This window comes from Curtobacterium sp. VKM Ac-1393 (assembly GCF_015350995.1).
Taxonomy (GTDB): domain Bacteria; phylum Actinomycetota; class Actinomycetes; order Actinomycetales; family Microbacteriaceae; genus Curtobacterium.
In genome coordinates this window covers 1-114971 of sequence record NZ_JADKRW010000002.1, presented here as the reverse complement: position 1 = coordinate 114971, position 114971 = coordinate 1, and the positions used below count along the sequence as shown (strand labels likewise).

General features: G+C 70.8%; 108 protein-coding genes, 3 tRNA genes and 1 pseudogene (1 of these 112 running past the window's edge). 40 read left to right on the top strand and 72 right to left on the bottom strand.

Annotated elements, in window-relative coordinates:
* Both ITJ59_RS04385 and ITJ59_RS04380 read left to right on the top strand, forming a co-directional pair.
* Window positions 1-774: the 3' portion of a Gfo/Idh/MocA family protein gene (locus ITJ59_RS04385; protein WP_194649919.1), read on the top strand. It extends 234 nt beyond the left edge of the window; the window shows 774 of its 1008 coding nt (coding positions 235-1008); its start codon lies off the left edge, out of view; it ends in the stop codon at window positions 772-774.
* 44 nt (window positions 775-818) lie between these two features.
* The gene (locus ITJ59_RS04380) at window positions 819-1841 is read left to right on the top strand and encodes a Gfo/Idh/MocA family protein (RefSeq protein WP_194649918.1); all 1023 of its coding nucleotides are present in this window, start codon (window positions 819-821) and stop codon (window positions 1839-1841) included.
* 87 nt (window positions 1842-1928) lie between these two features.
* Here ITJ59_RS04380 and ITJ59_RS04375 read toward each other — a convergent pair whose 3' ends face one another.
* Window positions 1929-2891, bottom strand: a complete 963-nt coding sequence (locus tag ITJ59_RS04375) for an SDR family NAD(P)-dependent oxidoreductase (protein WP_194649917.1) — start codon at window positions 2889-2891, stop codon at window positions 1929-1931.
* 205 nt (window positions 2892-3096) lie between these two features.
* Between ITJ59_RS04375 and ITJ59_RS04370 the strand changes: the two genes are divergently transcribed.
* Window positions 3097-3360 (top strand): hypothetical protein, encoded by a 264-nt coding sequence (locus ITJ59_RS04370; RefSeq protein WP_194649916.1) that lies wholly within the window; start codon window positions 3097-3099, stop codon window positions 3358-3360.
* A gap of 13 nt (window positions 3361-3373) precedes the next feature.
* Here the strand turns inward: ITJ59_RS04370 and ITJ59_RS04365 are convergent, their stop codons facing one another.
* Window positions 3374-3577, bottom strand: coding sequence for a hypothetical protein (locus ITJ59_RS04365; RefSeq protein WP_194649915.1), 204 nt, complete (start codon window positions 3575-3577; stop codon window positions 3374-3376).
* Window positions 3578-3767: 190 nt separating this feature from the next.
* Here ITJ59_RS04365 and ITJ59_RS04360 point away from each other — a divergent pair, with 190 nt between their 5' ends.
* Entirely contained in the window at window positions 3768-4781 is a 1014-nt protein-coding gene (locus ITJ59_RS04360) for an alpha/beta fold hydrolase (RefSeq protein ID WP_194649914.1), read from the top strand.
* Between the two features lie 28 nt (window positions 4782-4809).
* Here ITJ59_RS04360 and ITJ59_RS04355 read toward each other — a convergent pair whose 3' ends face one another.
* The gene (locus tag ITJ59_RS04355; RefSeq protein ID WP_194649913.1) at window positions 4810-5148 is read right to left on the bottom strand and encodes a DUF3140 domain-containing protein; all 339 of its coding nucleotides are present in this window, start codon (window positions 5146-5148) and stop codon (window positions 4810-4812) included.
* Window positions 5149-5255: 107 nt separating this feature from the next.
* On the opposite strand from ITJ59_RS04355, the gene ITJ59_RS04350 reads away from it, so the two are divergent.
* On the top strand, window positions 5256-6155 hold the full coding sequence (locus ITJ59_RS04350) for an SDR family oxidoreductase (RefSeq protein WP_194649912.1): 900 nt from the start codon (window positions 5256-5258) through the stop codon (window positions 6153-6155).
* A gap of 54 nt (window positions 6156-6209) precedes the next feature.
* The gene (locus tag ITJ59_RS04345) at window positions 6210-7175 is read left to right on the top strand and encodes a methyltransferase family protein (protein WP_194649911.1); all 966 of its coding nucleotides are present in this window, start codon (window positions 6210-6212) and stop codon (window positions 7173-7175) included.
* Here ITJ59_RS04345 and ITJ59_RS04340 read toward each other — a convergent pair.
* The 3 genes from ITJ59_RS04340 to ITJ59_RS19560 form a co-directional block, all read right to left on the bottom strand.
* On the bottom strand, window positions 7156-7572 hold the full coding sequence (locus tag ITJ59_RS04340; protein WP_194649910.1) for a VOC family protein: 417 nt from the start codon (window positions 7570-7572) through the stop codon (window positions 7156-7158). The genes ITJ59_RS04345 and ITJ59_RS04340 overlap by 20 nt on opposite strands.
* A gap of 286 nt (window positions 7573-7858) precedes the next feature.
* Complete coding sequence (locus ITJ59_RS04335; protein WP_194649909.1) at window positions 7859-8440, bottom strand: DapH/DapD/GlmU-related protein; 582 nt, start codon at window positions 8438-8440, stop codon at window positions 7859-7861.
* 165 nt (window positions 8441-8605) lie between these two features.
* The gene (locus tag ITJ59_RS19560; protein ID WP_194649908.1) at window positions 8606-9475 is read right to left on the bottom strand and encodes an AraC family transcriptional regulator; all 870 of its coding nucleotides are present in this window, start codon (window positions 9473-9475) and stop codon (window positions 8606-8608) included.
* A 182-nt stretch (window positions 9476-9657) separates the two neighbouring features.
* Between ITJ59_RS19560 and ITJ59_RS04325 the strand changes: the two genes are divergently transcribed.
* On the top strand, window positions 9658-9990 hold the full coding sequence (locus ITJ59_RS04325; RefSeq protein ID WP_194649907.1) for a hypothetical protein: 333 nt from the start codon (window positions 9658-9660) through the stop codon (window positions 9988-9990).
* A gap of 119 nt (window positions 9991-10109) precedes the next feature.
* On the top strand, window positions 10110-11126 hold the full coding sequence (locus ITJ59_RS04320) for a helix-turn-helix transcriptional regulator (RefSeq protein ID WP_194649906.1): 1017 nt from the start codon (window positions 10110-10112) through the stop codon (window positions 11124-11126).
* Window positions 11127-11237: 111 nt separating this feature from the next.
* On the opposite strand, the gene ITJ59_RS18985 is transcribed toward ITJ59_RS04320, so the two are convergent.
* Window positions 11238-12563: an ASCH domain-containing protein gene (locus tag ITJ59_RS18985; RefSeq protein WP_228511054.1), complete on the bottom strand. Its 1326-nt coding sequence runs from the start codon at window positions 12561-12563 to the stop codon at window positions 11238-11240.
* A 5-nt stretch (window positions 12564-12568) separates the two neighbouring features.
* Here ITJ59_RS18985 and ITJ59_RS19555 point away from each other — a divergent pair, with 5 nt between their 5' ends.
* Genes ITJ59_RS19555 through ITJ59_RS04295 form a run of 4 tightly spaced genes read left to right on the top strand, consistent with a single transcriptional unit; the run spans window position 12569 to window position 16220 of the window.
* Window positions 12569-13138 carry an HAD family hydrolase gene (locus ITJ59_RS19555; RefSeq protein WP_194649905.1) on the top strand — a complete coding sequence of 190 codons (570 nt, stop codon included), beginning with the start codon at window positions 12569-12571 and terminating at the stop codon, window positions 13136-13138.
* Window positions 13139-13189: 51 nt separating this feature from the next.
* On the top strand, window positions 13190-13834 hold the full coding sequence (locus ITJ59_RS04305; RefSeq protein ID WP_194649904.1) for a helix-turn-helix domain-containing protein: 645 nt from the start codon (window positions 13190-13192) through the stop codon (window positions 13832-13834).
* Complete coding sequence (locus ITJ59_RS04300; RefSeq protein ID WP_194649903.1) at window positions 13831-15045, top strand: HipA domain-containing protein; 1215 nt, start codon at window positions 13831-13833, stop codon at window positions 15043-15045. The genes ITJ59_RS04305 and ITJ59_RS04300 overlap by 4 nt, the downstream gene beginning before the upstream one ends.
* Before the next feature lie 8 nt (window positions 15046-15053).
* Window positions 15054-16220: a N(5)-(carboxyethyl)ornithine synthase gene (locus tag ITJ59_RS04295; RefSeq protein ID WP_194649902.1), complete on the top strand. Its 1167-nt coding sequence runs from the start codon at window positions 15054-15056 to the stop codon at window positions 16218-16220.
* Window positions 16221-16364: 144 nt separating this feature from the next.
* On the opposite strand, the gene ITJ59_RS04290 is transcribed toward ITJ59_RS04295, so the two are convergent.
* From ITJ59_RS04290 to ITJ59_RS04280, 3 genes are all read right to left on the bottom strand, one after another.
* Window positions 16365-16916, bottom strand: a complete 552-nt coding sequence (locus ITJ59_RS04290; protein ID WP_194649901.1) for a hypothetical protein — start codon at window positions 16914-16916, stop codon at window positions 16365-16367.
* A gap of 4 nt (window positions 16917-16920) precedes the next feature.
* Window positions 16921-17118 (bottom strand): hypothetical protein, encoded by a 198-nt coding sequence (locus ITJ59_RS04285; protein WP_194649900.1) that lies wholly within the window; start codon window positions 17116-17118, stop codon window positions 16921-16923.
* A gap of 25 nt (window positions 17119-17143) precedes the next feature.
* A tRNA-Val gene (locus ITJ59_RS04280) sits at window positions 17144-17216 on the bottom strand.
* 111 nt (window positions 17217-17327) lie between these two features.
* On the opposite strand from ITJ59_RS04280, the gene ITJ59_RS04275 reads away from it, so the two are divergent.
* The 8 genes from ITJ59_RS04275 (at window position 17328) to ITJ59_RS04240 (ending at window position 23598) form a co-directional block, all read left to right on the top strand.
* Entirely contained in the window at window positions 17328-17972 is a 645-nt protein-coding gene (locus tag ITJ59_RS04275; RefSeq protein WP_194649899.1) for a SatD family protein, read from the top strand.
* Complete coding sequence (locus ITJ59_RS04270) at window positions 17972-18829, top strand: hypothetical protein (RefSeq protein WP_194649898.1); 858 nt, start codon at window positions 17972-17974, stop codon at window positions 18827-18829. Before ITJ59_RS04275 ends, ITJ59_RS04270 begins: the two co-directional genes overlap by 1 nt.
* A 202-nt stretch (window positions 18830-19031) precedes the next feature.
* Window positions 19032-19853, top strand: a complete 822-nt coding sequence (locus tag ITJ59_RS04265) for a MerR family transcriptional regulator (protein ID WP_194649897.1) — start codon at window positions 19032-19034, stop codon at window positions 19851-19853.
* Window positions 19854-19901: 48 nt separating this feature from the next.
* Window positions 19902-20702, top strand: a complete 801-nt coding sequence (locus ITJ59_RS04260) for an oxidoreductase (protein ID WP_194649896.1) — start codon at window positions 19902-19904, stop codon at window positions 20700-20702.
* Window positions 20702-21064, top strand: coding sequence for a nuclear transport factor 2 family protein (locus ITJ59_RS04255; protein WP_228511052.1), 363 nt, complete (start codon window positions 20702-20704; stop codon window positions 21062-21064). Before ITJ59_RS04260 ends, ITJ59_RS04255 begins: the two co-directional genes overlap by 1 nt.
* Window positions 21065-21476: 412 nt before the next feature.
* Window positions 21477-22010, top strand: coding sequence for a hypothetical protein (locus ITJ59_RS04250; protein ID WP_194649895.1), 534 nt, complete (start codon window positions 21477-21479; stop codon window positions 22008-22010).
* A 59-nt stretch (window positions 22011-22069) separates the two neighbouring features.
* Window positions 22070-23050, top strand: coding sequence for an aldo/keto reductase (locus tag ITJ59_RS04245; protein ID WP_194649894.1), 981 nt, complete (start codon window positions 22070-22072; stop codon window positions 23048-23050).
* Window positions 23051-23073: 23 nt separating this feature from the next.
* Complete coding sequence (locus ITJ59_RS04240; RefSeq protein WP_194649893.1) at window positions 23074-23598, top strand: hypothetical protein; 525 nt, start codon at window positions 23074-23076, stop codon at window positions 23596-23598.
* A gap of 18 nt (window positions 23599-23616) precedes the next feature.
* Here the strand turns inward: ITJ59_RS04240 and ITJ59_RS04235 are convergent, their stop codons facing one another.
* Both ITJ59_RS04235 and ITJ59_RS04230 read right to left on the bottom strand, forming a co-directional pair.
* Window positions 23617-25200, bottom strand: a complete 1584-nt coding sequence (locus tag ITJ59_RS04235) for a CoF synthetase (protein WP_323749397.1) — start codon at window positions 25198-25200, stop codon at window positions 23617-23619.
* Complete coding sequence (locus tag ITJ59_RS04230; protein ID WP_194649892.1) at window positions 25197-26234, bottom strand: hypothetical protein; 1038 nt, start codon at window positions 26232-26234, stop codon at window positions 25197-25199. The genes ITJ59_RS04235 and ITJ59_RS04230 overlap by 4 nt, the downstream gene beginning before the upstream one ends.
* Window positions 26235-26337: 103 nt before the next feature.
* Between ITJ59_RS04230 and ITJ59_RS04225 the strand changes: the two genes are divergently transcribed.
* The 5 genes from ITJ59_RS04225 to ITJ59_RS04205 all read left to right on the top strand — a co-directional run bounded on the left by ITJ59_RS04225 (window position 26338) and on the right by ITJ59_RS04205 (window position 30912).
* On the top strand, window positions 26338-26715 hold the full coding sequence (locus ITJ59_RS04225) for a holo-ACP synthase (protein WP_194649891.1): 378 nt from the start codon (window positions 26338-26340) through the stop codon (window positions 26713-26715).
* Window positions 26716-26892: 177 nt separating this feature from the next.
* Window positions 26893-27192 (top strand): acyl carrier protein, encoded by a 300-nt coding sequence (locus tag ITJ59_RS04220; protein ID WP_194649890.1) that lies wholly within the window; start codon window positions 26893-26895, stop codon window positions 27190-27192.
* Window positions 27189-28364 (top strand): acyl-CoA dehydrogenase family protein, encoded by a 1176-nt coding sequence (locus tag ITJ59_RS04215; RefSeq protein ID WP_323749396.1) that lies wholly within the window; start codon window positions 27189-27191, stop codon window positions 28362-28364. The genes ITJ59_RS04220 and ITJ59_RS04215 overlap by 4 nt, the downstream gene beginning before the upstream one ends.
* A complete protein-coding gene (locus ITJ59_RS04210; protein WP_323749395.1) occupies window positions 28361-29329 on the top strand; it encodes an amino acid--[acyl-carrier-protein] ligase in 969 nt (322 codons plus the stop codon). Before ITJ59_RS04215 ends, ITJ59_RS04210 begins: the two co-directional genes overlap by 4 nt.
* A complete protein-coding gene (locus tag ITJ59_RS04205; protein WP_194649889.1) occupies window positions 29326-30912 on the top strand; it encodes an alpha/beta hydrolase in 1587 nt (528 codons plus the stop codon). Before ITJ59_RS04210 ends, ITJ59_RS04205 begins: the two co-directional genes overlap by 4 nt.
* 175 nt (window positions 30913-31087) lie before the next feature.
* Here the strand turns inward: ITJ59_RS04205 and ITJ59_RS04200 are convergent, their stop codons facing one another.
* Window positions 31088-32014, bottom strand: coding sequence for an alpha/beta fold hydrolase (locus ITJ59_RS04200; protein WP_194649888.1), 927 nt, complete (start codon window positions 32012-32014; stop codon window positions 31088-31090).
* Between the two features lie 53 nt (window positions 32015-32067).
* On the bottom strand, window positions 32068-32556 hold the full coding sequence (locus ITJ59_RS04195) for a peroxiredoxin (protein ID WP_111085695.1): 489 nt from the start codon (window positions 32554-32556) through the stop codon (window positions 32068-32070).
* 241 nt (window positions 32557-32797) lie between these two features.
* On the opposite strand from ITJ59_RS04195, the gene aceE reads away from it, so the two are divergent.
* From aceE to ITJ59_RS04165, 6 genes are all read left to right on the top strand, one after another.
* Window positions 32798-35542 (top strand): pyruvate dehydrogenase (acetyl-transferring), homodimeric type, encoded by a 2745-nt coding sequence (gene aceE, locus ITJ59_RS04190; protein ID WP_194649887.1) that lies wholly within the window; start codon window positions 32798-32800, stop codon window positions 35540-35542.
* 7 nt (window positions 35543-35549) lie between these two features.
* Complete coding sequence (locus tag ITJ59_RS04185; RefSeq protein ID WP_194649886.1) at window positions 35550-36794, top strand: PucR family transcriptional regulator; 1245 nt, start codon at window positions 35550-35552, stop codon at window positions 36792-36794.
* A gap of 78 nt (window positions 36795-36872) precedes the next feature.
* Window positions 36873-37814 (top strand): ACP S-malonyltransferase, encoded by a 942-nt coding sequence (locus ITJ59_RS04180; RefSeq protein ID WP_194649885.1) that lies wholly within the window; start codon window positions 36873-36875, stop codon window positions 37812-37814.
* A complete protein-coding gene (locus ITJ59_RS04175) occupies window positions 37811-38815 on the top strand; it encodes a beta-ketoacyl-ACP synthase III (protein WP_111085698.1) in 1005 nt (334 codons plus the stop codon). The genes ITJ59_RS04180 and ITJ59_RS04175 overlap by 4 nt, the downstream gene beginning before the upstream one ends.
* Before the next feature lie 164 nt (window positions 38816-38979).
* Window positions 38980-39228 carry an acyl carrier protein gene (locus tag ITJ59_RS04170; RefSeq protein WP_017886710.1) on the top strand — a complete coding sequence of 83 codons (249 nt, stop codon included), beginning with the start codon at window positions 38980-38982 and terminating at the stop codon, window positions 39226-39228.
* 83 nt (window positions 39229-39311) lie between these two features.
* Window positions 39312-40556, top strand: coding sequence for a beta-ketoacyl-[acyl-carrier-protein] synthase family protein (locus tag ITJ59_RS04165; protein ID WP_123292578.1), 1245 nt, complete (start codon window positions 39312-39314; stop codon window positions 40554-40556).
* A 349-nt stretch (window positions 40557-40905) separates the two neighbouring features.
* Here the strand turns inward: ITJ59_RS04165 and ITJ59_RS04160 are convergent, their stop codons facing one another.
* From ITJ59_RS04160 to ITJ59_RS04135, 6 genes are all read right to left on the bottom strand, one after another.
* A complete protein-coding gene (locus tag ITJ59_RS04160) occupies window positions 40906-41406 on the bottom strand; it encodes a DUF3145 domain-containing protein (RefSeq protein WP_323749394.1) in 501 nt (166 codons plus the stop codon).
* A gap of 170 nt (window positions 41407-41576) precedes the next feature.
* On the bottom strand, window positions 41577-42446 hold the full coding sequence (locus tag ITJ59_RS04155) for a DUF1684 domain-containing protein (RefSeq protein ID WP_194649884.1): 870 nt from the start codon (window positions 42444-42446) through the stop codon (window positions 41577-41579).
* Window positions 42443-43573: an AI-2E family transporter gene (locus ITJ59_RS04150; protein ID WP_323749393.1), complete on the bottom strand. Its 1131-nt coding sequence runs from the start codon at window positions 43571-43573 to the stop codon at window positions 42443-42445. The genes ITJ59_RS04155 and ITJ59_RS04150 overlap by 4 nt, the downstream gene beginning before the upstream one ends.
* A gap of 1 nt (window position 43574) precedes the next feature.
* Window positions 43575-43649: transfer RNA gene (locus tag ITJ59_RS04145), tRNA-Ile, on the bottom strand.
* Between the two features lie 10 nt (window positions 43650-43659).
* A complete protein-coding gene (locus ITJ59_RS04140) occupies window positions 43660-44871 on the bottom strand; it encodes a glycosyltransferase (protein ID WP_194649883.1) in 1212 nt (403 codons plus the stop codon).
* Between the two features lie 161 nt (window positions 44872-45032).
* Window positions 45033-45944 carry a DMT family transporter gene (locus ITJ59_RS04135; protein ID WP_194649882.1) on the bottom strand — a complete coding sequence of 304 codons (912 nt, stop codon included), beginning with the start codon at window positions 45942-45944 and terminating at the stop codon, window positions 45033-45035.
* A 39-nt stretch (window positions 45945-45983) separates the two neighbouring features.
* Between ITJ59_RS04135 and def the strand changes: the two genes are divergently transcribed.
* Window positions 45984-46559: a peptide deformylase gene (gene def, locus ITJ59_RS04130; RefSeq protein ID WP_194649881.1), complete on the top strand. Its 576-nt coding sequence runs from the start codon at window positions 45984-45986 to the stop codon at window positions 46557-46559.
* Between the two features lie 105 nt (window positions 46560-46664).
* Here def and ITJ59_RS04125 read toward each other — a convergent pair whose 3' ends face one another.
* The 13 genes from ITJ59_RS04125 to dusB all read right to left on the bottom strand — a co-directional run bounded on the left by ITJ59_RS04125 (window position 46665) and on the right by dusB (window position 62515).
* Entirely contained in the window at window positions 46665-47153 is a 489-nt protein-coding gene (locus ITJ59_RS04125; protein WP_194649880.1) for a hypothetical protein, read from the bottom strand.
* 50 nt (window positions 47154-47203) lie between these two features.
* Window positions 47204-47752, bottom strand: a complete 549-nt coding sequence (locus ITJ59_RS04120) for a pentapeptide repeat-containing protein (protein ID WP_194649879.1) — start codon at window positions 47750-47752, stop codon at window positions 47204-47206.
* Window positions 47753-47910: 158 nt separating this feature from the next.
* Window positions 47911-49443 (bottom strand): hypothetical protein, encoded by a 1533-nt coding sequence (locus ITJ59_RS04115; RefSeq protein ID WP_194649878.1) that lies wholly within the window; start codon window positions 49441-49443, stop codon window positions 47911-47913.
* A gap of 138 nt (window positions 49444-49581) precedes the next feature.
* Window positions 49582-49654: transfer RNA gene (locus ITJ59_RS04110), tRNA-Asn, on the bottom strand.
* 125 nt (window positions 49655-49779) lie between these two features.
* On the bottom strand, window positions 49780-50781 hold the full coding sequence (locus ITJ59_RS04105; protein ID WP_194649877.1) for a D-isomer specific 2-hydroxyacid dehydrogenase family protein: 1002 nt from the start codon (window positions 50779-50781) through the stop codon (window positions 49780-49782).
* Window positions 50778-51707: an ATP-binding cassette domain-containing protein gene (locus tag ITJ59_RS04100; protein ID WP_194649876.1), complete on the bottom strand. Its 930-nt coding sequence runs from the start codon at window positions 51705-51707 to the stop codon at window positions 50778-50780. The genes ITJ59_RS04105 and ITJ59_RS04100 overlap by 4 nt, the downstream gene beginning before the upstream one ends.
* Window positions 51708-51856: 149 nt before the next feature.
* On the bottom strand, window positions 51857-53563 hold the full coding sequence (locus ITJ59_RS04095; protein ID WP_194649875.1) for an ABC transporter ATP-binding protein: 1707 nt from the start codon (window positions 53561-53563) through the stop codon (window positions 51857-51859).
* Complete coding sequence (locus tag ITJ59_RS04090) at window positions 53560-54567, bottom strand: ABC transporter permease (RefSeq protein ID WP_194649874.1); 1008 nt, start codon at window positions 54565-54567, stop codon at window positions 53560-53562. The genes ITJ59_RS04095 and ITJ59_RS04090 overlap by 4 nt, the downstream gene beginning before the upstream one ends.
* Window positions 54568-54569: 2 nt before the next feature.
* Window positions 54570-55646 carry an ABC transporter permease gene (locus tag ITJ59_RS04085; RefSeq protein ID WP_194650369.1) on the bottom strand — a complete coding sequence of 359 codons (1077 nt, stop codon included), beginning with the start codon at window positions 55644-55646 and terminating at the stop codon, window positions 54570-54572.
* A 116-nt stretch (window positions 55647-55762) separates the two neighbouring features.
* The gene (locus ITJ59_RS04080) at window positions 55763-57394 is read right to left on the bottom strand and encodes an ABC transporter substrate-binding protein (protein WP_194649873.1); all 1632 of its coding nucleotides are present in this window, start codon (window positions 57392-57394) and stop codon (window positions 55763-55765) included.
* A gap of 639 nt (window positions 57395-58033) precedes the next feature.
* On the bottom strand, window positions 58034-59947 hold the full coding sequence (gene dnaG, locus ITJ59_RS04075) for a DNA primase (protein ID WP_194649872.1): 1914 nt from the start codon (window positions 59945-59947) through the stop codon (window positions 58034-58036).
* Window positions 59948-60032: 85 nt separating this feature from the next.
* Window positions 60033-61364, bottom strand: a complete 1332-nt coding sequence (locus tag ITJ59_RS04070; protein ID WP_194649871.1) for a deoxyguanosinetriphosphate triphosphohydrolase — start codon at window positions 61362-61364, stop codon at window positions 60033-60035.
* Window positions 61361-62515 (bottom strand): tRNA dihydrouridine synthase DusB, encoded by a 1155-nt coding sequence (dusB, locus tag ITJ59_RS04065; protein WP_194649870.1) that lies wholly within the window; start codon window positions 62513-62515, stop codon window positions 61361-61363. The genes ITJ59_RS04070 and dusB overlap by 4 nt, the downstream gene beginning before the upstream one ends.
* A gap of 47 nt (window positions 62516-62562) precedes the next feature.
* Here dusB and ITJ59_RS04060 point away from each other — a divergent pair, with 47 nt between their 5' ends.
* A complete protein-coding gene (locus tag ITJ59_RS04060) occupies window positions 62563-63048 on the top strand; it encodes an aminoacyl-tRNA deacylase (protein WP_194649869.1) in 486 nt (161 codons plus the stop codon).
* A gap of 119 nt (window positions 63049-63167) precedes the next feature.
* Here the strand turns inward: ITJ59_RS04060 and ITJ59_RS04055 are convergent, their stop codons facing one another.
* From ITJ59_RS04055 to ITJ59_RS04040, 4 genes are all read right to left on the bottom strand, one after another.
* Window positions 63168-63377 carry a hypothetical protein gene (locus ITJ59_RS04055; protein ID WP_194649868.1) on the bottom strand — a complete coding sequence of 70 codons (210 nt, stop codon included), beginning with the start codon at window positions 63375-63377 and terminating at the stop codon, window positions 63168-63170.
* On the bottom strand, window positions 63374-64108 hold the full coding sequence (locus ITJ59_RS04050; protein ID WP_194649867.1) for a DsbA family oxidoreductase: 735 nt from the start codon (window positions 64106-64108) through the stop codon (window positions 63374-63376). Before ITJ59_RS04050 ends, ITJ59_RS04055 begins: the two co-directional genes overlap by 4 nt.
* Window positions 64109-64230: 122 nt before the next feature.
* Window positions 64231-65616, bottom strand: a complete 1386-nt coding sequence (locus ITJ59_RS04045) for a glycine--tRNA ligase (RefSeq protein ID WP_111085729.1) — start codon at window positions 65614-65616, stop codon at window positions 64231-64233.
* A gap of 107 nt (window positions 65617-65723) precedes the next feature.
* Entirely contained in the window at window positions 65724-66779 is a 1056-nt protein-coding gene (locus ITJ59_RS04040) for an aminotransferase class V-fold PLP-dependent enzyme (RefSeq protein ID WP_194649866.1), read from the bottom strand.
* Between the two features lie 70 nt (window positions 66780-66849).
* On the opposite strand from ITJ59_RS04040, the gene ITJ59_RS04035 reads away from it, so the two are divergent.
* A complete protein-coding gene (locus ITJ59_RS04035; RefSeq protein WP_194649865.1) occupies window positions 66850-67866 on the top strand; it encodes a LysR family transcriptional regulator in 1017 nt (338 codons plus the stop codon).
* A gap of 32 nt (window positions 67867-67898) precedes the next feature.
* On the opposite strand, the gene ITJ59_RS04030 is transcribed toward ITJ59_RS04035, so the two are convergent.
* The 15 genes from ITJ59_RS04030 to hrcA all read right to left on the bottom strand — a co-directional run bounded on the left by ITJ59_RS04030 (window position 67899) and on the right by hrcA (window position 83494).
* Window positions 67899-68696, bottom strand: coding sequence for an isoprenyl transferase (locus ITJ59_RS04030; RefSeq protein WP_194649864.1), 798 nt, complete (start codon window positions 68694-68696; stop codon window positions 67899-67901).
* Window positions 68693-69541: a DNA repair protein RecO gene (recO, locus tag ITJ59_RS04025; RefSeq protein WP_194649863.1), complete on the bottom strand. Its 849-nt coding sequence runs from the start codon at window positions 69539-69541 to the stop codon at window positions 68693-68695. The genes ITJ59_RS04030 and recO overlap by 4 nt, the downstream gene beginning before the upstream one ends.
* Before the next feature lie 286 nt (window positions 69542-69827).
* On the bottom strand, window positions 69828-71603 hold the full coding sequence (leuA, locus tag ITJ59_RS04020) for a 2-isopropylmalate synthase (protein WP_194649862.1): 1776 nt from the start codon (window positions 71601-71603) through the stop codon (window positions 69828-69830).
* Between the two features lie 430 nt (window positions 71604-72033).
* A complete protein-coding gene (locus ITJ59_RS19550) occupies window positions 72034-73434 on the bottom strand; it encodes an ABC transporter permease (protein WP_194649861.1) in 1401 nt (466 codons plus the stop codon).
* Entirely contained in the window at window positions 73431-74183 is a 753-nt protein-coding gene (locus ITJ59_RS04010) for an ABC transporter ATP-binding protein (protein WP_194649860.1), read from the bottom strand. Before ITJ59_RS04010 ends, ITJ59_RS19550 begins: the two co-directional genes overlap by 4 nt.
* A 137-nt stretch (window positions 74184-74320) precedes the next feature.
* On the bottom strand, window positions 74321-75010 hold the full coding sequence (locus tag ITJ59_RS04005) for a response regulator (RefSeq protein WP_194649859.1): 690 nt from the start codon (window positions 75008-75010) through the stop codon (window positions 74321-74323).
* Complete coding sequence (locus tag ITJ59_RS04000; protein WP_323749392.1) at window positions 75007-76269, bottom strand: sensor histidine kinase; 1263 nt, start codon at window positions 76267-76269, stop codon at window positions 75007-75009. Before ITJ59_RS04000 ends, ITJ59_RS04005 begins: the two co-directional genes overlap by 4 nt.
* A 67-nt stretch (window positions 76270-76336) precedes the next feature.
* The gene (era, locus tag ITJ59_RS03995; RefSeq protein ID WP_194649858.1) at window positions 76337-77269 is read right to left on the bottom strand and encodes a GTPase Era; all 933 of its coding nucleotides are present in this window, start codon (window positions 77267-77269) and stop codon (window positions 76337-76339) included.
* Window positions 77266-78585 (bottom strand): hemolysin family protein, encoded by a 1320-nt coding sequence (locus tag ITJ59_RS03990; protein ID WP_194649857.1) that lies wholly within the window; start codon window positions 78583-78585, stop codon window positions 77266-77268. Before ITJ59_RS03990 ends, era begins: the two co-directional genes overlap by 4 nt.
* A gap of 3 nt (window positions 78586-78588) precedes the next feature.
* Window positions 78589-79050, bottom strand: a complete 462-nt coding sequence (gene ybeY, locus ITJ59_RS03985) for an rRNA maturation RNase YbeY (protein ID WP_194649856.1) — start codon at window positions 79048-79050, stop codon at window positions 78589-78591.
* The gene (locus ITJ59_RS03980) at window positions 79047-80108 is read right to left on the bottom strand and encodes a PhoH family protein (RefSeq protein WP_228511129.1); all 1062 of its coding nucleotides are present in this window, start codon (window positions 80106-80108) and stop codon (window positions 79047-79049) included. Before ITJ59_RS03980 ends, ybeY begins: the two co-directional genes overlap by 4 nt.
* Before the next feature lie 70 nt (window positions 80109-80178).
* Entirely contained in the window at window positions 80179-80532 is a 354-nt protein-coding gene (locus ITJ59_RS03975) for a histidine triad nucleotide-binding protein (RefSeq protein ID WP_194649854.1), read from the bottom strand.
* 40 nt (window positions 80533-80572) lie between these two features.
* The gene (locus tag ITJ59_RS03970) at window positions 80573-81310 is read right to left on the bottom strand and encodes a 16S rRNA (uracil(1498)-N(3))-methyltransferase (RefSeq protein WP_194649853.1); all 738 of its coding nucleotides are present in this window, start codon (window positions 81308-81310) and stop codon (window positions 80573-80575) included.
* Complete coding sequence (dnaJ, locus tag ITJ59_RS03965; protein WP_194649852.1) at window positions 81310-82422, bottom strand: molecular chaperone DnaJ; 1113 nt, start codon at window positions 82420-82422, stop codon at window positions 81310-81312. Before dnaJ ends, ITJ59_RS03970 begins: the two co-directional genes overlap by 1 nt.
* A gap of 49 nt (window positions 82423-82471) precedes the next feature.
* Complete coding sequence (gene hrcA / locus ITJ59_RS03960; protein ID WP_194649851.1) at window positions 82472-83494, bottom strand: heat-inducible transcriptional repressor HrcA; 1023 nt, start codon at window positions 83492-83494, stop codon at window positions 82472-82474.
* Between the two features lie 88 nt (window positions 83495-83582).
* On the opposite strand from hrcA, the gene ITJ59_RS03955 reads away from it, so the two are divergent.
* The gene (locus ITJ59_RS03955) at window positions 83583-83990 is read left to right on the top strand and encodes a DUF4870 domain-containing protein (protein WP_228511050.1); all 408 of its coding nucleotides are present in this window, start codon (window positions 83583-83585) and stop codon (window positions 83988-83990) included.
* A gap of 10 nt (window positions 83991-84000) precedes the next feature.
* Here ITJ59_RS03955 and hemW read toward each other — a convergent pair whose 3' ends face one another.
* Complete coding sequence (gene hemW, locus ITJ59_RS03950; RefSeq protein ID WP_194649850.1) at window positions 84001-85284, bottom strand: radical SAM family heme chaperone HemW; 1284 nt, start codon at window positions 85282-85284, stop codon at window positions 84001-84003.
* A 28-nt stretch (window positions 85285-85312) separates the two neighbouring features.
* Here hemW and ITJ59_RS03945 point away from each other — a divergent pair, with 28 nt between their 5' ends.
* Window positions 85313-86005, top strand: a complete 693-nt coding sequence (locus tag ITJ59_RS03945) for an HAD family hydrolase (RefSeq protein ID WP_194649849.1) — start codon at window positions 85313-85315, stop codon at window positions 86003-86005.
* 24 nt (window positions 86006-86029) lie between these two features.
* Here ITJ59_RS03945 and ITJ59_RS03940 read toward each other — a convergent pair whose 3' ends face one another.
* A complete protein-coding gene (locus ITJ59_RS03940) occupies window positions 86030-86677 on the bottom strand; it encodes a DUF1990 family protein (RefSeq protein ID WP_194649848.1) in 648 nt (215 codons plus the stop codon).
* A gap of 44 nt (window positions 86678-86721) precedes the next feature.
* Between ITJ59_RS03940 and ITJ59_RS03935 the strand changes: the two genes are divergently transcribed.
* Entirely contained in the window at window positions 86722-87282 is a 561-nt protein-coding gene (locus tag ITJ59_RS03935; protein WP_323749431.1) for a DUF6264 family protein, read from the top strand.
* Window positions 87283-87410: 128 nt separating this feature from the next.
* Here the strand turns inward: ITJ59_RS03935 and lepA are convergent, their stop codons facing one another.
* Both lepA and ITJ59_RS03925 read right to left on the bottom strand, forming a co-directional pair.
* Window positions 87411-89258, bottom strand: coding sequence for a translation elongation factor 4 (lepA, locus tag ITJ59_RS03930; protein ID WP_123292544.1), 1848 nt, complete (start codon window positions 89256-89258; stop codon window positions 87411-87413).
* 266 nt (window positions 89259-89524) lie between these two features.
* Window positions 89525-90691: a pyridoxal phosphate-dependent aminotransferase gene (locus ITJ59_RS03925; RefSeq protein ID WP_194649846.1), complete on the bottom strand. Its 1167-nt coding sequence runs from the start codon at window positions 90689-90691 to the stop codon at window positions 89525-89527.
* A gap of 200 nt (window positions 90692-90891) precedes the next feature.
* On the opposite strand from ITJ59_RS03925, the gene rpsT reads away from it, so the two are divergent.
* Entirely contained in the window at window positions 90892-91152 is a 261-nt protein-coding gene (rpsT, locus tag ITJ59_RS03920) for a 30S ribosomal protein S20 (RefSeq protein WP_111085752.1), read from the top strand.
* A gap of 219 nt (window positions 91153-91371) precedes the next feature.
* Here rpsT and holA read toward each other — a convergent pair whose 3' ends face one another.
* The 13 genes and pseudogenes from holA to ITJ59_RS18975 all read right to left on the bottom strand — a co-directional run bounded on the left by holA (window position 91372) and on the right by ITJ59_RS18975 (window position 108689).
* Entirely contained in the window at window positions 91372-92391 is a 1020-nt protein-coding gene (gene holA, locus ITJ59_RS03915; protein WP_194649845.1) for a DNA polymerase III subunit delta, read from the bottom strand.
* Between the two features lie 646 nt (window positions 92392-93037).
* Window positions 93038-94135 (bottom strand): annotated as a pseudogene (locus ITJ59_RS19765) (ComEC/Rec2 family competence protein); the annotation flags it as partial.
* Between the two features lie 663 nt (window positions 94136-94798).
* Entirely contained in the window at window positions 94799-95554 is a 756-nt protein-coding gene (locus ITJ59_RS03905) for a helix-hairpin-helix domain-containing protein (RefSeq protein WP_194649844.1), read from the bottom strand.
* 153 nt (window positions 95555-95707) lie between these two features.
* Window positions 95708-98257 (bottom strand): leucine--tRNA ligase, encoded by a 2550-nt coding sequence (gene leuS, locus ITJ59_RS03900; RefSeq protein WP_194649843.1) that lies wholly within the window; start codon window positions 98255-98257, stop codon window positions 95708-95710.
* Between the two features lie 50 nt (window positions 98258-98307).
* A complete protein-coding gene (gene cydC / locus ITJ59_RS03895) occupies window positions 98308-99996 on the bottom strand; it encodes a thiol reductant ABC exporter subunit CydC (RefSeq protein ID WP_194649842.1) in 1689 nt (562 codons plus the stop codon).
* Window positions 99993-101645 carry a thiol reductant ABC exporter subunit CydD gene (cydD, locus tag ITJ59_RS03890; RefSeq protein WP_194649841.1) on the bottom strand — a complete coding sequence of 551 codons (1653 nt, stop codon included), beginning with the start codon at window positions 101643-101645 and terminating at the stop codon, window positions 99993-99995. The genes cydC and cydD overlap by 4 nt, the downstream gene beginning before the upstream one ends.
* 11 nt (window positions 101646-101656) lie before the next feature.
* A complete protein-coding gene (cydB, locus tag ITJ59_RS03885; RefSeq protein WP_194649840.1) occupies window positions 101657-102661 on the bottom strand; it encodes a cytochrome d ubiquinol oxidase subunit II in 1005 nt (334 codons plus the stop codon).
* Window position 102662: 1 nt separating this feature from the next.
* Window positions 102663-104075, bottom strand: a complete 1413-nt coding sequence (locus tag ITJ59_RS03880; protein WP_194649839.1) for a cytochrome ubiquinol oxidase subunit I — start codon at window positions 104073-104075, stop codon at window positions 102663-102665.
* Window positions 104076-104349: 274 nt separating this feature from the next.
* Window positions 104350-105273, bottom strand: a complete 924-nt coding sequence (locus tag ITJ59_RS03875; RefSeq protein ID WP_194649838.1) for an ABC transporter substrate-binding protein — start codon at window positions 105271-105273, stop codon at window positions 104350-104352.
* A complete protein-coding gene (locus tag ITJ59_RS03870; RefSeq protein ID WP_194649837.1) occupies window positions 105270-105998 on the bottom strand; it encodes an ABC transporter permease in 729 nt (242 codons plus the stop codon). Before ITJ59_RS03870 ends, ITJ59_RS03875 begins: the two co-directional genes overlap by 4 nt.
* Entirely contained in the window at window positions 105995-106711 is a 717-nt protein-coding gene (locus ITJ59_RS03865) for an ABC transporter permease (protein ID WP_194649836.1), read from the bottom strand. The genes ITJ59_RS03870 and ITJ59_RS03865 overlap by 4 nt, the downstream gene beginning before the upstream one ends.
* Entirely contained in the window at window positions 106708-107631 is a 924-nt protein-coding gene (locus ITJ59_RS03860; RefSeq protein ID WP_194649835.1) for an ABC transporter ATP-binding protein, read from the bottom strand. The genes ITJ59_RS03865 and ITJ59_RS03860 overlap by 4 nt, the downstream gene beginning before the upstream one ends.
* A gap of 206 nt (window positions 107632-107837) precedes the next feature.
* Window positions 107838-108689, bottom strand: a complete 852-nt coding sequence (locus ITJ59_RS18975; protein WP_194649834.1) for a TetR/AcrR family transcriptional regulator — start codon at window positions 108687-108689, stop codon at window positions 107838-107840.
* Here ITJ59_RS18975 and ITJ59_RS03850 point away from each other — a divergent pair.
* Window positions 108625-109689 (top strand): App1 family protein, encoded by a 1065-nt coding sequence (locus tag ITJ59_RS03850; RefSeq protein ID WP_194649833.1) that lies wholly within the window; start codon window positions 108625-108627, stop codon window positions 109687-109689. The genes ITJ59_RS18975 and ITJ59_RS03850 overlap by 65 nt on opposite strands.
* Window positions 109690-109818: 129 nt before the next feature.
* Entirely contained in the window at window positions 109819-111717 is a 1899-nt protein-coding gene (locus ITJ59_RS03845) for a glycoside hydrolase family 15 protein (protein ID WP_194649832.1), read from the top strand.
* 298 nt (window positions 111718-112015) lie between these two features.
* Here ITJ59_RS03845 and ITJ59_RS03840 read toward each other — a convergent pair whose 3' ends face one another.
* The 3 genes from ITJ59_RS03840 to ITJ59_RS03830 all read right to left on the bottom strand — a co-directional run.
* Complete coding sequence (locus ITJ59_RS03840) at window positions 112016-113389, bottom strand: glucose-6-phosphate dehydrogenase (protein ID WP_194649831.1); 1374 nt, start codon at window positions 113387-113389, stop codon at window positions 112016-112018.
* Between the two features lie 194 nt (window positions 113390-113583).
* Window positions 113584-114000 carry a cytochrome c oxidase subunit 4 gene (locus tag ITJ59_RS03835; protein WP_194649830.1) on the bottom strand — a complete coding sequence of 139 codons (417 nt, stop codon included), beginning with the start codon at window positions 113998-114000 and terminating at the stop codon, window positions 113584-113586.
* Between the two features lie 3 nt (window positions 114001-114003).
* Window positions 114004-114971: cytochrome c oxidase subunit I (locus ITJ59_RS03830; protein ID WP_194649829.1), on the bottom strand; the 968-nt coding region annotated here is incomplete at its 5' end.

Here is a 114971-nt window from a genome sequence, read left to right as displayed (position 1 = left end):
GTCCACCGCGACGTCATCGTCCGTGCCGCGACGGCGGGCAAGCACGTCTTCACCGAAAAGCTGCTCGCCCCCACGGTCGAGGAGTGCGACGAGGTCATCGCCGCCTGCGACACCGCCGGCGTCGCGCTCGTGGTCTCGCTGCCGCGGCTGTACCACGGGTACACCGCCGCGATCCGGCGCGAGCTCGACACGGGCCGCCTCGGCGACGTCACGTACTCGCGCGTCCGGCTCTCGCACGACGGCGCCGTGGCCCCCTGGCTGCCGGAGCGCTTCTTCGACCCGGCGACCGCGATCGGTGGCGCACTCACCGACCTCGGCTGCCACCCCGTCTACTTGACGCAGCTGTTCCTCGGATCCCACCCGGACACCGTCGAGGCCGTCTACCGCTCGTTCACCGGCCGCCCGGTCGAGGACCACGCCGTGGTCACCGTCGGCTACGCCTCGCAGGCGATCGGCGTCATCGAGGCCGGCTTCGTCGCGGGCACCCCGTTCACGATCGACGTGGCCGGCACCAGGGGCTGGCTCGCCTACTCCGACCGGGAGGCCCGGCTCACCGCCGGCGGACCGGCCTACGGCGACGAGACGGTCACCCTCGACGTCCCCGCCGACACCCAGGACGCCTTCGGCCAGTGGGTGGACCACGTCACCGCCGGCACACGTGCCGACGACAACCTCGCCCGCGCCGTCGACCTCACCCGGCTGGTGGTCGCCGCCAACGACGCCGCGAGCCGCGACGTCGTTGGCCGCGACGCCCTCGTCGGCGCACCCGCCTGACCGCCCCAGCAGTCCAGCACCACGAACCGAACCCAGGAGTCACCATGTCCAGCGACATCATCCGCGTCGGCCTCATCGGCGGGGGCGGCATCGCCTCTGCGCACATCGCCGGGTACGCCCAGCACCCCGACACGATCCGCATCGCCGCGGTCGCCGATGCCTTCGCCGCCACGGCCGAGGAGCGCGGGGCCGAACTCGGCGTCCCGTTCTTCACCGACTACCTCGCCATGCTCGACCAGGCCGACATCGACGCGGTCGACATCTGCCTGCCGCACCACCTGCACCGCGACGCGATCGTCGCCGCGGCGAAGGCGGGCAAGCACGTCCTGTGCGAGAAGCCGCTGTGCCTGAGCCCGGACGAGGCCGCCGACGTGCAGCGTGCCGTGTCCGCGTCGGGGATCACCCTGATGTGCGCGCACAACCAGCTCTTCATGCCCGCGGTCGCCAAGGCGAAGGAGTTCATCGACGGCGGGGCGCTCGGCACCGTGTACGAGGTCCGCACCACCGACTCGTTCCGCAACGAGTTCGACCCGTCGAACATGGGGTGGCGGGCCCACGCGTCGACGAGTGGCGGCGGTGAGCTCATCGACACCGGCTACCACCCGAGCTACCTGCTCATGCACCTGGCCGGCGGGGTCCCCGTGCAGGCCACCGCGATGCTGTCCACGCACCGGCTGGCCTTCATGGAGGGCGAGGACTCGGCGCAGGCACTGTTCCGCTTCGACAACGGCGCCGTGGGGCAGCTCGTGACGAGCTGGGCGTACGACCCGGCCGCCGGCACCGAACGCTTCAGCGTCGTCGGTGAGCACGGCTCCCTGACGAGCGACGGCACCACGCTCCGATGGGACCTGCGCGACGGCACCAGCGAGTCGGTCACCTTCGACGAGGTCGACACCTTCGCGGCCGAGATCGGCGCCTTCGGGGACTGCCTGCGCGACGGCACGCGGCCGATCCACACCGAGCGCGAGGGCATCGCGGTGCTCGGCATGATCCTGGCGGCGTACGAGGGTGCCCGGACGGGGACGATCGCTCCGGTGCTGACGGCCGACGAGTCGGTCTCTGCCTGACCCGCACGGTCGCGTCGCTCTGCACACCCGTTCTGCGACGGTCCACGCGTCGACCGACTCGTGGATCGTCGCAGAACGCGTGTGGGTCTACCGCCGCGCGCGGCCGAGCACCACGGCACCGACCGCGGCGGCCGCGCCGAGCCACACGAGCGGGCGGGTGACACGTCGACGCTTCGCGACCCAGCCGCCGTCCGTGGCGTTGTCGGCGTCCGCGGGAGCGTAGAGGTTGCCGTCGGTCGGCTCGCCCTTCCCACGCAGGGCGAAGGTCTCGACCATCGGCTTCGTGATCTTGTGGAACAGCCCCGGGAACACGTACTGCAGCGGTACGAGCGACGCCTGGATCCGGCCGACGAACCGGTACCGCTTCGGGTGTGTGGCGGCGCGGACAACCGCCCGCCCGGCGCGTTGGACGGACACCGTCGGTGGCAGCGGGTGCGAGTTCTTGCCGGTGTAGTTCGCGCCGTTCTGGTAGATCGGGGTGTCGATCGTCGACGGCAGCAGCGTCGTGAACCGGATGCCGGTGCCGGCGAACTCGTCCCCGAGCACGTCGACCAGACCGAGCGCCGCGTGCTTGCTCGTCACGTACGCCGACTGGTACGGCGCGGACAGCAGCGACTGGATCGACCCGACGAGCACGTAGGTGCCCTGCCCGCGCTGCTTCCAGTGCGGCAGCAGCTGCCGGATCGCGTGGAGGTGCCCGTACAGGTTCGTGTCGACGACACGTTTGAAGGCCTCGGCCGGGGTCTGCTCGAACAGGCCGTAGACGAACAGGGCGGCGTTGCCGACGAAGACGTCGATGCGGCCGAAGCGTGTCGTGACGGTGCCGATGAGGTCTTTCACCTGGTGCTCGTCGGCGACGTCCGTGGGGATCGCGATCGCGTCGGCGCCGAGTGCTCGGCACTCGGCGGCGGCGGCCTCCAGACTGTCGTGCCCGCGCGCCGCGAGCACGAGTGTCGCGCCCTGCCGAGCGAACTCGTGCGCCGCGGCCCTCCCGATGCCGCTCGATGCTCCCGTGACGACGACGATCTTCCCGCGGTAGCGATGTCCCATGGGTCCATCAGTACCCGGTCGGTGGTCCGGTCCCGCCCAGGGGCCGTGCGCGGTGCGTCAGCCGGTGCGCGGTTGCACGCACCGTGCACGCCTGCAACCACGCACCACGCGGCCAACCCGGCACCCACCCACGGAACCCGCACCGTGCCGGGGCGCCCGACCGCGCGAAACAGGCACCGTGGGCGGTCCGGTGCGAAGATGGAGCATGCGCAAGGACGACCTCACCGTCGACGAGGCCACCGTCATCGCCGAGCACGCCCGGGCCGGTGCCCTGGAGCTCGACGATCCCGAGGTCCGGAAGGTCGTCGAGCAGGCGAACCGGGTGCTCGTCCGTGCCCAGATGTGGGGCGAGGAGCGCAGCCCCACGTTGCGCCGTCGTCGTCGGCTCTTGACGGGCGGGGCGCTGCTCTTCCTGCTCGTGTGGGTCGCCGGCCTGCTCCTGCCGCTGCTCTTCCGGCTCGGGGTCTAGCGGCTCCGGAGCCTCAGCGTCCGGCGCGGTTGGCCCGGGCCAGGAGCCAGAGGTACGTGCTGTGCCCGACGAGTGCGAGCCCGAAGAAGACCGCGGCGACGGCGTAGACCCGGTCGAGTTTGCCCTGCCCGATCACGAGCATCACGACGCAGAACCCGACGGCGATCGCGAGCACCCCGACCTGCACGGTCGACCAGATCCGTCGGAAGCGCGGCATGCCCGTCTCGTTCACCCCGCCATTCTCCCCCATCCCGGAGCCGTCCCGGAGCCGTTCCGGGGTCGTCCCCGAGCCGTCCCGGGATCGTCGCGGAGTCGTCCCGAGGTCGGACTCCGGTACGACGAGGCGGACGCCGCATCGGTACCGCGCTCCGATGTGCGGTGGTGCCCGCCCGACCTAGCGTGCAGGCATGGACACGCAGCACCCCACGCCCATCTCCGCCCCCGCCCCCGCCGTCACCCCGACGCGCGCTCCGCGCCGACGCCGCCGGCCGCTCCGGATCATCGGGTTCTCGCTCGTCGGGCTGATCGGACTCGGTGCCCTGACACTCGGCGGCACCGCCACCTACGACGCGATCGCGACCGCCTCCGAGCGGGACGACATCCGGCCGTACGGGCAGCTCGTCGCGGTGCCGGGCGGCCGGGTCAACGTCGCCGTCACCGGCTCGGGCCCCTCGACGGTTGTGCTGCTGCCCGGCTTCGGGACGGCGTCACCGGTCATCGACTTCGCCCCGCTGGTCGACCGGCTGCAGGACACCCACCGGGTGGTTGTGGTCGAGCCGCTCGGGTACGGCCTGAGCGACGGCACCGAACGGCCGCGCACGAGCGCGAACATCGTCGCCGAGGTGCACCAGGCGCTGTCGGAGCTCGGCATCGACCGCTACGTGCTCGCCGGGCACTCGGTCGCCGGCATCTACGCGCTCGAGTACGTGCACGCCCATCCGGACGAGGTGCAGGCCTTCGTCGGCATCGACAGCAGCGTCCCCACGCAGCCCGGCATCGACGAGGCCGTCGGATCGGGGCTGTTCCGCTTCGTGAAGGCGACCGGACTCCTGCGGGTGCTCACGGCGCTCGCTGGCGACGCCTACGCAGACCTGCCGTACACCGCGGCGCAGAAGGAGCAGATGGTCCTGCTGTCGCACCGGAACAGCATGACCTCGACCTACCTGGACGAGTACGAGCACCTCGGAGCGAACTTCCGCCATGCCCGTGGCCTGTCGTTCCCGGCGGACCTGCCGGTCCGTCTGTTCGTCGTGGCCGACGACCCGGACGTGCCGGGGTGGGAGCGTCTCCACCGCGAGCAGGCTGCCACCGTCACCGACGGGCAGGTCGTGATGCTCGACGGCGAGCACTACCTGCACCACACGCACGCGGCGGAGATCGCCGCCGGGATCGACGCCGTGGCCGACGCCGACGCCGGATAACGGGGAGGCTGGCGGGGGGCAGGCGGGGTCAGCGCTGCTCGGGGTCGTGTCCCCAGTTCATCAAGGACCATCGCCACGGGGTGTCGTGCACGTCACCGTCCGGCCGCTGCGCCGCGTGCCGGGCGACGTAGCCGACCACCTTCCGCATGTGTGCGTGGTCGTCGTCGGTCCGGTCCGCCTTGTGCTTCTCGAGGATCCGGATTATGTGCCGTCCGCTCTCGTGCCCGGTCGACTCACCGCCGCCCGGTGGCGTCTGCCCGACGTGCTTCGACTCGTCCGTGTCGAGCCACCCCCGCAGCTCCGAGGCGGTCATGTTCACCGCGTCGGCGAAGTCGCGCTCGGTCTGTTCGACGTCGTCATCACTCATGCGTCGAGGCAACCCCGCCGCCCTGGACGGATGCGCAGGACGGATGGCGTTCCGCCCTCGCCCAGCCGCAACGGGTTCCGTGGGGACGAACGCAGGAAGGAACCCGCATGCCCACCGACCAGTACGAACACGGCGACCCGCGCACCCGCTACCCCGACGTCCAGCCGAAGCCGCAGACGCAGGCCGAGCCGGGCCTCCAGTCCGAGATGGACCCGGTCCCCGACCTGGGCGAGTCGACCTACCGGGGCACCGGCCGGCTCGCCGGCCGCAGGGCCCTGATCACCGGTGGCGACTCCGGGATCGGCGGCGCCGTCGCGATCGCGTTCGCCCGTGAGGGCGCCGACGTCGCGATCGCGTACCTGCCGGAGGAGCAGTCCGACGCCGACCACGTGCTCGAGCAGATCCGTGCCGCCGGACGCACTGCCGTTGCGATCCCCGGCGACCTGCGCGACCGCGGCTCCGCCCAGGAACTCGTCGACCAGGCGGTCGCGGGGCTCGGCGGCCTCGATGCCCTCGTGAGCGTCGCGGGCAAGCAACGGTGGCAGCCGGACCTGCTCGACATCACCGACGAGCAGTTCGAGGCGACGTTCGACGTCAACGTGTTCGGCCTGTTCCGACTCGTGAAGGCGGCGCTCCCGCACCTGCACCCGGGGGCGACGATCACGACGACGGCGTCGATGGAGGCGTACAAGCCGGCACCGGACCGTCTCGACTACGCGGCGTCGAAGGGCGCGATCAACAACTTCTCGAAGGGCCTGTCGCAGCTGCTCGTCGAGCGCGGGATCCGGGTGAACGTCGTCGCTCCCGGGCCGACGTGGACGGTCCTGCAGCCGAGCGGCGGCGTCGACCCGTCGACGCTGCCCGAATTCGGCAGCAGCGAGTCGCCGATGGGCCGCGCCGGACAGCCGGCCGAACTCGCACCGGCCTACGTGTTCCTGGCGTCGGACGAGTCGAGCTACGTCGTCGGCGAGACCCTCAACGTGAACGGCGGCATGGTCACGCCGTGACCCAGGCCGCGGTCGCACCGTGACCCGGGCCGCGGAACGCGCTACGGTGCAGACGTGTCCCGGGGCCGGCTGTACTTCGCACTGCAGGCACTCGGCGGCGCCGTCTGGTGGATCGCCGTCGCGACCGTGCCCGGCATCCGGACCCTGACGCTCGGCTCGCTGGACCCGGTGGTCGTCGCGACCCTCGACGTCCCGCTCTTCGTCGTTGCCTCGGCGCTCGCCGCGATCGCCGCCGGCACGGTCGGGCGGATCGCGGCGATCGTCGCCTCCGTGTGGACCACGGTCGTCCTCGCCGGCCTCGCGGCGTGGGCGACGATCAGCGGTGAGGCCGGGTGGGGTGTCCTCGTCATGACCGCCGCGTCCGTCGGGTCCGTCCTGGCGCTCGCCCTGGTCCTGCTCGGTCGGGTGCCGACCGAGTGGCTGGACGCCGGGCCGCTGCGGTTCCGCACCGCCGACCCGCACGCTGCACGGTCACGGCACGTAGTCGCGACGACGCTGCAGATCGTCGTCTTCTGGGGGCTCTTCCTCGGTGTGTTCCCCGTGCTCATCGCCTTCGCCGAGCACCGCTGGCAGGTGCACCCGGCGCTGCCCGGCCCGGTCGTCACCACCCTGTTCGTGACCGGGCTCGTCGTGCTCATGTTCGCCAGCGCGCTCGGCATCGCGTCGGCCGCCGCGATGTCGACGAAGGGCGCGGGGACGCCGTTGCCCTCTGCCAGCGCCAACCGCCTCGTGGTCGCCGGTCCCTACCGCTCCGTCCGCAACCCGATGGCGCTCGCCGGCATCACGCAGGGTGTCGCCGTCGGGCTCGTGCTCGGGTCGTGGATGGTGGTCGTCTACGCGCTCGCGGGGTCGATCGTGTGGAACTGCATCGTCCGACCGCTCGAGGAAGCCGACCTCGAGGAGCGCTTCGGCGACGACTTCCGCCGGTACACCGCGCGGGTCCGGTGCTGGGTGCCGCGGTGGCCGATCGCCGCGTCGGTCGGACCGGTCCCGGCCGCCGTCAGCTCGCCGAGCCGGTGATGTTGACCAGCCACGACACCTGGAACCGGTCGGTGAGCATCCCGAACGTGTCGCCCCACGGCGCCTGGGTGAGCGGTTCGACGATCGTCGCGCCGTTGGCGAGGCCGTTCCAGTAGCGGGTCAGTGCCTCGGTGTCGTCGCCGCTCAGCGAGAGCGAGATCGAGCTCTCCGACGGCGTCGGCATGCCCGCCGGCGCGTCCGACGCCATCAGCAGCAGTCCGTTCTCGCCGTCGAGCTGCCCGTGCATGACATGGTCGGCGTCGGCCGGGTCCTGGCTCATGCCGGCTTCGCCGAAGGTGCCGATCGTGAGCTCGCCGTGGAACACCGAGTGGTAGAACTCGAGGGCTTCGCGGGCCCCCGAACGGAACCCGAGGTAGGGATTGAGACGCACGGACATGGTGGACTCCTCACGACGGCCGGGCATCGTCGCCCGCGTCGCGCCCATCGTGGCAGACAGCGGGCGCGCGCGGAAGCACGCTGTGTCCGGACGCCGGACGCCGGACGCCGGACGCCGGCGTGTCCGCACGACGCCGCCAGCTGCCCGAGACGCCGCCGGATACGGGGGCGTGTCGCTGACGTCGGGGCGTCTGACCGACACACCGGCGTGTCCGGGGCAGAAGTGTGCAGGGCGCGCACCGACGGACGGGAGGCCCGTGGCGGGGCCGCCCCGCGCCTCCAGGCCGTCAGCTGGTCGCGTCGGGAACCTCGGGCCGGTCCGCCCCGGCCAGGTCGCGGATGCGCTTCGCCGGCACGCCGGCGTACACGCCGTGCGCGAGCAGGCGTCCGGTGACGACCGCGCCGGCGGCGACGACCACGTCGTGCTCGATGTGCGCACCGGGCAGGACCGTCGCCCGGCCCCCGATCCACACACGGTCCTCGATGACGACCGGGCGGCCGGTCGCGGTGTCGCTCCAGCGGCCGTCGGCGTCGATCGCGTGGTGGCTCGTCATGATGAGGACCTGCATGCCGATGGCGGCGTTCGCACCGATGCGCACGGGTGCGACGGCCTCGATCGTCGTGCCGCGGTTGAAGTAGACGCCGCGCGCGACGGACAGGTTGCGCGGGTCGCCGGTGAGCGAGAAACCGACACCGGGGGCGGACTCGGCACGCGCCCCCGCCAGGTTCAGGAGCACCCGGCGGACCACGCGCGGCAGGAACGGCGAGCCGAGCAGTGCCGTCAGGACGACGTGCTCGCGGGCGTGCGCGGCATCTTCACGCAGCCGTCGGGCGAACGTCGACGGCACGGGAACGGCTGGCGCGGTCATGCGGCCTCCGGGGTTCGAGGGACTGTGCGGTGTCGCACAGCCGAAACCTAGGCGCTGCAGGGTGACGCGACAACGGACGCCGGGGCGGTTGCGTGATCCTTGCGGTAACGCCCCGGCCCGCCACTCCTGCCGCTGCCGCTGCCGCCGCCGCTACTCCCGCTGCCGCTACTCCCGCGCAGCCAGGGCCGTCTGCCGCGGCAACTCGCCGAACTCCTGCCGGTAGCTGCCGGCGAACCGCCCCAGGTGCGCGAACCCGGTGGCCCGGGCGATCTCGGCCACACTGCGGTCGTCGCCGGCCTCGAGCGCCTCGCGGGCGAGCAGGAGCCGGATCCGCCGCAGGTACATCGTCGGCGTGATCCCGTGGTGCCGCTGGAACGCCGCCTGCACCCCGCGCACGCTCAACCCGGCGGCCTCGGCGATGTCGCTGACGGTGATCTGCTCCGTCGCGTTGTCGAGCAGGAACGTCTCGGCGCGCGCGAACCGTGCGGTCGAGGCAACCTCTGGCTCGTGCTGCCCCACCGGCCAGTGCGGGATCGCCGTCAGCAGGCCACCGGCGGCGAACCGCGCCAGGTCGCGTTCGCGCTCGACCGGCACGTCGGTCGGCCCCTGCATCACCTCTTGCGCGACGGACCGGACCATCAGCCACCAGGCGGCGAGCGGTGCCCCTTCGGGTACGTGCCGCGGGCGGAACTCGAGGGGACCCGGAGTCCAGTCGCCGCGCTCCGCCGCGACCTGCTCGACAACGGTCCGGTCGATGCGCAGGACGTCGTGCTGGAAGTCGACCCACCGGAAACGCTGCGGGTCCTGCCGGTACAGCACCGGACGCCCGATCTGCGCAGGGTCGTCGTCGATGCGCCCCGACCCCGACTTCAGCCAGGCGATCATCATCGCCCGGCCCGGTTCCAGCGAACCGCTGACGGTACCGGTGCAGTGCGTCGACTCCAGCGACAGGAGGGCTGTCCCGCGCACTCGTTCCTCGAACACGAAGCCCGCACCGGACGCCTCGACGGTGAGCCCGTGGGTGATGTGGGTCACCGAAAGTGCCTCAGCCGCGACCGACGGCTCGTCTGTCCTGATCTCCCGCTGCGTGCGGTGCAACATCTCGGGCACGTGATGATCCTCGCGACTTGTCGCCTCCCGCGCAATGCGCGGCGCGCCGGAACCCTGGACGGCAGCCAGCCGCAGATCGCTTGACTGGGTGGCTGGAGGCCCGACACATGAAGTACATCCAGTACGACCGCTCGACGATCCTCACCAGCGACGACGTCGCCGAGGCCGTGATCGAGTACGCCGCCGCGCTCGCCGGCGGCAGCAGGGCCGACGCCATCGCGGTCCCGACGGTCGCCGCCGACGGCACCATGACGACGGTCAAGATCCTCGTCGGACCGTCGAGCGAACTCGCGGTCTCGGATGCCGACGACGACGAACTCGAGGTCGAGAACGGCGAGTTCGTGGCGCGCCTGCGGGCTGCGGCGCAGACGTTCGAGCACCCCGACACCATCCACGCCGACACCCGCTCGGACCTGACGGGCGACGAACCCGCCCGCTGATCGTCGCGAGCGTCCGTCGAGCACGCACCCTTGCGGACGGTCCCGGACGGACGTACGTTGGCGGCAGCTGCCCCGGACCCCGGTCGCCGGAACTCCTGTGTTCCTCGAGTCGATCAGGGATGTCCATCGTGCCGCTGCAATCCGTCGAAGAGACGTCATCCGCGAACACCACCGAGCCCGTCGCGCCGGCTTCGACCGCGCCGGTCCGCCTGGAGGCCTCGGCGACCACGCCCGAGCAGGCGCTCGAGCGGATCCCGGGCCTGGTGTCGGGTACCGACTGGCAGACCCGGTCGACCACCGGTGCCTACTCGTTCCGCTACCTGGCCGTCGGCGACGGCAACGTCACGCTCCGCCGGTCCCAGATGCGCGGCTACGTCCGGGGCACGACGGCACCCGACGACTCGTACGTCGTCGTGCTCGTGCTCGGCGGCGTCGTCTCGCTCGACCTGCTGCGCGGGGCCGGCCCGGTGGCGCCCGGCACGCCGGCGCTGGTGCCGACCGAGCGGCGCTCCGTGGTCGAGGCCCGCAACCACGACGCCGTCATGGTGCACCTCGACCGCGGGTTCGTGCGCACCGTCGCCGAGGAACGGCACGGCCTGCCAGCCGGGGGCCTGCACCTCGACGAGCGCACCGTGCCGACCGTGGAGGCCGTGACCCGGTGGCGCCAGGTCCTCGAGTCCGCTCGTCGGGTCCTCGCCGAGCACGGTGTCGCGACGCCCGCGTGGTCGGACGCCACACGCGCCGTGGCCGTCGCCTTCCTCGCCCTGTACCCGCCGCGGGCAGCGGAACCGTCGAGCGCGCTGTGGGCACCGCGGAACGCCCGCATCCGCCGCGCGGTCGACCACGTGCACGACCACGCGGCGGAACCCATCGCGGTCTCGGACCTCGCCAGCGTATCCGGTCTGAGCGTCCGCGCCGTGCAGGAGTCGTTCCAGCGTCTGTTCGGCATGCCGCCGTCGGCCTACGTCCGCTCCGTGCGACTGCAGCGGGTCCGTGGCGACCTGCTCCGCCTCGACACCGCGAGCAGCTCGGTCAGCGAGGTCGCCCGGCGGTGGGGGTTCGCGCACCTCGGCCGGTTCTCGGCCGAGTACACGACCCGCTACGGCGAGTACCCGAAGACGACGCTGCACCGCTGACGGGCGGCTCGCCGCGCCCTGGGCGCGACCCCGTGCGGACGGGAGGCACGGTGCGGGGCCGCAGCGGGCCTCCCGTCCGTCAGGTCGTGACGGCCACCGCCATGGCTGACGTCAGCCGCGCTGCGTCGCGTCGAGCGCGATGACCGCGACCTGGACGACGGCGTCGTCCGGCATGTCCGGGTAGTAGTTGGCGCGCAGTTGCGTGGCGAACTCGACCATGTCGGTGCCCGCCGGCTGGTGCGCGGCCGCGGGGGTCAGGTCCGCGAGGGGGTGGTTGGTCACCTCGGTGACCGCACCGTCCAGCGGCCGTGCCGTTGGGTGCTCGTCGAAGACGAACACCGCCGGGCCGGGGCGGACGTCCTCCTGCCAACGGACCGTCGTGACCTTCTCGCCGCGCTGGACGGCGTCGTGGTGCTTCCGGTGGAAGTGGATGGTCTGGGGCACGGGTCGAGTCTGGTCGACGTCGAGCTGGTCCGCGTGCTGCGCCGCGTACGCCGTCGCGCTGCGGATCCGGCGGAGGGTGAGTGGGACGACCCAGCCGAGCACCGCGACCATGACGACCAGGACGACCAGCGGGAAGACCCCGAGGTCGCCGCGAAGCGCCGTCGAGACCATCTGGAACGCGATCGCGGTGTACAGCAGGCCGAGGTAGACGAGCTGGAAGCGCAGCGCGAGCGGGACCACCGTGGCGTACCGGACGGCTCCGAGTCGCTCGGCGGGGTCGAGGGGCAGGTCCGCACCACGGAGCACGACCTTCGCGAACCGGCGGAGCCGACCGAGGTCGTGGCCGGCGGACGCCCGCAGGAGCCCGTTCAACGGCAGCGACTGGAGCAGGGCTGCGAACGCAGTCGCCGTGAAGACCAGCTGGCCGGCGAGCACGGCCGCCTGGGTGAGTCCAGCCGGGTCGTCCCCGGTGAAGGCGGCCAGGACCACCACGCCGATCGTCACGACGACGATCGACACGCCGAAGGTCACCGCGATCACCACGATCGTGTGGCGGAGTTCGGCCGCTCCGAACCGGTAGCCGACCGGGTACTCCGTCGGGGCCGGCTCCGTCCGCCGGAACAGCGCACCGAGCGGACGTGCAACCGCCAGCAGCACCGCCGCTCCCCCGATCAGCACCACCGGCACCCAGACCGGCGCACCGGCTGAGACCGACGCGAGCACGATGACCACCGCGCCGGCGAGGTCCACGACGACCGCGCCCAGCAGCCACCACCGCAGGTACCGCGAGCTGTCCGGAGACGACCGGTGGTCCCAGTACCCGGCCAGCGACCCGACCAGGGCCGGTCCGACCACGAACATCGGGATGCTGATGCTCGCCGCGATGATCAAGCCGTCCGAGGCGTCGCTGAGTTCGAACACCGCCAGCAGGGTTCCGCCGAGGGTGAGCGCCGTGATCAGCACGATGAGCAGGACGGTGCTCAGGACTCGCATGGGGGGTGACTCCGCTTCCGGCAGGACAGGGCCTCCCAGTGCATCTTGGCGGAGGTGCCGCGGGGTGGTCCACTCCGTGCGGGTCGCTTCTTCGTACGCTGGGGGCATGGCGGAGCTGCTGGCGGTCGTGTTCGACCTCGACGGGACGCTGTTCGACCATCGTGGTGCCGCGTCCACCGGCGCAGGACAGTTCCTCGAGTCGCTCGGGGTCGAGCTCTCGGAGACGGCCCTCGGTCGCTGGTTCACCGCCGAGGCCGAACAGTTCGAGCGCTGGCGCGCCGGGCAGATCACGCTGCATCGGCCTGCTCGACGCGATCGACGTTGTGTGCACCTCGGAACGGATCGGAGTGCAGAAGCCGGACGGTCGAGCGTTCCGGATCGTGGCGGCGGAGCTCGGGGTCGCGCCGGACGAGTGCCTGTTCGTCGGTGACAGCGTTGCGCACGACGTCGAGGCGGCCCGGGCCGTCGGGATGCGCGGGCTGTTGGTCGATCACGAGGCGACGGACGGCCCCGACTTCGACTTCGCCCGCCTGGTGTCCGCGACGCTCGCCGCGGACACACCGTTCTCAGGGTGAGCGCCTCGGCGTCCGTTGCACTTCTTGTTCCGCAGCGCCTACCATCGGTCCATGCCGACCACCGCCGAGTACGCCGCGCGAACCGGGATCTCGGAGCGTCGGGTCCGCGCACTCGCGCAGCACGGGAAGCTACCGGCTCGTCACACCGGGCGTCGGTGGGTGATCGAGGACGACGCGATCGCAGTCGTGTCAGCGGGGACGAGACCGATGAGCCCCCGCACCAGAGGCCTCTTCCTGCACGCGCTGTCCGACACCACGGTCGAGGGTCTCGTCGGGTCGGACCGTGTCCGGATTGCTCACTACCTGGCGCAGGTCCGCAACGCAGACGAGCCGGCAGCACTGCTGCGAGCCTGGTTCCGCGGGGCAGCGGCACCCGTGTCGCACACCCTCGGCGAGGTGCTCGTGCGTGCTGCGATGCGGGGCGAAGACGATCAGGTCGCGGCGCGAGTGCGGCGCGCACGGCGTCGCTTCCTCAACTCGCCTGCGCGCCTGGCGCGGGTCGTCTCCGATGAACGCGCCATCCACGGTCTCACCCGAGCTGAGCTGGCCGAACGGGCCGACACGAGCGAAGGAGACGTGCGGTCCATCGAGTCCGGGCGCCCGGTCTCGTCGTTGCCGACGGTCCTGCGGATCGTCCGCGCGCTCGATGTACAGCCGCTGGCGCTCCCGACCGCTTCCGTCGAGGACTCCGTGTGACCGATCGTCTGCACGCCTGGCTGGAGGGTGGGTACGTCGGCGAGTTCGTGGAGGACGCGGGCGGGCGAGTCCAGCTGCGGTACGACGATGCCGCGTCTGATGCACCGGTGTCGCTGTCGTTACCACGAGACGGTTCCGCATCGGCGCGCGCTGCTGAGCGGTTCCTGGACAACCTCTTGCCGGATCGCCGAGAGGCGCGCGACTGGATGCGGCGGGTCACCGGCGCGGCATCGACCCGCACGTTCGACCTCCTCGCCGCGATGGGTGGTGACGTTGCGGGCGGACTCGTGCTCTTGCCAACGTCGGAGCGTCCGAAGAGTCCTGCCGAGGCGCTCCTGTTCGCCGAGGACGATGCGATCGCCTACCGGATCAGCAGCCTGCACCAGGACCCCGATCAGTGGTGGGAGCGGAGCGAGCCGGCACGCTTCTCTCTCGCTGGCTCGCAGCCGAAGTTCGCGCTCGCGTCGATCGACGGCAGCTGGTTCTGGTCGAACGAATCGGTGGCATCGACGCACATCGTCAAACCGGCCCACAGAGAGAACCGCGGAGCTGAGGCGGCCGAGGTCGCAGCGGAGACCCTCGCCCGTCAGGTCGGTCTCGATGCACCAGCGGCCAGCGTGCTCGAGGTCGCTGGCGAACGGGCGTACATCGTCGAGCGGTTCGATCGCGCACCCCGGCCGAACGGTTTCGTCGCACGCCTGCACATGGAGGACCTCGCTCAGGCGCTCGGCCTCGAGGGGAAGAACAAGTACTCGATCGGTGCGAAGCCGATCATCACGACACTCCGGCAGCACGATCCCTCGGACGGCGCTGCGCACGACTTCGTCCGGCAACTGGCGTTCAACGCCGCCATCGGGAACGCCGATGCACATGCGAAGAACTACTCGGTCCTGCTCCGACCGACGGGGATCACCTTGTCCCCCCTCTACGACGCGCTCCCGACACGACTCTGGCCCCAGTACGACCAGCAACTCGCCATGCGCATCGGGGGCGCCCAGTACCCGCAAGAGCTGACCCACGACCACTGGTCGAAGCTCGCGCGAGCATCCGGCCTCGATGAAGAGCGCGTACGAGGCGACGTGCAAGCGGTCTACGACGGCGTCGCCGAGCGTGCCGAGACAGCTTGGTCGGCGCTCGATCCGGACCAAGCGTCACGGATGCGGGACCTGGCGCTCGAGCAGACGGCGAAGATCGCGCGGCGGTCACCGTAGAGTGCACCATGACCCAAACACCGGCAGCATCGCCGCTGCTGTCCCTCGGGGTGCTGGCCGAGTCGCGGAAGCCCGACGAACGCCGCCTCCCGATCCACCCCGCCCACTTCGAGCGCATCGACCCCGACCTCCGGGCGAACATCATCCTGGAGCGTGGGTACGGCCTGCGGTTCGGCGTGCCCGACAACCAGCTCGCGCCGTTCGTCGGTCGCATCGCGGACCGCGCCGAACTCATCGCCGCCTCCGACGTCGTCCTGCTGCCGAAGCCCCAGGCGTCCGACCTCGAGGACCTGCGTGACGGGCAGGTGCTCTGGGGCTGGCCGCACTGCGTGCAGGACCCCGGCCTGACCCAGGTCGCGATCGACAAGCGCCTGACCCTGATCGCGTGGGAGTCGATGAACCACTGGCGGTCGGACGGCGGGTTCAGCCTGCACGTGTTCCACAAGAACAACGAGCTCGCCGGCTACTGCTCGGTCCTCCACGCGCTGCAGCTCTGCGGGTCGACAGGAGACTACGGTCGCCGCCTCACCGCCGTCGTGATCGGCTTCGGGGCCACCGCCCGCGGTGCCGTGACCGCACTGAACGCCCACGGCATCCACGACGTCCGCGTCCTGACGAACCGGGACATCGCAGCCGTCGGCTCCCCGATCCCCTCCGTCGACATGCTGCAGATCGGCATCGACGACCACCAGCCGGCCGGCAGCACGGTCAAGACCGAGGACGGCGCGGTGCCATTGGCACCGTACCTGGCCGAGAACGACATCGTCGTGAACTGCACCCTGCAGGACCCGAACGCCCCGCTCACGTACCTGCGCACCGAGGACCTCGGCGTGTTCCGTCCGGGCAGCCTCATCGTCGACGTCTCGATCGACGTGGGGATGGGGTTCGAGTGGGCGCAGGCGACGACGTTCGCGGATCCGATGATCACCGTCGGCGAGAGCACGAACTACTACGCCGTCGACCACAGCCCGTCGCTGCTCTGGAACTCGACGACGTGGGAGATCAGCGAGGCGCTCATGCCGTTCCTCCGGCCGGCCATGGAGGGCCCGGCGTCGTGGGCAGCCTCGGACACGATCCGTCGCGCCGTCGAGATCGAGGACGGTCACGTGCGCAACCCGGCGATCCTCGCGTTCCAAGGCCGATCGGAGGAGTACCCGCACGAGGTGACCGGCTGATCCGGGCGCTGGTCCGGTGCTGGTCTGGTGCTTGGCTGTGCTGGTGCTTCTCCGACGCGGAACGATGAGGTCGACGTCGTGCGACATCGGCTTCGTCGTACCGCGTCGCGTCACGAGCGTGGTGCCGGCAGCCGTGCGGCGCGGTCAGTCGCCGGGTGCCGACACCCAGACGTTGGGGGCGAGCTCGTGCAGCGGGTCTGGCTCGCCGCTGGTGTAACCGTCGGACACCAGGAGGGTCTGGTGCTCCTGCTCATCGATCATGCTCGTGATGACCGATGCCGGCTCGAGATCCTGCCCGCCGCCGCACACCGAGTAGTTCTCCGGGCTGTCGCGATCGCGGTTCCATGCGATCAGGCATGCTCCGCCGTCGGCGACGGTGGCGATCCAGTACTTCGTGCCGTCGTGCTCGACGGCGAACCGTGCGCTGTTCGGGACCATGTCGTCCGGAGCCGGCGCCAGTTCCGTTTCCGGCAGGGCGTCCGCAGCGGTGACGGGACGCCGCAGGATCGAGAAGTACTCGGCAGCATCGGTCGTCGGGCTCGCGTGCGGCGTCGGCGGCGCTCCGGTTCGGTGCGCACTCGGCGACGCATGCGGTCCGGCGTCGCCGTCCGAGCATCCCGCCAGCGCGACGGTCGAGGCGATCGCCACCCCGATCAGCCCGGCGAGCAGTCGTACCGACGCGGGTCGATCGATCACGACGTCAGCTCCCCCACACGAAGAACCCGATGACCCCGCCGACCAGAACCGCTCCAATCGGGACGAGGTACACCCAGTCGTGGCGAATCGGACCCTGTCCGGGCTGGTAGTCGCGCTGGAACGGTGCGAGCGGATTCCCGCTCGTTCCCGGCAGGAAGTCGACGGCGTGCTGTCGGACCGGCTGGTGTCGTCGGCTGTTCATCGGACCCCCTTGATCGCGTCTGCGGTGGGCTCTGGCGGGCTCGAACCGCCGACCACTTCGGTGTAAACGAAGTGCTCTACCAACTGAGCTAAGAGCCCGCGACACGATCTTAGAGGCCGTTCTCTCGTATCGTTGCGCTCGACAGCCCGGCCACTGACCAGTTCAGTGCTCGGCTTCATTTCGCCGATAGTAAGCCGTACACTTAACGCATGTCCGATGAGCCCGTCTACGCCGTGATCCTCGACCTCGTCGACTCACGCACGCTCGATGACCGCCCCGCCGCACAGCGTGCGGTCGAGCGGGCGTTCGAGGAGACGACCGACGTCACCCCGGTGGACCCCGTGCACGCTACTGTCGGCGACGAATTCCAGGTGATCTACGCCACGCTCACCGACGCACTCGTCGCCAGCACCGCCGCGATGCTCGCGCTGCCACCGACGGTGCAGGTCCGTCTCGGGATGGGTCGCGGGACGGTCCGGACGGTGGGCTCCGGCAGGAGCGGTCCGCTCCAGGACGGCCCAGCGTGGTGGTCCGCCCGCGACGCCATCAACGAGACGCACCGTCGCGAAGACGGCAGGACGTCCTTCCTCCGGTCGTGGTTCCACGCCTCCGACGATCGCCACGGCACCGAGGAGCGACTGGTGAACGCGTACTTCCTGAGCCGCGACCACGTCCTGGCCCGCCTGACGCCTCGGGCCCGACGCATCGCGCTCGGTCTGGCCCAGGGACAGACCCAAGCGCAGATCGCCGCGACCGAGGGGATCACCCCGTCGGCCGTGTCCCAATCCGTCCAGAAGTCGGGCGTGGCCGCGATCGTCGAGGGCCTCCGGGTCCTCGCAGGACAGGAACGCTGATGCTCGCCGGGATCCTCCTCGCACTCATCGGTCTGGGCGACATCGTCCGGGCCCGCACCGGCGCCGACGCACACCGGCAGCGCACCCTGACCACCATCGCGGTCGTCGTGCTGTGGGCCGGCGTCTCCGCCGTGGCCTGGCTCGGTCTCGGCGTCCCGGTGTGGGGTGTCCTCGTCACGGTGGTGCTCGCGGCGGCGTGGATCGCCACGACCGCGCCGGTCCGAGCCGGAGCCGGGACCGCCGACGAGGATCGTGACGCGCCGACTGCCCACGGGCTGCTGCGACGGTCCGGGTCGTGGCCCGCGGTCCTGCTCGCCGTCGCCGTCGCCGTGCTGCTGCTCTGGGGTCCGCTGCCCGACGGTGCGGGTTTCGTGGTCGACTGGCACGACGGCTCCGGCCTGGCGTTCATCGACGCCGTCCCGCTCGCCGCCGTCGTGGGCGGTGTCGGCTCGGCACTGTTCCTCATCGACTCCGCGAACGTCGTCGTCGCCCAGGCGTTGCCGCCGGGACTGCAGCGCGGCGCCGCCACGGGGGCCGAGGCCGAGGACCTCCGCCGCCGGTTCGGGCGACGCCGACGCTCGGATTCCGACGCCGAACCGTCCGGGGACAGCACGGTTCGCCTCAAGGGCGGACGCCTGATCGGCCCGATCGAGCGGCTGTTGCTGGCCGGGTTCGCGGTGGCTGGGGCCTTCCCCGTGGTCGCCGCACTGATCGCGGCCAAGGGCATCGTCCGGTTCCCCGAGATCCGGCGCGAGACGACCGGGTACCAGGCGGAGTACTTCCTGATCGGCAGCCTGGTGAGCTGGGCGATGGCCTTCGCCGCCGCCGGCATGTGCTGGCTCCTGGCGCACAGCTGACGCGCAGCCCGTCCGCTCGCATCCACCCCGGTCGGTCGCATCCCCCGAGGTTCCGAAATATCGACATCTCGGGGCCCTGGGAGCGCCGCTGTGGAACCTCGGCGATGACGCGCGGTGACCAACGGCGAGCGTGCGTGCATGGCCGTTTTGCACTTCGTGAGTTCGTTGACGTTGCCGTAGGGGGAAGGGTCAGGATGAGGTTGTGAAGTTCAGCATGACTATCGGTGATTTTTCTCGAGCGACGCGGCTGAGTGCCAAGACGCTGCGTTTCTACCACCAGTCGGGCATTCTCGAGCCAGCGACCATCGATCCCGCAAACGGCTACCGGCTTTACGACGCCGGGCAGATCGTGGACGCCCAGGTGGTGCGCCAGTTGCGCTCCCTCGAGGTTCCGGTCGAGACGGTCCGCGAGATCCTCGACACGACAGATGTCGCGACTCGGAACGATCTCATCGCGGGACACCTGACCCGTCTGGAGGTGAAGCTCGAAGCGACTCAGGCCGCTGTTCTTGCCCTCCGAGGTCTCCTCACCGGCCCGACGATGCCCCTTCAGGTCGAGCATCGCAGCGTCGCTCCTACGCCGGCACTGGTCGCACGGCAGCTGATCGACCTCGCGAATCTCGGCGAGTGGTACACCGCCGCTCACCAAGCCCTGAGCGAGAGCATCGCAACATCCGGCGCCTCACAGTCCGGCCCTCGGGGTGGCATCTGGGCGACGAGCTTGTTTCTTGAAGAGAAAGGTGAGGCGGCGTTGTTCGTGCCGGTGCACACCATCGACGGGATCGGCGCTTTCCCCGAGACAATCCGGGCAGAGATCCTGCCGGCTGTCGATCTCGCGATCACCGTCCATCGAGGCCCCGATGCGACGATGGCCCAGACCTACGGCGCCCTCGGCGCCTACGTCACCGGGCATGAATTGGGTGTCGACGGGCCGATCCGGGAGACCTACCTGCAGGAAGCGGTCGACGTTCTGCCCGAGGCAGTCACGGAAATCGGTTGGCCGATCTTTCGCACCATCCGGTGATCATGTCGGGCTTGACCTTCCAGTACGGGGAAGGGCGACGCTCGACACATGAACGAATCCACTGCAGTCCTCTACCCACCCAGCCTGTCGCTCGCGGGGCGCCGCGCTGTTGTCATCGGCGGGACAAAGGGCCTCGGGGCGGCGGTCGTCAGCCGCCTCACCGATGCGGGCGCTCACGTCCTGGCCATCGGTCGTTCCACCCCTGAGCACTCGGCAGCGGACCGACTCATCCGGGTCGACGTCACCGACGCCGACGCGGCCGAGGTGATCGCGGAGGCGGTCCAGGCGGACGGCGGCCTCGACATCCTGGTCCAGGTCACCGGCGGATCCACCTCGCCCGGTGGTGGGCACGCTGCCATGAGGGACGCCGACTGGGACGCCGAGCTGGCCCTCAACCTCCTCGCCGCCGTCCGAATCGACCGCGCCCTCTCCCCGCAGCTCCTGGAAAAGGGCAAGGGTGTCATCGTGCATGTGGGCTCGATCCAGGGGCGCATGCCCTTGTTCGATGGCACACTCGGCTACGCCGCCGCGAAGGCTGCCCTCCGCGCGTACAGCAAGGGCCTCGCCAACGAACTCGCGCCGAAGGGGATCCGAGTGAACACCGTCTCCCCCGGCGGGATCCAGAGTGCGAGTTCGAACGGTCTTGCCGAGCGGATCGGGGAAGCGCATGGTGTCGGCGAAGAAGAGGGCATGAAGATGCTCATGGACTCGCTCGGGGGGATCCCCGACGGCCGGTTCGCCCCGGCGGCCGAGATCGCCGACGTCATCGGGTTCGTCGTGTCGGATGCGGCGGCCTCCATCGTGGGCGACGAGATCACCGTCGACGGCGGAACTGTGAAGACCACCTGATGGACGCCGAGCAGGGCGACGAGCCCCTCACCCGTGGCGATCTCACCGGTGCCGTGCAGTCGTACTTCGACCTGATGGATGGCCCCGCCGTCAGCCTGGTGGTGGAGACGTTCACGCCCGACGCTGTCGTTGTCGATGACGGCAACACGTACACCGGTCATGCCGCGATCCGCGCCTGGCTGTCGGGACCAGCGAACCAGTTCACCACGACGTCGACCTGGCTGTTCGTGCGGCCGGCCGACCGCGGGACGGAGGTCGGCATCCTCATCGAGGGAGACTTCCCCGGCGGGCGAGTCGAACTCCGATACGACTTCACGCACGATCGCGATGGCCTGATCGAAGCGTTGACGATCTCCATCTGAACCGGGAAGCCAAAGCGGAATTCGTGTGAGATGGCAGGTTTCAGATGGCGGCCGGGCACGCGGCGACTCGCCCAGACGACCCTCGCGCCGGGCCTTCTTCGATCTCTCACGAATTGAGGGTCCGGCGAGACGTCGGTGAGGCGTCGAGAGCATCGCGCACGAGGCACCGGGCCCGACCACGGTCGGACGGATCTGTGGAGAACGACGCGGGACGGGCCTCCAGTTCGAACGCGAAGGACTTGGCGAGGCTCCAGGACATGCCGCGCGACGATCACCGAGGTGCCGATCCCGAGCGGGCAGGGCCGCGAGATGCGGAGATTTCGGAACCTCGCCGCACCACAGAATCTCGGGCGCACGGGGGAACCTCGGAGCGCACCACGGAACCTCGGCAACCGCGCGTACCCTCTCCCTCGTGAACGGTGTCGGTGTCGGTGTCCTCGACGAGTCCGGGCGGCTGCGGCTCCTCGGCTCCGGTGTGACGGGCGCCGCGTTCGCGGTCGTGCTCGTCATGCTCGTGCTGTCGTCGTGGACCGAGGCGACCACCACCGTCCTCGTCTCCGTCGGCATCCCCGCCGCCGCGGCAGGTGCCGCGATCGCCGTGTACCTGCAGCTCCGAGCCTGGCGTGCCGAGGGCGGGTACGAGAACTCGGTCCTCGTCCGTGACTGGGTCGCCGAGGGTCAGATCCCGATCGGGGTGCCCGCCGAGCTCTGGATCCCGTTGGTGCAGGCACAGGCCGACCGCGAGGGTGCGGGGTGGGGCAAGGTCGTCCTCGGCACGCTCTGGATCGCGATGACGTGGTCGATGCGCGACCAGCACGACGCCCTCATCACGACGATGCTCATACTGCTCTGGGCCGGCATGGTCCTGTGGGCGGCCGTGTGGGTCATCCCCCGGGCCCGAGCGGCCCGTGCGCTGCTGCGCCGCGGCGTCTCCACCATCGGCTGAACAACAGCCCGCGCCGTCGGCTGAACAACAGCCCGCGCCGCCTGACTACGCTCGGCCACATGCAGAGTCGCACCCTCGGTCGCACCGGCCGCGAAGTCTCCCCCATCGGTCTCGGCACGTGGCAGTTCGGCGGTGACTGGGGTCCGGTGAGCGAAGCGGACGCGAACGCCGTGATGGACGCCTCGGTCGAGTCCGGCGTCACGTTGTTCGACACCGCCGACGTGTACGGCGACGGTCGCAGCGAGCAGCTCATCGGGTCCTGGCGGGTGTCGAACCCCGACGTCCCGCTCACGGTCACGACGAAGATGGGCCGCCGAGCCGACCAGGTCCCGTCGAACTACGTCGCGGCGAACTTCCGCGAGTGGGTCGACCGGTCCCGCACGAACCTGCGGCAGGACACGCTCGACCTGGTGCAGCTGCACTGCCCACCATCCGAGGTGATCGGCGACAGCGCCGTGTACGACGCCCTCGACGCGCTGGTCGCCGACGGGTCCGTCGCCGCCTACGGCGTCAGCGTCGAGACCGCCGACCAGGCACTCGCCGCGATCGCCCGGCCCGGCGTCGCGAGCGTCCAGATCATCCTCAACGCGTTCCGCCTCAAGCCGCTCGACCGCGTGCTGCCGGCCGCCCTGGAGGCAGGGGTCGGCATCCTCGCGCGCGTCCCGTTGGCATCGGGATTGCTGTCCGGCAAGTACACGACGGAGACGTCGTTCGCCGAGGGCGACCACCGCAACTACAACCGCCACGGCGAGGCGTTCGACCAGGGTGAGACGTTCAGCGGTGTGGACTACGACGACGGTGTGCGCGCGGCGCAGACCTTCGCGGCGTCGCTGCCCGACGCGGTCTCGGTGCCGCAGGCCGCGCTCGCCTGGGTCATCGCGCAGGACGGCGTGACCGCGGCGATCCCCGGTGCCCGCAACCCGGAGCAGGCCCGGTCGAACGCCGCGGCCGGTGAGCTCCCCGCGATCGACGGCCTGGACGCCACGGTGCACGACCTCTACGACACGTGGTTCCGTGCCACGGTCCACGACCGCTGGTGAGGACCCGGGTTGTCGCGGTCGCAGTGGCCGCACTCCTGCTGCTGTCGGGCTGTGCCGCGCCGGGGGCGGGGACGTCGCGCGACGCCCCGCCTTGGCCACGGCCGACCGACCTGTCCGCCCGTGCCGATGCGGCGGGCCTCCGGAACGTGTGGGGCGAGCGGCTCGCCGAGCACGTCCACACCCATCTGACGATCCTCGACGGCGACACCCCGGTGACCGTCCCGGCGAACATCGGGCACTCGGACCGGGGCGAGTTCGCCGCCGAGATCCACACGCACGACACCTCGGGCATCGTGCACGTCGAGTCCCCCACGGAGCAGACGTTCACGCTCGGCCAGTTCTTCGACGAGTGGGGCGTCTCGCTCGGTCCGGAACACGTCGGCGGTCTGCGCGGCGAGCTCACGGTGTGGGTGGACGGGCGCCGGACGATCGGCAACCCCCGGTCCATCGAGCTGACGAACCGGCGCGAGGTCGTCCTCATCGTCACGACGATCGGCGAGGTCCCGCACCTGCCGGCCGCCTTCGACTGGCCTCCGCAGTACGGCTAGCTCGATCGGTGCAAACGCTCACGCCTCCTTCGGCGCGACCCACGCCAGGTCGAGCTCCCACTGCTCGGCGGCGCCCGCCGGCAACTGCCAGACGTACTCGTTCTTGAGCTTCTTGCCGTCCTCGCGGAACGGACCCGTCCGGTACGGGTAGAACGCCACCGTCGGCAGGGTGCCGGGCGGAGCGGTCCGGATCGCGTTCGAGAAGTCCTTGTTCAACCGCCGCAGCTCGGCGATGACGGCCGGGCGAGCGGCGTCCGAGTCGAAGTCGCCGGCTCCGGTGGCGAGCTGGAACGCGATGTGCAGCTGGCGGTCGCCCCGGTCGTCCTCGTAGCTGATGAGCCGGTGGTTCTCGACGGCCTCGAGCAGCTCGGGGTCGCCGTACACGACGTCGCGCACGACGTCCGGTGCGACGACGGCACCGTTGTAGTCGACGGACAGGTCGGACCGGCCGTAGTGGAACAGCAGCGGCAGGTCGAGCTCGGCGGAGTCTGCGAGCTCGTCGAAGCCGTGCGCGCGCAGCGTCCGCCGCAGGTCCTTCATCCGCACCACGTGCCCACGGTCGTGGATGTTGTACCGGATCCGTGGGCTGATGTTCTCGGACCGGGTGATGGTGACGACGAGTTCGCCGAGCTCGTTCGTCTCGATCAGGTACCCGAACGGGTTGAACTGGAACACCATCGGCAGCACGCCGTACTCGGCCTGCTTCGTCAGCGCGGCAGACAGCTCGGGCGAGGCCGCGATCGCCCGGCGCAACTGCACGCTGAACGGCGTCTCGATGCCGAGGTTGATCTCGAGGTCACTCGCCCCGTACGACCCGAGCACGGCCTGCGCGTACTGCTCGATGTGCGCGCGCATGTTCTCGCTGATGCCCTCGCCGCCGAACGCCGCGACGATCGTGTACTCGCTCCAGTCGAGCCGGTCGTCCTCGAACAGCGCCTTCAGGAACGGCGGGTAGCTGCAGATGATGTAGGTGAAGTCCGTGCCGAACTCGCGCATCGTCTGCACGATCTTGTCGCGGTCCGGTCCGATCGACTTGATCATCGACGACTCGGTGAGCGACGCCGTCACGTTCATGCCCGTGGCCCACGCGCCGAGCGAGAACGCGTTGAGCACGAACGGCTGCTTCGGCAGGTCCTTCGCGGTGCGCGAGAACCCGAGCTGCAACAGCTGCCGCGTGGCCTGGCGTTCGTCGGGACCGCGCACCCAGCTGGTCGGTGTGCCGCTGGACCCGCTCGACTCGTCGACGACGACACCGCGACGCGGCAGCCGTCCGTCGACGCAGCGCTCGGGGATGCTCCACCGCTTGACGTACGACTCCTTGTCCATCTCGGGCAGCGCCGAGATCGCCGCGGCGATCCCGCCACGCGTGTCGAGACGGAACGGTCGGGAGGCCCGCCCCGCCTCCGCCAGGAACGCCCCGTACGCGGGCACCCGCTTCGCAGCCCGCTCCACGGTCCGCCAGGCACGCCAGCGTCCGAGGGTCCAGCGGAGCGGCTCGATGCCCGGCGTGAGCAGGAGCTTGTGGGTGCCGACCCGTGGCATGAACAGCGCCACGAAGGTCTCCACCACCCACACGACCGAGAACACCGCCGCGCGCTTCACCGTGCACCCCCGACCGTCATCGCGGCCGCCGGTCTGCGGTGGGCCAACGGCGGTGGCGCACTGTGCCCGAAGCGGAACAGCATCCACGCCATCCGTCCGTCGGACTCGTCGACACCGGCCCGTTCGACGAACGCCGCGTGCGACCGCGGGTTCGTGATCACGGTGCCGAACGGGTGCATGGCGATCCCCCGTGCCGTGAACTCGAGCCAGATCCGCATGAAGACGCGGCCGGCCTCGACGTACTCGGCCGGGGTCCGGAACGGGCCCTCGAGCCAGCCGAGCTGCCGGACCCCGCGCATCGTCGACAGGTACACGCGCTTGAAGACCCCGCCGACGCCGGGTGCTTCCCAGAGCCCGCGGTGCTCCATCGCGAACCGGAGCACCGGTCCGGGCATGAGCATCGTCTCGGCCGACAGTCCGTCGCCGGTCGTCGCCGCCTGCCGCTTCGAGAACCGCAGCCAGTGCAGGATCTCGTCGTGCACGGCGTCGTGCTGCAGGTCGTCGAACAGCGTCTCCTGGTTGACGCGCACGATCTCGTCGACCGTCGCCCGGTCAGCGGTCGTGCGGAAGCGCTGCCCGGCGGCCGACGCGATGGCGGACGCGGCCTGGATCGCGGAGTCGTCCACCAGGGTGGCGTCGTAAGGCCTGCGCGAGGTGCGCCGGGCGAGGAAGCGAGCCAGGGCCTCCCGGTCGTCCGCGGTGACCGTGTGCGGACGCAACGTCACGTCACCCAGGCGGTGCAGGTGGTCGTCGGCCGCGCCGTCCAGCCAGCCGAAGTCCATCTCGGCGTGGTCGAGCCGCTCCTGAACGGTGAAGCCGTGCGCCCGGGCGACGACGTCGAGCCCGGCCAGGAACACCCCGGCGCAGACGTGTCCGAACGGGATGCCGAACGACTCGGCCGGCAACCCCCGCCGCAGGTCGTAGTACACGGTCGCGGTGCGGTCGTCCTCGACCCGCACGACGATCGGTTGCGAGTTGTGCGGCGACGGGTAGTGTCGCGCGTCCTCGATGATGCCGATCCACGGTGATGCCATCGGTTCCCCCTCGGTGGTCTCTGGCACCGATCATACGAACCCCCTCCGACGCCCATGCCGCCGCGGGCATGCAGGGACGACGCGAGCTGCGTACCCTGCTGCCATGGCCACGATCCGGACCGGCACCGACCTCGCCGCGGTCGAGGACGTCGTGGCGGGCATCTCCGCGCACGGCGAGCGGTACCTGGAGCGGCTGTTCACGGTCCGTGAACGCACGGACTGCGGCGACGACCCGGAGCGCCTGGCGGCCCGGTTCGCCGGCAAGGAGGCCGTCGTCAAGCTCCTCCGGCCCGCACCGGACCAGGCGATCCCGCTGCGCGACGTGGCCATCGTGCTCGACGACCACGGGGCGCCGACGGTCGAGCTGACCGGAACCGCTGCCGCACTGGCCGAGACGATCGGGTGTGGTCCGATCGCGGTGTCCCTCGCGCACGAGCGGGGGCTCGCGGTCGCGACGGCGGTCGCGCTGACCGAGCGCTGACCTGGCGCAGCACCGACTCGGAACGACGAACTCGACGTCGTGCGACGTCGAGTTCGTCGTTCCGAGTCGGACGCCCCGCGCCACCCTGTACCACCGCACAGGGGCATCGGATGCCGTGCGGTTTCACGCACCCGCACGGCGGTTTCCCGAGCCCCGGTCTTCCTTATGGTTGCCGACATGGACCAGGACCACCAGCACGCCAGCACGACCTCGACGCTCGCCGACCCGGCGACCGAGCGGGCCGTCCGCCGCGCCCTTGCCGACCACGGCCGCCTGACCGTCGACGCGCAGGCGGTCGCGTCGATCGCCGACCTGTACGCGCTCGGGCTGTCGTCGCACGCCACGGTGAACGTCATGCTCGCCGTCGAGTCCGAACTCGACGTCGAGTTCCCCGACTCGGTCCTGAACCGGTCCACCTTCGCCACCGTCGAGTCGATCGTCGCCGCTGCAGAGCTCGCCGCGGAGCTCGCGTCGTGACGCTGACCCTGCCCGCGACGTCGGTCGTCGACCGGTTCGCCGAACGTGCCGCCGCCGTCGCCGCGGTCGCCGCCCAGTTCGCCGACGAGGTCGACCGCGACGCCCGTCCGCCGCGCGAGGCCATCGCCGCGATGCGCGAGTACGGACTGCTCGCCGCCGCCGTCCCCGCGGAGCACGGCGGCGAGGGCGCCACGGTGTCCGAGCTGTCCGTGATCGCCACCGAACTCGGTCGGGCCTGCGCCGCGACCGGCATGGTGTTCGCGATGCACCAGGGCCAGGTCATGGCGCTGTGGCGACACGGCGGCAACGGTGCCGGCGTGCTCGAGACCATCGCCGCGGTCCGCGACGGCGCGCTCGTCGCCTCGGCGACCACGGAACGCGGTGTCGGCGGCGACGCCCGACGCTCGACCTGCTCCATCGAGGCCACCGACGACGGCCGGATCCGCCTGCGCAAGGACGCGCCGGTGATCTCGTACGCCACCGAGGCGGACGCCGTGTTCGTCACCGCACGACGCGACCCGGACGCCCCGGCCTCCGACCAGCGCCTGCTCATCTGCCGGACCGACTCGATGGTCCTGTCGCAGACGTCCACCTGGGACACGATGGGCCTGCGCGGCACCTGCAGCAACGGCTGGATCCTCGACACCGAGACCACCGTCGACCGGGTGTTCCGTGACGACTACGCAGCCATCTCGGCGCAGACGGTCCTGCCGGTCTCGCACGTGCTGTGGGCCTCGGTGTGGCTCGGCATCGCCGCGTCGTCGAGCGAACGTGCCCGGACCGCGGTCCGCAAGCAGGCGCGCGCGGCGATCGGCACGACCCCGCCCGGTGCGCTCCGGCTCGCCGAGCTGCTCGTCGACCTGCAGGCCCTCGCCGACTCCGTCCGGCACGCCGCCGAGCGGTTCGACGCCGCGGCCGACGACCCCGAGGTACTCGCCTCGAGCGCGTACGCCCTCGCAGCCAACGCCCTGAAGATCGGCGCGTCCGAGCGCGTGACCGACATCGTCACGAAGGCGATGCGCATCGTCGGGATCGCGGGCTACGCGGCCTCCGGTCCGATGAGCATCGCCCGGCACCTCCGAGACGCCCACGGTGCCGCCGTCATGGTGAGCAACGACCGTCTCCTCAAGAACGACGCCGACCTGGCCCTCATGACGGGAGTGATCCTGTGACCATCACGGACCCCACCACCAGCACGACCACCACCAGCACCGCCACCGCGCCGGACCTCGACGCCGCCCGCGCCGCACTCCGTGCCCGCCTGCTCGCCGACCGCGTGCTCATCGACCTCGGCTCCCCCGGGCTGTACGGCCGCACCGGCGTGTTCGAGCGCGTGTACACGGCCGTCGACGCCGCGGCCGTCCGGAGCCAGCAGGACCTCGACGCCGAGGTGCTGCGCTTCCCGCCGGTCGAGCCGCTCGCCGCCTTCGAACGCACCGACTACATCGCGTCGTTCCCCGACCTCGCCGCGTCGATCTCCGGGTTCACCGGCGACGACCGCGCCCACCGCGCCCTGCTCGCCGCCCGCGAGCGTGGTGAGCGGTGGGAGGGCTTCCTCGAGCCGGCGGACCTCATGCTCACCCCCGCGGTCTGCCACCCGGTCTACGGACTCGTCGGCGACACGATCCCGCAGGAGGGCCGGTTCTTCGACATCGTCGGCGACTCGTTCCGCCGTGAGCCGTCCCTCGACCCGATGCGCCTGCAGGCCTTCCACATGCACGAGTTCGTGCACATCGGCACGCCGGCATCGGCGCAGCAGCACCGCGACGGCCGGATCCCGGTGATGCGCTCACTGCTCGAGTCGTTCGGACTCGAGATCGACGTCGTCCCCGCCAACGACCCGTTCTTCGGTCGGGTCGGGCAGATGCTCGCCCGCAACCAGGTCGAGCAGGCGCTCAAGTTCGAGTTCGTCACGCCGGTCTACGGCGACGACCACCCGACGACCGCGATCAGCTCGGCGAACCTGCACGAGGACCACTTCGGCACGTCGTTCGGCCTCCGCACCGCCGACGGCGAGGTCGCGCACAGCGCCTGCATCGCCTTCGGTCTCGAGCGCATCACCATCGCCCTGTTCGCCGCCCACGGCACGGACGTCGACGCCTGGCCGGCGTCGGTCCGCGCAGCCCTCGGCCTGTGACGACGCTGCACGGATGGTCGGGTTCGCCGGCGATCCGCGCTGCCGTGCAGCTGCCGCCCGCGGCGCGGGCCGGTGTCGTCATCTGCCCGCCGCTGGGGCAGGAGGGCGTGATCGCGTACCGCACGCTCCGGCTGCTGGCCGACCGCCTGGAGGCCCGTGGCATCGCCTCGGTGCGCTACGACCCGTCCGGACGTGGTGACGGCGCACCCGACACCGACCCCGACGCGCAGGTCCGGTCCGCGCGCCACGCGGCCGCCGTGCTCCGCACGACGGGGATCCGGCACGTCGCGTTCGTCGGGCTCGCCTCGGCGTCGCTCGTCGCCGCCGCGGCTGCCGAGGACACCGACGCGCTGCTCGTCTGGGACGCCCCGGCCTCCGGACGCGGGTGGCTCCGCCGGCAGCGAGCCCTCGCGACGATCACCATCGGCGGCGAACGGGTGGTGGACGGACTCGAGAGCCTGATCGGCATCGAGGTCGAGCCGGACGAAGCGACCGCCCTCGCCGCCCTCGCGTTCGCGCCGCGCACGGGTCCCACCGTGACGCTCGTCCGACCCGACACCCGTGCGCCGAAGGCCCTCGGCGACGTCGAGTCCACCGAGGTGACCGGCAGCGCCGAGCTCCTCGACGGCACCAGCATCCACGCCCGGATCCCCGGTGCCGCCGTGGACACCGCCGTCGCCTGGCTCGACGCCTGGGCGCCGTCCGCCGCAGCGCTCGTCGTGCCGCCTGAGCTCGACGAGGTCCTGGACGTCGACGGCCGGGTGTCCGAGCGCATCGTCCGGCTCGGGCCGGAGGAACTGTTCGCCGTCGAGACCGTGTCGTCCGCGCAGCACCACGATGCGCCCCTGGTGGTCCTGCACAACGGCGCAGCCGAACACCGCGTCGGCGCCACCGACTACCAGGTCGACCTCGCCCGGGCGCTCGCCCGCGACGGAGCCCGGGTGGTCCGCGTCGACCGCCGTGCCACCGGCGAGAGCACGGTCGTGCGCGAGGACGAACGGAGCTTCCTGTTCGCCCAGGAGTGGGTCGAGGACCAGTCCGCCGTCGTGACCGCCCTCGGCACCCCGTCGGACCGCCTGGTCCTCGTCGGCATGTGTGCGGGCGCCTGGCTCGCCGGCCGCTCGGCCGACGAGGCACCGCGGCTCGTCGTCGAGATCAGCCCGAACGACTACCGCCGGCAGCCAGCCGCGCCGGGGAGCTACGAGGATGCCGTCCGCGCGGTCGACGCCCCCTCGGCGGCCCGGCTCTGGGTCCGCCAGCGGTACAACGCCGTCGTGCCGAAGGTCGTCCGTGAGTGGGTCGCCCGTCGCGACCGCGTCGGCGGTGTCGTCGAGCACGTCCGGCCGCTCGTGGAGCACGGCACCGACGTCGTCGTCATCGCGGCCCCCGACGACGCCGCGCTGTTCGACCGGCTCGGCGGGCAGAAGGCCCTGCGCCGCTACGGCGGGGTCGGTCGACGCGGCTCGGTGTCGATCGTGCGGGTCGAGGACGGCGACCATTCGTTGTTCTCCCCCGTGATGCGCCGCGCCGTCCGTGCCGAGGTCCGCTCGCGGGTCGCCGCGACGTTCCCCGTGCCCGCCTGACCCGCGCGTCCCGACTCCGAACGACACCGTCGACGTCGTACGACATCGGGCAAGTCGCTGCCGCGCGGCTGCAACTGTTGCGGCCGCGCGGGGACGACAGGGTCGACGTCGTACGACAACCGCTGTGTCGCACCGTGCCCGCGCAAGGACCGCGCGCAACGACAGCGCGCGGCGGTCAGGCGAGCCCGAGCTCGCGCGCGACGGCGTCCGGGTGCTCGACGTGGGCGAAGTGCCCGCAGTCGTCGAGCAGCACCGTGCGGACCTGCGGCACGAGCTCCCGCAACGCCTCGAGGTCCGACACGCGCGCGAACACGTCGTCGCGCCCGGCGATCGCCGTCACCGGGCAGGTGATCCCCCGCCAACGGTCGAGGTCGTAACCCGCGGCGGTCCGTGCCGCGTCGGTGAACCGGGTCGGCCGGAGCTCCTGGACGAAGGCGTCGAGGACACTGCGGTCGAGTCGTCGCACGTGCGTGAACACCGGCGCGGCGAGCAGCGGCAGCAGCCCGACGCGCGACAGTGCGCTGAGCATCGGCCGCGCGGCCTCGCGCGTGAGCGTCAGGCCCGCACGCAGCAGCGTGAACGACGGCAGCGTCCGGAGCCCCCGGAGCGGGTGCCGTGCGGCGTCCGCGGTCGCGACGGTGGTGCCGGACACCAGGGCGACGGACCGCACGCGCTCGGCGGCGACCACCGCCAGGTGCATCCCGACGAAGGCGCCCATCGAGTGCCCGACGACGTCCACCCAGGCGATCCCGAGCGCGTCCAGCACCGTGGTCAGCGACACGGCGACGTCGTCGAGGTCGAACGCGCCGCGCGGTGCCGGCGACGATCCCCACCCCGGCAGGTCGACGAGCACGAGCCCACGACCGTCGATGCCCGCCGCCGTGGTCAGCAACGGGGACCAGGTCGACCACGAGCCAGCGACGCCGTGCAGCAGCAGGAGCGCATCCGGACCCGGCCGGTGGTGCACCACGACGGGTCCGGCGGGCGTCACGATCTCGGTTCGCCGGAGGTGCCACGTGGCGGGCGTGGGCGACACCGGGTACGGAGCGTAGGCCTCGGCGGTGACCACGGGGTCACGTGCGTCCGTGTCGATGGCGTGCACCGGGCCTCCCGTCCGCTGTCGACGCGGATGCGTCGCAGGAGGGATTCGGAACGCTAGCCGACGGGGACGGGTGCGGTGCAGGCGGCGAGTCGGTCGAGCGCGGCCTTGTACTCCGCGACGTCACGCTGCAGGCCGGGCTCGGTGATGATCGAGGCCTTGATGCGGCCCTGCACGTCGATGACGAAGGTCGCGCGGGTGGCGAACCCCTTGTGCTCGAGGAAGACGCCGTACTCCTTCGAGACCGCGCCGTGCGGCCAGAAGTCGGCGAGGAGCTCGAAGTCGTAGCCGTTGAGCTCGGCGAACGAGCGGAGCGTCGCCTTGGAGTCGACGGAGATGCCGATCAACTCGACGCGCTGGTCCTGGAACATCGCGACGTTGTCCTGCAGGGCGCAGAGCTCGTTCGTGCAGTTCGACGAGAACGCCAGGGGGAAGAAGACGAGTGCGACCGGGCGGTTGCCGCGGAAGTCGCTGAGTCGGACGTGCTCACCGAACTGGTTCGGGAGCTCGAAGTCCGGCGCGAGTGAGCCGATCTCGAGAGCCATCGGGACGTGTGCTTCTTCCTCGGGCGTGGGGTGTGCCCGTCGGGTCCGTGCGCCGCGGGTCGCGTGTGCACGATCGGCCATGCTACGCCGACGACACCCGAATGCAAGCACCCGTCCACGTGCACGTCACCATCAGCATCAGCGTCGGTGCTGGGGCCTAGAGTGGACGGGGCCCCATCCGGTCGCGACCCGACCACCGGAGCCACCATGTCCACCACCACGAGAACGAACGAGGTCAAGGGTGACGGTGAACGACCAGGACCCGTACAGCACCGGGGCGAACGACCAGGACCCGCAGGAGACCGCCGAATGGCGTGAGTCCCTCGACGGATTGGTCCAGACCCACGGACACCAGCGCGGTCGCGAGATCATGCTGAGCCTGCTCAAGCGGTCCAAGGAACTGCACCTCGGTGTGCCGATGGTCCCGACGACGGACTACGTGAACACCATCGCGCCGGAGAACGAACCGGAGTTCCCCGGCGACGAGGAACTGGAGCGCCGGTACCGCCGGTGGATCCGCTGGAACGCGGCCATCACGGTGCACCGCGCGCAGCGTCCCGGCATCAGCGTCGGCGGCCACATCTCGACGTACGCGTCGAGTGCCGCGCTGTACGAGGTCGGCTACAACCACTTCTTCCGCGCGCAGGACCACGCGTCCGGCGGCGACCAGGTGTTCTTCCAGGGCCACGCCTCCCCCGGCATGTACGCCCGCGCCTACATGGAAGGGCGTCTCGGCGAGGACCAGCTCGACGGGTTCCGTCAGGAGAAGTCCCACGCCGGTGGCGGCCTGTCGTCGTACCCGCACCCGCGCCTCATGCCGCACTTCTGGCAGTTCCCGACCGTGTCGATGGGCATCGGCCCGATCAACGCGATCTACCAGGCGCAGCAGGCCAAGTACCTGACCAACCGCGGCATCAAGGACGCCTCCGACCAGCAGGTCTGGGCGTTCCTCGGCGACGGCGAGATGGACGAGGTCGAATCGCGCGGACAGCTCCAGGTCGCGGCGAACGACGGCCTCGACAACCTGAACTTCGTCATCAACTGCAACCTGCAGCGGCTCGACGGTCCGGTGCGCGGCAACGGCAAGATCATCCAGGAGCTCGAGGCGTTCTTCCGCGGTGCGGGCTGGAACGTCATCAAGGTCGTCTGGGGGCGTGAGTGGGACGACCTGCTCGCCCGCGACACCGAGGGCGCGCTGCTCAACCTGATGAACCAGACGCCGGACGGCGACTACCAGACGTACAAGGCCGAGAACGGTGCCTACGTCCGCGAGAACTTCTTCGGGCGCGACCCGAAGGCGCTCGAGCTCATCGAGGGCTACAGCGACGACCAGGTCTGGAACCTCAAGCGCGGTGGCCACGACTACCGCAAGGTCTACGCCGCCTTCAAGGCCGCGACCGAGCACAAGGGGCAGCCGACCGTCATCCTGGCGAAGACGGTCAAGGGCTACGGCCTGGGCCCGAGCTTCGAGGGCCGCAACGCGACCCACCAGATGAAGAAGCTCACGCTCGACAACCTCAAGCAGTTCCGCGACGAGATGCGCATCCCGATCTCCGACGCGCAGCTGGAGGAGAACCCCTACACGCCGCCGTACTACCACCCGGGCAACGACGACGAGGCGATCCAGTACATGCACGAGCGTCGTCAGGCGCTCGGCGGTTACGTGCCGGAGCGCCGGACCAAGTACACCTCGATCACCCTGCCCGAGGACGCGAAGTACCAGGTCGTCAAGAAGGGCTCCGGCAAGCAGGAGATCGCCACCACCATGGCCTTCGCCCGGCTGCTGAAGGACCTGCTCCGCTCCCCCGACTTCGGCAACCGCGTGGTGCCGATCATCCCGGACGAAGCCCGCACGTTCGGCATGGACGCGTACTTCCCGACGGCGAAGATCTACAACCCGAACGGCCAGCACTACACGTCGGTCGACCGCGAGCTGCTCCTGGCCTACAAGGAGAGCCCGCAGGGTCAGATCATCCACGTCGGCATCAACGAGGCCGGGGCCATGGCGGCGTTCACCGCGGTCGGCACCTCGTACTCGACGCAGGGCGAACCGCTCATCCCGGTCTACGTCTTCTACTCGATGTTCGGGTTCCAGCGCACCGGTGACGCGATCTGGGCCGCTGGCGACCAGATGACCCGTGGCTTCATGATCGGTGCCACCGCCGGGCGCACGACGCTGACGGGCGAGGGCTTGCAGCACGCCGACGGCCACTCGCTGCTCCTCGCGACGACGAACCCGGCCGTGGTGTCCTACGACCCCGCGTACGGGTACGAGATCGGGCACATCGTGCAGGCCGGCCTCGACCGGATGTACGGCACGAACGAGGACGGCTCGCCGAAGCACAGCGACCCGAACGTCATGTACTACCTGACGGTCTACAACGAGCCGATCGTCCAGCCGGCCGAGCCCGAGGGCATCGACGTCGACGGGATCGTCAAGGGCATGTACCTGCTCAAGCCGAGCGAGCACGACGGCCCGAAGGCCCAGCTGCTCGCATCCGGTGTGGCCGTGCCGTGGATCCTCGAGGCGCAGCAGCTGCTGGCCCAGGACTGGGGCGTCTCCGCCGACGTCTGGAGCGTCACGAGCTGGGGTGAGCTGTACCGCGACGGTCTCGACGCGGAGCAGCACGCGTTCCTCAACCCGAACGAGTCGCCGCGCACGCCGTACGTCACCGAGCGCCTGCTGGCGACTGAGGGCCCGGTCGTCGCCGTGAGCGACTTCATGCACCAGGTGCAGGAGCAGATCCGTCCGTTCGTGCCGACCGACTACGCCACGCTCGGCGCCGACGGCTTCGGTTTCTCGGACACCCGTCCGGCTGCTCGCCGCTTCTTCCACATCGACGGCCCCTCGGTCGTCGTGCGGACGCTGCAGCAGCTCGCCCGCCAGGGCAAGGTCGACGGTGCACTCGTCCAGCAGGCGATCGACAAGTACCGCCTGCACGACGTGACCGCCGGCACCACCGGCAGCGCGGGCGGCGAGAGCTGATCACCCAGTGACGCCGGTCCGACCGGACACCGAGGGCCCGTCGAAGGCCCAGAGCCAGGAGAGCGCGCGCGAGCGGGCGCTCTCCTGGCTCCGTCAGGTGTCCGGGGAACTCTCCACCGCCACCATCAAGCGGCTCGAGGACACCCTCCCCTGGTACAGCGAGATGCCGCCGGGGCGCCGCTCCGCCGTGGGCCTGGTCGCCCAGGCGGGCATCACCTCATTCATCAGCTGGCTCGAGGGCACCGCGTCGACGCCGTGGATCGCCGCGGCCGACGTCTTCGGTTCGGCCCCTCGTGAGCTCCTGCGCTCGGTGAGCCTGCAGCAGACGCTGCAGCTCATCCGCGTGGTCGTCACCGTGGTCGAAGAGCGCGCCGCCGACGACGAGATGCTGCAAGAGGCGATCCTCAAGTACTCGCGCGACATCGCCTTCGCCGCAGCCGACGTCTACGCCCGCGCGGCCGAGGCCCGCGGCCTGTGGGACGCCCGCCTCGAAGCGCTCGTGGTCGACTCGATCCTGTCGGGCGAGTACGACGACGAGCTTCCGTCCCGCATCGCTGCCCTCGGGTGGCACGGACACGGTGAGGTCGCGGTGCTCGTCGGCACCGCACCGAAGCAGCTCGAGGTCGACCAGGTCCGTCGCACCGCACGGCACATGGACGCCGACGTGCTCGTCGGGGTCCAGGGGTCGCGGCTCGTCGTGGTGATCGGCCGCTCGACCCCACGGGACGACGTCCCCGAAGGCGAAGACCCGGTGTCGTTCACCGCCATCGCGCAGGCCCTCGAACCGTTGTTCGGGGAGGGCCACCTGGTGCTCGGCAACGAGGTCCCCGGGGTCGTCGACGCGTCCACCAGCGCGAAGGCGGCCCTCGCCGGGTTCGCCGTCGCACGGGCCTGGCGCGGGGTCCCGCGGCCGGCGCTTGCCGACGACCTGCTGCCCGAACGTGCCCTGGCCGGCGATCCGCTCGCCCGGTCCGCGCTCGTGCAGCGCATCTACGTGCCCCTCAAGGACCAGTCCACCGAGCTCCTGCAGACGCTGTGGTGCTACCTGGACACCGGGCGGTCGCTCGAGGCCACGGCACGCGAGCTCTTCGTGCACCCCAACACCGTGCGGTACCGCCTGCGTCGGGTCGCCGACATCATTGGGTGGGACGCCACCCACGCCCGGGACGCCCTGATCGTGCAGTCCGCCCTGATCCTCGGCGCGATGTCCGAATCGGCCACCGGTCGTCGCCGCATCGTTCCGCGCCGGTAGGGATCCGACAATGTCACACGGGGTTTCGTGTGGGAAGCCCACACGGGCCCCACGGTGCATGAGCGACAGGATTGTCCGGTGATCGTCGTCGTCGCGCCCGGACAGGGCTCCCAGACCCCCGGCTTCCTCGCCCCCTGGCTCGAGGACGCCGCAGTTCGTGAACGCGTCGGACAGTGGTCCGAGTCGATCGGGGTGGACCTCGCGGCGCACGGCACCACGTCGGACGCCGACACCATCAAGGACACCGCGCTCGCACAGCCGCTCATCGTCGCCGCCGGACTCGTGACCGCCGACGCGCTGCTGGCCGACGGCCGCCGTGCGCTCGTCGGTGGGGTCGCCGGCCACTCGGTCGGCGAGTTCACCGCCGCCGCGGTCGCCGGGATCCTGGAGCCGACCGACGCCGTGTCGCTGGTCGCCGAGCGTGGCCGGGCGATGGCGGACGCCGCCGCCCTCGAGGCGACCTCGATGGCCGCCGTGCTCGGTGGTGACGCCGACGCGGTCGCCGCGGCACTGCAGGAGCACGGGCTCGTTCCCGCGAACCACAACGGTGGCGGCCAGACCGTCGTCGCCGGCACCACGGCAGCGATCACGGCACTCGCCGCCGATCCTCCTGCCAAGGCCCGGGTCATCCCGCTGGCCGTCGCCGGTGCGTTCCACACCCGGTACATGGCACCCGCCGTCGAGCGCGTCGCCCCCGTCGCCGCAGCCGCCACCGTGCACGACCCGTCCCTGCCGATCTGGACGAACGCCGACGGCTCCCGCATCGAGGACGGCCGACGGTTCGTCGACCTCATGGTCCAGCAGATCGCGAGCCCCGTGCACTGGGACGCGGTGATGGAGTCCTTCGCCGCCGCCGGGGTCACCGGCATCATCGAGCTCGCACCGGCCGGCGCCCTCGTCGGGCTCGCCAAGCGCGGGCTGCGCGGGACGCCGTCCGTCGCCATCAAGACCCCCGAGGACCTGCCCGCAGCGATCGACCTGCTGCAGCGCGCGGGCCAGGAAGCAGACGCATCCGCATGACCGAACGCCCCGCACTCTCCCAGCGCCGCGGCCACGAGTTCACCCGCATCCTGGCCTTCGGCGCCGCCCGCGGCGAGAACGTCGTGCCGAACGACGACCTCGTCGGTCCGATCGACTCGTCCGACGAGTGGATCCGCCAGCGCACCGGGATCATCACCCGGAAGCGTGCCGGCAAGGACGTCGAGGCGGTCGACCTCGCCGAGACCGCCGCGCGCGAGGCGATCGAGAAGGCCGGCCTGTCCCCCGACCAGATCGGTGTCGTCCTGGTGAGCACCGTCACGCACACCGTCGCCACGCCCTCGATGGCCTCGCTGCTCGCCGAGCGGATCGGTGCGACGCCCGCAGCGGCGTACGACATCAGCGCCGCCTGTGCCGGGTACGCCTACGGCATCGCCCAGGCCGACTCGTTCATCAAGTCCGGGCTGGCCGACCACGTGCTGGTCGTCGGCGCCGAGAAGCTCAGCGACGTCGTCGACCCGACCGACCGCTCGATCTCGTTCCTGCTCGGTGACGGTGCCGGCGCGGCCGTCGTCGGCCCGAGCGACTTCCCCGGCATCGCCCCCACCATCTGGGGTTCGGACGGCTCAAAGTGGGACGCCATCGGCATGACGGCGACCTACAACGAGTGGGAGGCCGGCGCGCCCCGCCCGACCATGCGCCAGGCGGGTCAGACGGTGTTCCGCTGGGCCGTGTGGGAGATGGTCAAGGTCGCCCGTGAAGCCCTCGAGACCGCCGGTGTCCGACCGGAGGACCTCGCGGCGTTCGTCCCGCACCAGGCGAACATCCGGATCATCGACGAGTTCGCGAAGCAGCTCGGCCTGCCGGAGTCCGTGACGATCGCCCGCGACATCACCACCACCGGCAACACCTCCGCCGCGAGCATCCCGCTCGCCACCCACCGCCTGCTCGAGGAACACCCCGAGCTGTCCGGCGGGCTCGCCCTGCAGATCGGCTTCGGTGCCGGACTCGTGTTCGGCGCCCAGGTCGTCGTGCTCCCCTGAACCCGCCCAACCGGCGATCCTGATCCCGCCCAACCGGCGAACCTGAACCCACCCGGCCGCGCACCCGCGCGACCAGCGACCACCCCGACCAGCCTCCGGGCGCGAGCACGCTGCGTGCCCTAGGCTGGTCCACGGTCAAACGACACCCCCTCAAGGAGAAACTCATGGCCCTGTCCAACGAAGAAGTCCTCGCCGGCCTGGCCGAGCTGATCAACGACGAGACCGGTATCGCCACCGACACCGTCGCCGCCGACAAGTCCTTCACGGACGACCTCGACATCGACTCCATCTCGATGATGACCATCGTGGTCAACGCCGAGGAGAAGTTCGACGTGAAGATCCCGGACGAAGAGGTCAAGAACCTCAAGACCGTGGGCAACGCGGTCGACTACATCGTCAAGGCCCAGGCCTGACACGAGCTTCCTGAGCGCCGCGGCCAGCGGTCCCCGTCGGCCGCGGCGCTCATCTTGTTCCCCAACGAAAGAACCGTCGTTCCATGACCAAGAAGACCGTCGTCGTCACCGGGATCGGTGCGATCTCACCCCTCGCCGCGACTGCCCCGGAAACGTGGGACGCGCTGCTCGCCGGCAAGTCCGGCATCACCCGCATCGAGGACCCGCGGTACGCCGAGCTCGAGCTCCCCGTGGAGTTCGCCGGCCAGGCGCGCCGGTTCCTCACCGACCAGCTCACCCGTCCCGAGTCGAAGCGCCTGGACCCCTCGTCGCAGCTGTCGCTCGTCGCAGCGCGTGAGGCCTGGGCCGACGCCGGCATCGACGCCGAGTCCGTCGTCCCAGAGCGGCTCATCGTCGACTGGGCGACGGGCATCGGCGGCGTCAACACGCTGCTCGACGCCTGGGACACCCTGCGTGAGAAGGGTCCGCGTCGCGTCCTGCCGATGACGGTCCCGATGCTCATGGCGAACGGCCCGGCCGCCGCCATCGAGATGGAGTTCGGCGCCCGTGGCGGCGCCCGCACCTACCTGTCGGCCTGCGCCTCGTCGACCGAGTCCCTGGCCGAGGCGTACCGCCACGTCGCGGACGGCGATGCCGACATCGTCATCACCGGTGGCGCCGAGGCTGCCCTGCACCCGCTGCCCCTGGCCGCCTTCGCGGCGATGCAGGCCCTGTCCCGCCGCAACGACTCCCCCGAGACCGCGTCCCGCCCGTACGACGTCACGCGTGACGGCTTCGTGCTCGGCGACGGTGCCGCGGCGCTCATCCTCGAGTCGAAGGAGCACGCCGAGGCCCGCGGCGCGACCATCTACGCCGAGGTCGCCGGTGCCGGCATCACCTCGGACGCCTTCCACATCACGGCGCCGGACCCCGAGGGCAGCGCTGCGGCTCGTGCGGTCCTGCAGGCCCTGGATCACGCTGGTGCCAGCCGTGAGGACGTCGTGCACGTCAACGCGCACGCCACCTCGACCCCGGTGGGCGACGTCGCCGAGTACCACGCCATGCGTCGCGTCTTCGGTGACCACCTCGACGACATCGTCGTGTCGGCGACCAAGGCGTCGACGGGGCACCTGCTCGGTGGTGCCGGTGCGATCGAGGCCGCGTTCACGGTCCTCGCGCTGCACAACCGTGTCGCCCCGCCGACGATCAACCTCAACGACCAGGACCCGGAGATCGTCATGGATGTCGCGCGCGAGCCGCGAGCGCTGCCCGACGGCGACCTGCTTGCGGTGAGCAACTCGTTCGGCTTCGGTGGGCACAACGCCGTGGTCGCGTTCCGCAGCGTCTGATCGCGTCCGTCCTGTTCGGCCTGGAGGCCCGTCCCGCGTCGTCGGGGCGGGCTTCCGTCGTTCCCGCCCCGGCTCCAAGTCCCCGGCACACGCCGTCGTGTCGTTGAGACGCCGTCGTGTCGTTGAGACGCCGTCGTGTCGTTGAGACGCCGTCGTGTCGCTGAGACGCCGTCGTGTCGCTGAGACGCCTCGGGAACGACGAGACGCCGCCGTATTCGGCGGCGTCTCGAGTCTTCGGCGGCGTCAGGGCAACACGCCGGCGTCTGACACACCCAACACGCCGGCGTCTGACACACCCAACACACCGGCGTCTGGCGCACTCAACACGCCGGCATCTGGCACACCCGGGTCAGCCGACGCGGTGCAGCCAGACGACGGGATTGCCCTCGGCCGCGTGCCGGAAGGGCTCGAGCTCGTCGTCCCACGCCTGCCCGAGCGCCAGCCGGAGTTCACGGTGGAGTTCGAGCGCGTTGCTGCCGGCGACCTCCATGGCGTAGCGGACCCGGTCCTCGGGGATGACCATGTTGCCCGTGACGTCGGTCTGCGCGTAGAACACCCCGAGGTCGGGTGTGTGCATCCAACGGCCACCGTCGGACGCCGTCGTCGGCTCCTCGGTGACCTCGTAGCGCAGGTGTTCCCAGCCGCGCAGCGCGGAGGCGATCGCGGCACCGGCACCCACCGCACCGGTCCACGTGAACTCGGTCCGGCGCGCACCGTCCTGCGCCGGCTGGTCGAGCCACGAGAAGTTCACGGCGCGATCCATCGCGCGACCTGCTGCCCATTCGACGTGCGGGCAGAGCGCGCGGGGTGAGGAGTGCACGTAGAGCACTCCTGTCGTCGTTCCGTTCACGGTTCCTCCGATACGTCAGGTGCGACTTCCCCATCGACCTGGTGCGGAGGATCCGAGCGGCTGCGAGCCACGGAACCATTCGGTATGCGATTGTGATGTCCTGAGCGGACACGCCCATTATGCAGCGTTCCGGCTGGGAACGGCAAGGACCCCGCCGAGCCGGATCCGACTCAGTGCAGGACGGAGTCCTCGGCGTCGACCGGGTGCCGCTCCCCCGCCGTGATCGGCACGGGGACGCGGTTGTCCTCCGGCGGGATCGGGCAGGCGAACTGGTACGAGAACGCGCAGGGCGGCAGCACGAGCAGGTTCCAGTCGAGTTCGACCCTGCCCGCGGCACCGGGATCGTCCAGGTACAGGAACCGACCCATCGAGTAGGTGCTGCCGGGGTCGTCCTCGGCGAGGGTGCTCGTGGCGTCCTGCACGATGAGCTGCAGGCGCGGTGCACCGCGGAACGCGGCGGACCGGACCGCGACGAAGCGCACCGTCGTGCTGCCGAAGGCCGTCTCGATGTGCCCGGCGACCGGCAGGGCGTCGCCGGCGGCGTCGAGGACGCTGCCACGGGCCTCCCGGTCGTCGCCCGCACCGTCGTCCGACGGCACGTACGTTCCGGAACGCACCCAGTCGTCGGACCGGTCGAACCGGGCGATGTGGTCGAAGCGCTGGACGGGTTCGGCGGCGGGGTCCCAGACCCGAAGGGTCGACCCGGACACCGTGCCGGCGAAGCCGTCCGCGAACGCGACGGCGGACGGCACCACGGCGGTGTCGCCCGCGACCAGCACCGTGCCGTCGACGGGGACACCGTCGACCACGACGCCGTCGTCGGCCGCGGCCGTGACGGTGAGGCCGCCGGTCGTCGGCGCCCAGCTGCCGGGCACCGGCCACACGGGCTGCGCGTGGTCGACGCGCTGGGCGTCGTTCACGAGGGCCAACGGACCACGAGGACCGCGCGCCCAGCGATCGCGTTCCGCAATGTGGTCAGCAAAGGCGCCGTGGTCGGCAAAGGCACCGTGGTCGGCGAACGCCGCCGCCGCGTCCGTCACGCCAGCTCCTGCCGGGGGTAGATGACCTTCTGCACGATGATGATGACCGACGCGGCCACCGGCAGGGCGACCAGGGCGCCGAGCACGCCCCCGATCGTGCCACCGGCCACCGCGGCGATGACCACGAGGGCACCGGGGACCTGGACCGCGCGCGACATGATGCGCGGCGAGATGATGTACGCCTCGACCTGCATGTACACGAGGTAGTAGATCGCGGCGGCCAGTGCGGTCGCCGGTGACGCGAACAGGCAGAGCAACGAGATGACGACGGCGGCGCTGAGCGTCCCGACGAGCGGGATGAGCGAGCCGAGGAACGCGAACGACGCCAGCAGCACCGGCAGCGGCGCACCGATGATGAGCAGGAACACCAGGCTCAGGATGCCGTTGATGAGCGCCTGGGAGACCTGACCGACCACGTACCGACCGACGGCCTGGGTGATCTGCTCGCTGACGTCGATGAAGTTCTCGCGACGCGACGCCGGTACGAACCGGTAGGCCGCGCGCTTCATCCCGCGCATCGAGGCGAGGAAGTACAGCATCAGGATGAGGACGATGAGCACGCCCGTCACCCCGGAGAGGATGCCGCTGCCGACGGCCAGGATCCCGCCACCGACGCTGAGCAGGTTGCCCGGGTTCTCGACGAAGGACTGCACCGACTCGAGCGCGTGGTCGATGTCGAACGACCCGGCGAACTGCTTCGACAGGTCCTGCACCCACTGCTGCTTCGAGATGTCGTCGACGACCTCGGGGAAGTTCTGGATGAGGTTCGTCGCCTGCTCGACCAGGATCGGCACGACCGCGAACACCACCCCCGCGAAGACACCGAGGACGCCCACCACGACGATGGTGATCGCTGCCCACCGCGGGATGATCCGTTCGAGGAACGAGACCAGCGGGTCGATGCCGAGCGCGAGGAACAGCGCGACCCCGATGTAGACGAGGACGGTGCTCAGCTCACCGATGATCGTGCCGGCGAGCAGGGCCACGAGCACGCCGATGGCACCCATGAACCCGATGCGGAAGGCGTTGACGCGCACGCCGGTGCCGCCGCGGGTCACCTGGAAGGTCACGTTCGGCGTCGGACCAGCGCTGTCGTGGTCGTCCTCGGGCTTGCGTCTCAACTGCACGTAGGGCGGGCGGGACTTGAACCCGCGAATCGTTCGGTTATGAGCCGACTGCCTTGACCAGCTTGGCTACCGCCCCTCGGGGACCGTCAGGCCACCGGTTCCCCACGATACAGCGCCTCGAACGTCGTGAGTGTGCGGTTGATGTCGTGTGCCTCGATCATGGCCAGACTGCGTGCGCGCATCGCCGTGTACTCCGCTTCCGGTGCGGTGAGCACGGCCTCGAGCTTGGCCGCGAGGTCCCGTTCGTCGCCCGGGGTGAACAGGTACCCGTTGCCGTCGATGAGGTGCGGCAGGGCCATCGAGTCGGCCGCGACGACCGGCAGGCCGGACGCCATTCCCTCGAGCGACGAGATGCTCTGCAGCTCGGCGGTGGACGGCATCGCGAACACGGTCCCGTTCGTCAGGGCCGTGCGCTTCGCCTCGTCCGAGACGAAGCCGAGGAACCGGACGCGGTCCTCGAGTCCGAGCTCCTTCGCCAGGGCGGTGAGCTTCGGGATCATCTCGCCGTCGCCGACGATCGTCAGCGTGGCGGCGAGCGAACCGGGCAGCAGTGCCACGGCGCGGACCAGGACGTCGAGGTTCTTCTCCGGTGCGACGCGGCCGACGAACACGATGTCGTTGTTCACCGGGCGCCCCTCGCGCGCGACGTAGCGGGATGCGTCGATGCCGCACGAGATCGCGAGCACCCGCTGCCCGGCGATGGCCTTCCGCAGGTAGTCGGCCGCCAGGTTGGTCGGCGTCGTGATGGTGTCGGCCAGCCGGTAGGTCTTCGCGGCGTCGCTCCACGCGATCTTCAGCGCGATGGGCAGCGTCCACTTGCCGAACGGGGTGTACTCGAGCAGGTTCTCGGGCATGAAGTGGTTGGTCGCCACGACCCGGATGCCGCGCGCGTTCGCCTCGGGCACGATGCCACGGCCGATGACGACGTGCGACTGGATGTGCAGCACGTCGGGCTTGACGGCGTCGAGGATCGGCCCGGTCCACTTCTTCACGCTCCACGGCCACACGAAGCGGAGCCAGGCGTGCAGCGGCCACTTGTACGACTTCAGGCGGTGCACGACGAGGGTCACACCCTGGTGCTCCTCGTCGAAGGTGCCGTGGTGGCTGCTCGATGCGGGCGCGACGACGTGGACCTCGTGCCCGCGCTCGGCCAGACCGACGGCGAGCTGCTCGGCGAAGGTGGCGGCGCCGTTGACGTCCGGCGGGAAGGTGTCCGCGGCGATCAAGACCCGCAACGGTCGGTGTCCGCCCGTCGCACCCGTCGGCTCGGCGGTGGCGGTGGTGACGTCTCCTGACACGGCTGGCGTCGTCCTCTCGTGGGCGATTGCTGGTCGGACTGCGACGGTACCGCACCTGCTCGGGCGGCCGCGTCAGCCGCGCGGGGGACCCTCGTGCCACCAGGGAGTGACGCCGCCTCACCGGCAGGACGTCGCGGCCCGCGCCGGACCGGCCGTCGCGGTCAGGCCCGGGTCTGCGGGTGGTGCTTCGCCAGCAGGAACACGCCGGTGATCGCGATGCCGGCCGCGACCACGAAACCGGCGACCGCACCCCACGGCGCCCCGGACGCCTCGTCGAGCACGACCACGCCGATCCCGACCGCGACGATCGGGTCGATCACCGTCAGCCCCGCGATGACGAGGTCCGCCGATCCGGCCGAGTACGCGTTCTGCACGAAGTACCCGCCGAGCGACGCCGCGACGACCACCCCGATGATCGCGAGCACGGTGAGCCAGTCGAACGTGCCGTTCACGAACCGGTTCAGCACGACCTTCGCCAACGTCGCGACGAACCCGTAGAGGATGCCTGCGCCGACGATGTAGTACAGCGCGTTCTTGTGCTTGGCGACGAGCCGGAACGACACCAGCACCAGGACGAGCACGACCGCCAGGATGACGAGGACCGTGACGAGCTGCTGGCGGGTGATGGCGCTCTCGTGCCCGACGAACGCCGCGATGCCGACGAAGATCGCGACACCGATGATGCACGTCCACACTGCACGCTTCGCCCGCTGGCCCAACGGGACACCCGACGACCGCGACGAGAACCACGTCGTGATGACGAGCGCGACCGCACCGAGCGGCTGCACCACGATGAGCGGGGCGTACGTGATGCTGATGAGCTGCAGCACGACCGCGATGCCGAGCATCAGGGTGCCGAGCACCCAGTAGCCGCTCGAGACCAGGCCGACGACGTGCCGGACGCTCAGTCCCTTGGACTGCCGTCCCAGCCGCGCCTCGACCCGCTGCACCCCACGGCTCTGGAACTGCGCCCCGAGCGACAGGAACACCGCACCGATGAGCGCGACCGGGATCATGAGCGCCTGGAACGGCGTCAGGTTCACTGCGTCCGGCAGCTGGAGGTCCGTCGTCACGCGTCGAGGCTACCGTCCACCGCCGGATAACCTGGGTGAATGGCCGTTCTCCCGATCCGCATCACCGGCGAACCCGTCCTGCACGAGCGTGCAGCCGAGGTCACCGAGTTCGATGACGACCTCCGTTCCCTCGTCGCCGACATGTTCGAGACCATGGACCTCGCCCCCGGTGTCGGGCTGGCCGGCCCGCAGGTCGGCGTCGGCAAGCGCCTGTTCGTGTACTCGTACACCGACGACGATGACGTCCTGCACCGCGGCGCCGCCGTGAACCCCGTCCTGTGGATCAGTCCGCCCGTCCCCGAGTCGGTCGAGGAGCTCGACGAGGACGACGAGTCAGAGGGCTGCCTGTCCGTGCCGGGCGAGCGGTTCCCGCTGCGCCGCTCCGAGCGCGCCCTGCTCCGCGCCGTCGACGAGCACGGTGATCCGTTCGAGGTCAGCGCCGACGGCTGGCTCGCCCGCATCTTCCAGCACGAGTACGACCACCTGGACGGATGGCTCTACGCCGACCGCCTCGTGCACCCGTACGGCAAGCAGGTCGCCAAGGCGATCCGCAAGAACAGCTGGGGTGGCCCCGGTCAGTCGTGGCTGCCGGGTCGCGACCACCCCGAGGGCTGACGCGGGACACGTCTCGCGCATCGGACGCGTCGGTCGTGTCGACTGCGTCGGTCGCGTCGGTCGCGTCGTCTGCGTCGTCCGCGTCGTCCGACCGGGAGGCCCGGCTCAGCTCCGGTACGACGACAGCGCGTCGCGCAGGTGGTCGGTCTCCGGATGCCCCGGGCAGTACTGCAGGAGCCCGTCGGCCAGGTGGGCCGAGCCGTCGTCGGCCACGGCCGACGTCCACGGTGCCGTCCCGGTCACCGCGCAGGTGCTCGCGAGTTCGACCAGCGTCGCGTCACCACGCGCCGCGTCGACCGCCGCCTGCTGCTGCTCCGACGGCACCGAACCGGTCAGCCGTTCCGCGGCGCACGAGGTCCGCTCGGCCTCCCACACCGCCGAGTACGTCGTGTAGGTCTCCCGCTCGCCGTCGTCGCACACGAACGCGAACACGACCGGCGACGCGCCCGACCCGAGTCCGGTCTCCGAGCTCGTCGGGTCCTCGGACGAGTCGGTGTCCGGTCCTGCGCCGCTGCACCCGACCAGCAGCGGTGCGAGCACCCCTGCGAGCAGCGCGCCGACGAGCACGACGCGGGGCGGACGGGATCGGAGCACCTGTGAACGCTAACAGTTTCCCCCGGCCAGGAAAGCCGCACGACCGCCGCTCAGCGCGTCGGGCCAGTGACGGTGATGGTCGCGCGCTGGTCGAGCCGGCCGCCGCTGCGTGCCTCGGTGCTCATGCGACAGCGCACCTCGGTCGCGCCCACCGGCGCCTGGACCTCTTGCCGGACGCAACTGGTCGACGTCACGCCGCGCGGCAGGTCGAGACGGATCGGCACGGTGAGCGGCCGTCCGTCGGTGCTGCGGAGTTCTTGGTCCGCGAGTTCGAGTGGTGTGCCGCGAACCGTCAGCCCGGCGATCCGCGCGTCGGTGAGGTCGACGCCGTCGATGCGCGCCTGACTGATGTCGGCACCCGACATGTCCGCACCCGTGAGGTCTGCGTCGCGCAGGTCCGCTCCGGTCAGGTCGGCGGCGTACAGGTCGACGCCGTGCAGGTCCGCGAGACGGAGGTCGGCACCGCGCAGGTCCGCACCGAACAGGACGCTCGCCCCGAGGTCCGCTCCACGGAGGTCGGCACCGTGCAGGTCCGCGAGACGGAGGTCCTCGGTGGCGAAGTCCGCACCGGCGAGGTCCTGGTCCGCGCACGTCGTCACCGAACCTGGTTGCGGCGCGATACGGACCGTGCACGATCCCACTCGCCGTTCACCCGCGCTCGTTCCACCTGTGCGTGCGAACGCGCCGACGCCGATGACCACGAAGAAGAGGACCGTCAGGGCGAGGACGACGACGGTTCGGAGGCGCGACGACCCGGTCACGTGTCGAGTCCGGTCAGCCAGTGGGGCAACACCGCACGAGCCCAGCTCGAGTACCAGGCAGCCGAGTCGGCGTACGGGAAGAAGGCGCTGATCGGGTTGTAGAACGCGAACAGCACGACGCCGACCGTGATCGTGGCCACCCAAGCGATCGTCGCAGCCCGCCCGCGCAGTCCGCGGAGCCACGACGACATCGCGAGCAGGATCACCGCGACGATCATCGGCATCACCGGGAGCAGGTACCTGCCGGAGAACGCGAAGTCCTGCCGGAGGTTCACGGCGGTCGCCGCGTTGAAGCACAGGACCGCCACCGTGTAGGCGATGGGCACGGTGGCCAACCACCACATCGAGGCCGAGCGGAGGACCCGTCGCAGCTGGGTGCCGGCGATCGCGACGGCAGCGACCGAGACCGTCGCGCCGAACACGACCACGCCGAGGTTCGGGCGCCAGGCCAACGACGGACCCCAGAAGAAGAACAGCGACCGGAAGTACGTCGTGATCCACATCCACAGGAACGCCAGGGGGTGGAACGGCTCGAGCGTCCCGGTGACCACGGCCAGGTCGTGGGCCCGGACGGCGTTGTAGTTCCGGCGGAAGATCCCGAAGTTCATGCACGCAGCACGGCTGTGGATCTCCGCGCAGTCCGGGTTCAACGCCCGGTAGACGAGCAGGTTCACACCGAAGCGCTCGAGGACGAGGGCGAGGAGCGCAGCACCGACGACGACGAGCACGATCGACCGCGCCGGCCGGCCCCGGAAGCCCGCGGCCGCTCGCCGCACCGGGTTCCGCAGCCACGCGAAGCCGTCGACCCGGTACCGGAAGAGGATCGCGAAGAACGCCCCGGCGAGGATCAGAGGCGCCTGGGAGTACTTGAGCATCAGCGCGAGCATCGCGGTGACGACCAGCCAGGCGAGCGTGCGGAGGCCCCCGTCGCGCGCGACCTTCACGGCGACAGCAGCGAAGAGGAAGAACGCTGCCATGGACGGCGCGTCGTAGCTGATCGTCGCGGCCTGCCAGGCGTACCGGCCGGTGAAGGCCGTCGCGATGATGGCGAGGAGCCCGATCGCGGTCGGGACCCCGGCGTTCCGGAACATCGCTCGCAGGGCGACCAGACCGGCCCCGGCAGCGAGGACGTCGATGCTCCGGAGCACCATGACGGTGTGCTCGTAGTCGAGCCCGAGCGCCTGCGCCCCCCTCGCCGGGAAGGACATCAGGTAGTAGTAGAGGTACGCCGGGAAGCGCGTGACCTCGCCGAGCCACAGCGTCGACGCCTTGACGTCGTGCAGGAACGGCCCGTCCGTCCAGGGGCGCGCTGCGTAGAGCAGGATGTTGCCGATGTGCCGCCGCTCGTCCGGTGCGGCCGACGCAGGCACGTGGATGGTGACGGCGAACAAGAAACCGACCAGTAGGAACGCCACGAGCACGACCAGGAACGCGGTCGGGGAGGACAACACCCGGTTCGCGCGCCAGAGGACGGGCTCGGTCCGCGAGTCGACCATGCGCCCGGTGACGGGCTCGCGGGTCAACGACATCGAACAGTGGCCTTCCGGGATCTGGGGACTGGTTCAGGCTAGCAGCGCGTCAGAGCGGAGCAGGTGAGCCGACTGCGCGTCCCGTTGCGGCGCGAACACACGCAAAAGGCCCGGATCCTTGCGGATCCGGGCCAGAAGCTCCCCGAGTTGGACTCGAACCAACAACCTGCCGGTTAACAGCCGGCTGCTCTGCCAATTGAGCTATCGAGGATCACTGTCCGCTGGCGAATGTCGTGCGAACAACGGGTAACAGCATAGCAGGACCTCGGGGCCCCTCACCGCATCGGACACGCCGCCCGGGCGCGCCGCGTTCCGGCCCCGCGAGACGACCCGGCGTCAGTACCCGGCGACGGGGTCGACGACGCCGACGAACCCCTCGCCCGTGCCGCCCAGGAACGCCGCGGTGTTGAGCCGCACCCGCTCGGCCAGCAGCGGCGCGACCATCTCCGGAGTGTCCGCCTGGTGCGGGGTGACGATCGCTCCGGGCTCGGACCACAGGGGGTGGCCGTCGGGCAGCGGCTCGGGTTCGGTGACGTCGAGTCCCGCGGCGGCGATCGCACCGGAGCGCAGCGCCTCGACCAGGGAGTCGGTGTCGACCAGTCCCCCGCGGGCGATGTTGACGAGCCGGGCGGAGGGCTTCATGATCGCGAACTGCCGCTTGCCGAAGAGCTTGGCCGTACCCGAGGTCATGGCCGCCGCGATCATCACGACGTCGGCGCCCGGCAGGACCTCGTCGAGCTGGTCGGTGGTCACGGTGCGCGAGGCGCCGTCGACCGGGTCGGCCGAGCGGCGCACCACGGTGACGTCGACGTCGAACGGGGCGAGCAGGCGGATGTACTCGAGGGCGATCCCGCCGGCACCGATGACGACGACGTTCCGGCCGTAGAGCGAGACGCCCTCGGGCTCGGTCGCCCACGAGGTCGCACGGGCCCGCTTCTGCAGCACCCGGAGCGCGCCGAGGGTGAGCGCGAGCGCGTGCTCGGCGACGGGTTCGGCGTAGGCGCCCTTCGCCGAGGTGAAGAGGACGCGGTCCCCGTGCTCCTGGATCAGGTGCGCGAAGGCGTCGACGCCGGCGAACGGCAGCTGCACCCAGCCGACCCCGGGTGCGGCGTCGAGGGCGTCCTCGAGTCCGGACGGGTCGCGCGGGTCCAGCCAGACGAGTCCGCGCGTGTCCGCGTCGAGCGGTGCGACGGTGCCGCCGGCCTCGGTCACCGCGGTGACGTGCAGGTTGGTCGGTTCCGGCAGCACGGCGACCGGGCCGGACAGCGGCGCGTCGATCGGCAGCGGGGCGCCGGAGGTGGGGACGACGGCGCGGTGGCCTCGGGTGACGGTGCTCACGGGTTCTCCTGTCGGTCCGTGCGGGGTCCGGTGCCCGCGGCGACCGGTCTGCGCGGTGCCGTCGAACGGCGCGGGGCGGTGGGTGCGGGGCGGCGCTTGACACCGCGGGCCGCGGTCGCGGCCAGGGTCTTCACGTAGGGGTCGACCGGGTTGTCGAGCACCTCGTCGAAGGTGCCGAGACCGACCAGTCGGGCGTCCGCCATCACGGCGACGCGGTCGGCCAGGGCCCCCGCCTCGCGCAGATCGCTCGACACCACGATGGCCGAGAAGTGCCGGTTGCGCTGCAGGGTCGCGAGGGCCTCGAGCACCGACTGGCGCACGAGCACGTCGACGCCGCGGGCGGGCTCGTCGGCCACCAGCAGCTGGGGTTCGAGCACGAGCGCGCGAGCGAGGGCGACGCGCTGCCGCTGCCCGCTCGACAGTTCCCACGTGTTCAGGCGCATCACGCCGAGTGGCAGGTGCACGGCGTCGACCAGGCGCGCGACGATCAGGCCGGCCTCTTTCCGGTCGAACCGGCGGTCGCGTTGGTAGATGGGCTCGGCGATCGCCTCGCCGACGGTCAGGTCGGGGCTGAGCCGGTCGGCGCCGTCCTGCGGCAGGTAGCCGATGCGGCCGCTCAGTCGCTCGAGCTTGCGCGACGAACCGCGCAGCCCCCGGGTCTTCTGCCCGAGCACCGTGAGTTCGCCGCCCACGATGTGCCGGCGGAGGGCCCCGTCGCCCTCGCCGTGCGAGCCGAGCTGTCCGGCGATCGCCGCCGCGAACGTCGACTTGCCGGAGCCGGACTCACCGAGCAGCGCGAGGATCTCGCCCTGCCGCACGGTCAGGCTGACGCCGTCGACCGCTCGGATCGCTTCGGACCCCCGTCCGCCCCGGTACTCGATCGACACGTCGTCCGCGACGACCGCCGGTCCGTTGACCGCGATCATGGGTCCCCTTCCACGCCGCCCCCTGGCGGCGGTTCGCGACGGACCGCCGCTGGCAGGACCGTCGTGCGTACAGCTGTGGAGACGACCGCCCAGGAGGCCCGGCGTGCGTCGTCGACGCAGGACGGGCCTCCTGGACGGGTCGCGTCGGGTCAGGACCCGGCGTTCTCCAGTTGCTCCAGCGTACGCCGTCGCTCGGCCTGCTCCGCAGGGTCCGGCACCGGGAGCGACGCCAGCAGGCGCTGCGTGTACGGGTGCTGCGGCGCGCCGAGGACCTGCGCGGTGGTGCCCACCTCGACCAGGTCACCGCGGTAGAGCACCGCGATCCGGTCGGACAGCGCGCCCACGACCGCCAGGTCGTGGCTGATGAACAGCGACGCGAAGCCCAGGTCTTGCTGGAGCTCGAGGAACAGCTCGAGCACGCGGGCCTGCACCGACACGTCGAGCGCGCTCGTGGGCTCGTCGGCGATGAGCAGCTTCGGCCGGAGCGCGAGCGACCGGGCGAGCGAGGCACGCTGGCGTTGCCCGCCGGAGAGCTCGTGCGGGTAGCGGTCGCCGTACGCCCGCGGCAGCTGGACGGCCTCGAGGAGCTCGTCGACCCGCTTGCGCGCAGCACGCGGACTCGACACCTCCTTGTGGACGACGAGCGGCTCGGCCACGCACTCGGCGATCGTGAGCAGCGGGTTGAACGACGTCGCCGGGTCCTGGAACACGAACCCGATGTCCTTGCGCAGGTGCTTGAAGTCGCGCTCGCGGTAGCCGAGCATCTCGGCGCCGAGGACCTTCAGCGAGCCGCCGGTGACCTTCGTCAGACCGGCCATGGCACGGCCGATGGTGGTCTTGCCGGAGCCGGACTCCCCCACCAGGCCGAGGACCTCGCCGGGACGGATCGCCAGGTCGACGCCCTTCACGGCGCGGAACGCCGGCGAACCGAGGCGCCCGGGGTACTCGATCTCGAGCCCCTTCGCCTCGACCAGCGGGGTGACGTCCTCGGAGATCGCGGCGCGGCGGGCGGTCCCCGTCGACGCCTCGAGCCGGGGCACCGCGGCGAGCAGCCGCTTCGTGTAGTCGGCCTGCGGGCGGGCGAACAGGTCCGTCGCCGACGCCTCTTCCACGATCTCGCCCTGGTACATCACGGCGACACGGTCGGCCAGGTCGGCCACCACGCCCATGTTGTGGGTGATGATCACGATCGCCGTGCCGAACTCGTCGCGGCAGCGGCGGAGCAGGTCGAGGATCTCGGCCTGCACCGTGACGTCGAGCGCCGTGGTCGGCTCGTCGGCGATGATCACCGACGGCTCGAGGGCCAGGGCACTCGCGATGACGACACGCTGCTTCTGCCCGCCGGAGAACTGGTGCGGGTAGTGGTCGACCCGGGTCTCGGGGTCGGGGATGCCGACACGGCCGAGGTAGTCGATGGCCTTCGCCCGTGCCTCCTTCCTCGACATGCCGCCGTGGGCCCGGAGCCCCTCGGCGATCTGCCACCCGACCGTGAAGACCGGGTTGAGCGCGGTGCTGGGCTCCTGGAAGACCATCGCGCCGGCGGTCCCGCGCAGACTGCGGAGCTTCTGCGCGCCCACGGTGACCACGTCGGTGCCGTCGAGCAGCACCGCGCCGCCGAGCGTCGCCGTCTCGGGCATCAGCCGGAGCATCGCGCGAGCCGTGACGGACTTGCCGGAGCCGGACTCGCCGACCAGGGCGAGGACCTCGCCGGGGCGGACGTCGAGGCTGACGCCCTTCACCGCGTCGACGGCGCCGCCGTCGGTCGCGAAGGTGACGGTGAGGTCGTCGACGACGACGACTGGTGCGCCCGCGTTCTCGGGGGCTGCGTCGTTCTGGGGGCCTGCTGCGTTCGTCATGCGCCGGTTCCTTCCGCGCGTGCTGCCGTGTTGCGCGCGTCGCGCGTGGACACCAGCTGCTTCAGCCGCCGGCGCGCACGCAGACGGGGGTCGGAGATGTCGTTGAGGCTCTCACCGATGAACGTCACGCCGAGCACGAGCACCACGATCGCGACACCCGGGAAGACACCCGTCCACCAGACACCGCTCGCGACGTCGGAGAGCGCACGGCTGAGGTCGTAGCCCCACTCGGCACCGCTCGTCGGTCCGATGCCGAACCCGAGGAAGCCGAGCCCGGCCAGGGTCAGGATCGCGTCGCTGGCGTTGAGCGTCAGGATGAGCGGCAGGGACCGCGTCGAGTTCCGGAGCACGTGCCGGGTCATGATGCGCCACGGGTTCGTGCCCATCACGCGCGCCGACTCGACGAACGCGTCGTTCTTCAGGCGCACGGCCTCGGCGCGGACCACCCGGAAGTACTGCGGCACGTAGACGACGGTGATCGAGATCGCCGCCGCGATGATGCCACCCGAGTAGCTCGAGTTGCCACCGGAGATCACGATCGACACGACGATCGCGAGCAGCAGCGACGGGAACGCGTAGATCGCGTCGGCGACCACGACCAGGATCCGGTCGAGCCACCCGCCCAGGTAACCGGAGACCAGGCCGAGCAGCACGCCGACGATGATCGACACGATGACCGCGACGATCACGACGAGGACCGCGGTCCGGGCGCCGTAGACGACGCGGCTGAACACGTCGAAGCCGCCGACGGTGGTGCCCCAGATGTGCTCCGCGCTCGGTGCGTCGGTGCGCGGGAAGCTCTCGCCGTCCGCGCCCTGCAGCTGGCCGAAGCCGTACGGGGCCAGCAGCGGGGCGAAGACCGCGACGAGCAGGTAGAGGGCGCAGATGACCACGCCGACGATGAGCATGGCGCGCTGCCAGCCGGTGCTCTTGCGGAGCTGGACCACCACGGGCAGCCGCTTCCAGAGCGGCTCGTGGCGGTCGACGAGGGTGGTGTCGGCCATCGTCAGAACCTCACTCTCGGGTCGATCAGTGCGGCGACGACGTCGACGATGAAGTTGGTCACCGCGACGATCACCGCCAGCATCGCGACGATGCCCTGGACAGCGACGAAGTCACGGGCCGACAGGTACTGGTTGAGCTCGAAGCCCAGTCCGCGCCAATCGAAGGTGGTCTCGGTCAGGACCGAGCCGCCGAGCAGCATCGCGATCTGCAGACCCATGACGGTGATGATCGGCACGAGGGCGGGGCGGAACGCGTGCGTCCGGACGAGCCGTGACTCGCGGACACCTCGGGAACGGGCCGCGTCGACGTACTCGGAGCCGAGCGACCCGATCATGTTCGCGCGCACCAGGCGCAGGAAGATGCCGGCGGTCAGCAGGCCGAGGGTCAGCGCGGGCAGGACGGCGTGCTGCAGCACGTCGCCGATGACCGCCGCGTTGCCGGTGCGGAGCGCGTCGATGATGTAGATGCCGCTCGCGCCGGGGATGCCGTCGAGGATGAGCTCCACCCTGGTCGACGCGCGGTCGCCGAGGGGCAGCCAGTCGAGCCACACCGAGAAGACGAGCTTGAGCAGCAGGCCGCCGAAGAACACCGGGGTCGCGTAGGTCAGGATCGCGAGGGCACGGAGCAGCACGTCGGGCCACTTGTCGCGCGTGTACGCGGCCAGCATGCCGAGCGGGATGCCGAGCACGAGGGCGACGACGAGGGCGTAGAACACCAGCTCGGCGGTCGCGCCGCCGTACTGCAGGATGATCTCGGTGATCGGCCGGTTGTCCGTCGACGCGTTGCCGAAGTCACCGCGCAGGATGTTGCCGAGGTACTCGAAGTACTGCACGAGCACGGGACGGTCGTACCCGGCGGCGTGCAGGCGTTCCTGCAGCTGCGTCGGGGTGAGCCGCCCGCCGACCGACGCGGTGATCGGGTTCCCGATGACGCGCATCAGGAAGAACACGAGCGTCACCAGGATGAAGACGGTCGGGATGATGAGGAGGAATCTGACCAGGATGTACCGGCCGAGTCCGCCGCCACTGTTCTTGGCACTGCGTCGTGCCTGTGGCTTGGTCGGATCGGTGCCGTTCACGTCCTGGGTCGCCTCGGGAGTGCTGAGGGTCACGGGGAGGGGTGCCTTTCATGCCGGTGCGCAGGCCGCGGGCGTTCCTCGTGGGAACGCCCGCGGCCTGCGCGAGGGGCGTGGTGCTACTTGCTGAGGGTGGCGTACCGGAACTTGAACGAGGCGTCGAGGGTCAGGCCCTTGACGTCCTTGCCGGCGACGGCGACGGACTTGCCCTGCAGCAGCGGCAGCGTCGAGATCTGCGTTGCTTCGCGCTCCTGGGCCTGCTCGATCAGGTCGGCACGCTTGTCCGGGTCGGACTCCGCCTGCTCCTTCGCGATGAGGTCCTGGATGACCGAGTCGTCGTAGTGGTTCTGGACGAAGTTCTCCTTGGTGAAGAACGGCGACAGGTAGTTGTCGGCGTCGGAGAAGTCCGGGAACCAGCCGAGCTGGTACTCCGGGTAGGCGTCCTTGGTGCGCTCCTGGGCGTAGGTCGTGTAGACCGTCGACTGGATGTTGACGGTGAACAGGCCCGAGTCCTCGAGCTGGGTCTTCAGCAGCGCGTACTCGTCGTCCGAGGCCGAACCGTAGTGGTCGGGCGCGTACTGGATGTCGAGCTGCACCTTGCCGGAGACACCGGCGTCGGCGAGGGTCTTCTTCGCCTTCGACACGTCCGGGCCGCCATCACCGTCGCCGTACATGTCCTTGAACGGCTGGACCGCACCGGTGAGGCCGTCCGGCACCATCGAGTACAGCGGCGTGAAGGTGTCGTTGTAGACCTCCTTCGCCAGGGCGGCGCGGTCGACCACGTCAGCGGCGGCCTGGCGCACTGCGAGGGCCTTCGCCTCGTCGGCGTCGTCCTGACCGGTGCCGTACGGCTGCGTCTTGAAGTTGAAGACCACGTAGCGGATCTCGCCGCCGGGGCCATCGGTGACCTTGAGCTTGTCGTCCTTGCGGAGATCCGAGATGTCGGTCGGCGTCAGGGAGCGGTACGCCACGTCGACGTCGCCCTGCTGCACGGCGAGCTTGAGGTCGGTCTCCTTCGTGTAGTAGTTGGCCGTCACCTCGGAGGTCTTCGCCTTGCCGAGCAGACCGTCGTACTTCGGGTTCGTCTTGTACTGGATCAGCTGGTTCTCCTTGTAGGAGCTGATCTGGTACTGCCCGGCGAACGCCTTGCCCTTGACGATGTCGTCGGCGCTGGTGAGCTTCGTCGCGCTGAAGACGTCCTCGTCCACGATCGGGCCGGCGGGGCTCGAGAGCACCTGCGGCCAGGTCTGGTCCGCGTGGTCGAGGTTGAAGACCACCGTCGTGTCGTCCGGGGTGTCGATGCTCTTCAGGTTGGCCAGCAGCGACTGCGGGCCGTTCTCGTTGTTGATCTTGAGCTCGCGGTCGAACGAGAACTTCACGTCACTCGAGGTGAGCTTGTTGCCGTTCGCGAACTCGAGCCCGTCCTTGAGGGTGACCTCGTACGTGGTCGGGTTCGTGAACTCCGCCTTCGTGGCGATGTCCGGCTCGACGTCCGGGCTGCCCACGGGCGTGTTCATCAGGAACGGGAAGACCTGGTTCTGCACGGCGAAGGAACCGTTGTCGTAGGAGCCGGCCGGGTCGAGGGAGGTGATCTTGTCCGTCGTCCCGATGCTCAGGCCCTTCAGCTCGGTGTCGCTCACGCTGCTGCTCGCGCAACCGGTCAGCACCAGCGCCGTCGCTGCTGCCCCGGCGCCGAGCGCGATGCCGCGCCGACCCCACGTGGTGGTGTGCTTCTTGAACACGGATGCCATGTTCGACGCCTCTCTGGAAGATGGGTGCAAGAGTCCTGACCGGCGGGTGGAACGTCTGTGTGCCCGGTCAGGAACGCTCATTGGTATCACCCTGTCACGGAACTCATCGAACCGGGGGCGATTTGTTTACACCGCTGTAATGCACGCACCCGTCGCGTGATGCATCATTCGTGCGCCGTGGTGCGGCGCGCCGCACACGAAAGTTGCGCGGCGCAACCGGCCCCTCGCCCGCCCCGCCCGCCCCGCCCGCCCCGCCCGCGCCGCCCCACCCCCCCCCTGTCCCCGCCCCCAGGTTCCGAAATCTCGGCATGTCGGCGCACGTTCGGCCTCGCATCGGCACCTCGGCGGCACGCACGCGGCGTGTTGTGGAACCTCGGACATCGACCGGGAGGCCCGGCGCACCGCAACAACGCCCGTCACCTCTGCAACGTGGTCACGTCGCACTGCCTCAGCCACGTCGTGCGGACACGCCCCGCCCACATGCCGGCTCACCGAGGTTCCACGAAGTGCCGCGTGGCCGCGGGCAGATGCGCAGATTTCGGAACCTGGACGAACGGCAGGCGGCGCGTCGTGCGACCTCGGCGACGCCAAGCGCCCCGAAGAGCCGCCGGCCGCGGGCCGCGGGAACAGGCGAAGTGGCTAGGAAGCCTCGGCGTCGGCGCGGAGCCGCATCCGCTGCCCGTCGATGTCGACGAGCTGCCGCTGGATCTCGGCGCGTCGCTCGGCCTGCTCGTGCGGGTCCGCCCGCTGCAGCTGCCCGAGCAACGAGGCCTTGCGCGCAAGCAGGTCCCGCTCGACCAGGGCGACGACGATGCTCCGGCAGTACGCCGCCAGGTCGTCCGCGTTGCGCGCGGGGATCGGGGAGAGGGCGAGCTCGTGCGTCAGGGACCGCAACGGGGTCGGCACGTCAGCGAGCAACCGGTCGAGCCAGTCCCCCGCACCGATGACGTCGACGTTGGCGACGACGGCGTCTCGTACGGCGGCGAGCATCGGCGCCGAGAACGTGGCCGATGCGGCGAGCCCGAGCAGCGGCGCTCCGACCGAGGTCGGCTGCTGCACCATCGCCATGACGGCGTCGCGCTCCATTCGGCTGATCGGGTCGTTCGGCAGCGAGCGGATCCCGGCGACGGGCTCGTCGACCACACCCGCCCCGTCGGCACCGTGACCGGTGCGACCGTCGCGCCCCGGGCCTCCTGACCGATCGTCCGTCGACCCCGCACGCCGACGCGCGGTCTCGACCGACCGACGGACCTCGGGCATGTCCATGCCGAGCCAGCCGGCCAGTTCGCGGACGTACCCCTGCGTGAGCGAGCGATCGCGGATGCCGGCGAGCACGGGGGCCGCCGCGCGGAGGGCACCGACGCGGCCCTCGACCGTTTCGAGGTCGTGGCCCTCCAGCGTTCGGCGGATCATGAACTCGAACATCGGGCGCTTGTTCGTGATGAGGCGGCGGATGGCGTCGTCACCGCGGGCCAGCCGCAGGTCGCACGGGTCGAGGCCCCCGGGCGCGACGGCGACGTAGGTCTGCGCGGCGAACCGCTGCTCCTCGGCGAAGGCGCGCGACGCGGCACGCTGCCCGGCCTCGTCGGGGTCGAAGGTGAAGACGACCTCGCCGTTGGCGTTCGGATCGGCGCCGGCCAGGTCGCCGAGCATCGGGCGCAGCACCTTGATGTGGTCGACGCCGAACGACGTGCCGCACGTGGCGACCGCGGTGGTGACACCGGCGACGTGACAGGCCATGACGTCGGTGTAGCCCTCGACGATCACGACCTGCTTCTGCTTCGAGATGTCGCGGCGGGCCAGGTCGAGCCCGTAGAGCACCTGGCTCTTGTGGTAGATCGGGGTCTCGGGCGTGTTGAGGTACTTCGGGCCCTTGTCGTCGTCGAGCAGGCGGCGGGCACCGAACCCGATGGTGGCACCGGTGACGTCACGGATGGGCCACATCAAGCGCCCACGGAACCGGTCGTACGGCGATCGGTCGCCCTGGCTGACGAGCCCGGCCGAGGTGAGTTCCTCGAGCGTGAAGCCCCGACCGCGCAGGTGGTCCTTGAGCATGTCGAAGGACTTCGGCGCGAACCCGACGCCGAAGCGCTGCGCTGCCGAGGGGTCGAACCCGCGCTCCCCCAGGAACCGCCGGGCTGGGTCGGCCGCGGCCGTGGTGAGCTGCGCCGTGTAGTACTCGAGCGCCGCTTCGTTGGCAGCGATCAGCCGAGCCCGGGTGTTGTAGTCGGTGCGCGGCCCGTCGCCCTCTTCGTAGTGCAGGGTGAAGCCGATCTTGGCCGCCATGCGCTCGACGGCCTCGGCGAAGGTGGTGTGGTCCTGCGCCATGATGAAGCTGAAGACGTCGCCGTCCTCGCCGCAGCCGAAGCAGTGGTACCGACCGACCTGGGGTCGGACGTGGAACGACGGAGAGCGCTCGTCGTGGAAGGGGCACAGCCCCTTCATCGAGCCGACGCCCGCGTTCTTCAGCGTGACGTAGTCGCCGACGACGTCGGCGATGTTGACACGCGAGCGGACCTCGTCGATGTCGTTCCGCGCGATCCTGCCAGCCACCCTCTGATCCTAGTTCGTGGGACCGACCTCGGCCGACCGCGGCCCCGACATGTGGACGAGCCACCGCGACCGACCGCGGCCCCGCTCACACCGGGATGTGGACCGCTTCCCGCTCGCCGACGACCAACCGTCGGTGCCAGGCGATCGCCCCCTGGTCCGTCAGGCTCGCGACCTGGTCGACCACGGCGCGGAGTCGCCCGTCGTCGTCGGACGCCGCACGCCAGTCCGCTGCGAACCCGGGCTCCAGGTCCGGCGCACCCGACGCCGCCAGGACGTCGAGCAGTTCGGTCAGGATCCGGCGCTGTTCCTCGTACACGGGCTGGCGATCGCCCTGCGTCATCACGAACGCCGCCACGATCCCCTTGAGCACCGCGATCTCACCGATGATCTCGGGCGGTGTGACGACCGAGGCCGCGAACCGGACCAGGGACCCGGATGCGTAGGACTCGCGGGTCGCGGCCGTCGCCGTGCGCGCGAAGCGTCCGATCAGCTGCGAGGTCAGGTTCTTCAGGTGGGCGGCGTCGCGGCGGGACCCGTCGTACGAGGTCATCCACAGCGGCAGCGACCGGAGGCGGTCGAACGCCTCGAGCAGTTCGTCGCGGCTCAGGTCGTCGCCGACCCAGGCGTGCATGGCGGAGACGATGTCGTTCTCGCCGACGCGGTCACCGAGGGCCGCGACGTCGATGAACCCGGCGACGACGGCGTCCTCGAAGTCGTGCACCGAGTAGGCGATGTCGTCGGACAGGTCCATGACCTGCGCCTCGATGCACCGCTGGCGGCGGGGAGCCCCGGCCCGGAGCCACTCGAAGGCGTCGTGGTCGTCGTCGTAGAACCCGAACTTCGTGCGGCCGGACGACGACTCGGAGACGCCCTGCGCCGCCGGCCACGGGTACTTGCAGCTGGCGTCCAGTGACGCGCGCGTCAGGTTGAGCCCGAAGGGACGCTCGACGCCAGCGTCGGCCCCCGCGCCAGCACCGGCACCGGCACCGGCACCCGGCCGCACCCCGTAGACCTTCGGCTCGAGCCGTGTCAGCAGTCGGAGCGTCTGCGCGTTCCCCTCGAACCCACCGATCCCGGCGGCCCACGCGTTGACCGCAGTCTCGCCGTTGTGGCCGAACGGCGGGTGGCCGATGTCGTGCGCCAGGCACGCGGTGTCGACGACGTCGGGGTCGAGCCCGAGGGAGTCCGCGAGCTCACGACCGACCTGTGCGACCTCGAGCGAGTGCGTCAGGCGGTTGCGGGCGAAGTCGAGCCCGGTCGTCGGGCTGAGCACCTGGGTCTTCGCGGCGAGGCGACGGAGCGCGCTCGAGTGCAGCAGGCGGGCACGGTCGCGGGCGAAGTCGGACCGCCGGTTCGAGTGCTGTTCCGGCAGCCAGCGTTCGGCGTCGGCGGGACCGTACGACGAGAAGGCGCTCATCCGCCGCTGTGGTGCAGTTCGGCCGCGGCGAGGACCTTGCGGAACTCGCTGTCGACGTCGCGGGACTCGAGCCAGCGGTCGGGCAGGGCCGTGCGCTTCGGGTGGCCGGCGCGGCCGCGGGGCCCCTCGGCACCCTCGCCGGGGTACGGCGCGTCACGGTCGAGCTGCCCGAGCAGGTCGTCGATCTCCTGCAGGCTCGACGACAGCGCGAGACCGGACCGGACGTCGCTGCCGATCGGGTACCCCTTGAAGTACCAGGCGACGTGCTTGCGGATGTCGCGGCAGCCGTGGTCTTCCGACTCGAAGAACTCGACGAGCAGCTCGGCGTGCCGACGGAACCCGTCGGCGACCTCGCCGAGGGTCGGCATGTAGCGGATCCCCTCGCCGCGGAACGCCGCCGCCAGGTCGCCGAACAGCCACGGCCGACCGAGGCACCCGCGCCCGACGACGACGCCGTCCGCGCCGGTCTCGTCGATCATGCGGAGCGCGTCGGCTGCGGACCAGATGTCGCCGTTGCCGAGGATCGGGATGTCGGTGACGGCTTCCTTCAGCGTCGCGATCGCCGACCAGTCGGCGTGACCGGAGTAGTGCTCGTTCGCCGTGCGGGCGTGCAGCGAGACGGCTGCGACACCGGCGTCCCGCGCGATGCGGGCGGCGTCGAGGTAGGTCAGGTGGTCCTCGTCGATGCCCTTGCGCATCTTGACGGTGACCGGCACGTCACCGGCGGCCCGGACGGTCTTCGTCACGAGGTCGCGGAACAGGTCGGTCTTCCAGGGCAGGGCAGCCCCGCCGCCCTTGCGGGTGACCTTCGGCACCGGGCACCCGAAGTTCAGGTCGATGTGGTCGGCACGGTCCTCGCCCACCAGGATCGACGCTGCCTCGGCGACCGTGTTCGGCTCGACGCCGTAGAGCTGGATCGACCGCGGGGTCTCGGACTCGTGGTGCTGGATGAGCCGCATCGACTCGGGTGTCCGTTCGACCAGCGCCCGCGAGGTGATCATCTCGCAGACGTAGAGTCCGGCGCCGTACTCGCGGCAGAGCCGGCGGTACGCCATGTTCGTGATGCCCGCCATGGGCGCGAGCACGACCGGCACGTCGACCTCGATCGGGCCGATGCGCAGAGGCCGTGCTGGGGCGTGTGTGATCGTCATACCTGGTCCATCCTCCCACGTCGGTGCTCGCCGGTAGCGTTCTCCACATGACCATCGACGCCAGCACCCGGTTCGACACCGACGCAGCGGCCCGCGGCCTGACGGTCGACGTGGTCGAGCGTCCGGCAGCGGACTCCCTGCAGCAGGCCGCCGAACTGCTCGGCATCACGCCAGGCGACGTCGTCAAGACGCTCGTGGTCAAGCGTCACGACGGCGGGTTCCTGCTCGCCCTGGTGCCCGGCGGCCGCAGCATCGCGTGGAAGAAGCTCCGCACCGTGGTCGGCGTGAACAAGCTGTCGATGCCCGACGCCGCGACCGCACTGCAGGCGTCCGGCTACGAGCGCGGCACCATCACCCCCATCGGTGCGACCGGCGACCTGCCCGTCTACGCCGACGAACGGATCGTCGGCCGCCGGGTCGCCCTCGGCGCGGGCCGACACGGCGCGAGCGCCTTCGTCGACGCCGACGACCTCATCGCCGCGTACGCCGCGACGGTCGCCGACATCACCGACCAGGAACCGCAGCGCGACTGATCGGTCCGGCGACCGACGGATCGCGCCCCCGCTCAGCCGTCGCGCCCCGCAGAGTCGGGGCGCAACGACCGCACGGGGGCGCGGGACCACCAGCGCGCGACGCGCGACCGACGGATGCGTCAGTCCGGGACCTCGCTCCAGTCCCCCTCGGCACCGGCGAACGATCCGGCGTCGATCAGGCACGAATCGCCGTCGCAGACCGGCGCACCACCGGGCGTGACCAGCGTGAGCAGGCCGGGGCGCGCCTCCAGTCCGGAGATCGCATCCGGAACCGACGAGGCGGACGGGAGGCCCGCCCCACCCCCGACGGTGACCGTCGCGCCCGTCATCGGCTCGCCGCCACGTCGGCGCTCGCGTCGTCCGCAGCGCGTCCGGTCGCCGAGGCGACCTCGTCCGGTGTCGTCTCGCGCAGCGCGACGACCTGCGTCAGCACCTGCTCGAACGCTGCCGGGTCCTGCGCACCGGAGACGCCGTACTTGCCGTCGATGACGAAGAAGGGGACGCCGGTGATGCCGAAGGCCTGCGCCTGGGCCTGGTCGGCTCGGACGGCCGCGAGCTGCGAGTCGTCGCGCAGGGTGGCGAGGACCTCGTCGTGGTCGAGGCCGATCTCGGCCCCGAGGTCGGCCAGTGTCGCCTCGTCGCCGACGTGCTCGCCGCGCTCGAAGTAGGCGGTGAACAGGCGCTCGACCATGTCGAGCTGCTTGCCGTGCTGCTTGGCGAGGTGGATGACCTGGTGCGCCTTCACCGTGTTGGTGTGGTGCATGGCCTCGAAGTCGTAGTCGAGCCCGACCGACGCCGCGATGCCCGTGACCTGGTCGAGCATCTGCTGCGCCTGCTCGACGGGCATGCCCTTGTGGTTCGACAGGAACTCGGCCTCGGTGCCCTCGAAGTCGACGGGGGTGTCCGGGCTGAGCTCGAAGGAGTGGTACTCGACCTCGACCGGGCGGCCGTCCGCCGAGGCGCCGAACGCGGCGACACCGGCCTCGAACTTGCGCTTGCCGATGTAGCACCAGGGGCAGGCGATGTCCGACCAGACATCGACCTTCACGGAGTCGTTCATGCTGATCCCAACGCGCGGCTGGCGTGCTCATTCCCGCAGAACCTGGTTCCGGACACAACACCGCGGATCTGCGTGGTGCTGTGTCCGGAACCAGGTTCCAACGCGGCCGACGGGCCGCGCCCCTACGCGCCGAGCAGGCGCTGCGCCAGGTAGCCCTGCAGCTGGTCGAGGGCGACCCGCTCCTGCGCCATCGTGTCGCGCTCGCGCACCGTGACGGCCTTGTCCTCGAGCGTGTCGAAGTCGACCGTGATGCAGAACGGCGTGCCGATCTCGTCGTGGCGACGGTAGCGGCGACCGATCGCGCCGGCGTCGTCGAAGTCCACGTTCCAGTTCTTGCGCAGGTCGTCGGCCAGGCCGCGGGCGACCGGCGACAGCTGCTCGTTGCGCGACAGCGGCAGCACCGCGGCCTTCACCGGGGCGAGCCGCGGGTCGAGTCGCAGCACGGTGCGCTTGTCGACGCCACCCTTCGCGTTCGGTGCCTCGTCCTCGTGGTACGAGTCGAGCAGGAACGCCATGAGCGCACGGGTCAGGCCGAAGGACGGCTCGATGACGTACGGCACGTACTTCTCGTTGGCCGCCTGGTCGAAGAACCGCAGGTCCTGCCCCGACGACTCGATGTGGTTGTTGAGGTCGAAGTCGGTGCGGTTCGCGACGCCCATGAGCTCGCCCCACTCCGAGCCCGTGAAGCCGAAGCGGTACTCGATGTCGGCGGTGGCGTCGGAGTAGTGCGCCCGTTCGCCGTCGGGCACGTCGAAGCGGCGCAGGTTCTCCGGGTCGATGCCGAGGTCGGTGTAGAACGCGACCGAGTCGGCGATCCACTGCTCGTAGTGCTCTCCTGCCTCGGCCGGCGGCACGAAGTACTCGATTTCCATCTGCTCGAACTCGCGCGTGCGGAAGATGAAGTTGCCGGGGGTGATCTCGTTGCGGAACGCCTTGCCGACCTGGCCGATGCCGAACGGGGGCTTCATGCGGCTGGTCGTGACCACCTGCGCGAAGTCGACGAAGATGCCCTGCGCGGTCTCGGGGCGCAGGAAGTTCAGGCCCTCTTCGGACTCGACCGGGCCGAGGTACGTCTTGAGCATCCCGGAGAACTCGCGGGGCTCGGTCCACTCGCCGCGGGTGCCGCAGTTCGGGCAGGCGATCTCGGCCATGCGGCCCTCGGGGTCACGCCCCTTCTTGGCGACGAAGGCCTCGATCAGGTGGTCCTCGCGGAACCGGTGGTGGCAGTGCAGGCACTCCACGAGCGGGTCGGTGAAGGTCGCGACGTGGCCGGAGGCCTCCCACACCTTGCGGGGCAGGATGACGGCGGAGTCGAGACCGACCATGTCGCCACGGCCGCGGACGAACCGCTGCCACCACTGGCGCTTGATGTTCTCCTTGAGCTCCACACCGAGGGGCCCGTAGTCCCACGCGGAGCGGGAGCCTCCGTAGATCTCACCCGACTGGAAGACGAAGCCGCGGCGCTTGGCCAGGGCGATGACGCTGTCGAGACGGGAGGGCTGTGCCAAAGGGTGCTCCAGAGGTCGCCGAGCTGGGTGCTCGGTGCGGAAACGGTCCGGGCAAGACTACCGGCGTTCGTGGCCCGGGAGGCCCTCCCCGCGTCCGCCGTCCGCGCTCACGATCGTGACGTGGCGGGTGCGACCCCGACCAGCGCGTCCGCCACGTCGGTCACGTCCGCCTCGTCGTTCCACAGGTGGAACGCGATCCGGAGTCGCCCGGCACGCCCCGACGCGGTGAGCCCGGCGGCGGTGAGGGCTCGGAGGGCCGACCCGTCGGCGTCCGCGAACGTCACGATGGCCTGCCCGTCGCCCTGCCGAGGCGACCCGAGGGCGTCGCACAGCCGATCCGCGAGACCGGTGGCGTGCCTCCAGACCGCCTGCTGGTCGAGCGCGACCGCGTGTTCGAGCGCGGCCACAGCGCCGGGCCACGCCTGCCAGGCCGGCGAGACGTCGAAGCGACGGGCGTCGTCGGCCAGGCGCATGTCGGGGCCGTAGCAGGACGACCAGACGTCCGCTCCCGCGTACCAGCCGGCCTGGACCGGACGGAGCCGAGCGAGCGCGGTGTCGGACAGCGTCATGAAGGCGACGCCGCGCGGTGCGCAGAGCCACTTGTAGGCGTGCGTGAGCGTCACGTCGAACAGGGCGGCGTCGACGGGCAGGACGCCGGCTGCCTGCGTGAGGTCGCAGAGGGTGAGGGCACCGAACTGCCGGGCCGCGGCGACGACCGGGTGGGGGTCCGTGACCACGCCGGTGGCGGACTGCACGGCGGACCACGCCACGAGTGCGGTGTCGGGCCCGACGGAGGCGGCGAGCCGGTCGAGCGAGACGTGCCGGACGCGGACGCCTCGGTGCGCCTGGGCGAGGAACGGGAAGACGACCGAGCTGAAGTCGCCGTCGGGGACGACCACCTCGGCACCGTCCGGCAGGGCGTCGGCGACGACCGCGGCCATCACCGAGGTCTGCGAGCCGGTGGCGACCCGCGATGCCGGGACCCCGACGAGGGCGGCGAACAGCGCACGCCCCTCCTCGACCAACGCCCCGTAGTGGGCCGGCGAGGTCTCGGCGCGGGACCACGCGTCGAGGTCGGCCCGCTGGGCGGCGAGCGTGGCCCGGGTCGGCAGACCGGCGGTGCACGCCGCGAGGTAGCCGCGGCCGGCGGGGAAGGAGTCCATGCGGACAGCGTCCCGGCTCGCGTTCCATCACACCAGATCCGGCTCGTTGTGCAGCCGATAACATCACGTGATGGACGACATCGACCCCCAGCTGCTCCGGGTCCTCCGCGCCGTGGCCGACGGCGGGTCGATCACTCGCGCCGCCGCAGCCCTCGGGTCGAGCCAACCGGCGGTCAGCCAGCTGCTCGCCCGGGCAGAGCGACGACTCGGGCACACCCTGGTGCTCCGGTCCGGTCAGGAAGGTCGGGGCGGGCGCGGTGCGACGCTGACCGACGCCGGACGGGTGCTGGCGGACCACGCACTGCACGTGCAGGCCGCGCTGACCGCCGCGCGCGAGGACCTCGACGCCGTCGGGGGCCTGACCCGCGGACGAGTGCGACTCGCCGGGTTCCCGAGTGCATCGTCGGCGCTCGTGCCGGCGGTGCTCGCCCGGCTGGCCGCGACGGCGCCGGGCGTGACGACCTCGTACGTCGAGGTCGAACCACCAGAGGCGCTCGACCTGCTGCGGAGCGGGGAGGTCGACGTCGCCCTGACCTTCACCTACGTCGGCGACGAGGTCGGGTCCGCCCCGGACCCCGGGCTCGTCACCCGGGCGCTCGGGCGGGATCCGCTCGCCCTGGTGACGCCGTCCGGAGGCTCGGGCGGTGGCCGCACCTTGGACTCCGGTGCAGTGGGCACCGGTGGCCTGGGCGCCGGCGCCCTGGGCTCTGGCGCGGTGGACTCTGCCGTGGACCTCGCGTCGCACCGCGGTGCTCGCTGGATCGGCGGCTGCCCGCGGTGCCGCGGCCACCTGCTCGCCTCGTGCGCGACCGCCGGGTTCACCCCGGACATCGTGCTCGAGACCGACAACGCGGCAGCGGTGGTGGGACTCGTCGCCGCCGGACTCGGCGTGGCGCTGCTCCCCCGGCTGGCGCTCGCGACGACGGTGATCCCCGCCGAGGTCCGGGTCGACCCCGTGGACGACGACCTGGCCCGTCGGGTCGAGGTCGTCATCGCGCGTGGGGCTGAGCGCGTCCCGAGCGTCCGTGCGGCCCTGCAGGCGGTACGGTCGGCGGCGCACCTGCTCGACGGGCCGCTGCCCGGCTGACGGGCTGGCTCCGGGTCCGGGCCCGGTGCCGGTCAGGCCGTCGGGGCGTCGACCGCACCGCCGTAGCGACGGTCGCGGCGTGCGTACTCCTCGATCGCGCCCCACAGGTCGGTGCGCCGGAAGTCCGGCCACAGACGATCGAGGAACACCATCTCGGCGTACGCGGACTGCCAGAGCAGGAAGTTGCTCGTGCGCTGCTCCCCCGAACTGCGCAGGAACAGGTCGACGTCGGGCATCTCGGGCACGTAGAGCCGCTTCGCCAGGGCCTTCTCGGTGACCTGGCTCGGCTTGAGGCGCCCGGCGGCGACGTCCTCGGCCATCCCCCGCACGGCGTCGACGATCTCGTTCCGGCCGCCGTAGTTGACGCACATCGTCAGCGTCAGCACGTCGTTGCCCGCGGTCATCTGCTCGGCGCGGTCGAGCTCGTCGATGACGCTCCGCCACAACCGCGGGCGGCGTCCGGCCCACCGCACCTTGACGCCCCAGTCGTTCAGCTGGTCGCGTCGGCGACGGATGACATCGCGGTTGAAGCCCATCAGGAACCGGACCTCTTCCGGTGAACGCTTCCAGTTCTCGGTCGAGAACGCGTACGCCGAGATGTGCTTGACGCCGATCTGGATCCCGCCGGCGACGACGTCGAGCAGCGAGGCCTCGCCGGCCTTGTGCCCCTCGATCCGCGTGAGTCCGCGGCCGTTCGCCCACCGACCGTTGCCGTCCATCACGATCGCGACGTGTTCCGGCACGAACCGGGCCGGGATCGCCGGGGGCGTCTCGCCGGTCCAGTCGATCGGGCGGAACGGCTCGGCGGCGTCGGTGCGGCGGGGGCTCATGCGGTGGGGGTTCCTTCGACAGCGGGATCGGGGGCGGGCACGGCGGGTGCCGGGGTCGAGGCCACCGCGCGCGCCGTCGCCTCGGGCCCGTCGTGGGTCAGCGGCACCGGCATCGGGTGCTCGGAGCGGTCGACGTGCGGCAGGGACCGGAGCGATCGTTCCAGGTGCCACTGGGCGTACGCCGCGACCACGCCGGAGGCACGAGACCGCGTCCGTTCGTCGGTGGCGTCGACGCTCACCCAGTCGCCGGCGAGCAGCGAGCCGAGCACCCCGAGGGTCGCCGGGTCGAGCCGCGGCGTGCCGGGAGGCGCAGCCCGGTCGGCGACGACCCCGCCGAGCTGCACGACGAAGGCGGAGTGCGGCCCGGGCTCCCCCGTGACCGCGCAGTCGCTGAACGAGGGCGCCCACCCCGCGATGCTCATCGCGCGGAGCAGGTAGGAGTCGAGCGTGGCGCTGGAGTGGTGCTCACCGCGGGACAACGACCGCAGCGCTCCGACGAGCAACAGGTACTGCTGCAGGCCCGCGTCGGCCTCGCTCAGCCGGTCGGCTGTCTCGACCATGGCGCTGGCCGCCGTGTACGCGCCGTAGTCGGCGACGATCTGTGCGCCGTAGGCCCCGAGTGACTCGGCCTGCGTGACGATGTCGAGCGAGCGGCCCTCGTAGAACTGGGCATCGACGACCATGAACGGCTCGAGGCGGCTGCCGAACTTCGACGCCGTCCGCCGGACACCCTTGGCCACCGCGCGGATCTTGCCGTGCTGCCGACTGAGCATGGTGACGATGCGGTCGGCTTCCCCGAGCTTGTGGGTGCGCAACACGACGCACTCGTCCCGGTACAGCGGCATGTCCCCAGTATCCCCCGCCCCGCCGACACCGGCGTGCGCTGCTGATGCTCGCCGCGCTCGCTGTGCTGCTGCAGTCGTCGCGGTCGCTGTCGGTGCGTTCGGTGCGGTCGTTGCGGTCGCAAGACGCCGTCGTCTTCGCAAGACACCGCCCGCTCGTCGAGACGCCGCGCTGTTCGGCGGCGTCTCGACGACACGACGGCGTCTTGCGTCAGGCAGTGGACGCGTGCACACACGGGAGGCGCGGTGCGGGACGGACCCGCACCGCGCCTCCCGGCCTGGTCGCGTCTCAGGCGGAGACGAGCTCCGGCGAGTCGGCGCCGGCAGCAGCACCAGCGCGCACCGCGCGGTTCACCGCGGACACGATCGCCTTGAGCGACGCCGTCGAGATGTCGGCGTCGATGCCGACGCCCCACAGGCGCACGCCGTCGACGTCGAGCTCGACGTACGACGCAGCCTTGGCGTCACCCGAGGCGCTCATCGTGTGCTCCGAGTAGTCGTACAGCGTGACCTGGACGCCCTGGTCGGCGAGCACCTTGAGGAACGCGTCGATCGGGCCGGTGCCCACGGCGTCGGCGGTGACGGAACCCTCGTCGACCCGGAGTGCCACCGACAACGAGGTCGTGCCGTCGAAGTCGCTCGAGGTCGCCGTCTTGGTGAGCTCGTACCGCCCCCACTTGTCGTCGTCGGTCGAGGCGGGCAGGTACTCGTCCTGGAACACCTCCCAGATGCGCTGCGACGAGAACTCGCCGCCCTCGGTGTCGGTGTGCCGCTGCACGACGCCGGAGAACTCGATCTGCAGCTTGCGGGGCAGGTCGAGGGCGTGGTCGGTCTTGAGCAGGTAGGCGACGCCGCCCTTGCCGGACTGCGAGTTGACGCGGATGACGGCCTCGTACGACCGGCCGATGTCCTTCGGGTCGACGGGCAGGTACGGCACCGCCCACTCGATCTCGTCGATGTCCTTGCCCGCTGCGGCGGCCTTGGCCTTCATCGCTTCGAAACCCTTGTTGATGGCGTCCTGGTGCGAGCCGCTGAACGCCGTGTAGACGAGGTCGCCCGCCCACGGCTGCCGCTCGGGCACGGGCAGCTGGTTGCAGTACTCGACGGTGCGCTTCACCTGGTCGATGTCCGCGAACGAGATCTCCGGGTCGATGCCCTGCGTGAACAGGTTCATGCCCAGCGCGACGAGGTCGACGTTGCCGGTGCGCTCACCGTTGCCGAACAGGCAGCCCTCGATGCGGTCGGCACCGGCCATGTAGCCGAGCTCCGCGGCGGCGACGGCGGTGCCGCGGTCGTTGTGCGGGTGCAGCGACAGGATGACGTCTTCGCGGTGCGCGAGGTTGCGCGACATCCACTCGATCGAGTCGGCGTAGACGTTCGGCGTCGCCATCTCGACGGTGGCGGGCAGGTTGATGATGACCTTGCGGTCGGGGGTGGGCTCGAAGACCTCGAGCACGGCGTTGCAGATCTGCAGCGCGACCTCGAGCTCGGTGCCCGTGTAGGACTCCGGCGAGTACTCGTAGTAGACCGTCGTGTCGTGCTGCAGCGTCGCCTCGGCCGCCTTGCACAGCTTTGCCCCGGCCACCGCGATGTCCACCACGCCCTGCACGTCGGTGCGGAAGACGACCTCGCGCTGCACGATCGACGTCGAGTTGTACAGGTGGACGATGGCCTGCTTCGCGCCGTCGATCGCCTCGTACGTGCGCTGGATGAGGTGCTCGCGTGCCTGGGTCAGCACCTGGATGGTGACGTCGTCGGGGATCGCGCCCTCGTCGATCAGGCTGCGGACGAAGTCGAAGTCGGTCTGCGAGGCGCTCGGGAACCCGACCTCGATCTCCTTGTAGCCCATGCCGACGAGCAGGTCGAACATGGCGCGCTTGCGCTCGGCGTCCATCGGGTCGATGAGGGCCTGGTTGCCGTCACGCAGGTCGACCGCACACCAGCGCGGGGCCCGCTCGATGCGCTTCGTCGGCCAGGTGCGGTCGGGGAGTTCCACCGAGATCTGGTCGTGGAAGGGGACGTACTTGTGGATCGGCATCCCGGAGGGCTGCTGCGTGTTCTGCATCGTTCGTCGCTTTCGTGTGCTCTGGGTGAGGGCGGCCACGACGGACTCCGCGACGAGGTGGGCCGGTGTGTCAGGCCTCGTCGCGGCAGCGAAGGAGGAGAAGTGCCGAGTACATCGAGTCCACGGTAGCACCGGCGGGCTGCTGTGTGACAAGCGCGTCGGTGGTCGATGCCCGAGTGGTCGCGCCATGCCGTCGGCTGGTCGCCGAGGTTCCAGGAACCGTCGCCAGCGGCCGCCGAAAGCTGCGGATCGTGGAACCTCGGCGAACGCGAGCGGCGCGGCGGGCGCACGCGCGGCGCGGGCGTGGCGGGCGCGGGCGTGGCGGGCGGGCGCTGGCGCGGCAGTCGACGCGCGGAACGGCGGACGGGAGGCACGGTGCCAGCTGGCACCCTGCCTCCCGTCCGCCGCGTGGTGCGACCAGGACGCCGCGTCAGTCGACCGCGAGCGCCTCGGTCGGGGGCACGCGCATCGCGCGCCGCACCGGCGCGATCGTCGCGACGACCGCGAGCACGAGCGCCCCGACGACCACGATCCCGATGGTCAGCGGCGGCAGCACGGGGGTCACCGGGGTACCGAGCGAACCGAGCAGCGTCTGCCCGCCGACCCAGCCGTAGAAGGTGCCGAGCACGAGTCCGGTGACGACGGCCGCGACGACCATCTGCACGGCCTCGGTCACGATCATCCGGCGGACCTGTGCCCCGGTGAGGCCGAGCACCCGCAGCAGCCCGAGCTCGCGCCGACGCTGCAGCACCCCGAGCGCCAGGGCGTTCACGACCCCGACGGCGGCGATCACGGCGGAGAACCCGACGATGACGCTGACGACGGCGTTCAGCTGCACGAAGAAGTCGCGCTGCGCCTGCACCATCTCGGTCGTCATCTGACCCTGGCCCAAGCCCTCGAGCTGCGCTTCGAGCACGTGCTGCATGATGCCGAGCGCGACGGCGAAGGTGACGAGCAGGGTCACGCCGATGACGAGTCCGATGGTCGCCCGCGAGGACCGACCCGGCGCCCGCACGGCGTTCCGCCCGGCGAGCAGCACCACGGGGTCGTGCGAACCGATCCGTCCGATCAGCTGCAGCACCGGCGGCATCACGATGGTCGCGCCGACGGCGACACCCGCGAACGAGACGAACCCGCCGAGGGCCGCGGGCAGCACCGCGATCGGCGACCCGGCACTGACCGCGAGTCCGACGAGCATGAGTGCGGCACCGCCGGCCATGAGCACGATCGCCCAGACCTTGCGGGCGGCACCGGAGCGGAGGTCGTCGTGGCTCGGCTCCACGCTCGAGGACAGTGCCTCGAGCGGTGTCACCGTGAGCACCCGACGCGACCCCGCGGCGAACGCACCCCACGTCGCCAGCACCACGGCCACGACGGGCAGCACGAGCTCCCACGGCAGCAGCGTGTAGTCGGTGTCGGGCAGGAACCCGTTGCCGCGGAGGACCACCACGAACAGCGCCGACAGCCCGGTGCCCACGACGGCGCCGATGAGTCCGCCGAGCACCCCGACGACCAGTCCGGTCCGGGTGATCCGGGCGCGGAGCGTGGCACCCGTGGCACCGACGAGCCGCTGCAACGCGATGATGCGGGTCTGGCCGGCGATCAGGGTCGCGCACGTGTTGGCGGTGACGATCGCGCCGACGTACAGGGCGATCCCGAGGAACAGCCACCCGACGACCGACAGGATCGACTTCACCGGGCCGAGGTCGGCGAGCCCGGCGGCCCCGAGTGCCTCGGTCACGATGCCTGGGGCGATGACGAGTGCGGACCCGAACGTGGTGCCGAGCGCCGCGACCAGGACGGTGGGCGCGAAGGAGCGGACGCCGTTCACGCTGCTGCCTCCATCCCCAGCATCGTGGTGGAGATCGCACCGGCGTCCATCGCCGGACGGTCCGCGACGACCCGGCCGTCGGCGAGGAACAGGATGCGGTCGGCGTTCGCGGCGGCGACCGGGTCGTGCGTCACCATGACGACGCTCTGGCCCCACTCCTGCACCGCCCCGCGCAGGATCGCGAGTACGTCACGGCCCGTCCGCGAGTCGAGCGCACCGGTCGGCTCGTCGGCGACGACGACGGCCGGTCGCGACGCCAGTGCACGGGCGATGGCGACGCGCTGCTGCTGGCCACCCGACAGCTGGTGCGGTCGGTGCGACAGCCGGTTGCCGAGCCCGAGCTGGTCGACCAGCCGATCGATCCACGCGGTCTCGTCCCGCGACGGCTTGTGCCCGCCGAGCAGGAACGGCAGGCGGATGTTCTCGCTGACGTCGAGCGTCGGCACCAGGTTGAACGACTGGAACACGAACCCGAGCCGACGCCGACGGAGCTCCGTCAGGTCCTTGTCGCCGAGCCCGGTGATGTCGACGCCGTCGATCTGGATCCGGCCGGCGGACACCGCGTCGAGCCCCGCGGCGACGTGCATGAGCGTCGACTTGCCGGAACCGGACGGGCCCATGACGGCGGTGAACTCCCCCGCGCCGATGTCGACGCTGACGTCGTCGAGCGCCGTCACCCGGCGCGCGGCGTCGCCGTAGTGCTTGGACACGTGGTCGAGTCGGATGATCGGAGCGTGGCTGGTGGTCATGCACCAACGATGACGGCCGGGAGGCCCGCCCCGCGTCCGTCGAGCGACTCCTGTGGATGGTCCGCTCGGTTCGACTTCCTGTGGACGGGTCATCCCACCGGATGACGTCCGCGGGTCGACACCCCGGCTCGCGTCCGTCAGTCGGCCTTGGTGACCAGCCCGTGTTCGTGTGCGAAGACGACCAGGCGCACGCGGTCCCGGAGGCCGAGCTTGGTCAGGACCCGCGAGATGTGGGTCTTCACCGTCGCCTCGCTGACGTACTCGTGCTGGGCGATCTCGCTGTTGCTGAACCCGCGCGCCGCCAGGTCGAAGATCTCCCGCTCGCGGGGCGTCAGGTCGTCGAAGGTCGCCGGCACGGTCGGGGTCTGTTCCACGGAGTCGTCGTAACGACGCAGGAGCTCCCGGGTCGCCGAGGCCGCGAACACCGCGGTGCCGGCGTGCACGGTGCGCACGGCGGCGAGCAGGAACTCCGGGTCGGCGTCCTTCAGCACGAAGCCGCTGGCGCCGGCGCGGATGGCCTTCGCCGCGGCCTCGTCGAAGTCGAACGTGGTGAGCACGAGCACCTTCGCGCCGTCCGTGCCGGCCTGTTCGACGATGTGCGCGGTCGCGGTGATGCCGTCCATCACCGGCATGCGGACGTCCATCAGGACGACGTCGGGTCGGGTGCGACGCACGAGCTCGACGCCTTCGGCGCCGTCACCGGCCTCGCCCACGAACTGCAGGTCTGGCTGGGAGCCGATGAGCATCCGGATGCCCGTGCGGAACAGGGCCTGGTCGTCGACGAGGGCGACGCGGATCCGGCCGTCGGTCGGCGGGGTGGTGGTCATCGGGCGGTGCGCTCCTGCTCGGTCGGGCTGGCGGTGGGGCTGACGGTCGGGGTGATGCGGCCGCGGGGCATCTGCCCGCTCGCGGGGACGGCGGGCATGCGGACGGCGACCTCGAAGTCCGGCCCGCGGGCCCCGGCGGTCATCGTCCCGCCGGTCATGGTGGCGCGCTCCCGCATCCCGACGAGGCCGTGCCCGGTGCCCGGTCCGCGGGTGCCGTCGTCGGCGCGGCGGTTCACCACGGCGATCTCGACGGTGTCGGGTCGGTAGGTCAGCGACGCGTGCACCGGGGTCCCCGGCTCACCGTGCTTGTACGCGTTCGTCAGGCTCTCCTGCACGATCCGGTAGACCGCGAGCTGCGTCGTGGTCGGGAGTCCGGCGGGGTCACCCTCGCGCTCGACCCGGACGTCCAGTCCGACCTGGCGCATCTCGCCGATCAACCGGTCGATGTCGTCGATCTCCGGCGTCGGCACCGTGCCCTGCTCGTGCCGGAGCGCGCCGAGGAGCTCGCGGACGTCCCCGAGCGCACGGCGGGCGGTGGACGAGATGGTGCCGAGGGCCTGGTCGGCGACGGCGGGGTCGGCCTTGAGGGCGTACCGGGCGCCGTCCGCCTGTGCGATGACCACCGCGAGCGAGTGCGCCACGATGTCGTGCATGTCCCGCGCGATCCGGACCCGCTCCTGCTCGACCGCGACCGCCCGATCGGCACGGGCAGCGTCGCGTTCGGCGAGCAGCTGGGCCTCGCGGCTCATGCTCGCCGACCGCCGGGTGCGGACCACGAGGCCGGCGAGCCAGGGCAGCAGGAGCAGGAGCAGGACGACCGCGAAGTACGACACGGTCACCTGCACCGACTCTTGGACCGGGGTCGTGGCGGTATCGATCGTCAGCCGGTTCCGGTAGTCGTCGACGCCGATGTACAGCGCCGCGGTGACGGACCCGACGATCGCCGAGACGAGTCCGGCGAGCCGCACCCGCCGGCTGCCGTAGGCGCTCGTCGTGTACAGCACCGCCGCGATGAAGACGTTCGACAGGTCGGGCGTCTGGCCCGTGACCATCTCGAACACCGCGAACACCCACGCGACCGCCAGGGCCAGGCCCGGCGAGAGCCGTCGGAGCGCCAACGCAGCGGTCATGCCGACTACGGTGACGAACGCGAGCGGGGAGTCCATCCCCCGTGCCGAGGTGATCAGCACGAGCGCGCCGAGCACCGCGGCGATCACGACGTCGGTGATGACCTGCACGCGCAGCATGGGACGGAACACCCGTCCACGGTACGGCGCGCGACTCACCGCCGCGTCCCTCGCGTGGATGACACCCGACCGCTGATCGTCAGAACCCGAGGCGGCCGAGCTGCTTCGGGTCGCGCTGCCATTCCTTGGCGACCTTCACGCGGATGTTGAGGTACACGTGCCGGCCGCCGAGCAGCGACTCGATCTCGACGCGGGCGCGGGAACCGACGTCCTTCAGGCGCTCGCCCTTGTGGCCGATCACGATCGCCTTCTGGCTGTCGCGCTCGACGAACAGGTTCGCGAAGATCCGCAGCGGCCCGTCGGCGTCGTCGTCCTGGTCCGGCTCGACGATGTCCTCGATGACGACGGCGAGCGAGTGTGGCAGTTCGTCGCGGACGCCCTCGAGCGCGGCCTCGCGGATGAGCTCGCCGATGCGCTCCTCGTCGGTCTCCTCGGTGACGGCCGACGAGTCGTAGAGCTGGGGCGACTCCGGCAGCAGCGCCGTGATCTCGCCGAGCAGCACCTCGAGCTGCACGCCCGTCGTGCCCGAGGTCGGGATGATCGAGTCCCAGTCGCGGAGCTTCGAGACGGCCAGCAGCTGCTCGCCGACCTTGTCCTTGGCGACGCGGTCGATCTTCGTCACGATGGCGATCTTCTTCGCCCGCGGGTACTGGTCGAGGGTGTCGTTGATGAAGCGGTCACCCGGGCCGACCGGCTCGTTCGCGGGCACGCAGAACCCGATGACGTCGACGTCGGCCAGGGTCGACTGCACCAGGTCGTTCAGCCGCTCGCCGAGCAGGGTGCGCGGACGGTGCACCCCGGGGGTGTCGACGATGATGACCTGGCCGTCGGGTCGGTGCACGATGCCGCGGATCGCCCGGCGGGTGGTCTGCGGCTTCGACGAGGTGATCGCGACCTTCTGTCCCACCAGCGCGTTCGTCAGGGTGGACTTGCCGACGTTCGGGCGTCCGACGAACGAGACGAAGCCGGCGCGGTACGGCGTGCCCGAGGCGGTGGGAGTGGGGTCGGTCATGCGTGCGGGGTTCCCGTCGTGGTGGTGGTGCTGTCGAACGCGTCGGTGACACCGGCGAGGGCGTCGGTCCGTTCGGCGAGCACGGTGATGAGGTGGCGGCGCTTGCCCTCGACGCGGTCGGCCGTCAGCACGACGCCGGAGACCGTGACGGTGTCGCCGGAGACCGCCAGGTGGCCGAGCTCCTTCGTGAGCAGCCCACCGGCGGTGTCGACGTCGTCGTCGTCGAGCTCGATGCCGAACAGGTCGCCCAGCTCGTCGACGGGCAGCCGCGCGGAGATCCGCCAGACGCCGGGTTCGACCTCGACCCGGTCGACGACGGCGCGGTCGTACTCGTCGGAGATGTCCCCGACGAGCTCTTCGATGAGGTCCTCCATCGTGACGAGTCCGGCGACGCCGCCGTACTCGTCCACCACGAGGACCAGGTGGTTCTTCGCGACCTGCATGTGCCGCAGGGTGTCGTCTGCCGCCTTCGACTCGGGCACGAACTCGGCCGGGCGCAGCAACCGCGTGACCCGCTCGCTGCCGGAACCCGGGCGCTCGTACAGTGAACGGGAGACGTCGCGCAGGTACAGCACGCCGAGGACGTCGTCGCTGTCCTTGCCCGTGACGGGCATGCGGGACACCCCGGCGGCGAGGAACTGCTCCATGCCGGCCGCGAGCGTGTCGGAGCCGTCGACCGTCAGCATGTCGGTCCGCGGCACCATGACCTCGCGCACGAGGGTGTCGCTGAACTCGAACACCGAGTGGATGAGCTCGCGGTCCTCGTCCTCGAGCACGTTGCTCTCGGTGGCCTCGTCGACGAGGGACAGCAGCTGCTCCTCGCTCGAGACCGTCGAGGCGCTCCGGCCCCTGCCGGGTGTCACCCGGTCGCCGATCCGGACGAGCAGCCCGGCGAGCGGGCCGAGGACGATCCGCACGGCGCGGACCAGCCCACCGGTCGACGCCAGGAGTCGTTCGGCGTGGGCCCGCCCGACGCTGCGCGGACTCGAACCGACGAGCACGAACGAGACGGCCGTCATGATCGCGGCGGAGACGATGAGCGCCACCCACCACACGTCGAACGCCCGTACGAGGGCGATGGTGACGAGCACGGCGGCCGCGGTCTCGGCGAGCACGCGGAAGAAGTTCAGGGCGTTGACGTGCGCGCCGACGTCGTCCGCGATGGCCTCGAGCGCACGTCGACGCTTGTTGCCCCGTGCGATCTCGTCGAGGTCGGCACGGGACACCACCGACAGGGCGGCGTCACTCGCGGCGAGGAGCCCGCCGAGCACGACGAGACCCAGGGCGACCGCGAGCAGGCCGACGACGACGAGCATCGACTACCGTCCTCGCTGCTGCGCGGCGAACGCCGTGAGGATCTCGCCCTGCAGCCCGAACATCTCGGCCTTCTCGTCCGGCTCGGCGTGGTCGAACCCGAGCAGGTGCAGGATCCCGTGGCAGGTGAGCAGCAGCATCTCGTCGGTGCTCGAGTGCCCGGCGGTCTTCGCCTGCTCCTCGGCCACCTGCGGGCAGAGCACGATGTCGCCGAGCAGGCCGGCGGGCGTCGGGTCCTCTTCGGTGCCGGGACGGAGTTCGTCCATCGGGAAGCTCAGCACGTCGGTCGGACCGGGCTCGTCCATCCAGCGCACGTGCAGCTGTTCCATCGCACCCTCGTCGACCAGGACGACCGCGAGTTCGGCGTCGGCGTGGACGTGCATCGCGTCGAGGGCGAACGCGGCGAGGCGCTGGATCGCGGCCTCGTCCACCTCGACCCCGGACTCGTTGTTGAGCTCGATGCTCACCGGTTGTCTCCTCTGGCGTCGTTCTGGGGGTACGGGGGGCGTTGCCGGTCCTGCGGCGGACGGCCGCGCCGCTCGGCGCGGTTGGCGCCGTCGGGGTTGCCGACCGGTGCGGTGCCCCGGCCGCCGGGGCGGTGTCCGGCCTGCTCGGCGAGCCGCTCCTCGTCGTAGACCGTGTAGGCGTCGACGATGCGGCCGACGAGCGTGTGCCGCACCACGTCCTCGCTGCCCAGACGGGCGAAGTGGATGTCCTCGACCGACTCGAGGATCCGCGTCACGATCCGGAGTCCGGAGACGTTGCCGGGCAGGTCGACCTGCGTGATGTCCCCCGTGACGACCATCTTCGAGCCGAAACCGAGACGCGTCAGGAACATCTTCATCTGCTCCGGCGTGGTGTTCTGCGCCTCGTCCAGCACGACGAACGAGTCGTTGAGCGTCCGGCCGCGCATGTACGCGAGCGGAGCGACCTCGACCGTGCCCGCCGCCAACAGCTTCGGGACCAGTTCGGGGTCCATCATCTCGTTCAGGGCGTCGTACAGCGGGCGCAGGTACGGGTCGATCTTGTCGGTGAGCGTGCCGGGCAGGAACCCGAGCCGCTCGCCGGCCTCGACCGCGGGACGGGTCAGGATGATCCGGGTGACCTCGCGTCGCTGCAGGGCCTGGACGGCCTTCGCCATCGCCAGGTACGTCTTGCCCGTGCCGGCGGGGCCGATGCCGAACGTGATCGTGTGCTCGTCGATGGCGTCGACGTAGGCGCGCTGGCCGTCGGTCTTCGGCCGCACCGACTTGCCGCGGCTCGACACGATCGGCGTGCCGAAGGTGTCGGACGGCTTGCGGTCGTCGTCGAGGATGCGCGCCGACATGGGGATGTCGGACGGGCCGATGTCCTGTCCGCGCCGGACCATGCCGACCAGTTCGTCGACGAGCGCCTTCGCCCGTGCGACGTCGCGCTCGGGGCCGGTGAGGGTGACCTCGTTGCCGCGGACGACGACCTTGACGCCCGGGTACTGTCGCTCGACGGTCTTGAGGAGCCGGTCCTGGGGGCCGAGCAGCTGCACCATGGCGATCCCGTCGACCTGGAGGGCGACGGAGACGACCTGCTCGTCGTCGGTGGTGGGCTGTGCTGGTTCGTTAGCCGGCAAGGGTGCCTTCCTGCAGTTCACCTGCGAGTACGTGCGCGTGCACGTGGAACACGGTCTGACCGGCGGCTTCGCCGGTGTTGAAGACGAGACGGAACTGGCCGCCGGCGCGCTCGTCGGCGATGCGCTGCGCGGTGGCGACCACGTGGGAGAGGAGGTCGGGGTCACCGGCCGCGAGTTCGGCCACGTTCGCGTACTGCTCGGTCTTGGGGATGACCAGCACGTGGACGGGGGCCTTCGGGGCGATGTCCTCGATCGCGATCACACGGTCGTCCTCGGCGACGACGGTCGCCGGGATCTCGCGCGCGATGATCTTCGTGAAGACGCTGGGCGTGCTGGTGCTCATGACTCCATCGTAGAACGCACGACCGACCTCGGGCCTTCCCTCACCAGCGTCCGAGTCCGGCCTGCAGGATCGCGAGGGCCGCAGGACCCGCGGTCGAGGTCCGCAGCACACTGTCGCCGAGTCGCACCCGGACCGCGCCCGCGGCTTCGAGCCGGTCGAGCTCGGAGCCGTCGATGCCGCCCTCGGGTCCGACCACCAGGGCGATCTCGTCGACGTCGGCCGACGGTTCCCACGTCGCGAGCCGGACGCTGGCGGTGGGGTCGAGCACGAGCACGACAGCACCGGCACCGAGCGCCGGCACGAGCTGGCCGGTCGTGACGAGCGGCCCGACCTCGGGTACCCGGGATCGGATCGCCTGCTTCGCGGCCTCGTGCGCGATGGCCGTCCACCGCGACCGGCCCTTCTCGACCTTGGGGCCCTCCCACCGTGAGACGCTCCGCGCGGCCGACCACGGCACGATCCGGTCGACGCCGATCTCCGTCGACGCCTGCACCGCCATCTCGTCGCGGCCGCCCTTGGCGAGCGCCTGCACGAGCGTCAGTGACGGGACCGGCAGCGGATCGACGGACAGCGACGCGACGGACAGCACCAGCGAATCGCGGTCGACGGAGTCCACCGCGCCGGAGACCACGGTCCCCCGGCCGTCCGAGATCCGCAGCGTCTCCCCGACCCGCACGCGCGAGACGGTCACGGCGTGCCGCCCCTCCGCCCCGTCGAGCGTCACGGAGCCGCCGACGGCGACTCCGTCGAGCGACTCCACGACGTAGAGCGACGCCATCAGAAGTTGAAGAAGCGGTCGCGGAGCTTGCCGAACATGCCCTGCTGGAACCGGGCGAGCTGCGGCGCCGCCGCCTTGTGCGACTTCGCGAGCTGCTCGACGAGCTGCCGTTCCTTGTGCGAGAGCTTCGTCGGCGTGATGACCTGGACACCGACCCGGAGGTCGCCGCGGCCGCTCCCGCGCAGCTTCGTGATGCCGCGGTCCTTGATGACGAGGACGTCGGCGCTCTGCACACCCGCGCGGATCTCGAGTTCGACGGGCCCGTCGAGACCGTCGATCGTCGTCGTGGTGCCGAGCACGGCGTCGGTCATCGAGACCTCGAGCGTGGCGAGCAGGTCGTCGCCGTCACGGCTGAAGACGTCGTCGTGCCGCACCCGGATCTCCAGGTACAGGTCGCCGGACGGACCGCCCGCGGGGCCGACCTCGCCCTGGCCGGGCATCTGCAGCCGCAGGCCGGAGTCGACGCCGGCAGGGATGTCCACCGGCACGGTGCGACGCGCGCGGACGCGGCCCTGACCCTGGCAGGTCGGGCAGGGGCTCGGGATGACGGTGCCGTACCCGCGGCAGGTGCCGCACGGTGCGCTCGTGACCACGTTGCCCAGCAGCGAGCGCACCTGCCGCTGGATGCTGCCGGAGCCGCCGCAGATGTCGCACGTGCGCGGGCTGGTGCCGGGCGCACAGCACGACCCGTGGCAGGTCTCGCACAGGACGGCGGTGTCGACCTCGACGTCCTTGTGGGTGCCGAAGACGACCTCGTCGAGGTCGACGTCGATGCGCAGGAGGGCGTCCTGCCCGCGCTCGGCACGGCTCCGGGGACCGCTGCCCCGGCCGCCGCCCCCACCGCCGCCGAAGAAGGCGTCGAAGATGTCGCTGAACCCGCCGGCGCCGCCGCCGAAGGGGCTGTCGGCCTGTGGCCCGGCGTCGTAGCGGCGCCGTTGCTCGGGGTCACTCAGCACGTCGTACGCGTGCGTCACGTCCTTGAACCGCTCGGCTGCCTCTGGAGCAGGGTTCACGTCCGGGTGGAGCTCACGCGCCAGGCGGCGGTAGGCCTTCTTGATGTCGGCCTCGGAGGCGTCTCGCTGGACGCCGAGGACGTCGTAGTGGTCTGCCACGTATCCCTCAGTCGGTTGTGTTCGGTCGGTCGGTCGGTGTTGCAGTCGATCAGTGTTCGCCCAAGAGCTTGGACAGGTACCGTGCGACGGCTCGGACGGCCGCCATGTTGGTGCCGTAGTCCATGCGGGTGGGCCCGAGGACGCCGAGGCGCGCTACCTCGCCGCCACCGGCGAGGTACCCGCCGGCGACGATGCTCGTGGCGTCGAGTCCGTACTCGGCGTTCTCGACGCCGATGCTCGCTGCCACGGCGATGTCGTCCACCTGCATCTCCCCGAACAAGCGGAGCAGGGTGACTTGTTCCTCGATCGCCTCGAGCACCGGGAAGAGGCCGCCTGAGAAGTCCTGCTCGCTCTTCGCCAGGTTCGCCGCACCGGCCATCACCAGGCGGTCCTGCCGGTTCGCGGCGACCTGCTCGATGAGGGTCGCGACGACGACGCCGGCGAGCGTCTGGGCAGCTGGTCGGAGTTGCTGCGGCACGGCACGGAGCGACGCCGGGACGTCCTGCAGCAGCAGGCCGACGGACGCCGCGTTCAGGACCGTCCGGAGCTCGGTCAGCAGCGGTTCGTCGAGCGCGACGTCGGTCTCGACGACGCGCTGCTCGACCCGGGCGGTGTCGGTGATCAGCACGATCATGAGCCGGGTGTCGCCGAGTCGGACGAGCTCGACGTGCTGGACGCGGGCGCGCACCATCGAGGGGTACTGCACGAGGGCGACCTGGTTCGTGAGCTGGCTGAGCAGGCGGACGGTGCGTCCGAGGACCTCGTCGAGGTCGTTCGGGGCGCCGAGGAACGTCTCGATCGCGTGCCGCTGGGCGCTCGTCAGGGGCCGTGCGGCGGCGAGGTGGTCGACGAACAACCGGTAGCCCTTGTCCGTCGGGACCCGGCCGGACGAGGTGTGCGGGGCGACGATGAGCTGCTCGTCCTCGAGCAGGGCCATGTCGTTGCGGATCGTGGCGGCGCTGACGCCGAAGGCGTGCCGTTCGACGATGGTCTTCGAGCCGACCGGTTCGCGGGACGCCACGTAGTCGCGCACGATGGCCTTCAGGACCTCGAGGCTGCGTTCACTGACCACGAGCGCTCCTTCCTGGTCGATCTGGCACTCGGACGTGTCGACTGCTGATCCTACGCCCGCGCGACTGCAGCCCCGATACGCTGCCGCCATGACCTACGGACAGCAGCCCGGTGGCCCGCAGAACCCGAACGGGCCCCAGTACCCGAGCGGGTACACCCCGCCGAAGCCGATGAGCCCGGAGGACCAGCGGCTCTGGGCCACCCTCACGCACATCGGCGGGATCTTCTTCAACTTCGTCGCACCGCTCGTGGCGTACCTGGTGCTGCGCGACCGCGGCGGCTTCATCCGCGAGCACACCCGGGTCGCACTGAACTTCCACATCACGGTGGGCATCGCCTACGTGGTGTCGGGGATCCTGACGCTCGCGCTGATCGGGGCACTGTTGCTCCCGATCATCGCGATCCTGACGATCGTCTTCGGCATCATGGCGGCGGTCGCTGCGAACCAGGGCCAGTTCTACCGCTACCCCCTGTCGATCGAGTTCATCAAGCAGTAGGCAGGACGGCTCAGTCGAGCAGCTCCCGCACCACCGCGTCGGCGAGCAGGCGACCCTGCAGGGTCAGGTCGATGCGTCCCCGCACCGCGGCCGACCCGTCCACGAGACCACGTGCGATGAGTCCCGCGACCCGGCCACGGGCCTCCTGGCGGATCTCGCTCGTCGCGAGCTCCCCGCGGACGCGAGCGGCCAACAGCAGGCGCTCGACGTACCGGGTCTCGTCGTCGATGACCTCGCGCCCGGCGGCCGGCGACTCGCCGGACAGCACCCGGTTCGCGTACGCGGCCGGGTGCTTCACGTTCCACCAGCGCGTGCCGGCGACGGCGGAGTGGGCGCCGGGGCCGACACCCCACCAGTCGTGGCCCTTCCAGTACGACAGGTTGTGCCGACTCGCGTGCCGCGCGGTGCCGCCGTCAGCGTCGACGCGCGCCCAGTTCGAGACCTCGTACCAGGAGTACCCGGCGTCGCCGAGCACCTGGTCGGCGAGCTCGTACATGTCCGCGGCCAGGTCGTCGTCGGGGGCCGGCAGGTCACCGCGGGCGACCATGCGGCCCATCGCCGTGCCGTCCTCGACGATGAGCGAGTACGCCGACACGTGGTCGGGTTCGCAGGCGATCGCGGCGTCGAGCGAGGTGCGCCAGTCGGCGAGCGACTCCCCCGGCGTCGAGTAGATGAGGTCGAGCGAGACGTCGAGGCCGAGCTGCTTCGCCAGGTCCACCACCACGGGCACCCGGAGCGGATCGTGCGTGCGGTCGAGGGTCGCGAGCACGTGCGGCACCGCGGACTGCATGCCGTAGCTGACCCGGTTGAACCCGCCGTCACGCAGGGTCTGCAGCGACGCGGCGTCGACCGAGTCCGGGTTGGCCTCGGTCGTGACCTCGGCGCCGGGCAGGATCCCCCACGTGTCGTCGATGGCCCGCAGGATCATGACGAGGTCGGACGCCGGCAGCATCGTCGGGGTGCCGCCGCCGAAGAACACGGTCGACACCGGCCGGCGCGGCACCCCGGACCGGTCGAGAACGGTCGCGGCCCACTCGATCTCGCGCACGGCGTGGCCGGCGTAGTCGTCGCGGCGCACGCCCCGGAGCTCGGACGCCGTGTACGTGTTGAAGTCGCAGTAGCCGCAGCGAACCCGGCAGAACGGCACGTGGACGTACACCCCGAACGGCACGGCGCCCTCGGCGGACGTCGGGTCGGACGCATCCCCCGGACCGGCGGCGGAGCCCGCGGCCGCGCGCGGCGTGATCAGCCCGTCCGCTGGTGCTGGATCGGCGATCGGGAGAGCACTCGGCATGGAGTCCATTCTCCGTCATGATGGACGCATGGAGCACCACCCCGTCCCCACCACGGTCCTGTGGGACATCGACGGCACCCTCGTGATGAACGCGTCGTCCCCGGGCAACCTGTACCACCTCGCGCTCGAGCGGGCGGTCGGCCGCGACCTCACCCTGCGCGTCGGCCACCAGCACGGGCGCACCGACGCCGGGCTCATCGCCGAGCACGTCCGCGCACACGCGTTCGAGGACACCATCATCCCCACGGTCAGCGGCCACCTGCGCGACCTCACCGCCGAGCGGCACGCCTCGGGTGACCACCGCTCCCCCGTCCCCGGGGCCACCGCGCTGCTCACCCGCTTCGCGGAGCTCGGGTGGCGGAACGGCCTGCTCACCGGCAACTCCGAGTACCGCGCGCGGGTCAAGCTGTCCGGGGCGGGCTTCGACGAGACGCTGTTCGACTGGGACCACTCGTACTTCGGCGACACCGAGGTCGAGCGCGCCGACGTCACCATGCGCGCCGCCGCCGAACTCGCGGGGACCCGGGCGGTCATCGTCGGCGACACCCCGCGCGACGGCGAAGCCGCTGACGCCGCGGGCATCCCCTTCTTGGCGGTCGCGACGGGGGTCTTCGACGTCGAAGCCCTGCGTGCGACCAACGCCGTCACCGTCGCGAGGGACTGCCGGGTCGACGCCGCCCTGATCGAGGACGCGATCGCCGCGCTGCCGCCTCTGCGCTAGTCGCCGCGCGCTGGTCGCCGCGCGCTAGTCCCCGCGGAGCGCCGCCAGGTACTTCTCGGCCATGACCTTCTGCTGCCGACGCAGCAACGGCGCCACGAACCGCCACTTCCGACCGGCCGGCTGCGAGAACTGCCGGATCTGCAGCCACACCGAGCCGTCCGAGGTGCGCTCGACGACGAACGACTCCTCGCCCGACAGCGGGTGCCCCTCGAGCGTGCCGTAGGCGAACCCCTTGCGATCGTGCTCGTCGATGATCGACACCACCCGCACCGGAGCCTGCACGGTCTGTCCGAACGCGTGCATCGTCAGCGTCGCGCTCGTGCCGGCGGTCAGCAGCGGGGTGCCGTCCGGGGCGAACTTCTCGACGCGCGGGGTGCCGATCGACGCGGGAGCGATCGGGACGCCGTCGTCGTCGAAGGTCACCGGGTTGTAGCGGACCTCGTCGTCGTCGGGCTGGTCCTCGACCTGCACACGGATGCCGCTGCGTTCCTGGATCTGCCAGGTCAGGGCCTGCGTCACGGCGGTCTCGAACCGCTGGTCGCCGTGCCCGATCCGCGCCCGGGACTCCGTGGGGGTGAACCCCTCGGGCGGGTACGTCATGAGGTCCGACGCCTGGGTCGCCCCCACCGCGCCGTAGGTCAGGGCGGTCCGGTAGCTCCCGCGGATGCTCATGCCGCCAGCCTACTTGGGCCTGCCCCGTCGGATCGAACCGAAGGATCGTCCGGTTCGCGTGCGCCCCGAACTGGAGGCCCGACACACGCCCGCCACGCCCGTATCGTTTCCCCGTGCCCCGCTCCACCCCCGCGCCCCGCCGGTCCGTCGACCGTCGGACTGCGACGTTCGCCCTGCTCACGCTCGTCGCCTTCGGCGCCGCCGCGCTCGCGCGCGCCCTGGTGGACGTGACGACCACCGCAGCAGCGTCGCCCGCGCGCTACTCGACCGTCGCCCCGGGCGCGTGGGACGGCTTCGACACCGCGAACGTCATCGCCGCCGCCGGAGCCTGCTGCGCGGGCGCCGGGGTCCTGCTGTTCGGGGCGACCCTGGTCACCGCGGTTCGTCGCCACCGCGCTCAGCGGTTGCCACAGGTGCTCGGCGCGGTGACCCTCGTGCTGGTGGTCGGCGCGGTCGTCGCCGGGATCGCCGCGGGCGAGCAGACGGGATTCGACGCGGTCGCGCACTGGACCATCCTGCGGACCGCACTGGCGGGACTCGCCGCCGCGAGCCTCCCGGCCCTCTGCCTGGCCGCCTTGCGGACCCGCGCCGCGCGCACCCGCTGACGGCGCACGACCGCGGCCGCCGGCGCCGACCGGCGCGGGCGAACTTTCGCGCTCCGCGACACTCCACGGCCGCCCCGGCGCGTGCGGTGTCGCTCAGCGCGAAACGTCGGCGCCCGGCGCGACGGGCGCTACTTCTTCTTTTCCTCGACGTCGCCGGAGAGCGCCGCGATGAAGGCTTCCTGCGGGACCTCGACCCGACCGATCGTCTTCATGCGCTTCTTGCCCTCCTTCTGCTTCTCGAGGAGCTTGCGCTTGCGGGTGATGTCACCGCCGTAGCACTTCGCCAGGACGTCCTTGCGCATCGCGCGGATGCTCTCGCGGGCGATGATCCGGGCACCGATGGCCGCCTGGATCGGCACCTCGAACTGCTGACGCGGGATGAGCTTGCGCAGGCGCTCGGTCATCAGCGTGCCGTAGGCGTAGGCCTTGTCGCGGTGCACGATCGCGCTGAACGCATCGACCTGGTCGCCCTGCAGCAGGATGTCGACCTTGACCAGGTCGGCCGCCTGGTCGCCGATGGGTTCGTAGTCGAGCGACGCGTAGCCCTGCGTCTTGCTCTTCAGCTGGTCGAAGAAGTCGAACACGATCTCGCCGAGGGGCATCTCGTAGCGGATCTCGACGCGGTCCTCGCCGAGGTACTCCATGCCGAGCAGCGAGCCGCGGCGCGACTGGCAGAGCTCCATGATCGCGCCGACGTAGTCCTTCGGCGCGAGGATCGCCGCGCGGACCATGGGCTCGCGGACCTCGACGATGCGGCCGCCGGGGAACTCGGACGGGTTCGTGACCTCGGTCACGGAGTTGTCCTCGTTCGTGACCTCGTAGATCACGCTGGGCGCGGTCGTGATGAGGTCGAGGCCGAACTCGCGCGAGAGCCGCTCGGTGATGATCTCGAGGTGGAGCAGACCGAGGAACCCGCAGCGGAAGCCGAAGCCGAGCGCCACCGACGTCTCGGGTTCGTAGACCAGGGCCGCGTCGGACAGCTTGAGCTTGTCGAGCGCGTCGCGCAGGTCCGGGTAGTCCGACCCGTCGATCGGGTACAGGCCCGAGAAGACCATGGGCTTCGGGTCCGTGTAGCCGGGCAGTGCCTCGGTCGCGGGCTTCTGGGCGCTCGTGACGGTGTCGCCGACCTTGGACTGGCGGACGTCCTTCACGCCGGTGATGAGGTAGCCGACCTCGCCGACGGAGAGCCCCTTCGTCGGGATCGGCTCGGGGCTCGACACCCCGATCTCGAGGATCTCGTGCGTCGACTTCGTCGACATCATCTGGACCTTCTCGCGCGGCTTGATGGAGCCGTCGATCATCCGGATGTAGGTCACGACACCGCGGTAGCTGTCGTAGACCGAGTCGAAGATCATCGCGCGCGGCGCGGCCTCGACGTCGCCGACCGGTGCCGGCACGCGCCGGACCACCAGGTCGAGGAGCTCGGGGACGCCGACGCCGGTCTTGCCGGAGACCCGCAGGACGTCCTCCGGCTTGCCGCCGATGAGCTGCGCGAGCTCGGCCGCGTACTTCTCGGGTTCGGCCGCCGGCAGGTCGATCTTGTTGAGCACCGGGATGATCTCGAGGTCGTTCTCGAGCGCCAGGTACAGGTTCGCGAGCGTCTGCGCCTCGATGCCCTGGGCGGCGTCGACGAGCAGGATCGCGCCCTCGCAAGCCGCGAGGGACCGGGACACCTCGTACGAGAAGTCGACGTGCCCGGGGGTGTCGATCATGTTGAGCGCGAAGGTCTCGCCGTCGAGCTCCCACGGCATCCGGACGGCCTGCGACTTGATCGTGATGCCGCGCTCGCGCTCGATGTCCATGCGGTCGAGGTACTGCGCGCGCATCGCGCGCTCCTCGACGACGCCGGTCATCTGCAGCATGCGGTCGGCCAGCGTGGACTTGCCGTGGTCGATGTGCGCGATGATGCAGAAGTTGCGGATCGCGCCGGCCGGGGTCGCGGCGGGCTCGAGCGGAGCGGATGCTTGTGGGCTCACGGTTCCTCAGGTGGGTCGGACGGTCGGCCCAGTCTCCCATGCTTGCGTGCCGGCGTCGCGCAGCGCGGCTCGCACGGTGCGAGGTCGGTGCGAGTTCGTGCGTGCGTCGCACCGTGCGACGCCGCACCGTCGTGCGGCGTTCCCGATTCCGTGCGAGGGGCGGGACCTCGCACGGAATCCGGAACCGGGCACGGAACGCGACCAGACCTCGCACGGTGCGATGCGTGGCGGACACGGGGCGGGCCTCCCGGCCGCACGCTCCAGCGTCAGACGGCGACGTGCGCCGGCGCGGGCAACGCGCCCAGGCCACGGCGGAGGTCGTCCGGCGTCGCCGCCAGACACACGCGGATCCAGCCCTCGCCGGTGCGGCCGAACGCGCTGCCGGGCGCGACCGCGACGGCCTCGCGCTGCAGCAGGCCGAGCGCCCAGGCCGCGACGTCGCCGTCCGAGGCGTGCGACAGGTCGACCCACAGGTAGAACGCACCGCGCGGGTCGAGGTACCGGATGCCGGCGGCGTCGAGGACCTGTTTCGCGACCTCGAGGTTCGCGCGGTAGTGCTCGCGGGCGTCGCGCACCGCGGAGTGGTCCCCCACGATCGCCGCCAGTGCCGCGTACTGGTCGGGTTCGGCGACGCAGCTGATCATGGCCTCCTGCGTGGTGCGCATCGTCGGGCCGAGGCCCTTCGGTGTCACGAGGTACCCCACCCGGACGCCCGTCATCGCGTACGTCTTGCTCAACGAGAACGCCGAGAACACCCGGTCGTCCTCGTCGAGCGCGGCCAGGCTGACGTGCCGGGTGCCGTAGGTGAAGTACTCGTAGACCTCGTCGCTGATCACCCACAGGTCGTGCCGTTTCGCGAAGGCCAGCAGCGCGCGGAGGGTGTCCTCGCCGAACACCGAGCCGAGCGGGTTCGACGGCGAGTTCACGACGATCACGCGGGTGTGCTCGGTGACGCTCGCCTCGAGCGCCTCGAGGTCGGGTTCGAAGCCGTGCTGCGGCTCGAGTCGGTACGGCACCGGGGTCGCGCCGATGATGTGCGCGTTCATCGTGAAGGTCGTGTACCCGGGGTCCGGCACCAGCACCTCGTCGCCGGGGCCCAGCGTCAGCGTCATCGCCTGGAACAGCGCCTGCGTCGCACCGATCGTCGTCCAGATCTGTTCGAGGTCGACCTCGATGCGGTTCTCGCGGCGGAGCTTGTCGCGGATCGCCTCGCGCAGTGGTGCGATGCCGCCGTTCGGCGTGTAGTCGGTGCGGTCCTCGGTCCACGCCCGACGGGCCGCGTCGCCGATGTGCGGTGCCACCGGCACGTCCGGCTCGCCGATCACGAGCATCGTGACCGCGGTCCCCGAGGACTGCAGCAGCGCTGCCTGCTCGAAGACCCTCCGGATGCCGGAGGCGGGCACGGTGTCGATCCGAGGCGCGAGGGATGGCATGTCCGTCACCGTATCCGGTGCATGTTGCCGCGAGATCACGCCGATCCAGCGGTGTTTCGTGCTTTGGTGGCGGGCCGTTCGCCTGGTAATGTTGGTGGCTGGCTTGCGCGTTCCCCGCCCACGGGTGGAACGCGATGCGACCGAGGGCCCCTCTACCCCGCGGTCGCGCCCACCCGTACGAGACGAAGCAGGAGCTACACATGGCGAACATCAAGTCGCAGATCAAGCGCATCAAGACCAACCTCAAGGCCACCGAGCGCAACAAGGCCTACAAGTCGGAGCTGAAGACGTTCATCCGTCACACCAACGACGCCGTTGCCGCTGGCGACAAGGACAAGGCCGTTGCGGCCCTGGCCACCGCGTCGAAGAAGCTCGACAAGGCCGTGAGCAAGGGTGTCATCCACCGCAACCAGGCCGCGAACCGCAAGTCGGCCATCGCGAAGAAGGTTGCGTCGCTCTGATCTCCTGAGCGTCGCACGAAGGCCCCGCACCGTTCGGTGTGGGGCCTTCGTCGTCTGCGGGGCGGGGGCCGCGTGCGGGGGCGGCGCGCGGCGCGCCTCCGCTGCGTGCGCGCTCGAGTGAGCAGAAAACGACGGCTTCCGCGGGTGCACCCGTCGTCTTCTGTTCACTCGAGGACGTGAGACGACCGGACGTGCGACAGCCGGGAGGCGCGGGTCGCCTCAGCGGGCCTCGCCGCGTCGGGCGATGGTGCGGACCATGACCTCGAGCGCGTAGTGCGCATCGCGCGAGCCGCCCTTCACCGCGGTGTCGGCCTCGGCGATGCTCGTGATCGCGTTCGCCAGCCCGGTCTCGCTCCACGAGGCGACATCACGCTGCGCGCGCTGCACCTGCCACGGCGCCATCCCGAGGGCCGACGCCGCCTGACCGCTCGGCCCACGGAACGCACTGACCTTCGCCATAGTGCGGATCTTGCTCGCGAACGCGGCGACGATCGGGACGGGGGCTTCTCCGGTGGCCAGGGCGTGCCGCAGTTCGACGATCGCCGGAGCGGACCGTCCGGCCAGGGCGATGTCTGCCACCTTGAACGCGTTCGTCTCGACGCGGCCGCCGTAGTACTTGTCGACCACCTTGTCGGTGATCTCCTGTGCTTCGTCGGCCAGGAGCTGTCGGCACGCCGCGGCGAGCTCGGCCAGGTCGTCGGCGAAGGCCACCACGAGGGTCCGGACCGCCGAGGGTGCGATCTTGCGTCGCGCGGCCCGGAACTCGGCGTTCACGAAGTCGATGCGGTCGGTCTCGCGCTTGAGCTCGTCGCAGAGGACCTCGACGCCACCGCCGACCCCGCTGCGGATCGTGTCGAGCAGCTTCTTGCCGCGGACGCCCCCGCCGTGTCGGAGCACCAGGGTGACGTCGTCGGCCGGGGCCTGCAGGTACGAGATCGTCTCGGTGATGAAGGCGTCGGTGCACTTCTCGACGTTGGTGACCCGGACGAGCCGCGGTTCGCCGAACAGCGACGGGCTGGCCAGGGTCGCCAGGATGCCGGGGGCGTACTGGTCGGCTTCGAGGTCGTGCACCTCGAGCGCCGGGTCCTCGCCCACGAGCAGGTCCTTCAGCACACCACGCGCCCGGTCCGCGAGGAACGCCTCGGGGCCGGTGATGAGCACGACGGGAGCCGGTCGGATCCCCGACCAGGGAACCTGGTCGATCTTCGCTGCGGCGCGCGCGGGCTTCTTGGCGGGCATGCGGTCCTTCCGGTGGTGCCGATCCGGACGGTGCCGGTGCGACGGGTGCTCCGACGATCCTACGGGCGGCCACCGACGGCGTGCGCTCCGTCCACACCCGCAGGTCGTCGGTGCCGGCACGCCCGACCACGACGGGGCCCCGCTCGTCCGTCCGGTAGGGCGTCGTCCCGGACGCTGCGAGCATCGTCAGTGCTGATCGTGTCGGGTGCCCGTACGTGTTGCCCGCACCGACGCCGATGAGCCCGATGCGGGCGGCGAGCTGCCGGTACAGCAGCGGGTCCTGGTCCGCCGAACCGTGGTGCGAGACCTTCACCACGTCGACCGGACCGGCGGGCAGTCCGCCGCCGACCCGGAGCCGACGCTGCACGGACTCCCCCAGGTCGCCGAGGAAGACGCCGGTCAGGCACGTGGGGCAGCCGCCACCGGGCGGCGGTTCGGTCACGAGCACGATGCTCGCGTCGTTGCCGGCGGCACGATCGCCGGCCAAGGGCCACACCACGCGCCAGGCGAGCGGCCCGAGGGAGCCGGAGACCCGGTCGTCGGCACTCCGGACGTCGACCCCGGCGCGTCGGAGGTCGTCGACCACCCGATCGTCCGACGCGCGGCCGACCGGTCCGACCAGGGCGGTCTCGACCAGGCCGGTCACCGCTCCCACGGCACCGACGTGGTCGCGGTCGAAGTGCGTGAGGACGAGCAGGTCGATCCGGTCCACCCCGAGCAGGTCCAGGCATGCCCGGAGCCGTTCCTCGTCGTCGCCGGTGTCCACGAGGGCGACGGCGGCCTCGCCACGGAGCAGCACGGCGTCCCCCTGCCCGACGTCGCACGCGGCGACCGACCAGTCGCCCGGCACCGAACCACGGACCACGAGCACCGGGACGGCGACCGCCGCGACGCCGATCACGACCACCGCGCCCGCTGCGAGCACCAACCGGGAACCGAGCCGACCCCGGACCAGCACCGCCACCGCGATGCAGCCGCACACCAGCGCAGCACCGGCCACACCGAGCGCTCCGGCCGGCCAGGGTGCAGCGGCGAACGGCAGGGCGGCTGCCCCGTGGGCGACACCCCCGACCGCCGCGGCCGGTACCCACGCGACCGCGGCGAGCACCTGCGCGCCCGCGGGCCAGAGCGGAGCGAGCAGGCACGCCGCGAGCCCGATCACCGTGACGACCGGCGCGAGCGGTTCGGCCAGCAGGTTCGCCGGTACCGCGTAGGTCGGCAGCGCCGCGGACAACGGGATCGTCACCGGCCAGCACGCGACCTGCGCAGCCACCGGGACGGCCAGCGCCGCAGCCACCGGTGTCCACAGGCGTCGAGCGAGGAACACGGTGAGCGGCGGACCGAGCACGACGATGCCGGTCGTGGCGAGCACGGAGAGGGCGAACCCGAACGACCGCGCGAACCAGGGGTCCACCACCAGCATGCCGATCGCAGCCAGGGCGATGAGCGGCACACCGCGCACAGGGCGACCGGACAGGTGCAGGACCAGCACGACGACCGCCATCACCGTGGCCCGGACGATCGACGGATCGGGCCGCACGAGCACCACGAACGCGAGCAGCACCGCGATCGCCGCCGTCGCTCGGACGCCACGGGATGCGCCGCACGCTCGCCCGATCACGACGACGAGGCCGACGATCACCGCGCAGTTCGCTCCGGACACGGCGGTCAGGTGCGTCAGTGCGGACGTCTCCATCGCGGCTTCGGTGTGCGGGTCCAGTCCGGACCGGTCACCGATCGCCATTCCGCGCAGGAGTGCCGCCCCGGGCTCGGGAAGCCCCTCGGTCGTCCGGACGAACGCCCGGCGGGCCGTGTCGGTCACTCCGAGGAAGCCTCCGGGTGCCTCGGCGGCCGGCACCCCACGGACGAACAGCACGAACGCCGTCGCCGCCCCGGGTTCGTCGCCGCCGAGCGCTCCGCTCCCGGTCAGGCGTGTGCCGGCCGCCAGCGCACCGTCGCGCTGCTCGCCCGAGGGGACGAGCCGGACGGGGACCCGCAACCCGCCGAGGTCGTCCGCACGCTCGAGGCGCGCGAGGACCGAGCGGTCCCCAGCCGCCAGGTCCCGCGACAGGACCACGTCGAACGAGACCGACCCGGCCCCGGATGCGAGCGCGAGGAGTGGTGGCGGCACGCGTCGGGTCTCGCCCACGGCGACCGACACCGTCAGCAGCGCGGTCAGGGTCGTGACGACGAACGCCGGTCCCGCACACGCCAGCACGACCCGGTGCGCCGAGGAGCACCGACCGCGGACGACGCCGCTCGCTCCCGCCAGCACGGCGGCGACGATCCCGACGACGGGAGCTGCCCCCGGCACCCCGACCAGTACCGCGACCAGGATCCAGACGATCGCCACCGGCACCCCGACCCGCAGATCCGTCAGGCTCGGCCGGAGCTCCACGGACACGGCTCAGACCCGCACGCGGTCGCGCAGCTCGGCGAACCGGACGTCGCCGATGCCACTGACGTCGAGCAGGTCCTCGACCGCGGCGAACCGGCCGTGTTCGTCACGCCAGGCGAGGATCCGTCCGGCCAACCCCGGACCGATGCCGGGCAGGGTCTCGAGCGCAGCCTGGTCGGCGCTGTTCAGGTCGACCACGGAGTCCGGACTGGTTCCCGCGGGACCCGCAGCCCCGTCACCGCCGCCGCCCGCTGCGGCCGCGCCGCCGTCGACCGGATCGAGCGCCGCTGGGACCTCGTCCTCTCCCACGTGCGGCACGTAGAGCCGCTCCCCGTCGGTCACCACCCGGGCGAGGTTCAACCGGTCGAGGTCCGCGTCCGCCGTCGCGCCGCCGGCCTGTTCGATGGCGTCCGTGACCCGGCTCGACGGCGGCAGGCGCACAACACCGTCGCGCTCGACCGCCCCGAGCACGTGCACCACCACACGTGCTGCGCCGGTGGCAGCGGTCCCACCGACGGAGGCCGGACCCGCGGTCGCCGAGCCGACGGCCGATGGCGACGCCGACGGCTCCGCGGCGGTCGGCGCTCCACTGACGACGAGCCCGCCCGCACCGGCACCTCCGCGATCCGCCAGCGACCCGACCAGGACCACCACGAGCGCGACCACCACGACGACCCCGGCCAGCACCACCGCAGCACGCGGCGACAGCGCGATCCGTGACCACCACGGCCCCGCAGGAGGTGGTGCAGGCGATGACGACGACATGCCCCGAACGCTACGGAGCCCAGCCGACGGGCCGGGCTCCGGAGATCAGGACTGTGGACGAGCGCCGCCTGCACCCACCCTGTGGACGGCCGATGGCACACGCCCCGTGGACGGCCGACCGCACACGCCCCGTGGACGGCCGCCGCCCGCCGACTACGCCTTGATCGCGATGTTCACGAGCTTCGGCGCCCGCACGATGACCTTCACGATCTCGCGGTCGCCGATGTACCGCTGCACGTTCGCCGATGCCCGCGCGAGTGCCTCGAGCTCGGCCGGATCGATCGACTTCGACACCTCGAACGAGTCGCGCACCTTGCCGTTGACCTGCACCACGGCCGTGAGCGTCTCCTGCACGAGCAGCGTCGGGTCGGCCTTCCGCCAGCCGTACGTGGCGACAGTGGCCTCGTAGCCGAGCTGCTCCCACATCTCCTCAGCGGTGTACGGCGCGAACACGGCGAGCCCGAGCGTGACGGTCTCGACGGCCTCACGGACGGCGGGGTCTGCGGCACCGGGGCCGCTGTCGATCGCCTTGCGGGTCACGTTGACCAGGTCCATGAGCCGTGCGATCACGACGTTGAACTTGAACGACTCCATCAGGCCGGGTGCATCGGCCAGGAACCGGTGCGTGACCTGACGCAGGGCGCGGTCGCCCTCGGCCCACACGGCGTCCGGCGTCGAGGTGACGTCGGTCGCCAGGCGGTAGGCACGCGCCAGGAAGCGTGCCGAGGCGGACGGGGAGACGTCCTCCCAGTTGATGTCGTCCTCCGGCGGTCCCGCGAAGCCCATCACCAGGCGGATAGCGTCGACACCGTTCGCGTCGAGCTCGTCGCCGAGCGAGACACCGCCCTTCGACTTCGACATCTTCGAGCCGCCGGACAGCACCATGCCCTGGTTGAGCAGCGCCGAGAACGGCTCGGTGAAGTCGAGGTAGCCGAGGTCGAAGAGGACCTTGGTGACGAAGCGGGCGTACAGCAGGTGCAGGATCGCGTGCTCGATGCCGCCGATGTACTGGTCGACCGGGGCCCACTTGCGGGCGATGGCGGGGTCGAACGCCTGCGTGTCGTCGTTCGCCGCCAGGAACCGCAGGAAGTACCACGACGAGTCGACGAAGGTGTCCATCGTGTCGGTGTCGCGGAGCGCCGGCGTGCCGTCGACCGGGTTCGGGACGTTGACCCAGTCCGTCGCACCGCCGAGCGGCGAGGTGCCCTTCGGCTTGAGGTCGAGTCCCTCGGTGTCGGGCAGCCGCACGGGCAGCTGGTCGAGCGGCACCGGGTGCTCGCTGCCGTCGGCGCCGTGGATGATCGGGATCGGCGTGCCCCAGAAGCGCTGGCGCGAGATGAGCCAGTCGCGCAGGCGGTAGGTCTTGGCGGCGCGACCGGTCCCGCGCTCCTCGAGCAGTGCGATCGCGGCGGTGATCGCGTGCTGCTTCGACATGCCGTCGAGGGGCCCGGAGTTGATCATCCGCCCCTGGCCCGTCAGCGCCTCACCGGTCACGACGGGGTCGAGCGAGGGCAGGTCCTCCGGCGGGGCCGAAGGGTCGATGACCGGGATCGCACCGGTCACGGCGGCCATCGTGTCCACGACCACCTTCACCGGCAGGTCGAACGTGCGCGCGAAGTCGAGGTCGCGCTGGTCGTGCGCAGGCACGGCCATGACCGCGCCGTGCCCGTAGTCGGCCAGCACGTAGTCGGCGGCCCAGATCGGCAGGCGCTCGCCCGTCAACGGGTGGATCGCGGAGCGGCCGAGCGGCACGCCGGTCTTCGGGCGGTCCGCGTTCTGCCGGTCGATCTCCGAGGTCTTCTGGGTGGCGACCAGGTACGAATCGAACGCAGCACGGACGTCGTCCGGAGCAGACGAAACGAGCGAAGCCGCCAGGTCCGAGTCCGGTGCGACGACCAGGAACGTCGCGCCGTGGATCGTGTCGGGGCGCGTCGTGAACACCGTGACGGGCTCGTCGCGTCCTTCGATGACGAAGTCGACGTCGGCACCGACCGAGCGGCCGATCCAGTTGCGCTGCTGCGCGATGACCTTGGCCGGCCACCGTCCCTCGAGCTGGTTGAGGTCGTCGAGCAGACGGTCCGCGTACTCCGTGATCTTGAAGTACCACTGCGTCAGCTTCTTCTTGACGACGACGGCGCCGGAGCGGTCCGAGGTGCCGTCGGGCAGGACCTGCTCGTTCGCGAGCACGGTCTGGTCCACCGGGTCCCAGTTGACCCAGCTGTCCTTGCGGTACGCCAGGCCCTTCTCGTACATCTTCAGGAACAGCCACTGGTTCCACTTGTAGTACTCGGGGTCCGAGGTGTGGATCTCGGTGCTCCAGTCGAACGACGGCGCGTAGCGCTTGAAGGACGCCTTCTGCTGCGCGATGTTCGCGTAGGTCCAGTCCTTCGGGTCCACCCCGCGCTTGATCGCGGCGTTCTCGGCGGGCAGGCCGAAGGAGTCCCAACCGATGGGGTGCAGGACGTTGAAGCCCTGCTGGCGCCAGTAGCGCGCCACGAAGTCGCCGAGCGCCCAGTTCTCGGCGTGCCCCATGTGGAGGTCGCCGGACGGGTACGGGAACATCTCGAGGATGTACTTGCGCGGACGCGTGTCGTCCAGGTCGGTGGTGAAGAGCCCGAGCTCTTCCCAGCGGGGCTGCCACTTCTCCTGGATACGACGGAAGTCGTAGGCGTTCGGGTCCTCGGCGTGCTGCTCGGTGGTCACGGTCGTCAACGATACAAGCCGGGAGGCCCGTCCTGCGTCCGCCTGTCGGCTCACGGGTCGAGCAGGCGTCCGTCCCGCATCCGCAGGGTCCGGTCCACCAGGTCCGGCGCCACCGGCACGTGGGACACGATCACGACCGTCCGTCCCGCTGCGCGGGCCGTCGTGACGAGGTCGCGCAGCACGGCGTCGCCGAGGTCCGGGTCGATGTCGGCGGTCGGTTCGTCGAGCACCAGCACCGGGAACGCGTGCAGGAGCGCCCGGGCCAGGGCGAGCCGGTGTGCCTGTCCGCCGGACACGAGTCCCCCGCGCTCCCCCACCGAGGCGTCGAGCCCGCCGCGTCGGACGACCCACTCGCCGAGGCCGACCCGGTCGAGGACGGCGAGCAGGTCGTCGTCGGTCGCCGACTCGCGGGCGAACAGCAGGTTCTGGCGCACGGACTGGTCGAACACGAACGGGTCCTGCTCGATGAGTCCGATGCGCGCGCGGACGGCGTCGGGGTGCATGTCCTTCGCCTCGACGCCGTCGAGGGTGTACGAGCCCCGGTGGTCGACGAACCGGACGAGCGCGTCGACGAGGGTGGACTTGCCGGCGCCGCTCGGGCCCTCGAGCACGACGACCTCGCCGGGCAGCAGGTCGAGCGAGACCCCGTCGACGGCGGGCTCCGCGGCCCCGGGCCACCGCACGGTCAGGTCGCGCAGCGCCACCGTGACCGGTCCGGGCACGGCCAGGTCGGCCGGATCGGCGTCCTGGTCGGGCTCCGGCACGATGCCCTCAGGGACCTCGGTGGGGACGACCTGCTCGACCCGCTCGGCGGCAGCGCGCACGCGGCGGAACGTGAGAACTGCGAGGGGAACGCCCCCGATGACCTCGAACAGGGCGAGCGGCACGAACACGGCCAGTGCCCAGAGCGGACCGTCGAGCGCTCCCGACACCACGGCGGGCGCACCGACGGCCAGGATGCCGACGACCGCCGCGCCCCCGACGAGCCCGACGAGGGCACCGACCAGGGACTCGACCGCGCCACGGCGACGAACGGCACGCGTGACGGCGGTGTCGAGCCGGGCGATGTGGCCCAGCCGTTCGTCGAGGGTGCCGTACGCGGCGAAGACGTCGAGCGTCCGTACGGTGTCGAGCACCAGGTCGGCGACCCGCCCCCGGTCCGCCGCGGTCTCGCGGTCGGAGCGCTTCGCGATCGACAGGGTCACGACCGATCCGAGCAGTGCCGCGACCGTCAGGGCGAGCAGGAGCACGAGCGCTGCCGGCACCGACACGAACGCGACGGCGACGACGGACAGCACGGCGACGACCCCGGCGGACACGAGCGGTCCGACGACCCGGATGGGCAGGTCCTGCAGTCGGTCCGTGTCGGTGACCAGACGCGTCATCAGGTCTCCACGCCCGGTGCTCCCGAGGCCCGCAGGCGCGACCGATGCGAGCCGCCGGTACATCTCGGTGCGCACCACCGCCAGCTGGCGGAACGAGGCGTCGTGTCCGGCGAGCCGATCGACGTAGCGCAGCGTCGCCCGGCCGAGTGCGAAGGCCCGCACACCGACTATCACGAGGGTCAGGTAGAGGATCGGCGGGTGCTCTGCGGCACGGGTGATCAGGTAGCCGCTCGCGGCGAGGAGCGCCACGGCGCAGACCGCACTGAGCGCGCCGGCGGCGACCGCCTTGGCCGGGCCCGACCCGCGCGGCATCGCGAGGCGCAGGACGGACGCTCCACGACCCTGGCGGCTCATGCGCGCACCCCCGTCCGGACGGTGACCGACCCGCCGGTGCCGATGTCGACCCGGACGTCGGCCGCGGCCACGACCGCCGGTCGGTGGCTGGCGACCACGACAACCGCGCCGTCGGCCGCCATGCCGCGGATCGCCGCGACGACGCGGGCTTCGGCCTCGGCGTCGAGTGCCGAGGTCGGCTCGTCGAGCAGCACGAGTGGTGTCCCGACGCGGCGGACCCGGTACAGGGCGCGCGCGACGGCGACGCGCTGCGCCTGGCCACCGGACAGACCGCTGCCGCCGGCACCGACCGGGAGGCCCGGGTCGACATCCAGCCCCGCGTCGCGCAACGCGGTCAGCACGTCCACCGCGTCGGGGGTCGCGCTGAGCGCGACGTTCTCGGCGACGGTGCCGCGGACGAGTCGGGGTCGCTGGTCGGCCCAGGTCGTGCGGTCGGCGGTCGCCGCGCCGGCCGGACCCGGCACGACGACCGTGCCGTCGTGCGGCAGGACCCCGCGGAGTGCCGCGATGAGACTCGACTTGCCCGAGCCGCTCGGCCCGGCGAGGACGACGACCGTGCCGCGCTCGGCGTGCAGGTCGAGCGGACCGATCACGACGTCTGGTCGGCGGACGGTCAGACCGCGCACGGACAGGGCCGCAGCGGCAGGTGCAGCGAGGTGGGCGGTCGTCTCGGAACCGGTGGCCGTGTCGTCGTCGAGCACGTCGAGGACCGCCGCCGACGCCTCGACGCCGTCCTGGGCGGCGTGGAAGTCGGCGCCGACCTGACGGATCGGCGCGAATGCCTCTGGAGCGAGGACCAGGACGAACATCGCCGCGCCGAGCCCGAGCGAGCCGTCGACCAGACGGATGCCGATCGACACCGCGACGAGCGCCACCGACAGACTCGCGGCGAGCTCGAGGGCGAACCCACTGACGAACGACAGCCGGAGCACGCCGAGGGTGCCGCGGCGGTACTCGTCGGTGACGGCACCGATGCGGCCGACCTGCCGCCGGGCACGACCGAAGACCTTGAGGGTGGCGAGGCCCTCGACGGCCTCGAGGAAGGCACCGCCGAGCTTCGCCAGGGCGTCGGACTGCTTCCGCTGCAACGACTGGGTCGCGAGCCCGATCAGGATCATGAACACCGGGATCACCGGCAGGGCGAACAGGATGATCAGCCCGCTCGTCAGGTCACCCAGACCGATCGCGACCAGCAGCACCGGCGTGGCGATCGCGGTGAGTGCGAGCTGCGGCAGGTAGCGGCCGAAGTAGGCGTCGAGCGCGTCGAGGCCAGGACCGAGGGTGGTGGCGAACCCCGCACTCGACCGGCCCGCCAGCCAGGACGGACCCCGCTCGGCGGCGCGGGCGAGCACCGTCGTGCGCATCTCGCTCTTCACCTTCGCCGCGGCACGGGCCGCCAGGTCGTCGGTCGCCCACGCCGCCACGGCGCGGAGCACGAAGGCCCCGCCGAGCAGCGCGACGGCTGGTCCGAACGCCTCCGGGACACGGCCGACCCGGACGGCGTCGATCCCGAGGGTGACGGCGGCGGCGATCCCCCAGGCGATCGCGATGGTCGCGACCGTGCGGAGGACGCCGGTGCCGGTGGCCGCGACGATGAAGCCACGTGCCGTCCGCGACAGGCGCAGGAGTCGCGGGTCGAGTGGCTTCATCGTCGCGCTGCCTAGTGCGCGGCCTGGGTGACCTGGGCCCGCGAGACACGCTTGCGGAACACCCAGTACGTCCAGGCCTGGTAGGCGAACACGAGCGGGACGAAGATCAGCGCCACCCAGCTCATCACCGTCAGCGTGTACGAGCCGCTCGAGGCGTTGTACACGTTGAGGCTGTTCGCCGGGTCGTTGGTGGCGGGCATGACGTCCGGGAAGATCGCCGTGAACATGGCGAGCACGATCGCGGCGATGGTGACGGCCATGAGCGTGAACGCACGGCCCTCCTTGCCCCAGGCGTTGCAGAGCACCGCCAGGACGAGCGCGAGGGCCGCGACCACCGACAGCACGAGCGAGGCCGGGGTCGCCCGGACGAACGCCATCCAGACCAGGAACGCGGCGCCGACGACGATCGTCAGGATCCCGGCCCGGGTCGCCAGGCGCTTCGCCCGGACGCGGATCTCGCCCTCGGTCTTCAGCGCGACGAACACGACGCCGTGCGTGAAGAAGACCAGCAGGGTCGCCAGGCCGGCGAGGAGCGCGAACGGGTTCAGCAGGTCGAACAGCGTGCCCGTGTAGTTGTGCCCGGAGTCCATCGGGATCCCCCGGACGACGTTGCCGAACGCGACGCCCCACAGGAACGACGGCACCGCCGACCCGACGATGATCATCAGGTCGAACCGTCGCTTCCACTCGAGGTACTTGTTCTGGTGCCGGTACTCGAACGAGACACCGCGAAGGATCAGTGCCGCGAGGATGAGCAGCAACGCCAGGTAGAACCCGGAGAACATCGTGGCGTACCACTCCGGGAACGCCGCGAACAGGCAGGCACCGGCGACGATGACCCAGGTCTCGTTGAGGTCCCAGACCGGGCCGATCGTGTTGATGAGCACCCGACGGTCGGTGTCGTCCTTGCCGAGGAAGGGCAGGGACATGCCGACACCGAAGTCGAAGCCGTCGAGGACGAAGTAGCCGACGAAGAAGACGCCGACGATCGCGAACCAGAGGACAGGCAGATCCATCTCAGTACACCGTCACTTCGTGCTTGACCTCGCCGGTCGCTTCGTCGACCTCTGCCGGAGCGGCAGGGCCCTCCTGTGCGACCTTTTTGATGAGCTTGAACTCGACCACCGCCAGTGAGCCGTAGATCACGGTGAACACGATCAGCGAGATGAGGACCTCGAGCCCGGTCACGTTCGGCGAGACGCCGTCGCTGGTCTTGAGCAACCCGAACACGAGCCACGGTTGGCGACCCATCTCGGTGAAGATCCAGCCCACGATCATCGCGGCCATCGGCAGCGGCACGGTCCAGGTGGCGACGCGCCAGATCCAGCGCTGCGTCGGGAACCGGCCCTTGCGGGTCAGCCAGAGGCCGGCGAGGGACACCATGACCGCACCGATGCCGAGCGCGATCATCCAGCGGAACGACCAGTAGGTCACCCAGATGATCGGCTTGTAATCGCCGGGGCCGTACACCTGGGTGTACTGCGCCTGCAGGTCGTTGATGCCCTCGACCGTGCCGTTGAACGTGTGCGTCGACAGGAACGACAGCAGGTACGGCACGCGGATCGAGAACAGCTCGTGCACGCCGTCGGGGGTGCCGAGCGTGAAGATCGAGAACGAGGCGTCCTTGCCGGTCGCCGTGTTGTACAGCGCTTCGGCGGCGGCCATCTTCATCGGCTGGGTGTCGACCATCGTCAGGCCGAGCTGGTCGCCGGTGAGCACCGTCAGGGCGCCCGCAGCCACCATGGTCCACATGCCGAACTTGAGCGCCGGCATCATCGTCTCGAGGTTCTGGTTGCGCGCCAGGTGGTACGCGGCGACCGAGATGATCACTGCTGCGGCGACCATGAAGCAGGCGAAGAGCGTGTGCGGGAAGGCCGCCAGGGCGACCTTGTTGCCGAGGACCGCCCAGATGTCGGTGAGCTCGGCGCGCCCCTTGGCCTCGTTCATGGCGAAGCCGACCGGGTGCTGCATGAAGGCGTTGGCGGCGATGATGAAGTACGCCGACATGATCGTCCCGGCGCTGACGCACCAGATGCTCGCCAGGTGCAGTCCCTTCGGCAAGCGGTCCCACCCGAAGATCCAGACGCCGATGAACGCCGCTTCGAAGAAGAAGGCCAGGATCCCCTCGAGCGCGAGCGGTGCGCCGAAGACGTCACCGACGAAGCGCGAGTAGTTCGACCAGTTCATGCCGAACTGGAACTCCTGGACGATGCCGGTGACGACGCCCATCGCGAAGTTGATCAGGAAGATGCGTCCGAAGAACCGGGTCAACTGCAGGTAGTGCGCGCGACCGGTCCGGTACCACGCGGTCTGGAACACGGCCACCACGGCGGCCATGCCGATCGTCAGCGGGACGAAGAGGAAGTGGTAGATGGTCGTCAGACCGAACTGCCACCGCGACAGGATGAGCGGGTCGAGGAGGTCGGTCATGCGGCACTTCCCAGTCGGGTCGCCGCGCGCAGTCGGTGCACGTCAGTTGTCTTCCTGTGGAACGGATACATCAGATGTCACAGCCGTTGGGACCCTTCAACGGTACCGCGCGACCACCGACTTCGACAACTTGTAGAAACGATCTCTGCACGAATGTGCAGCGGCCCTGCACGGCACGGTCGTGCCGAACAGATGTGCCACCACGCGCCGCTCGGAACGACGACAGGCGCCGGGCAGATGCCCGACGCCTGTCGTCTGGATCACAGAGGGACTGCTACAGCAGACCCTCGTCGGTCAGCCACTCCTTGGCGATGGTGGACGCCTTCTCCTTGTCCGCCGTGCTCTTCGTGTTGAGGCCGATCAGGGCCTCGGTCGTCAGCTTCTCGTTCACCGAGTCGATCGCTTCGGCGGCCTTGTCGTTGACCTTGTCGGAGACGACCGGGATCACGTTCTGCGGCAGGATCAGGTTCTCCGGGTCCTTGAGCGTGACGAAGCCGTTCGCCTTGATACTCGGGTCAGCGGTGTAGATGTCGGCGAGCTGGACGGTGCCGTCCTTGAGCGCCTTCACCGTGAGGGCTCCGCCGGAGTCCTCGATCGCCTTGAAGTCGACGTCGACGCCGTAGACGGACTTCAGGCCCTTCGGACCGTACGGTCGCGTCTGGTTCTCGGAGTTCGCACCCATCGTGAGCTTCGACTTGACGTTCTTCAGCTCGGACAGGCTCGTGACGTCGTTGTCCTCGGAGAACTTCTTCGTGACGGTGTAGCTGTCCTGGTCGGTGGCCTCGGCCTGGTCGAGGACGCGGAGCCCCTTCGGCAGGGCCTTCTCGAGTCCGGCGTCGACCTGGTCGGCGGTCTTCGCGTCGGAGTTCTTGTCGAAGTACTGCAGCAGGTTGCCGTTGTACTCGGGCATGACGTCGATCGCGCCCTTCTCGAGCTGCGGGAGGTAGACCTCGCGCTGCCCGATGTTGAAGCTTCGCTTCACGTCGAAGCCGTCCTTCTCGAGGACCTGGGCGTAGAGCTCGGCGATGATCTCGTTCGAGTAGTACTGCTGCGAACCGATGACGATCGTCTTCGAGTCGGACGAAGCGCTGGAGCCGCTGTCGAGCGGGCTGCTCGACGAGCAGCCCGCCAGGGCTGCGGCGACGCCGACCGCGAGTGCTGCTGCGATGCCTGCGCGGATCTTGGGTGCTGTGATCACGAGGGGTTTCCTTCCGGGATGGGATTGCTGGCTCGCTCGCGCGATGCCTTGCGTCGCTCTGCTGGGTGGCCGGAGACGCCCGCGGGCACCACCGCCCGCTGCACCAGGGCGAAGACGATCTCGAACGCGATCGCGAGTGCGATCACGAGGATGGACGCGCCGAGCATCATGGCGTAGTCCTGGGTCTTCAGGCCGAGGAAGACGTAACCGCCCAACCCGCCCGATCCGACGTAGGCAGCCAGCGTCGCGGTCGCGACGACCTGCAGCACGGCGGCGCGGATGCCACCGATCAGGAGCGGGAGCCCGAGGGGGATCTCGACCTTCGTCAGGATCTGCCAGCCGGTCATGCCCTGGGCACGAGCGGCGTCGACGGTCACGGGTTCGACGGACTCGATGCCCGCGTAGGCGCCGGCCAGCACGGACGGGATCGCGAGGACCACGAGGGCGAGGAGCGGTGCCTGCAGCCCGACCCCGAGCAACAGGCCGAACAGCGTCAGCACGCCGAGGGTCGGGAGCGCGCGGATGCCGCCGGAGAGCGCGATCGCGAGGCTACGGGCCCGCCCGGTGTGCCCGATGAGGTACCCGAGCGGGACGGCGATCGCCGACGCGACGAGGACCGCGAACACCGAGATCCAGATGTGCTCCCACAACCGGGTCGGGATCGCGTTGTACCCCTCGTAGTTCGCCGGGTCGAACACCCAGCCGAATGCCTGTCCGATGATCACGAGGCGACCTCCGCGGTCTGCAGGGCGCGACGACTCCGTCGTGCGGCGACCCGGTTCTTGCGGGTCCAGGGCATGACGATGCGCCCGAGCAGCACGAGCAGCCCGTCGATGGCGAACGCGAGGACGAGGACCATCACGATGCCCGACGCGATCTCCTCGGTGATGCCGCGACCGATGCCGTCGGTGAACAGCGATCCGAGGCTCTTGACGCCGAGGACCGCACCGACCGTGGTCAACGAGATGGTCGAGACGGCCACCACACGGAGCCCCGCCAGCAGGACCGGACCGGCGAGCGGTAGGTCGACCCGGAAGAAGCGCTGGGCACCGGAGTACCCCATCGCTGTCGCCGCCGAGGTGGTCGGGGCGTCGACGGACTCGAGGCCGTCGACGGTCGACCGGACCATCAGCGCGAGCCCGTAGAGCGTGAGCCCGATGACCACGTTGATCGGGTCCTGCAGGCCGGTGCCGATGAGGCTCGGCAGCGCGATGAAGAGCGGGAGCGACGGGATCGCGTAGAGCAGGCCGGCGAAGGTGACGATGCCGCCACCGATGCTCCTGGTCGAACGACGGCCTTCGGGACGCCGCAACCGCACGACGATCCATCCGATCGGGATCGACAGCAGGAAGCTGACGATGATCGGGGGGATCGCGATCGCGAGGTGCGCGAGGGTTGCGTCCCAGATGGTGTCGAGGTTCGACAGCACCCAGTTCACCGGATGCCCCCACCCTGCGCCGGAGCACCCGGGGCGTGCTGCGACGCTCCGGCCTGGTTCGTTTCGGCAGCGGCCGGCACCGCGGCGGCGGCGTCGACCACGTTGACGGGCCCGGTCAGGACACCGGCGGCACGGCCGTCGCCGTCCACGACGATCGGCCCGGTGGGGGTGTGCTCGACGCGCAGCGCACGACGGCCACGCCCGACACCGATGAAGTTCGCGACGAAGTCGTCGGCCGGCTCGGCCAGGATCTCGGACGGCGTGCCCTGCTGGGCGATCTCGCCGCCCTTCTTCAGGATGACGACCTGGTCGCCGAGCTTGAACGCCTCGTCGATGTCGTGCGTCACGAACACGACGGTCTTGCCGAGCTCACGCTGCAGGCGGATGAGCTCGTCCTGCAGGTCGTTGCGGACCAGCGGGTCGACGGCGCCGAAGGGCTCGTCCATGAGCAGGATGTTCGGGTCGACCGCGAGGCCGCGCGCGACGCCGACACGCTGCTGCTGTCCGCCGGACAACTGGGACGGGTACCGGTCGGCGAACGCACGGTCGAGCCCCACGGTGTCCATGAGCTCGAGGGCGCGAGTGCGTGCATCAGCCTTGGACACCCCGGTGAGCAGTGGCACGGTCGCGATGTTGTCGATGACCTTCCGGTGCGGCAGCAGTCCGGAGTTCTGCATGACGTAGCCGATGCTGCGCCGGAGCTTCACGGGGTCGACCCCGGAGACGTCGGATCCGTCGATCTGCACGGAGCCCGAGCTCGGGTCGACCATGCGGTTGATCATGCGGAGCAGCGTGGTCTTGCCGCAGCCGCTGGAACCCACGAAGACGGTGGTGGTCCGCGACGGGATGACGAGGTCGAAGTCGTCGACCGCGTTCGTGCCGTCCGGGTAGGTCTTGCGTACCGAGCGGAACTCGATCATGGGTGCCCTTCTGTTCGGAGGTAGCCCGACTCCGGATGAGAGTACCCGTCGGGTCCGACAGTGGTTCACCCATGTCGGCGCGCGGCGCGTCCCGGACAGCTGCTGGCGGCCCTGGACGTGACCGAACGGACGACGCGACCCGGACGCAGGACTGCGCCCGGGCCTCCAGTCCGAACGGCACGGGCGCCGTCGGAGCGGTGCGGCGGTCAGCCCGCCGCGACCACCGACTCCATGTGTGCACGGCTCATGGTGCGGTACTCGGCGATGAGCGCCGTGTCCGGGTGCTCGCGGTCGCGGTGTGCACGCGCCAGCACGGCGTGACCGGACTCGGCCAGCACCACCCAGGCACGTGCGATGCGCTCGTTCTCGGGCAGCCCGAACCGGTCGCGCATGATCTGGCCCACGGCTGCGCCGAGCGCGCCCATGCGGTCCTCGGCGTCACCGGTGCCGGTGTCCGCGGTGTCGCCGAAGCGGATCGCGCGGAAGCCGGGTTCGGTGCGGTACATCTCGGCGGTCTCGTCGATCAGTGCGTCGCAGGCCTGCTGCCACGTCGTGGCGCTGCTGGCGTCGAGCGCCGCGACGAACCGCGCGGCGAGCCGCTGCGTGCAGCGGATGGCGAGCGCGTCGACCACGGCGATGCGGTCAGGGAAGTAGCGGTAGACGGTTCCGATCGAAGCGCCCGCGCGTTCGGCGACCATGGCGGTCGTGAGTCGCTCGAACCCGATCTCGTCGATCACCGCGGCAGCAGCGTCGAGCAGACCCGCGAGGCGCGCCGAACTGCGGGCTTGGACCGGCTCGTTCCTGAGCAGTGATGATCCCCCCGGCAGAGCGTTCGTTACCTCGGTGACGAGCACGTGTTCTCCTCTTGCGCTCCAGCGCGGTTCGTTGGTGTGACGGTGACGATTTTCGCAGAGACCGGCTGGAACATGGCTGCGACTCACCACAGGCGCCGCGCGACGTGGACTTCCGGGTCCTGCATGGGATGATGGGGCGATGCCCGACCCGACGCCCCACGAGCCGTCGTTGGCCGAGCCGCTCCTGCACCGCGCGGCCCGCATCGAGGACGCCGTCCAGGAGTTCCGCGAGCACCGTGCCCGAAGCCGTGGCCTGGTCCCGACCGTCGTCCCCTACACCGGCTACGGCGCACCCGGGTGGGTCCGCATCCTCTGCCGCGTGCTGCTGACGCGCCGTGGCCTGGCCTCGGACGTCTCCTACGCGGGTGTCCGTGGGTGGAAGAGCTTCACGAGCGTCGCGGTCGACCACGCCGAGGTCACCGTGACCGCCGGTGGGGTCTCGCACGTGGTCGAGACCGACCGCGGCGGGGTCGTCGACACCATCGTGCCGATCGACCTCGAGCCGGGGTGGCGCACCGTCCGGTTGTCGGCCGGCGGTGGGCGCGACGTCGAGGCCGACGTGTTCGTCGTGCACCCCGACACCCGCTTCGGGCTGCTGTCCGACATCGACGACACCGTGATGGTGACCTCGCTCCCCCGGCCGATGCTGGCGGCGTGGAACTCCTTCGTCCTCACCGAACACGCCCGCCGACCGGTTCCGGGCATGTCGGTGCTGTACGAACGCGTGCAGGCGCAGCACCCCGGTGCACCCACGGTGTACCTGTCCACCGGTGCTTGGAACGTCGCGCCGACCCTGCAGCGCTTCCTGACCCGCAACATGTACCCGTCGGGCACCCTGCTGCTCACCGACTGGGGCCCCACGCACGATCGGTTCTTCCGGAGCGGGCAGCAGCACAAGCAGCAGAACCTGCGGCGTCTGGCGAAGGACTTCCCGGACGTCCAGTGGCTGCTCGTCGGTGACGACGGGCAGCACGACGAGTCGCTGTACGGCGAGTTCGCCCGCGAGCACCCCGAGAACGTCGCCGGGGTCGCGATCCGGCAGCTGTCGACGAGTGAGGCCGTGCTCGCCGGTGGCCGGTCGCGGGCACAGGAGCGGTCCCGCGACACCTCGGCTCCGTGGGTCTACGCGCCGGACGGCGCCGGGCTCTGGTCCGAGCTGGCGCGGGTGGGCCTCGCCCAGGCCGACGGCTCCGACCCGTCGTGAGAGCAGAAGCGTCGTGAGCGCCGAACCATCGTGAGCGCCGAACCGGCCTGAGCGAGCCTTCAGGCACGCGTGCGGCACGCCGACCACACCCCGACCACGACGCTCGGCCACCGGGTGTTCGATCGGGTCATGAGCACCGAGCGGACAGCCCCGACTCCCCCGAACCTGATCGAGGACCACGCGGTCATCGGCGACACCTCGACCGCCGCGCTGGTCGGCCGCGACGGCACGATCGACTGGGCCTGCCTGCCGCGCTTCGACAGCGCCGCCACCTTCGCCTCGCTGCTCGGCACCGAGGACCACGGACACTGGACGCTCCGTCCCACGGACCCGGCGGCGACCGCCCACCGGAAGTACCGCGGCGACACGCTCGTGCTCTCCACGATCTGGACCACGACCGAGGGCACTGTCGAGGTCACCGAGTTCATGCCCGTCGGGGCGCACCGGCCGTCGATCGTCCGCCGGGTCCGCGGGCTGAGCGGCACGGTCGAGGTGGAGCAGACCCTCCGCATCCGCTTCGACTACGCGCTCGCACTGCCGTGGGTCCGACAGATCGGCGGCGACGAGGACCCGGCCCTGCTGGCGACGGCGGGGCCCGGGTCGGTCGTCGCACGTGGTCCGCGGTTCCGGGCCTCGGACCACCGGCACACGGCCACCGCGACGATCCACGACGGCGACGTGCTCGACACGGTGCTCACCTGGTACCCGTCGCACCGCGAACCGCCGGCGCCCGTGGACGTCGACGCCGAGCTGCACCGCACCCTGACCTGGTGGACCGACTGGATGGCGACGGCCCGCACCGAGGGCCGCTACGGCGCCGCAGCCCGACGGTCGCTGCTGCTCCTGCGCGCCATGACCCACGGCGAGACCGGCGGCGTGGTGGCCGCCGTCACCACGAGCCTGCCGGAGGACCCGGGCGGCGAACGCAACTGGGACTACCGCTACGTGTGGCTGCGCGACGCATCCCTCGCCCTCGCCTCGCTCATCGCGCACGGCTACCGCGACGAGGCTGCGCACTGGCGTGGGTGGCTCCTCCGCGCCATCGCCGGCGACCCCGCCGACGTGCAGATCATGTACGGCATCGCCGGTGAGCGCGAGCTGCCCGAACGCGAGCTCCCACACCTGCCGGGGTACGCCGGCTCGACGCCGGTCCGCGTGGGCAACGGTGCCTACACGCAGTACCAGGGCGACGTGTTCGGCGAGGTCCTCGCAGCGCTGCACGACGCCCGCGAGCTCGGGGTCGAGGAGAACGCCGACTCGTGGGCGCTGCAACGCGCTCTGCTCGGCTACGTCGAGGAGCACTGGCAGGAGCCGGACAACGGCATCTGGGAGATGCGCGGTCCCCGCCGGCACTTCACGCACTCGCGGGCGATGATCTGGGCCGCCTTCGACCGCGGGGTCGCCGCCGTCGAGGAGTTCGGTCTCGAGGGTCCGGTCGACCGCTGGCGCACCCTGCGCGACCAGGTCCGGGCCGAGATCGAGGAGCACGGCTGGAACGCGGAGCGCGGCAGCTACCGGCAGCACTACGACACCGACGAGGTCGACGCGAGCCTGCTCGTCCTGCCGCAGATCGGGTACGTCTCCGCCCACGACACCCGCATGACCGGCACCGTCGCCGCGATCGAGCAGGACCTGTCGACCGGCTCCGACGGCCTCGTCCTGCGGTACCGGACGTCGTCCGGGTTCGACGGACTCACCGGCGCGGAGCATCCGTTCCTGGCGTGCTCCTTCTGGCTCGTCGAGCAGTACGCCGCCTCGGGCCGGATCGAGGACGCGGAACGCCTGATGGACGTCCTCGTCGGGTACGCGAACGACGTCGGCATGCTCTCCGAGGAGATCGACGTCGCCACCCGGCACCACATCGGCAACACGCCCCAGGTGCTCTCGCACCTGACGCTGGTGTCCGCTGCGGATGCGATCAACCGGGCACGTGGTGCGTCCAGCGGCCACCGCACGCGGCTTCCCGTGCACGACGGCGGCACGCGCTCGTGGACCGGCGAGGGCGAGCGGGCGGGCACCCCCGCCTGACGCCGGCGTGCGCGCGTGACGCCGGCGTGCGCACGTGCTCGCTTGACGCCGGCGTGTCCGCAACACACCGGCGTGCGTGCGTGCTCGCGTGACGCCGGTGTGCCCGCAACACGCCGGCGTTCCCGTAGGACGCCTCCACATCATCGAGACGCCGCTGAATTCGACGGCGTCGTGACAACACGACGGCGTCTTGCGACGCCCTGGACGCACCGAACGACGGACGGGAGGCGCGGTGCCAGCTGGCACCGCGCCTCCCGTCCGTCAGGTTCGCCCTTTCAGGGCGCGACGATCACGTCCGTCAGGACGACGACTCCCAGTCCGCCGGGCCGCGCGAACCGGCGCGGTACTCCTCGAGCGGGACCTCGTCGGCCTTCCAGGCCTTCACGACCGGCTCGACGATCTCCCAGCAGCGCTCGGCCACGTCGCCGCGGATCGAGAGCAGCGGGTCGTCGTGGAAGATGCCGTTGAGGACCTCGCCGTACGGGGTGAGCTCGCCGTCCGCGAAGGACGACGACAGGGTGACCTGCCCCATCTCGAACGGGTTGCCCCCACCGTTCGCCGACACGGTGAGCTCGATCTCGTCCGGGTTCAGGACGATGCGGAGCGTGTCCGTCTTCGGGCGACCGCTCAGGCCGGAGGGCAGGCGCGTCACCGGCTTGAAGGTGATCAGGACCTCCTTGCGGCTCGCACCGAGCGCCTTGCCGGAGCGCAACGTGAAGGGGACGCCGGCCCAGCGGGCGGTGTCCACCTCGACCGAGATCTCGGCGAGGGTCTCGGTCGCGCGCGACTTGTCCACGCCGTCCTCGTCCTGGTACGACGGCAGGTCCTTGCCGTCGATCGTGCCGGCCGTGTAGACAGCGCGGCGCGAGGCGATCTTCGGGTCGTCGCCCTTGAGGCGCGTCGAACGCAGCACCCGGGCCAGGGACGAGCGGAACTCGACCGCATCGATGTCCGCCGGGGCGTCCATCGTGACGATGCCGAGGATCTGCAGCAGGTGCGACTGGATCATGTCCACCATCGCGCCGGCCTCGTCGTAGTACTGGGCGCGGTTCTCGAGACCGAGGGTCTCGTCGTAGAAGACGTCGACCTTCTCGATGTTCTCGGCGTTCCAGATCGGCTCGAACAGGCGGTTCGCGAAACGCAGACCGATGATGTTCAGGACCGTGGTGCGACCCAGGAAGTGGTCGGTGCGGTGCACGCGCTCTTCCGGGACCAGCTTGAGGACCGTCTCGTTGAGGGCCTGAGCACTCGAGACGTCGGTACCGAAGGGCTTCTCGAACGCGAGGGTCGTGCCCTCGGGGAGTTCGACCTGCTGCAGTGCCTCGCAGATGTCGGAGGCGATCTGCGGCGGCAGGGCGAAGTACAGGATCGGCTCGGCGTCGGCCGCGTCGAGCAGCGCCTTCAGGTGCTCAGGGTCGGTGGGGTCGCCCTGGATGAACTGGGTCGAGGCGAGGGTCGCGTCGACTTCCGATCCCTTGACGTCCTGCGACGCGAAGGACTTCGTGACGATGTCCTTCCACTGCTCCTCGCTGCGGGCGCTGCGGCCCGTGCCGATGAGCTGGACGGGAACCGCTCGACCGCTCTGCAGGAACGTGCCGAGGCCCGGCAGCAGCAGGCGGGAGGCGAGGTCGCCCGTCGCGCCGAAGATGATGAGGGTGCGCTTGTCGGTCACCTGAGGTGACTCCTTTCGCTGTGGTGGGAGGTCCGCTCCAGTCAAGTCGCGGGCGGGCCCGTTTGTTCCGGATCGGGGACCGGAGTTCTTGGAGCGCTGTGGTGTGCAGCGCCGGTCGTGCCGCGCCCGGACGCACTTCGGGCGGCACCGGATGTGGTGCCGCCCGAATGTGTCAGGTGCGATGCAGCGTCAGGTCAGTGCCCGAAGTTGCCGCGGTAGTACTCGTAGACCCAGCCGACCAGGGTGACCGCCACCAGGGCGAGACCGATCGGGACGATCCACAGTCCGGCTGCGACACCGAGGAAGCAGACCGCGACCGCGGCGGCCAGCAGGATGGGCCACCACGACCAGGGGCTGAAGTGCCCGAGCTCGGCGTCGCCGTCCTCGATGTTGGCGTCGGGGCGGTCCTCGGGGAGCACGCCGCCCTGGGACGCCATGACCTTACCGAGGTAGAAGGCGATGAACGCGGACATGATGCCGGTCAGGCCGATGGCGACCGTACCCACCCACTCCGGGTGCCCGTAGTAGAGCATCGCCCAGATGGTGTACGCGGCGTCCGCGAGGATGAAGAACCCGAAGAGGATCCAGAACAGATTGGTGTTCGCGCGCATCGGCTACTTCACCTCGCCCTTCGCGGCGTCGTAGGTCGGGGCGTCCGGGGCGTCCTTCGCAGGGCCGACACCGATCGGCACGCCTGCCTCGGGGTGGTTCAGGTCGAACGCCGGGGATTCGGAACGGATCCGCGGGATCGACGTGAAGTTGTGCCGCGGCGGCGGGCAGCTGGTGGCCCACTCAAGCGAACGGCCGTAGCCCCACGGGTCGTTCACGGCGACCTTCGGTGCGTTCCGAGCGGTCACGTACACGTTGAAGATGAAGGGCAGGAACGAGACCGCGAGGATCATCGAGCCGATCGTCGACAACTGGTTCATCCACGTGAACCCGTCGTTCGGCAGGTACGTCGCGTACCGACGGGGCATGCCGATGACGCCCAGCCAGTGCTGGATGAGGAACGTGGTGTGGAAGCCGATGAACAGCAGCCAGAAGTGGATCTTGCCGAGACGCTCGTTGAGCATCTTGCCGGTCCACTTCGGCCACCAGAAGTAGAAGCCGGAGAACATCGCGAACACGACCGTGCCGAAGACCACGTAGTGGAAGTGCGCGACGACGAAGTACGAGTCGGACACGTGGAAGTCGAGCGGCGGCGACGCCAGGATCACACCGGTGAGTCCACCGAACGTGAACGTCACCAGGAAGCCGATCGCCCACAGCAGCGGGGTCTCGAAGGTCACCGAGCCGCGCCACATCGTGCCGACCCAGTTGAAGATCTTCACGCCGGTCGGGACAGCGATGAGCATCGTCATCAGCGAGAACCAGGGCAGCAGCACGCCACCGGTGACGTACATGTGGTGCGCCCACACCGTGACCGACAGGGCCGCGATCGAGATCGTCGCGTAGACGAGCGTCTTGTACCCGAAGATCGGCTTGCGGCTGAAGACCGGGAAGACCTCGGACACGATGCCGAAGAACGGCAGCGCGATGATGTACACCTCGGGGTGCCCGAAGAACCAGAACAGGTGCTGCC

Coding starts and splice junctions, on each gene's coding strand:
- ITJ59_RS04380 (WP_194649918.1), top strand. CDS start 819: ATGTCCAGCGACATCATCCGCGTCGGCCTCATCGGCGGGGGCGGCATC.
- ITJ59_RS04375 (WP_194649917.1), bottom strand. CDS start 2,891: ATGGGACATCGCTACCGCGGGAAGATCGTCGTCGTCACGGGAGCATCG.
- ITJ59_RS04370 (WP_194649916.1), top strand. CDS start 3,097: ATGCGCAAGGACGACCTCACCGTCGACGAGGCCACCGTCATCGCCGAG.
- ITJ59_RS04365 (WP_194649915.1), bottom strand. CDS start 3,577: ATGCCGCGCTTCCGACGGATCTGGTCGACCGTGCAGGTCGGGGTGCTC.
- ITJ59_RS04360 (WP_194649914.1), top strand. CDS start 3,768: ATGGACACGCAGCACCCCACGCCCATCTCCGCCCCCGCCCCCGCCGTC.
- ITJ59_RS04355 (WP_194649913.1), bottom strand. CDS start 5,148: ATGAGTGATGACGACGTCGAACAGACCGAGCGCGACTTCGCCGACGCG.
- ITJ59_RS04350 (WP_194649912.1), top strand. CDS start 5,256: ATGCCCACCGACCAGTACGAACACGGCGACCCGCGCACCCGCTACCCC.
- ITJ59_RS04340 (WP_194649910.1), bottom strand. CDS start 7,572: ATGTCCGTGCGTCTCAATCCCTACCTCGGGTTCCGTTCGGGGGCCCGC.
- ITJ59_RS04335 (WP_194649909.1), bottom strand. CDS start 8,440: ATGACCGCGCCAGCCGTTCCCGTGCCGTCGACGTTCGCCCGACGGCTG.
- ITJ59_RS04325 (WP_194649907.1), top strand. CDS start 9,658: ATGAAGTACATCCAGTACGACCGCTCGACGATCCTCACCAGCGACGAC.
- ITJ59_RS04320 (WP_194649906.1), top strand. CDS start 10,110: ATGTCCATCGTGCCGCTGCAATCCGTCGAAGAGACGTCATCCGCGAAC.
- ITJ59_RS18985 (WP_228511054.1), bottom strand. CDS start 12,563: ATGCGAGTCCTGAGCACCGTCCTGCTCATCGTGCTGATCACGGCGCTC.
- ITJ59_RS04305 (WP_194649904.1), top strand. CDS start 13,190: ATGCCGACCACCGCCGAGTACGCCGCGCGAACCGGGATCTCGGAGCGT.
- ITJ59_RS04295 (WP_194649902.1), top strand. CDS start 15,054: ATGACCCAAACACCGGCAGCATCGCCGCTGCTGTCCCTCGGGGTGCTG.
- ITJ59_RS04285 (WP_194649900.1), bottom strand. CDS start 17,118: ATGAACAGCCGACGACACCAGCCGGTCCGACAGCACGCCGTCGACTTC.
- ITJ59_RS04275 (WP_194649899.1), top strand. CDS start 17,328: ATGTCCGATGAGCCCGTCTACGCCGTGATCCTCGACCTCGTCGACTCA.
- ITJ59_RS04270 (WP_194649898.1), top strand. CDS start 17,972: ATGCTCGCCGGGATCCTCCTCGCACTCATCGGTCTGGGCGACATCGTC.
- ITJ59_RS04260 (WP_194649896.1), top strand. CDS start 19,902: ATGAACGAATCCACTGCAGTCCTCTACCCACCCAGCCTGTCGCTCGCG.
- ITJ59_RS04255 (WP_228511052.1), top strand. CDS start 20,702: ATGGACGCCGAGCAGGGCGACGAGCCCCTCACCCGTGGCGATCTCACC.
- ITJ59_RS04245 (WP_194649894.1), top strand. CDS start 22,070: ATGCAGAGTCGCACCCTCGGTCGCACCGGCCGCGAAGTCTCCCCCATC.
- ITJ59_RS04230 (WP_194649892.1), bottom strand. CDS start 26,234: ATGGCATCACCGTGGATCGGCATCATCGAGGACGCGCGACACTACCCG.
- ITJ59_RS04225 (WP_194649891.1), top strand. CDS start 26,338: ATGGCCACGATCCGGACCGGCACCGACCTCGCCGCGGTCGAGGACGTC.
- ITJ59_RS04220 (WP_194649890.1), top strand. CDS start 26,893: ATGGACCAGGACCACCAGCACGCCAGCACGACCTCGACGCTCGCCGAC.
- ITJ59_RS04195 (WP_111085695.1), bottom strand. CDS start 32,556: ATGGCTCTCGAGATCGGCTCACTCGCGCCGGACTTCGAGCTCCCGAAC.
- ITJ59_RS04175 (WP_111085698.1), top strand. CDS start 37,811: ATGACCGAACGCCCCGCACTCTCCCAGCGCCGCGGCCACGAGTTCACC.
- ITJ59_RS04170 (WP_017886710.1), top strand. CDS start 38,980: ATGGCCCTGTCCAACGAAGAAGTCCTCGCCGGCCTGGCCGAGCTGATC.
- ITJ59_RS04165 (WP_123292578.1), top strand. CDS start 39,312: ATGACCAAGAAGACCGTCGTCGTCACCGGGATCGGTGCGATCTCACCC.
- def (WP_194649881.1), top strand. CDS start 45,984: ATGGCCGTTCTCCCGATCCGCATCACCGGCGAACCCGTCCTGCACGAG.
- ITJ59_RS04115 (WP_194649878.1), bottom strand. CDS start 49,443: ATGTCGTTGACCCGCGAGCCCGTCACCGGGCGCATGGTCGACTCGCGG.
- ITJ59_RS04100 (WP_194649876.1), bottom strand. CDS start 51,707: ATGATCGCGGTCAACGGACCGGCGGTCGTCGCGGACGACGTGTCGATC.
- ITJ59_RS04095 (WP_194649875.1), bottom strand. CDS start 53,563: ATGACGAACGCAGCAGGCCCCCAGAACGACGCAGCCCCCGAGAACGCG.
- ITJ59_RS04090 (WP_194649874.1), bottom strand. CDS start 54,567: ATGGCCGACACCACCCTCGTCGACCGCCACGAGCCGCTCTGGAAGCGG.
- ITJ59_RS04080 (WP_194649873.1), bottom strand. CDS start 57,394: ATGGCATCCGTGTTCAAGAAGCACACCACCACGTGGGGTCGGCGCGGC.
- ITJ59_RS04070 (WP_194649871.1), bottom strand. CDS start 61,364: ATGAGCGCCTTCTCGTCGTACGGTCCCGCCGACGCCGAACGCTGGCTG.
- dusB (WP_194649870.1), bottom strand. CDS start 62,515: ATGACGATCACACACGCCCCAGCACGGCCTCTGCGCATCGGCCCGATC.
- ITJ59_RS04060 (WP_194649869.1), top strand. CDS start 62,563: ATGACCATCGACGCCAGCACCCGGTTCGACACCGACGCAGCGGCCCGC.
- ITJ59_RS04055 (WP_194649868.1), bottom strand. CDS start 63,377: ATGACGGGCGCGACGGTCACCGTCGGGGGTGGGGCGGGCCTCCCGTCC.
- ITJ59_RS04050 (WP_194649867.1), bottom strand. CDS start 64,108: ATGAACGACTCCGTGAAGGTCGATGTCTGGTCGGACATCGCCTGCCCC.
- ITJ59_RS04040 (WP_194649866.1), bottom strand. CDS start 66,779: ATGGACTCCTTCCCCGCCGGCCGCGGCTACCTCGCGGCGTGCACCGCC.
- ITJ59_RS04035 (WP_194649865.1), top strand. CDS start 66,850: ATGGACGACATCGACCCCCAGCTGCTCCGGGTCCTCCGCGCCGTGGCC.
- ITJ59_RS04030 (WP_194649864.1), bottom strand. CDS start 68,696: ATGAGCCCCCGCCGCACCGACGCCGCCGAGCCGTTCCGCCCGATCGAC.
- recO (WP_194649863.1), bottom strand. CDS start 69,541: ATGCCGCTGTACCGGGACGAGTGCGTCGTGTTGCGCACCCACAAGCTC.
- leuA (WP_194649862.1), bottom strand. CDS start 71,603: ATGCAGAACACGCAGCAGCCCTCCGGGATGCCGATCCACAAGTACGTC.
- ITJ59_RS04010 (WP_194649860.1), bottom strand. CDS start 74,183: ATGACCACCAGCCACGCTCCGATCATCCGACTCGACCACGTGTCCAAG.
- ITJ59_RS04005 (WP_194649859.1), bottom strand. CDS start 75,010: ATGACCACCACCCCGCCGACCGACGGCCGGATCCGCGTCGCCCTCGTC.
- era (WP_194649858.1), bottom strand. CDS start 77,269: ATGACCGACCCCACTCCCACCGCCTCGGGCACGCCGTACCGCGCCGGC.
- ITJ59_RS03990 (WP_194649857.1), bottom strand. CDS start 78,585: ATGCTCGTCGTCGTCGGCCTGCTCGCGGTCGCCCTGGGTCTCGTCGTG.
- ITJ59_RS03980 (WP_228511129.1), bottom strand. CDS start 80,108: ATGGTGCAGCTGCTCGGCCCCCAGGACCGGCTCCTCAAGACCGTCGAG.
- ITJ59_RS03975 (WP_194649854.1), bottom strand. CDS start 80,532: ATGAGCACCAGCACGCCCAGCGTCTTCACGAAGATCATCGCGCGCGAG.
- ITJ59_RS03970 (WP_194649853.1), bottom strand. CDS start 81,310: ATGGCGTCGCTCTACGTCGTGGAGTCGCTCGACGGAGTCGCCGTCGGC.
- ITJ59_RS03955 (WP_228511050.1), top strand. CDS start 83,583: ATGACCTACGGACAGCAGCCCGGTGGCCCGCAGAACCCGAACGGGCCC.
- hemW (WP_194649850.1), bottom strand. CDS start 85,284: ATGCCGAGTGCTCTCCCGATCGCCGATCCAGCACCAGCGGACGGGCTG.
- ITJ59_RS03945 (WP_194649849.1), top strand. CDS start 85,313: ATGGAGCACCACCCCGTCCCCACCACGGTCCTGTGGGACATCGACGGC.
- ITJ59_RS03940 (WP_194649848.1), bottom strand. CDS start 86,677: ATGAGCATCCGCGGGAGCTACCGGACCGCCCTGACCTACGGCGCGGTG.
- ITJ59_RS03925 (WP_194649846.1), bottom strand. CDS start 90,691: ATGCCATCCCTCGCGCCTCGGATCGACACCGTGCCCGCCTCCGGCATC.
- rpsT (WP_111085752.1), top strand. CDS start 90,892: ATGGCGAACATCAAGTCGCAGATCAAGCGCATCAAGACCAACCTCAAG.
- holA (WP_194649845.1), bottom strand. CDS start 92,391: ATGCCCGCCAAGAAGCCCGCGCGCGCCGCAGCGAAGATCGACCAGGTT.
- ITJ59_RS03905 (WP_194649844.1), bottom strand. CDS start 95,554: ATGTCGTCGTCATCGCCTGCACCACCTCCTGCGGGGCCGTGGTGGTCA.
- cydC (WP_194649842.1), bottom strand. CDS start 99,996: ATGAGCCGCCAGGGTCGTGGAGCGTCCGTCCTGCGCCTCGCGATGCCG.
- cydD (WP_194649841.1), bottom strand. CDS start 101,645: ATGAAGCCACTCGACCCGCGACTCCTGCGCCTGTCGCGGACGGCACGT.
- cydB (WP_194649840.1), bottom strand. CDS start 102,661: ATGGATCTGCCTGTCCTCTGGTTCGCGATCGTCGGCGTCTTCTTCGTC.
- ITJ59_RS03880 (WP_194649839.1), bottom strand. CDS start 104,075: ATGACCGACCTCCTCGACCCGCTCATCCTGTCGCGGTGGCAGTTCGGT.
- ITJ59_RS03860 (WP_194649835.1), bottom strand. CDS start 107,631: ATGATCGAGTTCCGCTCGGTACGCAAGACCTACCCGGACGGCACGAAC.
- ITJ59_RS03850 (WP_194649833.1), top strand. CDS start 108,625: ATGCCCGACCCGACGCCCCACGAGCCGTCGTTGGCCGAGCCGCTCCTG.
- ITJ59_RS18975 (WP_194649834.1), bottom strand. CDS start 108,689: ATGCGGGCCGCGCGGTGCAGGAGCGGCTCGGCCAACGACGGCTCGTGG.
- ITJ59_RS03845 (WP_194649832.1), top strand. CDS start 109,819: ATGAGCACCGAGCGGACAGCCCCGACTCCCCCGAACCTGATCGAGGAC.
- ITJ59_RS03835 (WP_194649830.1), bottom strand. CDS start 114,000: ATGCGCGCGAACACCAATCTGTTCTGGATCCTCTTCGGGTTCTTCATC.